General features: G+C 36.8%; 113 protein-coding genes and 1 tRNA gene (2 of these 114 cut by a window edge). 67 read left to right on the top strand and 47 right to left on the bottom strand.

All coding sequences use genetic code 11. The features are described from left to right. The 4 genes from EPI11_RS11200 to EPI11_RS11185 all read left to right on the top strand — a co-directional run. A protein-coding gene (locus EPI11_RS11200) for a DUF4349 domain-containing protein (RefSeq protein ID WP_128390058.1) crosses the window boundary here: on the top strand, positions 1-206 show its end. 625 nt of this gene lie to the left of the window's left edge; the window shows 206 of its 831 coding nt (coding positions 626-831); the start codon falls outside the window, past its left edge; it ends in the stop codon at positions 204-206. Position 207: 1 nt separating this feature from the next. Then, positions 208-1,842 carry a S41 family peptidase gene (locus EPI11_RS11195; RefSeq protein ID WP_128390057.1) on the top strand — a complete coding sequence of 545 codons (1,635 nt, stop codon included), beginning with the start codon at positions 208-210 and terminating at the stop codon, positions 1,840-1,842. Between the two features lie 153 nt (positions 1,843-1,995). Beyond that, complete coding sequence (locus EPI11_RS11190; protein WP_128390089.1) at positions 1,996-3,954, top strand: KUP/HAK/KT family potassium transporter; 1,959 nt, start codon at positions 1,996-1,998, stop codon at positions 3,952-3,954. Further along, entirely contained in the window at positions 3,954-4,772 is an 819-nt protein-coding gene (locus EPI11_RS11185; RefSeq protein ID WP_128390056.1) for an OmpA family protein, read from the top strand. Before EPI11_RS11190 ends, EPI11_RS11185 begins: the two co-directional genes overlap by 1 nt. 100 nt (positions 4,773-4,872) lie before the next feature. Here EPI11_RS11185 and EPI11_RS11180 read toward each other — a convergent pair whose 3' ends face one another. The 4 genes from EPI11_RS11180 to EPI11_RS11165 form a co-directional block, all read right to left on the bottom strand. Continuing rightward, positions 4,873-5,319, bottom strand: a complete 447-nt coding sequence (locus EPI11_RS11180; RefSeq protein ID WP_128390055.1) for a GNAT family N-acetyltransferase — start codon at positions 5,317-5,319, stop codon at positions 4,873-4,875. Next, the gene (locus EPI11_RS11175) at positions 5,316-6,293 is read right to left on the bottom strand and encodes a DUF4837 family protein (RefSeq protein WP_128390054.1); all 978 of its coding nucleotides are present in this window, start codon (positions 6,291-6,293) and stop codon (positions 5,316-5,318) included. The genes EPI11_RS11180 and EPI11_RS11175 overlap by 4 nt, the downstream gene beginning before the upstream one ends. A 22-nt stretch (positions 6,294-6,315) precedes the next feature. After that, positions 6,316-8,085: a lytic transglycosylase domain-containing protein gene (locus tag EPI11_RS11170; RefSeq protein ID WP_128390053.1), complete on the bottom strand. Its 1,770-nt coding sequence runs from the start codon at positions 8,083-8,085 to the stop codon at positions 6,316-6,318. Between the two features lie 98 nt (positions 8,086-8,183). After that, a complete protein-coding gene (locus EPI11_RS11165; RefSeq protein WP_128390052.1) occupies positions 8,184-9,371 on the bottom strand; it encodes a phosphoglycerate kinase in 1,188 nt (395 codons plus the stop codon). A 263-nt stretch (positions 9,372-9,634) separates the two neighbouring features. Here EPI11_RS11165 and EPI11_RS11160 point away from each other — a divergent pair, with 263 nt between their 5' ends. The 3 genes from EPI11_RS11160 (at position 9,635) to EPI11_RS11150 (ending at position 11,879) form a co-directional block, all read left to right on the top strand. Next, positions 9,635-10,219 carry a hypothetical protein gene (locus EPI11_RS11160; protein ID WP_128390051.1) on the top strand — a complete coding sequence of 195 codons (585 nt, stop codon included), beginning with the start codon at positions 9,635-9,637 and terminating at the stop codon, positions 10,217-10,219. 119 nt (positions 10,220-10,338) lie between these two features. Then, positions 10,339-11,487 carry a DNA polymerase III subunit gene (locus EPI11_RS11155; protein ID WP_128390050.1) on the top strand — a complete coding sequence of 383 codons (1,149 nt, stop codon included), beginning with the start codon at positions 10,339-10,341 and terminating at the stop codon, positions 11,485-11,487. Positions 11,488-11,492: 5 nt separating this feature from the next. After that, positions 11,493-11,879 carry a DoxX family protein gene (locus EPI11_RS11150; RefSeq protein WP_128390049.1) on the top strand — a complete coding sequence of 129 codons (387 nt, stop codon included), beginning with the start codon at positions 11,493-11,495 and terminating at the stop codon, positions 11,877-11,879. An 88-nt stretch (positions 11,880-11,967) separates the two neighbouring features. Here EPI11_RS11150 and EPI11_RS11145 read toward each other — a convergent pair whose 3' ends face one another. From EPI11_RS11145 to EPI11_RS11115, 7 genes are all read right to left on the bottom strand, one after another. Next, the gene (locus EPI11_RS11145; protein ID WP_128390048.1) at positions 11,968-14,259 is read right to left on the bottom strand and encodes a helix-turn-helix domain-containing protein; all 2,292 of its coding nucleotides are present in this window, start codon (positions 14,257-14,259) and stop codon (positions 11,968-11,970) included. 104 nt (positions 14,260-14,363) lie between these two features. Further along, entirely contained in the window at positions 14,364-14,951 is a 588-nt protein-coding gene (locus EPI11_RS11140) for an OmpH family outer membrane protein (protein WP_128390047.1), read from the bottom strand. A gap of 223 nt (positions 14,952-15,174) precedes the next feature. Beyond that, a complete protein-coding gene (locus tag EPI11_RS11135; RefSeq protein ID WP_128390046.1) occupies positions 15,175-16,044 on the bottom strand; it encodes a class I SAM-dependent methyltransferase in 870 nt (289 codons plus the stop codon). Continuing rightward, the gene (locus EPI11_RS11130) at positions 16,044-16,568 is read right to left on the bottom strand and encodes a hypothetical protein (RefSeq protein WP_128390045.1); all 525 of its coding nucleotides are present in this window, start codon (positions 16,566-16,568) and stop codon (positions 16,044-16,046) included. The genes EPI11_RS11135 and EPI11_RS11130 overlap by 1 nt, the downstream gene beginning before the upstream one ends. Next, positions 16,568-18,439, bottom strand: coding sequence for a tRNA uridine-5-carboxymethylaminomethyl(34) synthesis enzyme MnmG (gene mnmG / locus EPI11_RS11125; protein ID WP_128390044.1), 1,872 nt, complete (start codon positions 18,437-18,439; stop codon positions 16,568-16,570). The genes EPI11_RS11130 and mnmG overlap by 1 nt, the downstream gene beginning before the upstream one ends. Positions 18,440-18,594: 155 nt before the next feature. Next, complete coding sequence (gene ybeY, locus EPI11_RS11120; RefSeq protein WP_128390043.1) at positions 18,595-19,014, bottom strand: rRNA maturation RNase YbeY; 420 nt, start codon at positions 19,012-19,014, stop codon at positions 18,595-18,597. Further along, positions 19,007-22,330 carry a DUF4175 family protein gene (locus EPI11_RS11115; protein ID WP_128390042.1) on the bottom strand — a complete coding sequence of 1,108 codons (3,324 nt, stop codon included), beginning with the start codon at positions 22,328-22,330 and terminating at the stop codon, positions 19,007-19,009. Before EPI11_RS11115 ends, ybeY begins: the two co-directional genes overlap by 8 nt. Positions 22,331-22,531: 201 nt before the next feature. Here EPI11_RS11115 and gltX point away from each other — a divergent pair, with 201 nt between their 5' ends. Next, positions 22,532-24,040 carry a glutamate--tRNA ligase gene (gltX, locus tag EPI11_RS11110; protein WP_128390041.1) on the top strand — a complete coding sequence of 503 codons (1,509 nt, stop codon included), beginning with the start codon at positions 22,532-22,534 and terminating at the stop codon, positions 24,038-24,040. 79 nt (positions 24,041-24,119) lie between these two features. Continuing rightward, a complete protein-coding gene (locus EPI11_RS11105) occupies positions 24,120-25,112 on the top strand; it encodes an SPFH domain-containing protein (protein WP_128390040.1) in 993 nt (330 codons plus the stop codon). Positions 25,113-25,146: 34 nt separating this feature from the next. On the opposite strand, the gene EPI11_RS11100 is transcribed toward EPI11_RS11105, so the two are convergent. From EPI11_RS11100 to EPI11_RS11085, 4 genes are all read right to left on the bottom strand, one after another. Further along, complete coding sequence (locus EPI11_RS11100) at positions 25,147-25,383, bottom strand: DUF6327 family protein (RefSeq protein ID WP_128390039.1); 237 nt, start codon at positions 25,381-25,383, stop codon at positions 25,147-25,149. A gap of 10 nt (positions 25,384-25,393) precedes the next feature. Then, on the bottom strand, positions 25,394-25,747 hold the full coding sequence (locus EPI11_RS11095; RefSeq protein WP_128390038.1) for a competence protein: 354 nt from the start codon (positions 25,745-25,747) through the stop codon (positions 25,394-25,396). 13 nt (positions 25,748-25,760) lie between these two features. After that, positions 25,761-26,090, bottom strand: coding sequence for a YtxH domain-containing protein (locus EPI11_RS11090; protein WP_128390037.1), 330 nt, complete (start codon positions 26,088-26,090; stop codon positions 25,761-25,763). Positions 26,091-26,384: 294 nt separating this feature from the next. Continuing rightward, positions 26,385-28,070: a glutamine--tRNA ligase/YqeY domain fusion protein gene (locus tag EPI11_RS11085; protein ID WP_128390036.1), complete on the bottom strand. Its 1,686-nt coding sequence runs from the start codon at positions 28,068-28,070 to the stop codon at positions 26,385-26,387. Positions 28,071-28,197: 127 nt separating this feature from the next. Between EPI11_RS11085 and folB the strand changes: the two genes are divergently transcribed. Then, the gene (gene folB / locus EPI11_RS11080) at positions 28,198-28,557 is read left to right on the top strand and encodes a dihydroneopterin aldolase (protein ID WP_128390035.1); all 360 of its coding nucleotides are present in this window, start codon (positions 28,198-28,200) and stop codon (positions 28,555-28,557) included. A gap of 88 nt (positions 28,558-28,645) precedes the next feature. Beyond that, a tRNA-Cys gene (locus EPI11_RS11075) sits at positions 28,646-28,719 on the top strand. Between the two features lie 51 nt (positions 28,720-28,770). Here EPI11_RS11075 and EPI11_RS11070 read toward each other — a convergent pair. The 4 genes from EPI11_RS11070 to rnr form a co-directional block, all read right to left on the bottom strand. Beyond that, on the bottom strand, positions 28,771-29,457 hold the full coding sequence (locus EPI11_RS11070) for a LysE family translocator (protein ID WP_128390034.1): 687 nt from the start codon (positions 29,455-29,457) through the stop codon (positions 28,771-28,773). 148 nt (positions 29,458-29,605) lie between these two features. Beyond that, a complete protein-coding gene (locus EPI11_RS11065) occupies positions 29,606-30,256 on the bottom strand; it encodes a GIN domain-containing protein (protein WP_164879157.1) in 651 nt (216 codons plus the stop codon). A gap of 140 nt (positions 30,257-30,396) precedes the next feature. After that, positions 30,397-31,071 (bottom strand): head GIN domain-containing protein, encoded by a 675-nt coding sequence (locus tag EPI11_RS11060; protein WP_128390032.1) that lies wholly within the window; start codon positions 31,069-31,071, stop codon positions 30,397-30,399. 138 nt (positions 31,072-31,209) lie between these two features. Beyond that, positions 31,210-33,396 carry a ribonuclease R gene (rnr, locus tag EPI11_RS11055; RefSeq protein ID WP_128390031.1) on the bottom strand — a complete coding sequence of 729 codons (2,187 nt, stop codon included), beginning with the start codon at positions 33,394-33,396 and terminating at the stop codon, positions 31,210-31,212. Positions 33,397-33,514: 118 nt separating this feature from the next. Between rnr and EPI11_RS11050 the strand changes: the two genes are divergently transcribed. Continuing rightward, a complete protein-coding gene (locus EPI11_RS11050) occupies positions 33,515-33,757 on the top strand; it encodes a DUF2007 domain-containing protein (protein WP_128390030.1) in 243 nt (80 codons plus the stop codon). Between the two features lie 810 nt (positions 33,758-34,567). Continuing rightward, a complete protein-coding gene (rpiB, locus tag EPI11_RS11045) occupies positions 34,568-34,999 on the top strand; it encodes a ribose 5-phosphate isomerase B (RefSeq protein ID WP_128390029.1) in 432 nt (143 codons plus the stop codon). A gap of 75 nt (positions 35,000-35,074) precedes the next feature. Here rpiB and EPI11_RS11040 read toward each other — a convergent pair whose 3' ends face one another. Then, the gene (locus EPI11_RS11040) at positions 35,075-35,590 is read right to left on the bottom strand and encodes a hypothetical protein (protein ID WP_128390028.1); all 516 of its coding nucleotides are present in this window, start codon (positions 35,588-35,590) and stop codon (positions 35,075-35,077) included. 134 nt (positions 35,591-35,724) lie between these two features. Between EPI11_RS11040 and EPI11_RS11035 the strand changes: the two genes are divergently transcribed. Further along, on the top strand, positions 35,725-37,848 hold the full coding sequence (locus EPI11_RS11035) for a Tex family protein (protein ID WP_128390027.1): 2,124 nt from the start codon (positions 35,725-35,727) through the stop codon (positions 37,846-37,848). Positions 37,849-37,879: 31 nt separating this feature from the next. Here EPI11_RS11035 and EPI11_RS11030 read toward each other — a convergent pair whose 3' ends face one another. Beyond that, the gene (locus EPI11_RS11030) at positions 37,880-38,563 is read right to left on the bottom strand and encodes a hypothetical protein (RefSeq protein ID WP_128390026.1); all 684 of its coding nucleotides are present in this window, start codon (positions 38,561-38,563) and stop codon (positions 37,880-37,882) included. A 90-nt stretch (positions 38,564-38,653) separates the two neighbouring features. Next, positions 38,654-38,845, bottom strand: coding sequence for a twin-arginine translocase TatA/TatE family subunit (tatA, locus tag EPI11_RS11025; RefSeq protein WP_128390025.1), 192 nt, complete (start codon positions 38,843-38,845; stop codon positions 38,654-38,656). Between the two features lie 193 nt (positions 38,846-39,038). Here tatA and EPI11_RS11020 point away from each other — a divergent pair, with 193 nt between their 5' ends. The 17 genes from EPI11_RS11020 (at position 39,039) to purD (ending at position 58,650) form a co-directional block, all read left to right on the top strand. Then, on the top strand, positions 39,039-39,908 hold the full coding sequence (locus tag EPI11_RS11020) for a M23 family metallopeptidase (protein WP_128390024.1): 870 nt from the start codon (positions 39,039-39,041) through the stop codon (positions 39,906-39,908). Between the two features lie 21 nt (positions 39,909-39,929). Then, complete coding sequence (locus EPI11_RS11015; protein WP_128390023.1) at positions 39,930-40,286, top strand: SdpI family protein; 357 nt, start codon at positions 39,930-39,932, stop codon at positions 40,284-40,286. Positions 40,287-40,295: 9 nt separating this feature from the next. Next, positions 40,296-41,780: a GH3 auxin-responsive promoter family protein gene (locus tag EPI11_RS11010; protein ID WP_128390022.1), complete on the top strand. Its 1,485-nt coding sequence runs from the start codon at positions 40,296-40,298 to the stop codon at positions 41,778-41,780. Between the two features lie 150 nt (positions 41,781-41,930). After that, on the top strand, positions 41,931-43,616 hold the full coding sequence (locus EPI11_RS11005) for a DUF6909 family protein (protein WP_128390021.1): 1,686 nt from the start codon (positions 41,931-41,933) through the stop codon (positions 43,614-43,616). Between the two features lie 6 nt (positions 43,617-43,622). Further along, entirely contained in the window at positions 43,623-44,624 is a 1,002-nt protein-coding gene (locus tag EPI11_RS11000; protein ID WP_128390020.1) for a hypothetical protein, read from the top strand. 30 nt (positions 44,625-44,654) lie between these two features. After that, the gene (locus EPI11_RS10995; protein ID WP_128390019.1) at positions 44,655-45,359 is read left to right on the top strand and encodes a class I SAM-dependent methyltransferase; all 705 of its coding nucleotides are present in this window, start codon (positions 44,655-44,657) and stop codon (positions 45,357-45,359) included. 6 nt (positions 45,360-45,365) lie between these two features. Then, positions 45,366-46,340 (top strand): glycosyltransferase, encoded by a 975-nt coding sequence (locus tag EPI11_RS10990; protein WP_128390018.1) that lies wholly within the window; start codon positions 45,366-45,368, stop codon positions 46,338-46,340. Positions 46,341-46,342: 2 nt separating this feature from the next. Continuing rightward, positions 46,343-48,196, top strand: coding sequence for a glycosyltransferase family 39 protein (locus tag EPI11_RS10985; protein ID WP_128390017.1), 1,854 nt, complete (start codon positions 46,343-46,345; stop codon positions 48,194-48,196). Positions 48,197-48,205: 9 nt separating this feature from the next. Continuing rightward, entirely contained in the window at positions 48,206-49,462 is a 1,257-nt protein-coding gene (locus EPI11_RS10980) for an oligosaccharide flippase family protein (protein WP_128390016.1), read from the top strand. A 39-nt stretch (positions 49,463-49,501) separates the two neighbouring features. Beyond that, a complete protein-coding gene (locus tag EPI11_RS10975; RefSeq protein WP_128390015.1) occupies positions 49,502-50,179 on the top strand; it encodes an acyltransferase in 678 nt (225 codons plus the stop codon). Beyond that, positions 50,179-51,423 (top strand): hypothetical protein, encoded by a 1,245-nt coding sequence (locus EPI11_RS10970; RefSeq protein WP_128390014.1) that lies wholly within the window; start codon positions 50,179-50,181, stop codon positions 51,421-51,423. The genes EPI11_RS10975 and EPI11_RS10970 overlap by 1 nt, the downstream gene beginning before the upstream one ends. Continuing rightward, positions 51,420-52,568 (top strand): glycosyltransferase family 4 protein, encoded by a 1,149-nt coding sequence (locus EPI11_RS10965; RefSeq protein WP_128390013.1) that lies wholly within the window; start codon positions 51,420-51,422, stop codon positions 52,566-52,568. Before EPI11_RS10970 ends, EPI11_RS10965 begins: the two co-directional genes overlap by 4 nt. Before the next feature lie 56 nt (positions 52,569-52,624). Further along, positions 52,625-53,737: a DUF1972 domain-containing protein gene (locus EPI11_RS10960; RefSeq protein WP_128390012.1), complete on the top strand. Its 1,113-nt coding sequence runs from the start codon at positions 52,625-52,627 to the stop codon at positions 53,735-53,737. Beyond that, the gene (locus tag EPI11_RS10955; RefSeq protein WP_128390011.1) at positions 53,673-54,998 is read left to right on the top strand and encodes an O-antigen ligase family protein; all 1,326 of its coding nucleotides are present in this window, start codon (positions 53,673-53,675) and stop codon (positions 54,996-54,998) included. Before EPI11_RS10960 ends, EPI11_RS10955 begins: the two co-directional genes overlap by 65 nt. Further along, entirely contained in the window at positions 54,995-55,978 is a 984-nt protein-coding gene (locus tag EPI11_RS10950) for a UDP-glucuronic acid decarboxylase family protein (protein WP_128390010.1), read from the top strand. Before EPI11_RS10955 ends, EPI11_RS10950 begins: the two co-directional genes overlap by 4 nt. A gap of 2 nt (positions 55,979-55,980) precedes the next feature. Then, positions 55,981-57,348, top strand: coding sequence for an undecaprenyl-phosphate glucose phosphotransferase (locus tag EPI11_RS10945; RefSeq protein WP_128390009.1), 1,368 nt, complete (start codon positions 55,981-55,983; stop codon positions 57,346-57,348). A gap of 24 nt (positions 57,349-57,372) precedes the next feature. Next, positions 57,373-58,650, top strand: a complete 1,278-nt coding sequence (gene purD / locus EPI11_RS10940; RefSeq protein ID WP_128390008.1) for a phosphoribosylamine--glycine ligase — start codon at positions 57,373-57,375, stop codon at positions 58,648-58,650. On the opposite strand, the gene EPI11_RS10935 is transcribed toward purD, so the two are convergent. Beyond that, on the bottom strand, positions 58,642-58,872 hold the full coding sequence (locus tag EPI11_RS10935) for a DUF6341 family protein (RefSeq protein WP_128390007.1): 231 nt from the start codon (positions 58,870-58,872) through the stop codon (positions 58,642-58,644). The two genes, purD and EPI11_RS10935, sit on opposite strands and share 9 nt — an antisense overlap. 46 nt (positions 58,873-58,918) lie before the next feature. Between EPI11_RS10935 and EPI11_RS10930 the strand changes: the two genes are divergently transcribed. From EPI11_RS10930 to EPI11_RS10920, 3 genes are all read left to right on the top strand, one after another. Then, positions 58,919-59,848 (top strand): DUF6427 family protein, encoded by a 930-nt coding sequence (locus tag EPI11_RS10930; RefSeq protein ID WP_128390006.1) that lies wholly within the window; start codon positions 58,919-58,921, stop codon positions 59,846-59,848. A 67-nt stretch (positions 59,849-59,915) separates the two neighbouring features. Continuing rightward, positions 59,916-60,521: a DUF4254 domain-containing protein gene (locus tag EPI11_RS10925; protein WP_128390005.1), complete on the top strand. Its 606-nt coding sequence runs from the start codon at positions 59,916-59,918 to the stop codon at positions 60,519-60,521. An 11-nt stretch (positions 60,522-60,532) separates the two neighbouring features. After that, positions 60,533-61,573, top strand: a complete 1,041-nt coding sequence (locus tag EPI11_RS10920; protein WP_128390004.1) for a glycosyltransferase family 9 protein — start codon at positions 60,533-60,535, stop codon at positions 61,571-61,573. A gap of 84 nt (positions 61,574-61,657) precedes the next feature. Here the strand turns inward: EPI11_RS10920 and EPI11_RS10915 are convergent, their stop codons facing one another. Beyond that, positions 61,658-62,710, bottom strand: coding sequence for a ferredoxin--NADP reductase (locus EPI11_RS10915; RefSeq protein ID WP_128390003.1), 1,053 nt, complete (start codon positions 62,708-62,710; stop codon positions 61,658-61,660). Between the two features lie 112 nt (positions 62,711-62,822). On the opposite strand from EPI11_RS10915, the gene EPI11_RS10910 reads away from it, so the two are divergent. The 23 genes from EPI11_RS10910 (at position 62,823) to EPI11_RS10800 (ending at position 84,538) form a co-directional block, all read left to right on the top strand. After that, the gene (locus EPI11_RS10910) at positions 62,823-63,170 is read left to right on the top strand and encodes a PadR family transcriptional regulator (RefSeq protein WP_128390002.1); all 348 of its coding nucleotides are present in this window, start codon (positions 62,823-62,825) and stop codon (positions 63,168-63,170) included. Positions 63,171-63,172: 2 nt separating this feature from the next. Continuing rightward, complete coding sequence (locus EPI11_RS10905; protein WP_128390001.1) at positions 63,173-63,790, top strand: hypothetical protein; 618 nt, start codon at positions 63,173-63,175, stop codon at positions 63,788-63,790. After that, positions 63,783-64,379: a hypothetical protein gene (locus EPI11_RS10900; protein WP_128390000.1), complete on the top strand. Its 597-nt coding sequence runs from the start codon at positions 63,783-63,785 to the stop codon at positions 64,377-64,379. The genes EPI11_RS10905 and EPI11_RS10900 overlap by 8 nt, the downstream gene beginning before the upstream one ends. Before the next feature lies 1 nt (position 64,380). Next, a complete protein-coding gene (locus EPI11_RS10895) occupies positions 64,381-65,070 on the top strand; it encodes a hypothetical protein (RefSeq protein WP_128389999.1) in 690 nt (229 codons plus the stop codon). A gap of 64 nt (positions 65,071-65,134) precedes the next feature. Further along, positions 65,135-66,604: a DUF5687 family protein gene (locus EPI11_RS10890; protein WP_128389998.1), complete on the top strand. Its 1,470-nt coding sequence runs from the start codon at positions 65,135-65,137 to the stop codon at positions 66,602-66,604. A gap of 14 nt (positions 66,605-66,618) precedes the next feature. Continuing rightward, positions 66,619-67,314: an ABC transporter ATP-binding protein gene (locus EPI11_RS10885; RefSeq protein WP_128389997.1), complete on the top strand. Its 696-nt coding sequence runs from the start codon at positions 66,619-66,621 to the stop codon at positions 67,312-67,314. A gap of 135 nt (positions 67,315-67,449) precedes the next feature. Beyond that, entirely contained in the window at positions 67,450-70,242 is a 2,793-nt protein-coding gene (gene porW / locus EPI11_RS10880) for a type IX secretion system periplasmic lipoprotein PorW/SprE (RefSeq protein WP_164879156.1), read from the top strand. A gap of 4 nt (positions 70,243-70,246) precedes the next feature. After that, the gene (locus EPI11_RS10875) at positions 70,247-70,642 is read left to right on the top strand and encodes a bactofilin family protein (protein ID WP_128389996.1); all 396 of its coding nucleotides are present in this window, start codon (positions 70,247-70,249) and stop codon (positions 70,640-70,642) included. Further along, positions 70,623-70,844 carry an AtpZ/AtpI family protein gene (locus EPI11_RS10870; protein WP_128389995.1) on the top strand — a complete coding sequence of 74 codons (222 nt, stop codon included), beginning with the start codon at positions 70,623-70,625 and terminating at the stop codon, positions 70,842-70,844. Before EPI11_RS10875 ends, EPI11_RS10870 begins: the two co-directional genes overlap by 20 nt. 2 nt (positions 70,845-70,846) lie before the next feature. Beyond that, entirely contained in the window at positions 70,847-71,239 is a 393-nt protein-coding gene (locus tag EPI11_RS10865; protein ID WP_128389994.1) for a hypothetical protein, read from the top strand. 119 nt (positions 71,240-71,358) lie between these two features. Further along, positions 71,359-72,543, top strand: a complete 1,185-nt coding sequence (gene atpB, locus EPI11_RS10860; RefSeq protein WP_128389993.1) for a F0F1 ATP synthase subunit A — start codon at positions 71,359-71,361, stop codon at positions 72,541-72,543. 33 nt (positions 72,544-72,576) lie between these two features. Next, positions 72,577-72,777, top strand: a complete 201-nt coding sequence (gene atpE / locus EPI11_RS10855) for an ATP synthase F0 subunit C (RefSeq protein ID WP_128389992.1) — start codon at positions 72,577-72,579, stop codon at positions 72,775-72,777. A gap of 89 nt (positions 72,778-72,866) precedes the next feature. Continuing rightward, positions 72,867-73,367 (top strand): F0F1 ATP synthase subunit B, encoded by a 501-nt coding sequence (locus EPI11_RS10850; RefSeq protein WP_128389991.1) that lies wholly within the window; start codon positions 72,867-72,869, stop codon positions 73,365-73,367. 7 nt (positions 73,368-73,374) lie between these two features. Beyond that, the gene (atpH, locus tag EPI11_RS10845) at positions 73,375-73,908 is read left to right on the top strand and encodes an ATP synthase F1 subunit delta (RefSeq protein WP_128389990.1); all 534 of its coding nucleotides are present in this window, start codon (positions 73,375-73,377) and stop codon (positions 73,906-73,908) included. A gap of 40 nt (positions 73,909-73,948) precedes the next feature. Then, positions 73,949-75,523, top strand: a complete 1,575-nt coding sequence (atpA, locus tag EPI11_RS10840; RefSeq protein ID WP_128389989.1) for a F0F1 ATP synthase subunit alpha — start codon at positions 73,949-73,951, stop codon at positions 75,521-75,523. A gap of 79 nt (positions 75,524-75,602) precedes the next feature. After that, positions 75,603-76,466, top strand: a complete 864-nt coding sequence (gene atpG, locus EPI11_RS10835) for an ATP synthase F1 subunit gamma (RefSeq protein WP_128389988.1) — start codon at positions 75,603-75,605, stop codon at positions 76,464-76,466. 186 nt (positions 76,467-76,652) lie between these two features. After that, positions 76,653-78,110, top strand: coding sequence for an oligosaccharide flippase family protein (locus EPI11_RS10830; protein ID WP_128389987.1), 1,458 nt, complete (start codon positions 76,653-76,655; stop codon positions 78,108-78,110). A 71-nt stretch (positions 78,111-78,181) separates the two neighbouring features. Continuing rightward, complete coding sequence (dut, locus tag EPI11_RS10825; protein WP_128389986.1) at positions 78,182-78,616, top strand: dUTP diphosphatase; 435 nt, start codon at positions 78,182-78,184, stop codon at positions 78,614-78,616. Positions 78,617-78,645: 29 nt separating this feature from the next. Beyond that, positions 78,646-79,656: a sugar phosphate nucleotidyltransferase gene (locus EPI11_RS10820; RefSeq protein ID WP_128389985.1), complete on the top strand. Its 1,011-nt coding sequence runs from the start codon at positions 78,646-78,648 to the stop codon at positions 79,654-79,656. Between the two features lie 3 nt (positions 79,657-79,659). Then, entirely contained in the window at positions 79,660-81,030 is a 1,371-nt protein-coding gene (locus EPI11_RS10815; RefSeq protein ID WP_128389984.1) for a tetratricopeptide repeat protein, read from the top strand. Beyond that, on the top strand, positions 81,027-81,800 hold the full coding sequence (locus EPI11_RS10810; RefSeq protein WP_128389983.1) for a DUF4292 domain-containing protein: 774 nt from the start codon (positions 81,027-81,029) through the stop codon (positions 81,798-81,800). The genes EPI11_RS10815 and EPI11_RS10810 overlap by 4 nt, the downstream gene beginning before the upstream one ends. Before the next feature lie 12 nt (positions 81,801-81,812). Then, positions 81,813-83,048, top strand: a complete 1,236-nt coding sequence (locus EPI11_RS10805) for a murein hydrolase activator EnvC family protein (protein WP_128389982.1) — start codon at positions 81,813-81,815, stop codon at positions 83,046-83,048. 152 nt (positions 83,049-83,200) lie between these two features. Further along, positions 83,201-84,538, top strand: coding sequence for a murein hydrolase activator EnvC family protein (locus EPI11_RS10800; RefSeq protein ID WP_128389981.1), 1,338 nt, complete (start codon positions 83,201-83,203; stop codon positions 84,536-84,538). Positions 84,539-84,577: 39 nt separating this feature from the next. On the opposite strand, the gene EPI11_RS10795 is transcribed toward EPI11_RS10800, so the two are convergent. Together EPI11_RS10795 and EPI11_RS10790 are read right to left on the bottom strand one after the other, a co-directional pair. Continuing rightward, positions 84,578-85,090, bottom strand: a complete 513-nt coding sequence (locus EPI11_RS10795) for an acyl-CoA thioesterase (protein WP_128389980.1) — start codon at positions 85,088-85,090, stop codon at positions 84,578-84,580. A gap of 62 nt (positions 85,091-85,152) precedes the next feature. After that, entirely contained in the window at positions 85,153-86,094 is a 942-nt protein-coding gene (locus EPI11_RS10790) for an HU domain-containing protein (protein ID WP_128389979.1), read from the bottom strand. 99 nt (positions 86,095-86,193) lie between these two features. Between EPI11_RS10790 and dprA the strand changes: the two genes are divergently transcribed. Beyond that, entirely contained in the window at positions 86,194-87,297 is a 1,104-nt protein-coding gene (gene dprA, locus EPI11_RS10785; RefSeq protein WP_128389978.1) for a DNA-processing protein DprA, read from the top strand. A 75-nt stretch (positions 87,298-87,372) separates the two neighbouring features. Here dprA and trpS read toward each other — a convergent pair whose 3' ends face one another. Then, the gene (trpS, locus tag EPI11_RS10780; RefSeq protein WP_128389977.1) at positions 87,373-88,344 is read right to left on the bottom strand and encodes a tryptophan--tRNA ligase; all 972 of its coding nucleotides are present in this window, start codon (positions 88,342-88,344) and stop codon (positions 87,373-87,375) included. 78 nt (positions 88,345-88,422) lie between these two features. Between trpS and EPI11_RS10775 the strand changes: the two genes are divergently transcribed. Then, positions 88,423-89,166, top strand: a complete 744-nt coding sequence (locus tag EPI11_RS10775; RefSeq protein ID WP_128389976.1) for a lysophospholipid acyltransferase family protein — start codon at positions 88,423-88,425, stop codon at positions 89,164-89,166. Between the two features lie 53 nt (positions 89,167-89,219). Here EPI11_RS10775 and EPI11_RS10770 read toward each other — a convergent pair whose 3' ends face one another. The 4 genes from EPI11_RS10770 to recA all read right to left on the bottom strand — a co-directional run bounded on the left by EPI11_RS10770 (position 89,220) and on the right by recA (position 93,112). Further along, on the bottom strand, positions 89,220-91,019 hold the full coding sequence (locus EPI11_RS10770; RefSeq protein ID WP_128389975.1) for an outer membrane beta-barrel protein: 1,800 nt from the start codon (positions 91,017-91,019) through the stop codon (positions 89,220-89,222). Then, a complete protein-coding gene (locus tag EPI11_RS10765; protein WP_128389974.1) occupies positions 91,016-91,558 on the bottom strand; it encodes an RNA polymerase sigma factor in 543 nt (180 codons plus the stop codon). Before EPI11_RS10765 ends, EPI11_RS10770 begins: the two co-directional genes overlap by 4 nt. 27 nt (positions 91,559-91,585) lie before the next feature. After that, positions 91,586-92,008, bottom strand: coding sequence for a hypothetical protein (locus EPI11_RS10760; RefSeq protein ID WP_128389973.1), 423 nt, complete (start codon positions 92,006-92,008; stop codon positions 91,586-91,588). 99 nt (positions 92,009-92,107) lie between these two features. Then, the gene (gene recA, locus EPI11_RS10755; protein ID WP_128389972.1) at positions 92,108-93,112 is read right to left on the bottom strand and encodes a recombinase RecA; all 1,005 of its coding nucleotides are present in this window, start codon (positions 93,110-93,112) and stop codon (positions 92,108-92,110) included. A 239-nt stretch (positions 93,113-93,351) separates the two neighbouring features. On the opposite strand from recA, the gene trhO reads away from it, so the two are divergent. The 6 genes from trhO (at position 93,352) to EPI11_RS10725 (ending at position 100,699) form a co-directional block, all read left to right on the top strand. Beyond that, positions 93,352-94,710 (top strand): oxygen-dependent tRNA uridine(34) hydroxylase TrhO, encoded by a 1,359-nt coding sequence (gene trhO, locus EPI11_RS10750; RefSeq protein ID WP_128389971.1) that lies wholly within the window; start codon positions 93,352-93,354, stop codon positions 94,708-94,710. A 233-nt stretch (positions 94,711-94,943) separates the two neighbouring features. Further along, a complete protein-coding gene (locus EPI11_RS10745) occupies positions 94,944-96,473 on the top strand; it encodes a PSP1 domain-containing protein (protein ID WP_128389970.1) in 1,530 nt (509 codons plus the stop codon). Continuing rightward, on the top strand, positions 96,448-96,945 hold the full coding sequence (locus EPI11_RS10740; protein ID WP_128390087.1) for a gliding motility lipoprotein GldH: 498 nt from the start codon (positions 96,448-96,450) through the stop codon (positions 96,943-96,945). Before EPI11_RS10745 ends, EPI11_RS10740 begins: the two co-directional genes overlap by 26 nt. Before the next feature lie 9 nt (positions 96,946-96,954). Further along, a complete protein-coding gene (locus tag EPI11_RS10735; protein ID WP_128389969.1) occupies positions 96,955-99,270 on the top strand; it encodes a penicillin-binding protein 1A in 2,316 nt (771 codons plus the stop codon). Positions 99,271-99,336: 66 nt separating this feature from the next. Beyond that, positions 99,337-100,038 (top strand): CoA transferase subunit A, encoded by a 702-nt coding sequence (locus EPI11_RS10730; protein ID WP_128389968.1) that lies wholly within the window; start codon positions 99,337-99,339, stop codon positions 100,036-100,038. A 1-nt stretch (position 100,039) separates the two neighbouring features. Then, complete coding sequence (locus EPI11_RS10725; RefSeq protein WP_128389967.1) at positions 100,040-100,699, top strand: 3-oxoacid CoA-transferase subunit B; 660 nt, start codon at positions 100,040-100,042, stop codon at positions 100,697-100,699. 238 nt (positions 100,700-100,937) lie between these two features. Here EPI11_RS10725 and EPI11_RS10720 read toward each other — a convergent pair whose 3' ends face one another. From EPI11_RS10720 to EPI11_RS10685, 8 genes are all read right to left on the bottom strand, one after another. Further along, entirely contained in the window at positions 100,938-102,623 is a 1,686-nt protein-coding gene (locus EPI11_RS10720) for an ABC transporter ATP-binding protein (RefSeq protein WP_128389966.1), read from the bottom strand. Positions 102,624-102,659: 36 nt separating this feature from the next. After that, positions 102,660-102,869: a hypothetical protein gene (locus tag EPI11_RS10715; RefSeq protein WP_128389965.1), complete on the bottom strand. Its 210-nt coding sequence runs from the start codon at positions 102,867-102,869 to the stop codon at positions 102,660-102,662. A 65-nt stretch (positions 102,870-102,934) separates the two neighbouring features. Continuing rightward, positions 102,935-103,648 carry a 3'-5' exonuclease gene (locus tag EPI11_RS10710; protein ID WP_128389964.1) on the bottom strand — a complete coding sequence of 238 codons (714 nt, stop codon included), beginning with the start codon at positions 103,646-103,648 and terminating at the stop codon, positions 102,935-102,937. A gap of 5 nt (positions 103,649-103,653) precedes the next feature. After that, positions 103,654-104,835 carry a serine hydrolase domain-containing protein gene (locus EPI11_RS10705; protein WP_128389963.1) on the bottom strand — a complete coding sequence of 394 codons (1,182 nt, stop codon included), beginning with the start codon at positions 104,833-104,835 and terminating at the stop codon, positions 103,654-103,656. 77 nt (positions 104,836-104,912) lie between these two features. Then, entirely contained in the window at positions 104,913-105,386 is a 474-nt protein-coding gene (locus tag EPI11_RS10700; protein WP_128389962.1) for a methylated-DNA--[protein]-cysteine S-methyltransferase, read from the bottom strand. An 83-nt stretch (positions 105,387-105,469) separates the two neighbouring features. Continuing rightward, positions 105,470-105,670 (bottom strand): helix-turn-helix transcriptional regulator, encoded by a 201-nt coding sequence (locus tag EPI11_RS10695; RefSeq protein ID WP_128389961.1) that lies wholly within the window; start codon positions 105,668-105,670, stop codon positions 105,470-105,472. After that, the gene (locus EPI11_RS10690) at positions 105,660-106,151 is read right to left on the bottom strand and encodes a hypothetical protein (protein WP_128389960.1); all 492 of its coding nucleotides are present in this window, start codon (positions 106,149-106,151) and stop codon (positions 105,660-105,662) included. Before EPI11_RS10690 ends, EPI11_RS10695 begins: the two co-directional genes overlap by 11 nt. 129 nt (positions 106,152-106,280) lie before the next feature. Continuing rightward, positions 106,281-106,796 (bottom strand): DUF1573 domain-containing protein, encoded by a 516-nt coding sequence (locus EPI11_RS10685; protein WP_128389959.1) that lies wholly within the window; start codon positions 106,794-106,796, stop codon positions 106,281-106,283. Between the two features lie 211 nt (positions 106,797-107,007). Here EPI11_RS10685 and EPI11_RS10680 point away from each other — a divergent pair, with 211 nt between their 5' ends. Beyond that, positions 107,008-108,336, top strand: a complete 1,329-nt coding sequence (locus EPI11_RS10680; RefSeq protein ID WP_128389958.1) for a sensor histidine kinase — start codon at positions 107,008-107,010, stop codon at positions 108,334-108,336. After that, positions 108,333-109,019, top strand: a complete 687-nt coding sequence (locus EPI11_RS10675; RefSeq protein ID WP_128389957.1) for a response regulator transcription factor — start codon at positions 108,333-108,335, stop codon at positions 109,017-109,019. The genes EPI11_RS10680 and EPI11_RS10675 overlap by 4 nt, the downstream gene beginning before the upstream one ends. Before the next feature lie 92 nt (positions 109,020-109,111). Here the strand turns inward: EPI11_RS10675 and EPI11_RS10670 are convergent, their stop codons facing one another. From EPI11_RS10670 to hemC, 8 genes are all read right to left on the bottom strand, one after another. Further along, positions 109,112-109,522 carry a c-type cytochrome gene (locus EPI11_RS10670; protein ID WP_128389956.1) on the bottom strand — a complete coding sequence of 137 codons (411 nt, stop codon included), beginning with the start codon at positions 109,520-109,522 and terminating at the stop codon, positions 109,112-109,114. A gap of 78 nt (positions 109,523-109,600) precedes the next feature. Further along, entirely contained in the window at positions 109,601-110,578 is a 978-nt protein-coding gene (gene hemB, locus EPI11_RS10665; protein ID WP_128389955.1) for a porphobilinogen synthase, read from the bottom strand. A 67-nt stretch (positions 110,579-110,645) separates the two neighbouring features. Beyond that, positions 110,646-111,590 (bottom strand): DUF4421 family protein, encoded by a 945-nt coding sequence (locus EPI11_RS10660; protein WP_164879155.1) that lies wholly within the window; start codon positions 111,588-111,590, stop codon positions 110,646-110,648. Then, complete coding sequence (gene hemF, locus EPI11_RS10655) at positions 111,581-112,483, bottom strand: oxygen-dependent coproporphyrinogen oxidase (RefSeq protein WP_128389953.1); 903 nt, start codon at positions 112,481-112,483, stop codon at positions 111,581-111,583. Before hemF ends, EPI11_RS10660 begins: the two co-directional genes overlap by 10 nt. A gap of 48 nt (positions 112,484-112,531) precedes the next feature. Beyond that, complete coding sequence (locus EPI11_RS10650; RefSeq protein ID WP_128389952.1) at positions 112,532-112,885, bottom strand: hypothetical protein; 354 nt, start codon at positions 112,883-112,885, stop codon at positions 112,532-112,534. Positions 112,886-112,966: 81 nt separating this feature from the next. Continuing rightward, positions 112,967-113,995 (bottom strand): uroporphyrinogen decarboxylase, encoded by a 1,029-nt coding sequence (hemE, locus tag EPI11_RS10645; RefSeq protein WP_128389951.1) that lies wholly within the window; start codon positions 113,993-113,995, stop codon positions 112,967-112,969. 82 nt (positions 113,996-114,077) lie between these two features. Continuing rightward, on the bottom strand, positions 114,078-114,749 hold the full coding sequence (locus EPI11_RS10640) for a uroporphyrinogen-III synthase (RefSeq protein WP_128389950.1): 672 nt from the start codon (positions 114,747-114,749) through the stop codon (positions 114,078-114,080). A gap of 1 nt (position 114,750) precedes the next feature. Continuing rightward, on the bottom strand, positions 114,751-115,343 hold the 3' portion of the coding sequence (hemC, locus tag EPI11_RS10635; protein WP_128389949.1) for a hydroxymethylbilane synthase. The gene runs 328 nt beyond the window's last position; the window shows 593 of its 921 coding nt (coding positions 329-921); its start codon lies beyond the right edge, outside the window — the gene reads right to left on this strand; its stop codon occupies positions 114,751-114,753.

Below are 115,343 nucleotides of genomic sequence, written 5' to 3'. Positions count from 1 at the left end.
GTACCATAAACCTTGAATTTTATAAGAAAACCGCCGAACTGCCAGACGCTACAGTATCGTACGGTTCTAAAATATGGAACGCTGTAAAATCCGGATTTAACAGTATTTCAAGTTTCTTTATTGATTTACTGTACTTTTGGCCTTTTATCCTTATTTTCGTAATTGCATTTTACATCGTCAGGAAAAAATTAAAGAAAAAGAAATAGTATGCTAAAAGGTATGAAAAAGAAATATGTGCTGCCGGTTATAGCCGCAGGTTTCCTGTTTGTAGGGTCCAGTTTCAAGGACGACTTTTTTGAGATCGCAAAACAAATAGAGATATTTACCACGCTATACAAAACTGTAAATAACAACTATGTAGACGAGGTAAACCCTGGGCAGCTTATGGATAAAGCCATAAAAAATATGCTGACAGATCTTGACCCGTATACTGTTTACTTTAACGAGCAGGATGTTGCCAAGTTTAAAATAAACAACACCGGAGAATATACCGGTATAGGCGCACTGATAACAAGAAAAGAAGGCAAACTTATAATTAAAGAGCCTTATAAAGATTATCCTGCAGATAAAGCGGGACTAAAAGCCGGAGACGAAATAATACAAATTGGCGATATTAATCTTGCCGAGTTTAAAGAAGATGCCGGCGAACTGCTTAAAGGCAGCAAGAATACTGCAGTAGATATAAAATACATGCGCCAGGGCAAAACCTTTTCAACAAAAATAATACTTAACTCTGTAGATATTAAGGCTGTACCTTTCTTTGCTATGGTAGGCAAAGAAACCGGATACATTGTTTTAACGCAGTTCAATGCTAAAGCGTCGAGCGAAACAAAAGCAGCTTTACTACAGCTTAAAGCAGACGGTGCAAAAAATATTATACTGGATCTTAGAGGTAACCCGGGCGGACTGCTTAATGAAGCGGTAAACATTTGCAACCTGTTTGTGCCTCAAAACGAGATCATTGTTACCACTAAATCTAAAAACGAGAACTACAACAATACTTATAAAACCCAGAAACCTCCTGTAGATACAGAGATTCCTTTGGTAGTTTTAGTAGACGGAAGCAGTGCTTCTGCATCTGAAATTGTTGCAGGCGCTTTACAGGATCTCGACCGTGCCGTTATTGTGGGCAGTAGGAGTTTTGGAAAAGGATTAGTACAGCGTCCGCTGGATCTTACTTATGGAACACAGGTTAAAGTTACTATTTCACGTTATTATACACCTTCGGGACGTGGTATCCAGGCTTTAGATTATGCTCATAAAGATGTAGACGGTAAAGCTATTCGTATTGATAAAAAAGATTATAATGCCTTTAAAACCAAAAAAGGAAGAACGGTATATGATGGCGGTGGTATATTGCCGGATGTTCAGTTGGACGAATCAAAACAGAGTGCTATTGCTGATGCTTTGATAAAAAATGATGGTATATTTAATTATGCTACAACCTATTACTACAAAAACCCAACTTTATCTACCATTCCGAATGTTACCGATGCCGACTTTGAAGCGTTGAAACAATCGCTTAAAAAAGATAAATTTGAGTTTGACACAGAGACAGAAAAAGCATTAAAAGCAGCTATGGAAGTGGCGAAGAAAGAAAAAATTGATGCTAACATCAATGCTGAGTATCAGCTATTACTTGCTGCCCTGAAAAAGAGCGAAGAAAAAGAGCTTAATACCAACAAACAGGAAATAAAACAGCTGTTACTGGACGAGCTTATTAAACGTTACCAATACAAAGAAGGCCTTTACAAGTATTATACTACAAGTAATTCTGAGATCCAAAAATCGGTGGCATTGCTTGCAAATAGTGCAGAATATAACAAACTTCTTTCAAAATAAAACCTCATCCCCTTTCCTGTTACAGGCGAGGGGTTTTTTATTAAAACTAAATTATTGTGGGTTAACCCCACAAATTTTCTAAAAACATATACCTTTGTCGTTTAATCCAAATTTATCGTGAGCACCAATCACATACAACTCAACAAGGTAACAATGGGCGGACTGCTCGTTACTTTGGGAATTATTTACGGGGATATAGGTACCTCTCCCCTTTACGTAATGAAGGCCATAATAGGCAGCCAGCCCATTGAAGAGCAAGTAGTTCTGGGCGCATTGTCCTGTATCTTCTGGACACTTACATTACAAACCACCCTAAAATATGTCTTCCTAACATTAAAGGCAGATAACAAAGGCGAAGGTGGAATTTTCTCACTCTATACACTGGTAAAACGCCTCAAGAAAAAAGGGCTCATTGTACCTGCAATTATTGGGGGAAGCGCACTTTTAGCAGACGGAATTATAACGCCTCCAATCTCAGTATCCTCTGCTATTGAGGGTCTTAAAAAATACCAGCCGCAACTGGATACCGTTCCTATAGTAATTGGAATATTATTTGGTCTTTTCTTTATACAGCGATTTGGAAGTACCTTTATTGGTAAGTTTTTTGGCCCAATGATGCTTATATGGTTTGGTATGCTTGGTGTATTAGGTGTTGCACATGTTTTCCATAATGTAGCAGTATTCGAAGCACTTAATCCCTATTATGCTATTCACTTACTGAGCATACACCACGAAGGTTTTTATGTACTTGGTTTTGTATTTCTATGTACCACAGGAGCCGAAGCGCTATACAGCGACATGGGACACTGCGGTAGAGGCAACATTCGTATAAGCTGGGTTTTTGTAAAATCGATGCTTGTCCTTAACTATTTTGGACAGGGAGCTTATCTTATTGCTCATTCGGGCAAAACATTATCTACATTAAGCGGAAGCACAGCAAACCCGGGTAACCCGTTCTATTTGTTAATGCCGGATTGGTTCCTGCCATTTGGTATCGCTATCGCTACGTCGGCAGCTGTTATTGCGTCTCAGGCATTAATAAGTGGTTCATTTACTCTTATAAGTGAGGCTATGAGGCTTAACTTCTGGCCAAAAGTATCAGTTAAATTCCCATCAAACTTAAGAGGTCAGCTTTATATACCGTCTATCAACTGGTTACTGTTTATTGGCTGTGTATTTATTGTACTGCACTTTAGAGAATCAGGTAATATGGAGGCCGCCTACGGTCTTGCCATTGTACTGTGTATGCTAATGACAACAACGTTATTGGGTTATTACATGGTCATGAAACGCTACAACAAAATACTCATCGTTGGTGTAATGGCTGTTTATTTCACCATCGAAATATCATTCCTTATTGCAAACATGAGTAAATTCCACCACGGTGGTTATGTATCGCTTATTATTGCCGGATTACTGGCATTAGTAATGTCGGTATGGTTTACGGCAAAACGCATCCGTAGTGAATATACAGAGTTTACTAAGATCGATAATTATAAAACCGTACTGTCTGAGCTTAGCAATGACATGTCGATCCCTAAATATGCTACGCACTTGGTGTACATGACCAATGCAAGCCGTGGGGATGAAATAGAATCGAAAATCATTTATTCGATACTTCAAAAAAGGCCAAAACGTGCCGATATTTACTGGTTTGTTCACGTAAATGTGGTAGATGAACCTTATAAAATGGAATACCGTGTACGCGATATTATAGAAGATGATGTTATAAGGGTAGACTTTTACTTAGGTTTTAGAGTAGCTCCAAGAATTAACCTTATGTTCAAGAACGTTGTAAAAGATATGGTGAAACGTGGCGAAGTAGATATTACCAGCCGATATGAATCGCTTAACCGTAATAATGTAATAGGCGACTTTAAATTTGTTATTATAGAAAAATTCCTTTCTTATGACAACGATTTACCTTGGTATGAAAGAATTATTCTTGATATCTATTTTGTACTGAAAAAAGTCAGCCTGTCTGAAGGACGTGCATTTGGTTTGGACAGCAGCTCAATTAAAGTTGAAAAATATCCGATAGTTATCCATCCGCCTGAAGATATTAATCTGGCAAGGATTGACGAAAATAATACAACCCAGCCTCAAAATTAATGAAAAGATCACTTTACATACTGCTATTATTTTTAGTTTCTAATTTATCAATTGCCCAGGAAGAAACCGTTTATTCGGTATATTTTGACGTCAATAAATTTAATCTTGACGACAAGCAGGGTAATAATGTGGTTGCATTTATTAAAGCTATAGATACCGCACGTATAGAAACCATCCAGATCTATGGTTACTGTGACGACCGAGGTAAGGATGCTTATAACTTTAAGCTTTCTACAAACAGGGCAAATACTATTAGAGACACCCTGTTGGGGCGTGGCATTAAAAACAAGATCATTGTTACTATAGAGGGCAAGGGCCGTATACTTCTTGAAGAAGATATTGACAATGTAACCGAAGCCCGCTCTAAAAACCGCCGGGTAGACGTTACCGTGAATTTTAAGCCGCTTCCGCCGCCTAAATTAGAGCCGGGAGTATATAGTGCTCTTAAAAAGGATTTAATTGCAGGAGATCGCGTTTATTTGGACAACATACTTTTTGAGCGTGGAAGTAGTAAGCTTACCACAAAATCGAAACAGGAACTTGATAAAATGGCTAAGTTTTTAATGAAATATAAAAACATTCAGTTTGAAATACAGGGGCATATATGCTGTACACCTTCCTTTCAAAAAGAGGCCATCGATAAAGACACCCGTAAAAGGGAACTTTCAAAAAACAGGGCTTTTGCAGTTTACAAGTATTTGGTTTCTAAAAAAATAACTCCAACCCGAATGACCTACAAAGGTTATGGCAATACTGTTCCATTAGGAAAAGGCACAGAATATGACCGAAGAGTGGAGCTTATGATCACTAAAGCATAAGATTCAACAGATATATAAAAAAGCCCCATAAGTTTTTAGAACTCATGGGGCTTTTTTTATTATTGTCCTGGTGGTAATTGGTAATTAACCGAACAGTAAACTATTCTTTGTGCATTTTTATGTGTGGTATATCGTCTTCCAGATATTCATCGCCGTCCTGTACAAAACCATGCCCTTCATAAAACTTTTTAAGATACAATTGTGCCGATATGGTTATGGCTGAAGTATTAAATTCGTCCTGAATTGCACCAATCGCAGCTGTCATAAGGCTGTGACCCCATTTGCGGTCGCGGAATTTAGGACTTATCACGACCCTGCCTATAGAAGCATTATCAAAATAATCGCCCGGTGCAAACAAACGCACATAAGCCACTATTTTGCCCTCAAATGTTCCTAAAAGATGCAATGCCATTTGATCTTTACCATCTATGTCCTGATAAACGCAGTTTTGCTCTACTACAAAGACTTCGCTGCGCAATTCCAGTATTTGGTATAGTTCGAATACAGAAAGCTCGTTAAATCGCTTTATTTTGAATACTGGCGTCATAGAAATTTTACTGACTTGATTATAGACTCCAGTTCGATGATAAGATCTCTCTTTGGAGCTGAAGGACTATAGATAAAACCTTCGATTATAAGATAACAATTGTGCTTATCGTCTCTAATGGCATAATTAAGAAATGGCCCGTTCATGAAATCGTTCTCCATTTCCCAGTTACCACGGGTTTCAAAACTTGGCTTATCGTTAAAACTGGTCATGAAAATGTAAGGAGAATAAGCTTCTTCCGTTACCATAAATGTTCCCTGTTCCTGCCCGTGAATGTACTTTCTACCAATAGAATCGCGCATTCTGATAATGTTATTCACTATTGTTTTGTTTCCTTCAATTACATCATAAGGCACTTTGTAAACAAGAATATTAGCATTGCCGCTGGGAATATCTTTTTTAAGCCACAAAAACTCTTTGTTCTGCAGGGCATAATTGTAAGACGATGGTATTTTAATAGAGATATTGTACTGTTTCCTGAACTTTTCTTCACTAACAAGTCCGGCTTTAATATGCCTTTCCTGATTTTCTTTAATCTCAGTCTGCTTTATCGTCCTGATAATTTCATCAGAATGCATATTAATAAGCTCCAGGATTTCATCAATTGATTTTCCGGTAATTGTAAAAACATTTTGAGGCGCACAAAAGCTGTTGCGCTTAAACTCAAAATCATTGTTAGCGGCTTTATCGATAACAATGATATTGCGTCCCTTTTTAAGGGAACCATCAAATGTTTTGTCGTGAAGTTGGTTGAGTGTAAAAAGGGGCTCTTCCTGAGTAAGCCCGTCTACCGGGGCAGCGAGTTTTTTACGCAGGCTGTCGCCTACCTCGCCATTCCAGAGCACGTCATTTATTACAATTGAAATTTCATTAATATTGCCTTTAGAAGCGTCTGCATCTTCATGCTTATCACCGTTACAGGCTATACAACAAAGAACAAAAACAAATAAAATGGTTTGTTTTATCCTTTTCATTGGGATATCCTTTCTCAAAAAATTAGTTAACCTCTACAAGTTTCAGCTTCATACCCGGCTGAATGCTTTCTCCTTGAATTTTATTCCAGTTCTTAAGGTTCTCTACAGTAACGCCAGGGTGTTTTTTAGCAATACTAAACAATGAATCGCCTTTTTGTACAATGTACATACGCTCTTGTTCGTAATTGTATTCTCTAGACCTTTTTGCTGCCGGTGTAGCAGCAACAGCTGTTTTAGTTTCAATGACTACATCATCATTGTTTTCCGCAGTGGCCGTGTCGTCTGTAGTATCTGTATTTATAGCTATCGCCGTTTTTGCATTGGCAGAGGCTGTTTTAGCTCCTTTAGTCTCCTTTTCTTTAACGGCTGCAATAGCTTCTTCTTTAACAGGAGTAGTTACCGTTATAGTTTTCTGGATCTTTATTCTTTGACCGGCCATTATATTATTGCCCTTTATCTTATTCCATTTCCTAAGATCGGCAAGACTAACGTCATATTTAGTAGCAATTTCTCCAAGGTTATCTCCTTTTTTAACCACATGGGTTTTAGTAGTAACCGATTTTTCCCTTTTATAAGGCGATGCCGATGCTAAAGCTCTTGAAGATGTGCTATCTCTTCTTGAAGATGCAATTGCAGTTTCCGGCTTATCAAGACCAAAACGAGGTCTTTCTCTTTTGCTGTCTTCATAATCGATGTAAGCATAGATCGATTTTTCATTCGAAACAAAAATTCCTATCTTCTCTTTAGGAAGCCTTAAGAAATGTGCTTTATCAGATGTAAAAGGAATGATATCAAGCTTGTAGATCGGGTTAAGCAGTTGTAACTGAGAAACTGGTACGTCTAGTAATTGAGCAACCTGCTTGAACGACATTTGGCGTTTTACCATAATGGTATCCGTTTCAAAATACGTGATAGGTGCTTTCTTAGCATTGATTCCGTGCTCTTTCGCATATTCGTAGATATACATAGTTGCAAGGAAAGTAGGCACATAAGCCTGAGTTTCTTTTGGAAGGTTTTGTCTTATATTCCAGTAATTTTTATAAGTACCGGAACGACGGATCGCTTTAGTAACATTACCTGGACCAGCATTATAAGATGCTAATACAAGATCCCAGTCGCCAAACATATTGTAAAGGCTTGAAAGGTACTGGCATGCAGCTTCGGTTGCTTTAAGTGGGTCGCTTCTTTCGTCTACATAGCTATTCACTTCAAGGTTATACTGCTTACCTGTAGGGTACATAAACTGCCAAAGACCGGTTGCTCCTACTCTTGATTTTGCTCTTGGATTAAGGGCAGACTCGATAACGGCAAGGTATTTAATTTCGATTGGCACATTGTATTTTGCAAGACGCTCTTCAAACATTGGAAAATAATATTCAGAAATTGCCATTAAGCGTTCATACGATTTTGGCCTGTTCTTTAAATATGATTTTATAATGTTCTCTAAACCTTTGCTGTACTCAATGTTAAAAGGCGATTTAGCGTCCATTTTTGCCAATCTTTCTTTTAAAAGATCTGTAGAAAGCCCATACTCAACATCTACATCAGGGTTTACCTTTTTAAGGTCGTCCTGCATGTTTTCAAAAAGATCCTGATTTGTAAGTTCTTTTAACCAAAGGCTGTCTACACAAACCATATCGCTATGCCTGGTAAATGTAGATTTGATAGAATCTAAATATGACAATTTAATCTCGGGTGTAACGGTAGAAATGTCCGCTTGGGCACTCTCCTGGGCAAAAGCCGCAAAAGAAAAGAGTGCAAAAACTAATGACAGTGTTTTCTTTTTATTCATCTAATTTACTTTTTAATCAGTTAAATTACAATGTCTTACAAAGTAACAAAGTATGTTATAACTTCAAATTTTAATTTCTATTGTAAACTTTAACACTCCTAGTCCAATATCGCAGCGATACCCGGTAGTGTTTTGCCTTCCAGCATTTCGAGCATGGCACCACCTCCGGTAGACACATAACTCATTTTTGGCTCAAGGCCAAATTGCTTCACCGCAGATACTGAGTCACCCCCTCCAACAAGAGAAAATGCGCCTTTTTCTGTAGCCTCCGCAATAAAATTTCCTAACTCTATGGTGCCGTTGGCAAAATTTTCCATCTCAAATACCCCTAGTGGGCCGTTCCATAAAATGGTTTTGGACTCCAGGATAACCGTTTTAAAATTCTCTAAGGATTTTGGTCCGGCATCAAGGCCTTGCCATCCATCAGGAATTTCATTTACTGCCACCACTTTCGTGTTTGCATCATTCTTAAAGCCATCAGCGGCAATAACGTCTACCGGCAGGTGAATCTGCACGTTTTTTTCTTTGGCTTTTGCCAAAATCTCCAAGGCCAGTTCCTGCTTATCGTCTTCACAGATGGAATCGCCTATTTTACCGCCCAGTGCCTTAATAAAAGTAAAGGTCATCCCTCCACCAATTATCAGGTGATCAACTTTATCAAGAATATTCTCGATAACCGTGATTTTTGACGAAACTTTAGATCCGCCCAAAACAGCCGTAACCGGCTTTTCACTATTTTTTAATACCTTATCAAGGCTTTTTATCTCTTTAGCAAGAAGCTCGCCAAAAACCTTGTTCTCAGGAAAATAATTTGCTATTATAGTAGTCGAAGCATGTGCACGGTGTGCCGTACCAAAAGCGTCATTAACATAAACATCGCCCAGTCCAGCCAACTTTTTAGCAAAACCTTCATCGCCCGCCTCTTCTTCTTTATAAAAACGAAGGTTTTCAAGAAGCAGTACTTCACCCGGTTGTAGATTGGCTGCAGCTTTTTCTACTTCTGCACCAATACAGTCTTCAACAAATTTAACTTTAACTCCAAGAATTTCAGATGTTTTAGCCACAATGTGCTTTAACGAATACTTCTCTTCTTTTCCTTTTGGCCTTCCTAAATGCGACATTAAAATTACACTCCCGCCGTCTTTTAAAATTTTATCGATAGTTGGTTTAGCAGCTTCAATTCGGGTAGCATCTACAACGGCAAAATTCTCATCAAGAGGCACGTTAAAGTCTACACGGATTACAGCTTTTTTATCTTTAAAATTAATATCGGCAAGGGTTTTCATTAAAGTAATTTTAGATGGTTTAGACTATTGAATAAAGGCAAATATAAGTTTTTATGTTAATAAATACCCAACAAATTGTTCAAAAAGATTTTCAAATGTAATGCAACTATATGTATTTCAAATACTTATTTGAGTGTTAAATTACGTAAAACGGTGTTTTTATGTAACAAAATTTCAAATCGAAAAACCGTTCTTATCTTATTAGTAGTCTTTTGATTATTAATAATCATTTTATACTATATTAGCTTTGTAAAGCTTTTAATATGAAAATAATAGCATCGTTATTTCTCTACTTATATTGCATAACTATAAATGCTCAGGGTAAAATTTTAACTCCGGAAGAAGCCAAAAAAATTTTTGACAATGCTAAATTGAATGAAGTGATGACCCTGACCTTTTTTGAAAACGAAGAAGGGAATAAAGAATTTTATGCGTTCTGCGCCAGTAAAAGTCCGGGCGAAATAATTATTACCGGGAATGATGCTTTTAAGATAAAGGGAATAAAAGAAGTTGAGATTCAGAGTTGCGGTATGTTTCAGTTGAATGACAGCAATTTATCTCCCGAAAAAATAGAAGCTCTGCACAAAACGATTATAAAAAAATATAAGTCGGGTGTACCTTTTACAAAGCTTATTGAAGAATATGCTGCCGATAAAAGCTCAGGACAGGAAAATTTTATATTTGAGATTAGCGGAATGAATGAGCACTATAAACATGCATTTAACCTGCATGTAAATGACGAAATTTTTGGCCTGTATATTCCTGATGTTACCAACGCCATCGTTCTAAAAAATAGTCCTCCGGAAAAAATAAAAGCGGTTATCGTGGAACAGGCGGTCTTTAAATAATTACACAAACCCTATCATTTTGAAAATTGCCCTGTCGTTTTGAAATGTTCGCCGTGAGACATACTTACGAACAATAGTACAGTTAATTCTTATTCTGAATTTTCAACTATATTTGCCCCATGCTTTTCTCAGAAATTTTAGGCCAGGATCATATAAAAAGCCATTTAACAAAAAGTGCCGATTCCGCACGGATTCCGCACGCACAATTGTTTATTGGCCCCGAAGGATCGGGTACTTTACCACTGGCTATTGCCTATGCCCAATACATACTTTGTAAAAATACCGATGGTGATAATACCAATGGTAATGACGCCTGTAACCTGAAATTCAGGAACCTGTCGCACCCCGATTTGCATTTTGTTTTCCCGGTTGCTTCCAACAGCGAAGTAAAAAACCACCCTGTAAGCGCCAACTTTTTAAAGCACTGGCGTGAGTTTGTTGAAGAAACACCTTACGGAAGTTTATTCGACTGGTACAAAAAGATCGATATCCAAAACAAACAAGGGCAGATAGGTGTAGATGAGGCTCTCGAAATTGTAAAATCGCTTTCGCTGAAAGCCTATGAAGGCGGCTACAAAGTGATGATCATCTGGATGGCCGACAAAATGAATACGGCAACAGCCAATAAACTGCTTAAACTATTGGAAGAACCGCCCGAAAAAACGGTATTCCTTTTAATTGCAGAAAGTCAGGACGATATACTACAAACCATACTTTCCCGCTGCCAGGTTTTAAATTTTGGCCCATTGGGCGAAAAAGCTATTGTAGATGCATTGGTATCCCGCCAGAATATCGACCAAAAAACGGCTTTAAAATTGGCACATCAGGCACAGGGAAATTATAATAAAGCCCTGCATATAGTACACAAAACCGACGACGGACTCCCGTTTGAAGAATGGTTTGTACAATGGGTGCGTGCTGCCTTCAGGGCAAAAGGTAATGCTGCTGCCATTCAGGATCTTATTGCCTGGAGCGAGCAAATTGCCGGCATTGGCCGAGAGGCACAAAAACAATTCTTAAACTTTTGTATCGATATGTTCCGTCAGGCATTGCTATTAAATTACAATGCTAAAGACCTGGTTTACATGGAGCCAACGGTAGAAAAATTCAAGCTCGAAAATTTTGCCCCTTTTGTGAACGGTAACAACATCAACGATATTTTTAAAGAACTCAGCGATGCGCTATATCACATTGAGCGTAACGGAAATGCCAAGATAATTTTAACCGACCTTTCTATAAAACTAACCCGATTAATCCATAAAAAATAACCACCATGATTACACAACCAGCAATTATAATTACGTTACTTTTTCTTGCCATAACTTTCATACAATCAGGCTACGATAAGGTTGCCGACTGGAAAGGAAACGTAGGATGGCTTACCGGTCATTTTGCGCAAACGCCTATTAAAAATATGGTGCCTCATTCTTTATTCCTAATCCTGATATTAGAAATTTTAGCCGGTGCAGCATCAGTAATTGGCATTATCGAAATTATTGTAAACGAGGGAACTCAGTTTGCACTTTGGGCAGGTATCATATCATGCATAACTTTATTGTTCCTGCTGTTAGGTCAGCGTATGGCTAAAGATTATGATGGTGCACGCACCATCGCTATTTATTTTATCCCGGCTGTTCTATTAGTAAGCTGGTTAAGTTAATCTTACATTTATTAAGATCCTTATAAACAAAGAGGGCTGGAAGTTATTTACTTTCAGCCCTCTTTTATTTTTTATAACCCTGCGGTTTTTAGTAGCTTTTCATGCTTGCTCTGTACAACCTCAATTCGCCCCATGTAAAGGCTTCTCCATACATTTCTTTCAATCCGTTCAGGGATTCACCCTCAAAGCCTTTAAAAGCCTCTGTAAGCGACTCTAATTTATCTTTCGGCAATACATCTTCAATCTTAGCCTTACCTACCTGTATAAGCCCCGCAAAATGGCTTAAAATCGTTGTCTCTGTTAGTTTTCTCTTTTCAGCGATTTCTGGTATCGATAAGCGTTGCAGCCATAGTTCGTGAGTTTCTTCCAGCGTAGTTTTCTTTGGTTCGGTCGATTTTTTCTTTTTAACTGTATAGCGTTCCGGTACAAAATCATCTTCCTCATCGGCGGCATCCATAAGCGAAACTGGGTTTTGTTTCATTATTCCACGAATAGTTTCCAGTTTTTTAGCCTTGTAGGTTTGAATTTCTTTCGACATCAAATTCTCCCTGCTTACCTCCTTTTCTGCCAGTACAATTTGCATAAGCAGTTTTGCTTTCATAAGCCGTAGTGAAGAATAGGTTTGAAGTTCTTCAATTTCAGACAGTTCTTCATAAAAGCCTTTTGCTTTTTTAAGGCGTTTTATCTCTTCCATTTTTTCAAGAACACCGGTTGTTAAACGGTCGATAACCGGGAAAAAATAATTATAGGCCGCATTTACCCTTTCGGCAACAAACTGCATATCAACCGGCTGTTGCCTGAAAATCTTTTGCAGCTGGGCCACAAATTTTCCAGAAGCATCCATCAGTCCATGAATATTATTTTCCTGGCGGTGTGCCCATTCGCGATGTTTCCCTTTAAGTGCCTTGTCGGTTTGCTGCAGGTAACTCATCTTGTGCTTTTGCCATTCGGTAGCGAGTTCGCCCCATTCGAAACTGTTAATCAGGAAATTATAAATAAACCCAAGGGTTTCACGCTTCAGCGAATTTTCAAGTTCGTCATCTCCTGCCCTTGCCGTGGCATAGTCTATTACATCTGCATCGCTGGAGATACCGTTCATACGTAGCGGAGAAAGCAAAATAAGCCCCTCTAATGAACGTAAACGCGAAAGAGCAACATAGGCTTGTCCGGGCATAAAAACCTGCGATACATCGAGCACAGCTTTATCGAATGTTAAGCCCTGGCTCTTGTGAACCGTTATAGCCCAAGCTAATTTTATTGGATAATGCACAAAGGTGCCCAGTACATCTTCTTTTATCTCTTTGGTTTGCTCGTCTACAAAATAGCGAACGTTTTTCCATTCGTATTTTTCAACCTCGATCGTTGTATCTTCTTCCGGGAAATGCACCATGATCTCATCCGTAGATAACGACTCGATCACGCCAATTTTACCATTAAAATAATTCTTCTCCGGCGACAGATCGTTTTTAATGAACATTACCTGAGCACCCACTTTAAGTTTAAGTTCGTCTTCAACCGGATAAATATTTTTTGGGAAATCCCCTACAATTTCTGTATGGAAGCTATACTGTTTTCCGTCAAGGCCTTCCAATGAATTTGCATTCATAGCATCAGCCTTAGCGTTGTGTGTAGTAAGGGTTATGTAACCGCTGTGTTTTGTAGAATCAAAATCAGGATCTACAAAACCGTTTAATATCTTAACATCATCAGTAGTTATTACATTGTTCCTCAAATTGTTAAGAACGTTAATAAATACATCGTCTGTTTGTCTGTAAATTTTATTGAGCTCAATATACAAGGGCGGGTTTTGCTGAACCACATGCGAATGGAAAAAGAATTTTCCTCTGTAGTATTTACGTAACACTTCCCACTCCTCATTACGCACTACTGGAGGTAGCTGTAATAAATCGCCAATAAACAATACCTGAACTCCTCCAAAAGGAATATTCTTTTTACGTACAGTTCTCAACATGAAGTCAATAGCATCCAGTAAGTCGGCACGAAGCATACTCACCTCGTCAATAACCAAAAGCTCCATATTATTAATTACATGCTGTCTGTCAGCACTCATCCTAAAATGACGGCGAAGTGTATCTTTTGTTTCAAACTTCACAGTATCAGAGAATTGCGGAGCTTCATCAAACTGAGGAATAAAACCTGAAAACGGAAGGTGAAACATGGAATGGATTGTAACTCCTCCTGCATTTAAGGCAGCAATACCTGTAGGTGCAACCACCACCACATTTTTATGGGTAGTTCTAATGATCTCTTTTAATAAAGTAGTTTTACCTGTACCTGCTTTCCCAGTAAGAAAAATAGACCTATTTGTCTGATTTATAAACTTTAAAGCAAAAGAAGCAGCTATTGAAGGGGTTTCCATTTGGCGTATATTGAAGCGCAAAATTAATCATTTTTAACCGAATGTTTTTGCAAAAAAAAATGCCTCCCGGTTAAGGAAGGCATTTATATATTTAGAAAATACTATTATTTCTTTTCTTCTTTTGCTGGTGCAGCAGTAGCTGTATCTTCTTTTTTAGCTGATCCTTTATAATTGTCGTTCAGTTCTTTAAGGATTTTACTTGTAATATCATATCCTTCTTTAGCATACATAACACTTACAACATCTCCAGTACCGTAGATGTAATCGTAACCGTTTTTCTTACCGTAATCTTTAACATATTTCTTGATCTTACTGATAAGTGTATCGTTTTTAGTACCAAATTCTTCCTGAAGTTGTTTCATCATTGACTCCTGCATCATACCAAGCTCACGCTCTCTTTTTTGAAGCTCCTGTCCTTTAAGCTGCGCCCATTGCGGACCTTTAGCCCTAGCCTCTTCCTGAAAACTAGCTGCCTCCAGTTTAAACTGCTGCACTTTAGTTTCAAGTTCTCTTCCCATCACTTCCTGTTTTGTTTTGCTTTGAGATTCCAGTTCTTTAAATTCGTTGTAATCCTGAACAAGTTTAGATGTATCTACATAAGCAGTTTTTAAACCTGCTGCAGATGTACCTGCTTCTTTGTTGCATGAAATTACTGCCAGAGCAAAACCGAGTATCAATAGTGATTTTTTCATTTCCTGAATTTAGATTTATTTTAAAAATTTTGGTAAAAGTAATAATTAGTTGTCAAGTACCCAAAAAACGTGTTTTTCTAAGAAAATTTTAAGATATAAGCAGTCTTTATAGGTTATTCAATTTGTATAAAGATCTTCAATCAAAAGAGGCTTTAAATAAAGCGATATAAGAAAGCTTTAAAAAATCTTCACCCAAAGACATATTACACGCGTTAAAACGCTTTTAAATTGAATTTATTTCGTTTTTAGCCCTTTTTATGACGTAAATATGCGAAGAATATTCGAAATTTCGAGTAGCTTTTATATTTGAATATAATCCGATTAAAAAACCATTTATAAAATTCATCTTCCCGGTTTTATATTTTTCAGATAAAAGGCTTACATAAAAACTGTCAAATTTCATTGGCAGAATTTTTACGAGCTCCATTCCCTGTTTTGCAAAAAGTAATTTTATCGACGTTTTAGAGAAATGCCATAAATGTCTGGGTACATCATAAGCTGCCCAAAAAATTCCGTAGTGCTGTGCATCGTGTGATTTGAAATTTGGCACAGCAATAATAATTGTGCCATCTGATTTTACAATTCTTTTCAGTTCTGTGATTTGAGCTTCTACATCCGGTACATGTTCAAGCACGTGCCACATAGTGATCACGTCTATCGAATGATCTTCCAATTCAGAAAGAACAGTTGCAAATGGCACTCCTTTTGTCTGGGCAATTCCTTTTGCTTTTGTGCTCGGTTCAATTCCTTTAATCTCCCATCCGCTCTTTTGAGCCATTACAAGAAAATCTCCGGTTCCTGCGCCAATATCAAGTAATTTTCCTTTTTTAGGATTAAAGCCTTCAACCAGTTTTATTTTATCGCGAAGTGCTTTTTGTTTTACAGTATGGTATAGCTTTTCAAACAACGAGCGTTTTCCATCGGTATGCGAAATATAATCGTCGCTTTCATAATAACCCGAAAGATTTTCTAATTCCGGCTGCGGATGTGTTTTTAGCAATTGCAGTTCTTCATCCATTAAAAGTTCAAATTGCTCTCCTGATACCGAATGATCTTTTACCTTGAGGTAAACCTTATGTTTTGAGAAATCCATTAATTATTATTGTATTCGTATTTTAGTTTTTTCAGATAATCCAAAGTCATGTTCTGGTAAAGCGATCCTGGAGCAAGACAATCTTCATTAGAATCGTTTACAACAGAGATTCCAAGAAAATCTACAGAAGATCCTATTCTATTTGCAGCAGTTTCCACATTTGTAATCATAAATTGCGAAGTGTCAAAATATTTTTCCAATTCTGCATTTTCATACACAAACACTTTTAATCGATGACCATCTACCATTATAAAGTATTGGATGTCGTATATAAGACCCAGTTTGTATTTACTGGTTATAAAATCCTGAAACGGAATCTTTGTTTTATTTCCTTCAAAAACAAAGGCGGTTAATCCTTTATCTTTTCCTAATATTTCTTTCCCATTCTCCAGTAATATATAATCATGTATCTCTACCGTATGTCTTGGTGTTATACAAGCCGTAAATAAGATCACGACTAAAAACACAAAAAACCCTTTTGTAAAAAGGGTTTTTAAAAAACGTTCCACGTGAAACATTGCCATTATCGTCCCATATGTATTAATAGTACCGATACATCACTTGGCGATACTCCGCTAATGCGGGACGCCTGTGAGATCGTTACCGGTTTTATATTTTTTAATTTTTCTCTGGCTTCAAAAGAAAGTGACTTGATCTTGCTATAATCAAAGTTTGCCGGAATTTTTACATCCTCAAGCCTATTAAGCTTATCAGCATTTGCTTTTTCTTTTTCTATATAGCCGGAATATTTAACCTGTATCTCTGCCTGCTCGATAACCTCACGATCTAGACCATGCTCTTCAACATAGTTCTTCACTTTTTCGAATTTAAGCATGTCTTCAAGATCAAGCTGCGGACGCGAGAATACTTTAAACATTTTATCGGGCTGAACAATCGGTGACGATTCCTTAGCCTCAAGAATTGGATTTGCTTCTGCAACGGTTACACTTGTCTCTTTAAAGAAATTAACAAATGCTTCACTCTGATCACGCTTCTTTTCCATTCTTCTAAGACGATCTTCTTTAGCCAAACCAATTTCGTACGATAGTGGTGTTAATCTAAAGTCGGCATTATCCTGACGAAGCAGTGTTCTGTATTCAGCACGTGAAGTAAACATTCTATACGGCTCATCTGTTCCCTTAGTAATAAGGTCGTCAATAAGCACTCCAATATATGCTTCATTACGTTTCAATATAAACGGATCTTTACCCTGCACTTTTAAGTGTGCATTAATACCCGCCATTAATCCTTGAGACGCTGCTTCTTCATATCCTGTAGTTCCATTAATCTGTCCTGCAAAATACAATCCTTCAACCAGCTTAGTCTCGAGCGTATGCTTTAACTGTGTTGGCGGGAAGTAATCGTATTCGATAGCATATCCGGGACGGAAGAATTTTACATTCTCAAATCCTTCAACAGAGCGCAATGCTTTAAACTGAACATCCTCCGGAAGGGAGGTTGAAAATCCGTTTACATATACTTCTGCAGTATCCCATCCTTCCGGTTCAACAAAAAGCTGATGACGGTCTTTGTCTGCAAAACGGTTTATCTTATCTTCTATCGATGGACAGTATCTTGGGCCAAGGCTCTTAATACGGCCGTTGAACATTGGCGAACGATCGAAACCTTCTTTCAAAATATCGTGAACTGCCTGCGAAGTATATGTCATCCAGCATGAACGTTGTATTGCCAACGGCTTCGTGATATCCATGTATGAAAACTTATCCGGATTCACATCACCTGGTTGTTCTGTCATTTTCGAATAATCCAGCGAGCGTCCGTCCACACGTGGCGGCGTTCCCGTTTTCATTCTTCCTGATGTAAACCCTGCACGCACTAAATCTTCGGTGATTCCATATGCAGCACTCTCGCCTGCTCTACCTCCACCAAACTGTTTCTCTCCAATATGAATCAGTCCATTCAGGAATGTACCATTCGTAAGCACTACAGATTTTGCTTTAATCTCGATTCCCAATGATGTTTTCACACCTGTTACTTTTCCATCTTCCATCATAACACTGGCAACCATTTCCTGATAGAAATCAAGATTTGGAGTACGCTCCAGCATCAATCTCCATTCTTCCGCAAAGCGCATTCTGTCACTTTGCACACGTGGGCTCCACATTGCGGGACCTTTTGATTTGTTGAGCATCTTGAACTGGATCGCCGTCTTGTCTGACACGATTCCGGAGTATCCACCCAAAGCATCAATCTCACGTACAATTTGCCCCTTTGCAATACCACCCATCGCTGGGTTGCACGACATCTGGGCAATGTTTTGCAGGCTCATTGTAATAAGCAGGGTCTTTGAACCCATATTAGCAGCGGCCGCAGCAGCTTCACTACCTGCGTGCCCTGCACCCACTACTACCACATCATATACCTCGTTAAACATCTTTTATTCTCCTTTGTTCCACGTGGAACCTTTATAAAATTCATTCAAAAAAATTTCGCCAAGCAGTACGTTCCACTTGGAACGTTTATTACTTTGGACTTAAATCTTCGAAACGTTCCACGTGGAACGTTTCATTCATCAAGAGATATTTAAGCCTACTGTTCCACGTGGAACAGCGAGATCTTCTCATCTTCTTTAGAACGCATTAATTGCGAATCCTCTTCAGTCTTGTCTTTATAGCCACAATAATGTAGTATCCCATGAGCCATAACACGCCTTAATTCATCGTCAAAATCCACTTTAAAATCGGCAGCATTATCACGAACTCTTTCTACAGATATGAATATATCACCACTTATAATGCTACCCATTGTATAGTCGAAACTAATAACATCTGTAAGTGTATCGTGGTCTAAGAACTCAACATTCATCTTGTGCAGATATTCATCATCACAAAAAATGTAATTCACTTCACCCTCACTCTTATCCTCAGAATCGATAACTTCAGATATCCACTCTTCGTGCTTTGCTTCATCCTGAAGCTTAAACTCAATTTCGTAATTAAAACTAATCATTTTTCCTAAAATAGGTTTGCACCCGTTGGTTAAAATTTGGGCGCAAAGGTAAGCTTTGTCTATTTAAAATCTCCACACTATTTAAATATTCTTTTAAAGCTGGTGGAATACTATTGGCATTGTTATTAAACTCTTTAGTGTTTGTTTGCGATTGCCTTTTGTTCTCTTCTCCCTGCTGCTGGATTGCTTTATCCAGCTTGAGCAACTCATATTTTAAATTCTCCATCTTCTTGGCAACATCACCTTTAAATCCTTTGTTCAATAGTTGCTTTTCAATCTCCTTCATTTGGCGGGCTGCATTCTGTCCGTTTCCACCCATACCTTCTTTCTCTAACGCTTTTTGTAATGCTTCACGAAGCTGTTGCTGTTCTTTATATATTTCTAAAAGCTCACCTGCATCGCCTTCTTCTTCACCTCCCGGTTCTTGTCCGTCTTTACCTTTACCTCCTTTTTCTTTACCTCCTGGTTTAGGCTTGCCTTCTTCTCCTGGACCGCCCTCACCTTCTTTACCTTTCTCTTTACCATCCTTCATCTTCTTGGCAAGACCTTCCTGTTTCTTAATAATGTCAGGAAGCTGCATTCCTTTACCCTTACCGTCTTTAGGTTTACCCATACCAGATCCCTGTAAATCCATCTGCATACTATTAAGTGCATCACTTAAAAAATCGGCAAGTTTATTAGAGGATGTTATAGCATACTGCTGGTTCGATATCCCTCTTGGAATAACATTATCCGCAAGATCAACCAGTGCTTTATCCATATAGTAATGCACATTTCCAACCTCGGCTGTTACCTCTTCGGTTATTTTAGGGTTACGTAAAGACATGGCAAAAATACTATCATCCACATGCCTGAACTGTTGTTTCAGGTCTTGCTGTATTTTTAGGTTTTTACTAAACGATGATGAATGTGTTGTGCTGCCCTTGAATTTACCCATTACATTTTCCTGAGAGAATGAGAACGCTAATAGGTTATCCAATATCTGGCGAAGCATTTTTACATCTTCTTCCATTTGTTCCTGGTCTCCCTGCATCATCATTTCCATCATCTGACCACCCATTTTTTTCATCTTATCGGCTGCAGATTTTTGTTTGGGTTTTGCCTTTTGCTTGTTCTCTTTACCTGGCTTTTTTAATTCTTCAGATGCCTTTTGCATATCCTGCTCGATATCCTTTTCCTCATTTTTATCGGTAGGAAGATCCATAGGTTTTTTAAGATTTTCATTCTCTTTTTCAAGATCACGCATCTCTTCCTGCATCTTATCAAATTCTTTATTTATCTCTTCCTGCTTCTCCGCAGAATTCTCTTCACTCTTAGAAAGCTTCTCTTCTTTATCACCAAGTTTTTGAAGTTTATCTGCAATCTGTTCTGCTTTCTTTTCTACATAAAAACGTTTAGTAAGTTCAACCAATTGCTCTAAATTCTTAGACTGGTTTTTACTGTTTTTCTTTAACTCATCTATCTTTTCAAACAGTTCTTCTTTCTGTAATTTGTTGGTAAGCTCTTTTAATTCGTCAAGAAGTTTTTTGTTTTTCTCAGCTTCTTTTTCGTTTTTATCAAGACGTTTTTTAAGTTCTTCTTTAAATTCATCTTTCTTTTCAGGATTGAATTTATCAAGATTCTCTTCAAGTTTTTTAGAGAATTCTTTCATCATTTCATCCTGCTGCTTCTGGCGGTTTATAAAATCCTGGATCTTTTTCTGATCTTTAAAATCCATGTTATTTTTCTCCTTGCCTATTTTTTGAAGCTTGTCCAATTCGCTCAATTGCTTATCCTGATTCTTGATCGATTTTTCAAGACTATTGATATTACTGTTTTGCTCCTGCAATGTTTTATCCTGCTTTTCATCCTGCGTTAATTCTCTATGAGAAAACACAGATGATTTTGCACTCTTGTAATTATGTACAGCATCATTATCGAATACCTCAAAATAGTATTCATAGTTTACACCTTCCTTTAAGGATAGACCATCGGGGAATGTATAGTAAAAACGATCGTATACTTCACGCTTAACAGGAAGTGTTCCACGTTTGGCGGCATCAGGATTATCCTGGGGATAATACACAATTTGTAATTTTGTCAATCCATAATCATCAGACAGCTGACCCAAAACTATACTCCTCTCCAGCTTCAAACTGTCAGGTGCATTTGAAACAGAGATGGTTGGGTATTGATCTTTGATGGTTGATATCTGATATTGCAGTTTTTCATGATGTTTTACCTTAGAATTAGAAGTAAGTATCTGATATTCTGTATTCTGCATTATATTTTTAGATAATGAGAAGGTATTTTCGCTATTGTTGAAGGCAGAAGTCTGTCCCATACTAGCCCATTCAATGGCATTAGTTGCTAAAGCCTGTACTTTCCAGGTAACTTTAGTCCCTTCCGGCACAATAGCATTGCCCGTGCCTTTCACAACTTCTGCTTTTTTGCCAAGATAAGACGGGAAGTTAAGCACCATTTCAAAATTAGCAATGGTAGGCACAGCTACAACATTCAATTCAAAAGGTGGTGACGTTACGTTATTCGCGTTAAGTTCGAATGCAATATTTTTTGACGGTTTCTCAAAGCGGTACTGGAATACTCCCGGCTTTACATTTTCTAAATAATAGTTTTCTTTACCAATAGTTATCATTGCATTTTCAGGTACAACAGTTCCCTGTGTTTTTACTTCAAGGATAAAATCTGTATCCTGTTGTGCCATTAGTGAATTGTTAAGGATAACAAATTCAAAAGGAGCCGGTGGTGCATAATGTTTACTGTAGTGCACTACCCTATTAAAACTTTGGGTGAGAACCGATGCATTTCCGCTGATCATAAAAAACAAGATCAGTAATAATGGTACTGCTGCGTAAGGAACGTATTTCAAATTCTTTTTAAAATTGACAGCATTAGTAAAAGGAATTGGCTGCAGGTTGTTAGCTTTTTGTTCTATCGATGCTAACAACAATTCAGACTGGTCTTCCTGAGAAGACAATTGCAAAAAGTTTGTAAGCTTATCGTTGATCTCAGAAAAATGTTTTCCGATAATATGAGACGCCTGAGAATAGTCTATACCCTTTTGCAATTTAAAAAGTTTGAATAACGGGAAAAGAATAAACCTGAAAAGCAGGAAACCTTCTACCACTATAAAAAGCCAAAACAAAGTGGTACGACCTGTTGACGACAGCCACAGGAAATATTCTACCAACATTGTGAATATAAAATACAATAGGCCAAGTCCTATAAAAAAGATTGTTCCACGTAGTAATTCGTTGGTATAGTACTTTTTTATAAAACCTTCGAGCTTGGTATAAATAACATTTTTTGCTTCCAAAATACTGACAATTGTTAATAACCGATAAAAATACAAATTCCCACGAACTATTAAACGCTAAAAAGCTATTTATCTGCTGGGTTATGAGCATAAAACAGGATGTTTTGTTAATAACTTGAATCAAACATAAAATAACCGGTACAAATTATCTATGAAGGAAATTTCATAATTGTATCTTTGCAGCTTAAAATTTAAGTAACGATGTCTAAGCAAGTTCGTGTGCGTTTTGCACCAAGCCCTACAGGGCCTTTACACATAGGTGGTGTAAGGACAGCCCTCTTTAATTATCTGTTTGCCAAAAAACATGGCGGTGTATTTTATCTAAGGATTGAAGATACCGACCAAAACAGATATGTTGAAGGTGCAGAAGAATATATTATTGAAGCGCTTAATTGGTGTGGTATCCCTTTTGACGAAGGTATTGGTAAAGAAGGAAAATTTGGCCCATACCGCCAAAGTGAAAGAAAAAGCATGTACAAAGAATATGCGCTTACTCTTATTGAAACAGGATGGGCATATTATGCATTTGATACTGCCGAAGCACTTGACGAACTTCGTAAAGAAGAAGAAGCACAGGGAAAAACGTTTATTTACAATCATACCAACCGTGAAAAACTGGATACTTCTTTGGTAATTTCTGCCGAAGAAGCTGCTAAAAGAATAGCTGATGGCCAAGAGTATGTTATCCGTTTTAAAACACCGGTAAACGAAACATTACATTTAAAAGATATCATTCGTGGTGAAGTGAAGTTTGAAACCAATTTACTTGATGACAAAGTATTGTTCAAGAGCGATGGTATGCCAACCTATCACCTGGCTAATATAGTTGATGACCATTTAATGGAAACGAGCCATGTTATACGTGGTGAAGAGTGGTTACCTTCTATGCCTTTACACGCTTTATTATACAGAGCTTTTGGATGGGATGCACCAGAGTTTGCTCACCTTCCATTGATACTAAAACCTATAGGTAACGGTAAGCTTTCTAAAAGAGATGGCGATAAACTGGGCTTCCCGGTATTCCCATTAGAATGGAAAAACCCAGATGGAACTATTTCATCCGGTTATAGAGAAAAAGGCTACCTGCCGGAAGCTGTTATTAACTTCCTTGCTTTATTAGGATGGAATCCCGGTACAGATCAGGAATTGTTTACACTGGACGAACTGGTTCAGTTATTCGATCTTGAAAGAGTTCACAAAGCAGGTGCTAAGTTTGATCCTGAGAAAAACAAATGGTTCAACCACCAGTATTTTGGAAAACAGGATAATGAAGTATTAGCAAAAGAACTGTCTCATGTAGTAATGGAGAAGGGTTATAATAAATCGCATGAGTTCTTAACAGAGGTTGTGAAGCTGGTAAAAGAGCGTGCTACTTTTGCAAGTGAGTTATGGGACCTTTCAGACTTTTTCTTTACAGCTCCAACATCATATGATGAAAAAGCAGCTAAGAACTGGAAACCTGAAACCAGTGAATTGATGGATAATTTAATAACTGTCCTTGAAAACACGCTGGATTTCTCTTCTCACAATGTAGAAACGGTTGTAAAAGCCTGGATGGAAGAAAATGGCATAGGGATGGGTAAAGTTATGCAGCCACTGCGTTTAAGCCTTGTAGGCTCATTAAAAGGCCCTCATATATTTGATATCATTGCGCTTATTGGTAAAGAAGAAACCATAAGCAGAATACAAAAAGCAAAAGCTTCATTATAGTTAACTAAACCTTCTTTTACAGAAGGTTTTTTTATTTTAAGAATAATCGTAACTTGACAAATCACTAAAAACTATTATTATGGGAAATGTTTTCTTGTATGTTGTGCTCTTTTTTGCACTGCTGCTCCTACTCTCTTCTTTCTTTACCGTTAAACAGCAAACCGCCGTTATCGTGGAACGTTTTGGAAAATTCCTTAGCATCCGCCAGGCTGGCCTTCACTTAAAAATTCCAATAATTGATAAGATCGCAGGAAGAATAAACCTTAAGATCCAACAGCTTGATGTTATTATTGAAACAAAAACTAAAGAGAATGTATTCGTGAAAATGAAGGTTTCGGTTCAGTTTAAAGTAATTCAGGATAAAGTATTTGAAGCTTTTTACAAATTGGAATATCCACACGATCAGATAACATCATATGTATTTGATGTTGTTCGTGCCGAAGTACCAAAACTAAAACTGGATGATGTTTTTGAACGTAAAGATGATATTGCTATTGCTGTGAAACGGGAATTAAACGAAGCAATGACAACTTATGGTTATGACATTATCAATACGCTTATCACTGATATTGACCCGGATATCCAGGTTAAAAATGCGATGAACCGTATTAATGCTGCAGACAGAGAAAAATCAGCAGCAGAATATGAGGCGGAAGCATTACGTATCAGGATTGTAGCAAAAGCAAAAGCTGAGGCAGAAAGCAAAAGATTACAAGGACAGGGTATTGCAGATCAAAGACGTGAAATTGCACGTGGTCTAGTAGAAAGTGTAGATATACTAAACAAAGTTGGTATTAATTCTCAGGAAGCATCAGCATTAATTGTTGTTACTCAGCACTATGATACTTTACAGGCAATTGGTGCAGATACAAATTCTAACCTTATCCTTTTACCAAATTCACCACAGGCAGGCAGCGATATGCTAAACAATATGGTTGCATCGTTCACTGCTTCTAACCAAATTGGAGAATCTATTAAAAGAGGTAATCAGAACCGTGAGAATCAAAAACACAAAAAACCGAAACATGATAATCCAAGTCATGAAGAACTACCGGGAGAAATAATAGAATAAAAAAAGGCTGCTAAAATTTAGCAGCCTTTTTTATTTAAAATATCTTTTTGAGAATCCAGGCAAACGCTGCACTCTTTAAAGGTCCCGAAAGGGCACCAATAAAACCCAGAATTTTTTTAGGGGTCTCCCCTATCATATTCATAGGCTGCAGGCTCTCTTTAGTCTCATCCAAGCTTTTTGCAAATTTAGCATGAGCCAAATCCTTTTCTACTTTAAGTATTTGAAGGTCCCTGTTTATTTCTTCGTAGGTATAATACACTTTGCTTTCCATAATATACTAATTAATATTTCTTTAAAAATATTTTTGAGAATCTTGAAAGCATCGGGCCTTCTACTATTTTATCCTGTACATAATACACCAAGATAGCCAGAATAAGATAAATAAGACCTACAATTAGAAATCCATAAGCAAAATTATCCAGCCAATAGCCAATTCCCAAAGCAAGTGCAATTGAAAAAAATACAGTAACGATTGTTAGCATGACTGCCAGAAGAAATAACTTCAGCATCATGGTGGTCGACTTCATAACAATTTTAAAGCCCCAAAGTTTATAGTACCTTAAATTGGCATCTATAAGATTTTTGACTTCTTGTTTTAAATCTTCTGCGTTTTCTTTAATTTCTTCAAATGCCATAATTGAGTTTTAATTATTTTGCTTTAGCACTAGCTGCATTCTTTTTTAGCTCTTCCAGTTTTTTCTCAAGCATAGATATAACATCATCTGCTTTACCTTCAACATTAGATACTAAATGATCTATTGAACTTTCAAGATCATGTTTAGCAATTCCAAATCTGCTCTTTACAGTTTCGGTAAGTTCGCTAAGTTTATCTTTTAGCTCATCTTTTTTTGCATCAACACCGTCTTTAATTTTTTTTCTTGTTTTTGAACCTTCGTCCGGTGCAAATAAAATTCCTAATGCTGCTCCTATTGCGGCACCTGCAAGCACCGCTGCTACTGTTCCTGATTTACCAGCCATAATATCGTTTTTTTAATTAATAATTATAAAGATAACCCTATTACTATTTGTAGGACGTTAATATGTAGTTAATATAACGCTAAAGTATGTAAAAAAAGAAAATAAGGCGATTTAAGGCACTTTTATTTTTGATATGACTCAAATTATTTCCTACAAAAAATAATGTTTTAAAATTAATCCTGTGAGGTCACTTTCGATAGTATACATCTATATTAATTTAAAATTCAATCATATTTTTAAATAATAAAAAAAGCTCCTTAAAATTAAGGAGCCTTATAAATATAATTTATAGTATTAGTCTTTACTTTCCACTTTAGCCCAAGTGTCTCTTAGACCTACCGTTTTGTTGAAAACCAATTTTTCTGCGTTACTGTCGGTGTCAACACAAAAATATCCTAAACGTTGAAATTGGTAACGCTCTCCTGCTTCGGCGCTTTTTAGTCCCGGTTCAAGATAACCTGTTATTACCTCAAGTGATTTTGGATTGATGTATTCTTTAAAGTCAACATCTTTATCACCGTCCGGATTTTCATGTGTAAACAATCTGTCATAAATTCTAACCTCTGCTTTTACAGCATGTGGTATAGATACCCAGTGAAGTGTACCTTTAACTTTTCTATGACTTGCTTCACTTCCACTTCCGCTTCGTGTATCTTCATCATAAGTACAGTGAATTTCGATGATATTACCATCTGTATCTTTTATAACACTTTCACCTTTAATAATATAAGCATTTTTAAGTCGTACTTCTTTACCAAGTGTTAAACGGAAATATTTGTTATTAGCATTTTCCATAAAGTCTTCCTGCTCAATAAACAATTCTCTTGAAAAAGGAATTTGTCTAAAGCCTGCGCTTTCATCTTCAGGATTATTTTCTGCATCTAACCACTCTTCTTTTCCTTCAGGATAGTTAGTAATTACAAGCTTAACAGGATCTAAAACAGCCATTACCCTTGGTGCCGTTTTGTTAAGATCTTCTCTTACACAAAACTCTAATAATGAAACATCAATAAGGTTTTGACGTTTAGCAATACCAATAGTATCGGCAAAATTACGAATAGAAGCAGCAGTATAACCTCTTCTTCTAAGTCCGGATATAGTAGACATTCTTGGATCATTCCAACCTGTTACATGGCCTTCCTGAACAAGCTGTAATAATTTTCTTTTACTTACTACCGTGTGGCTAAGGTTTCTACGGGCAAACTCACGTTGTTTAGGACGTGTTTTTCCTTCATCATAAACCTGATCTAAAAACCAGTCGTACAGCTCTCTGTGCATAGCAAATTCTAATGTACAGAACGAGTGTGATACCTGCTCTATATAATCGCTTTCGCCATGAGCCCAGTCATACATTGGATAAATAAACCAATTGTTACCGGTACGGTGGTGGTGTTTGTGTAATATCCTGTACATGATTGGATCACGCATAAGCATATTAGACGATGCCATATCAATTTTAGCTCTTAAAACATGACTTCCTTCTGGGAATTCACCGTTTTTCATTCTTTCAAAAAGATCCAGATTCTCTTCTACAGAACGGCTTCTAAAAGGACTATCAGTACCCGGTTGTGATGGTGTCCCTTTTTGTTTGGCTATATCTTCACTGGATTGGCTGTCAACATAAGCCTTTCCGCTTTTAATAAACTCTACAGTCCAGTCGTATAATTCCTGGAAATAATCTGAGGCATAACGCTCTTCTGCCCATTCATAACCTAACCATTCTACGTCTTTTTTAATAGCATCAACAAATTCCTGCTCTTCTTTAGCTGGATTTGTATCGTCAAAACGAAGGTTTACAGGTGCATTATACCTTAGTCCTAAACCAAAATTAAGGCATATAGAACTGGCATGACCAATGTGCAGATAGCCATTAGGTTCTGGAGGAAAACGAAAACGAAGCTTGTCTTGTGACATTCCGTTGCCTAAATCCTCTTCAATAATCTGCTCAATAAAATTAAGTGATCTTTCTTCAGTCGACATATCTTTAATAAATAAGGTTGCAAAGGTATTCAAAAAAGTTGGAAAATTTTTGACTCACAGCCCATTAATTGAATGCTTTGACTCCAATAAATCCTTACTTTTACAGCCTTAAACAGCATTTTGTATTATGGATACCATCAAACTAAAAAACATACGTACTTTCTCTTACCACGGATGCCTTGTAGAGGAAGGTAAAATAGGTTCAGATTACTCTGTTGACCTGGAAATAAAAGCCGATCTTAAAAAATCAATGAGCACCGATGAGCTTGAAGATACTGTAGATTATGTTCATTTGAATAAAATTGTAACCGAAGAAATGGCAATACGTTCTAAACTATTAGAGCATGTTGCAAAACGAATTATGAATCGTGTTTTTGATGAAATACCACCAATATTACATGTATCTCTTTGGGTATCAAAACTAAATCCGCCTATTGGAGGTGACGTAGAATTGGTTACTATACAAATAGAAGAATCACGTAATTAAAAGTATTGCAAAAAAAGGTGAAAAATTTAGTACGTAATGCTTGCGTTAGTGTAAAATATATGTAAATTTGCCACCACATCACAAAGATGGCATCTTGGCCGAGCGGCTAGGCAGAGGTCTGCAAAACCTCGTACAGCGGTTCGAATCCGCTAGATGCCTCCACAAAAAAAGCTCCTTTTCAGGAGCTTTTTTATTTATTCTATTTTGTATCTGTTACTTTTTATTTTCCAGTTTTTCTATTGCTGAATTTACCATTCCTTTCTCTGCAGGAAACCATCCCTGTGTTAGTAAAGCAACTCCAAAAATCATAAGGATAATGCTTATCGATTTCTTTATTTTAATAATATTTTTTACTGTTAGTTTACTTCTTAATTGTTTTGCTAATAGTATTTTACAAATATCAAGAGCTAAATAAGTAAGTATAACTGCTGTAAAGAATATAAACATTCTTGATGGATCTAAATCAAGTCTTGGTCCCCATGTTATTATTATAGCCAACCAAAAACCCAATACACCAATATTTATAAAATTAAGCAGGAAACCTTTAGCAAAAAGGCTAAAGTAATTTTTCTTTAAAATGTCTTTTGCTGCTTTGTCTATTACAACATCTTTAGACGATTTATTTACTTTTATAAGAGAAATAATACCGTAAGTAACCATAATAAGGCCACCAAAAATAAAAAGAGAAGGTTCGTCTTTAATACTTTCAAGAAGCCTGTAGCTGCTAAAATAAGCTATAAGTATAAATACAATATCTGATAGTATTGCACCTGCATCAAAAGCTAAAGAAGCTCTAAAACCTTTAACAACACTTGTTTCTAGCAATACAAAAAAGACTGCTCCTGGCATTACGCTCAATAAAAAACCAAGGGGAATAGCACTTAGAATATCCTGGATCATTCTATTTATTTAAGACTGCAAGTTACTATTTTAAATTTTTAAATAAAAATTATCCATGTAGTAAACCTTTTTCGCAAAAAAAATACCCTGTATCTACCAATATGGTAAAACAGGGTATAAATTCAACATTTGAGTTAAGTAAAAAATACTATCTAACTATTTTAATATGTCCGTCAGTACTTGTTATTTCATTTACTTTTTTTGGATTACCATATACTTTTAACAATGCATCATTAGAAACATTAGCATCAACAATTCCTTTTACTGAAATAGCTGCTGTACCATCTGAAGACAATAAAATATTTGTGTTTTCAGTTAGTAAATCTTCTCCTTTAAAATCAGCATCAGAAGATACTACTGCATTATGATTTTCAGCTTTTCCGGTTAATGTTACCATAGCATCGGAGGAAATTGTAGTATTTAGTTTTTTTACATTAAGCACAAGCTCAATTTTTGCATCGGCAGAAGCAGTAATGCTAAGCTCTTTAGCTTTTATTTCATCTTTTCCCCATACTTCCGCATCAGCATCGGCAGATATACTCTCTAAACCATCTTTATAGTACAATGTAATTTCAAGATCTTCTCCTCCATTCAATTTAAGGAAACCTCCTTCGTTTACAATACTAAGATCATCATCATCACTACTGTTTATAACGAGTTTATTTTGTGACGATTTTACCATTGTAATTTTTGTATCCGATCCTACACTTAAACTATTAAAATCTTTAAGTTCTATAGTTTTTTGTCCTGCAGCCAGTTGAAAGGAAACAAGAGCCGTAATTGCTAAAAATGTTTTCATAAAATATATTTTTAAATTGATTGATGATACTACTAAAGACATCCTTTTAAAAAAATTGTTACACTTTATAAAAAAAAATCCCGGACAATTAGCTTAATTCAACCAATCGTCCGGGATTATAATTTTAAACTGGAATAAATCTATTTCGATTTAACCTGTATATTTCCTCCTGCTACCGTTTTTTGATTTAACAGCGCCGGTTTTCCATAAATGGTGATATTACCGCCAGCTCTTGTTTTAGCATCAACCAGATCTGTAGCTGTTATATTAGCTTCTCCACCGGCATTAACTGTTACAGTAGTTTGTTTTGTTGCAAGTTCCCTGGCATTAAGTATACCTCCGGATTTAATAACTACATCATTATTAGTAGCTTTTCCGGTAATATTTAATTTACCTCCTGAGCTTGCATTACAGGTGAGTTTTTCTGTATCCAGAGCTATTTTCACCTCTCCTCCTTCTTTAGCACTAAGATCAAAAGCAATGGCTTTAAAAGTATCCTGAGATGCTACACGAGCACCTTCGCTAACATCTATCCTATCTATATTTTTATAATAAATAGTTACGCTAACATCATCTCCTTTAAGTAATTTAGTAAACTTCATTCTTACTTTCAGCTCTTCATTCTTGCTTACTAACTCTACATCCTGAGCTCTTGATCCTTTTATTACGATCTTATTTTCAGATCCTTTTATAAGTAATACATCTATTTTATCAAAAACCCTTAATGTACTAAAATCGCTAAGAGTTTTAGTAATATCCTGTGCAGAAATCATTTGAAATAAAAACAATGCTGCTATTAAAATTGATTTTTTCATGATCGATTGATTTTTAGTTTTATTCATCAAAGTAAAGACTATCATACTCACAGAAATGTTACACTTTATGCATACAAATCTGACTCTACAATTGTATTACAATCTAAACTCTGCATCTTAAAAATTAATTACTCTATGTTATGCTTTCTTTCCTAAATACTGGAAATCAAGTTGTTTTTTAAGCAGGTCGGCATTTTTTACCTTTACATATACTTCATCACCCAGCTGTAATACATTTTGGGTAACTTCTCCTACCAATGCATATTGCTTATCATCGAAGGTGTAGTAATCGTCTTTAATTTCACGAATACGGCACATGCCTTCACATTTGTTAGAAATGATCTCAACATAAATACCCCATTCTGTAACACCTGAAATTACACCTAAGAACTCTTCGTCTTTGTGATCCAGCATGTACTTAACCTGCATGTATTTAATACTGTCACGCTCTGCATTTGCAGCCAGGCTTTCCATGTTAGACGAATGATTACATTTTTCTTCGTAAACATCTTCGTCTAACGATTTTCCACCATCAAGATAATGCTGTAATAATCGATGTGCCATAACATCCGGATACCTACGTATAGGCGATGTAAAGTGCGAATAATAATCAAAAGCAAGTCCGTAGTGGCCTATGTTATGTGTAGAATATTTCGCTTTGCTCATACTCCTTATTGCCAGGGTATCAACAAGGTTTTGTTCTTTTTTACCGTTTACATCATTCAATAAATTATTCAATGATTTGGATATTGTACTCTTTGATTTAAAGTTAATACTGTATCCGAATTTTGAAATAATATTTTGAAGGTTAATCAGTTTATCTTCATCCGGTTCATCGTGAATACGATACACAAATGTTTTCTTAGGATCTTGTTTACCAATATATTCGGCAACTTTCCTATTTGCTAAAAGCATGAATTCTTCGATAAGGTGATTGGCATCTTTAGAAACCTTGAAATAAACACCTGTAGGTTCTGCAGCTTCGTTCAAGTGGAACTTCACTTCTACCTTATCAAAAGAGATCGCACCGTCAGACAGTCTTTTCCTTCTCAATATTTTAGCCAGCTCGTCCATTTTAAGCGTCGCATTGCGTATTTCGTCGCTAATAGTATACTCTGTATCCGTTAATGATATTTCAGCCGGTATAACGTTTCCTTTGGTCTCTATGATGTGTTGAGCCTCTTCATACGCAAAACGCTGATCGGAATAAATTACGGTTCTGCCAAACCATTTATTAACCACTTCTGCTTTTGCATTCACTTCAAATATCGCAGAGAAGGTATATTTCTCTTCATGCGGTCGTAGTGAACAGGCAAAGTTAGACAGTACTTCCGGTAACATAGGTACTACCCTATCTACCAGATATACAGATGTCGCCCTGTTAAATGCTTCTTCATCAAGTATCGTACCTTCCTGCAGGTAATAAGAAACATCGGCAATGTGTACACCTATTTCATAATTACCATTTTCCAATTGCTGGAACGATAAAGCATCATCAAAATCTTTTGCATCACGAGGGTCAATAGTGAATGTCAATACATTACGCATATCCCTTCTTCTAGCAATTTCTTCTTCCTGGATAGAGGTATCAATTTTTTGTGCAAATACTTCTACATCCACAGGGAAATCATATGGTAATCCATATTCTGCAAGAATAGCGTGGATCTCTGTATTGTGTTCTCCCGGTTTACCAAGAACCTTGATTACTTCACCAAAAGGACTGTCTGCCTTAGCAGGCCAGTCGGCAATTTTAACCAATACCACATCCCCATTTTCTGCATCGCCTAATTTATCCTTTGGAATAAAAATATCGGTATACATCTTTGGGTTAGCGGTGGATACAAAAGCAAAGTTCTTTTGAATGTCTATAATACCAACAAAGTCGGTTTTTGATCTTTCAATAATTTCAACAACTTCACCTTCAGGTCTTCTGCCCTTTCTTCGGTTATAAATATATACCTTAACCTTATCCTTGTCTAAGGCTTTGTTAAGGTTACCCGTAGGTATAAATACATCTTCTTCCAGTTCTGGAGAAACAAAATAAGCAGTTTTCCTGCTGGTCATATCAATTGTTCCTTCTACATAATCTGCTTTGGCAATTACTCTGTATTTACCTTTTTCAATCTCCTCGATCTGTTCTTTAGATGCAAGTATCTTAAGTTCTTTTATAATCTCGTTTCTGCTGCTGGTATCGTTAAGTTCCAGTATTGCTGCTATTTGCTTATAGTTAAAGGATTTATTAGGATCCTTAGAGAGTATCTTAAATATTTTTCTGGAAAAATCACTTTCCTTTTTTGCTGACGGCTTTCCGTTTCTCTTACTCATATAATTTTAAAATAATGCTGAAAATTACAAATTACTATTATATATAATAGGCTTTTTAATGAAATAATAACTTTTAAGTTTCTAAATTTATAGTGAGATAATACTGATTTAGTAAAATATGAAACAATTTATAACCGCTGCTGTATTCAGCTTTCCTCACGAAATAACCATTTTAAAGCATCTGCTTGAAGAAGCTGGCGTTCACTATTACTTTGAAAACGAAACCATGGCCGATCTTCTTCCTATGTACTCTTACGTTCTTGGCGGAATCAAATTACAGGTTCATCCTAACGATCTTGAAACCGTAAACTACATTTTACAAAAATTAGATACATCAGGAAATAATTTAAAAATCGTTTAATCTCAAAAAGGTTTTCAACAGTTATTAAATAAAACAAAAAAAGAAAGATTTTTAAATTAAAATTTTTGGTGGTTATTATAGCTTGTTAATAATAGGGATAACTTTTTTTAAAAGCTCGAAAATTTGCAGTTATACAATTTTATACAAAGCTATCAACAATGTTAAGATAATGTAAAGTTTTAAAAACTAAGCTTTTTCGTAGTTTTCGTGAAAGGTTATTAACAATCGGTAAACAGTAGTTTTGATATAACTTTCTTAATAAGTCGCGTTGTTAATTACTGTTAATAAATCGTGTTAAAGGACTAATAACATTTTGTAAAAAAGTAAAAAATAAATTTGGTTTTTTGGATCAGGTTTTTGATTACAAAAAAATGCTCAGGAATCTAAAAAATCTTGTTCTTTTTCATACCAAGTTGTTAACAAATATTGTTAATTTATAAAAGTGCTGTACCACAAGGAATTGATAATGTTATCAACATTGTTGTTTTTTAACATATTTATCGATATATTAATAGAGCAACTAAAATGTAAAACACTGATTATAAAAGCACTATGTAAACGAGTACGGTTTGCTGTTTTATATCTCTAAAAAAGTGTTGTTTGTATTGCATTTTCTATTTGATAAATTCATTTATTTCTTACTGTTTACATAGGTATTTCGATATGAAACACTTGCCGATACCTTAGCTATTTTTACCACCGAAAAACTAAATTTCAAAGACCTTTATATAGGTATATATAGTAAAACTATACTTTTTTGTTTACAGCTTTAAGTTTATTATTAATTTTGCAGTCTTAAAAAACAGGAACATGAAGATTTCAATTGGTAATGACCATGCAGGTCCGGATTATAAAATAGCAATAGTAAAACATTTAGAAGCAAAAGGTATCGAGGTTATTAACCATGGTACAGATACTTTTGACAGTGTTGACTATCCTGATTTTGTTCACCCGGTAGCGAATGATGTAGAAAATGGTACGGTAGATTTTGGTATCATTATATGTGGAAGCGGTAATGGTGTTGCCATGAGTGTTAACAAACACAAAAAGGTAAGAGCAGCATTATGCTGGATGAAAGAAATTGCGGCGCTGGCGCGCCAGCACAATGATGCTAACATAATAAGCATCCCTGCACGATACACATCGATACAACAAGCCATAGAAATGGTAGACACGTTCTTGAATACTGCTTTTGAAGGTGGAAGACACCAAACAAGAGTAGACAAGATTTCTAATTGCTAAGAAATACTTATTAGATATATAAAAAACAGCCCCGCTATTAGTGGGGCTGTTTTGGTTTAGTAGGGAAACAAAATATTATTTCTTATTTTTTAATACTTCTATTAATTTTCTAAAATCTCCATTTTCTCCAAAATTCTTTGTATTTGCTGTTGTACCATGTATTTGAGATTTCATACAATCAAAACAAAGTTTTGCGGTTCCAATTACTTTATTTTGTTTTTTGAATATTAGAATATCTCTGTAATAAGGCTCGCAAGATGTAGATTCACCTGATGTATATTCTTTCTCTGTAAAAATATTTTTTATAGTTGCAAACTTTGATGTATCTATTGAAGTTTTTTGAAAACCCATTTCTTCAAGTTTATCAATAAAAGAAAGATCAGACATATTAACAGGAGTATTGTACCCAACAATTTTACTTTTCAAAGAATCAAGTTTAGATCTTAATGTGTCTCTATTTATTTCCATGATTTCTAAATCACTAATAGTAATAGAATAATGATCTATTTCATCAAAATCGAAATACTCTTTTTTCTTAGGAGTACAGGATAAAAGGCTAAGGCTTAGAAAGGCTAATAGTAGATATTTCATTTTGTAACCGGGTATATTTTGTAAATATAAACCTACACTATTTTTTCATATAAAACAATATTCAAACATTTTAAATAAACACATTTACATTACTAAAAATAATTCTCAATCTTTGTGTTCCTATTTTATATCCAATGACAAATCTAGAATACATTGCGGGTCAGGTTACCGCCCCAAAAAAAAGTGTCGAAGCCACATTACAACTTTTAAGCGAAGACTGCACCATTCCGTTTATTTCCCGTTACCGTAAAGACAGTACAGGAAATCTTGATGAGGTAGTTATCGAACAGATAGACAAACTAAACAAAGCGTTTGAAGCTATTGTAAAGCGAAAAGAGGCCATTTTAAAAAGCATTCAGGAGCAAAATGCGCTTACGCCCGAATTAGCAACTAAAATAAACGGAAGCTTTGATCTTACAGAACTGGAAGATCTTTACCTACCATACAAAAAGAAAAAGAAAACAAGGGCGGATGTTGCCCGTGAAAACGGACTAGAGCCTTTGGCTAAAATTATCATGGCACAAAATGCCGATGATGTCGATTTTATTGCCGGTAAATACCTGAACGATAAGGTTACTAATGAAGACGATGCACTACAGGGAGCACGCGACATTATTGCCGAATGGATCAATGAGAATGTATATATCAGAAAATCGCTCCGCCGAATTTTCGGCCGCAAAGCGGCCATTACTACTAAGGTAACCAAGGCAGCGAAGGAAGATGAGAAGGCTAAAAAATTCGAACAGTATTTCGACTGGTCAGAGAATTTAACCAAAGCACCATCGCACCGACTATTGGCTATGCTTAGGGCAGAAAACGAAGGCTTCATTAAATTCAAAGTAGAGATCGAAAGCGATGAGGTACTGGATCTGATGGAGCAAACTGTGATCAAGAATAACAGGGAAACAGCTGTTCATCTTAAAAAAGCAATAGACGACAGTTATAAAAGACTATTAGCTCCGGCAATATCGAATGAGGTATTGCAGGAAGCAAAAGCAAAGGCAGATGCTACAGCAATTCAGGTTTTTGCAGGAAATTTGGGTCAGCTATTGTTAGCACCGCCATTGGGTGAAAAGCGTATACTGGCTATCGATCCCGGGTTTAGATCGGGATGTAAGGTAGTGTGCCTGGACGAAAAAGGCGACCTGTTATACAACGAAACGATATTTCCGCATGCGCCGCAAAACGAATCGGCCATCGCCATGAAAAAAATCCGTTCTATGGTAAATGCCTATAAGATAGACGCTATTTCTATAGGTAACGGTACGGCATCGCGTGAAACGGAGCATTTTATAAAAAAAATCGCGTTCGACAAACCGCTGCAGGTATTTGTGGTAAGCGAGGCAGGAGCATCGGTATATTCGGCATCAAAAATTGCAAGAGACGAGTTTTCTAATTATGATGTTACTGTAAGAGGAGCTGTATCTATTGGACGACGCCTTAGCGACCCGCTCGCCGAGCTGGTAAAAATAGACCCAAAGGCCATAGGCGTAGGGCAGTACCAGCACGATGTAGACCAGGGTAAGCTAAAAGAAGAACTTGATACTGTGGTAATGCGTTGTGTTAACTCGGTAGGGGTAAATATCAATACGGCGAGTAAATCGCTTCTGGGCTATGTTTCGGGTATTGGCGAGAAGCTGGCAGAGAACATTGTAGCCTATCGTAGTGAGAACGGTCCGTTTGAAGAGCGTAAGCAGCTTAAAAAAGTACCAAGGCTGGGGGAGAAGGCCTACCAGCAGGCGGCTGCATTTATCAGGATCCCTAATGCGCAGAATCCGTTAGACAACTCTGCAGTGCACCCGGAGGCTTATGCGGTTGTTGAAAAAATGGCGAAGGACATGAAGTTAAAAGCGTCTGACCTTATTTCGAATAAAAAGGCGATCGCTAGAGTACCTGCCGAAAATTATATTACAAAAGATATTGGACTGTTAGGTCTTAAAGATATTTTGAAAGAACTTGAAAAACCGGGCCTTGACCCAAGGAAATCAGCAAAGGTGTTTGAGTTCGACCCGAATGTAAAAAGTATTAAAGACCTGCGTAGTGGCATGATACTACCGGGAATTGTGAACAACATTACCAACTTTGGCTGTTTTGTAGACATAGGAATCAAAGAAAGCGGACTGGTACACATTTCTCAGCTTAAGGAAGGTTTTGTAAGCGATGTAAACGAAGTGGTAAAACTGCACCAGCATGTACAGGTAAAAATAACCGAAGTAGATGAAGACCGTAAAAGGATACAGTTGAGTATGATACTATAAAAAAAGCGAGCCCATTTTAGGGCTCGCTTTTTTAAAAATCCCCATATTCTTCAATAGGATCAAAATTTTTGAATCGTATCTGTGAGGATTCATAAGGATCCCGTTTTATCATCGTTTCTTTACCGGTTTTATCTATTTTGTAAACCTCTCTGTATCCATCAAAAAGATCTATCCTGGCAAATTGACGCAGCGAATCTGTTTCAATTTTCAGGAACTCAGAAGAAGAACCTCCATAAACCGCAAAAGCATCAATACAGTCCAGTTCTTTATTATATTCAAGATTAGGATAATTCCTGGAATTCTTCATATATCGTAATATAGACAATTCCGGATCAAAAATAAAAAGGCTTCTCACCTCGTTAGCACCTCTTGCTGCTAAAATGGGCACATACGTAAAGTCGTTAAATCCGTCATTATTAAAATCTCTATACTCAGGATCGCAGCCTGCTACATCATCCTGTTCGAATGCAAAATGTTGTTTTTCAATCCACTTATTGCCTTTTTTCTCAAAAAAATAAATGTCGGCATATACACTGTCTTTACCGGCAATCCTTTTCAGTTCCAGTTTATACTTTCCTTTCACACCAATAAGTGTACTATCAATAAAAACCTGGGTTATAGAATCGGCCGCAACCTGTGTCTCTGTGGGTTTTACAGGCACATCCTTTTTACACCCAATTAGCAATAGCAACGGAATTATGAGCAGGTTTTTCATAAGGTTAGTGTTAGCGCAAATAAAAGTAGCAAAAAACCCCTCTAAGGAGTACTTAGAGGGGTTTTTCTTTACAAGAATAAGTGAATATTATTATAATTTATTTTCGTCTTGCGTAGGCTGTTTTTTAGATGGAGCAGGCTCATCGTTTTCTTTAGCGGCATTCTTAAATTCTTTAATACCGGTACCAAGCCCTTTCATTAGTTCCGGAATTTTTCTTCCTCCGAATAGTAATACAACAATTACAAGTATTACGAGTATCTCTGTTAGGCCTAATTTTCCCATGACAACAAGTTTTAATTATGAGGACAAAGTTAAATATAAAATGATTTACAACAACCATTTACGACAATTATTTGGTTTTGGTTTGCGTTAATTACATTAATTATTAAAGTGATACTACTTTAATGTAATGTTTCGCGGAGATAAAATAATAAAATAAGGCAGTATTAGTATATTTGTGAATTAAAGTGTTAGTATGTGTGCAAAGAGGCTTAAAAGGCAGATAATCAAAAAAAAGCTGTTCACCAAGAACCGATTGGTGATACTGAATGAAGAAACTTTTGAGGAAATTTTTTCCTTTAAGCTTAATCTTATGAATGTGTTTGTGGCACTTACCACAATAAGTATTGTAATGATTGCTCTTACTACTTATATCATTGCTTTTACTCCTTTAAGAGAGTATATACCGGGCTATGCTTCTACAAAACTCAAAAGAGAAGCTACCGAAAATGCTATAAAATCAGACTCGCTGCAAAAAATAATAGACGAAAACGGCGCTTATCTTGCCTCTATTAAAAAGGTGCTTACCGGAGATCTTGACCACACTAAACTAAGCAGGGACTCCATACAGGCTGCTGACCAAAAAGATATTTCTGGCCTTAAAACAGAACCAACAGAAGCTGAACTTAAATTGAGGCAGCAAGTGGCTCTGGAAGACAAGTACAATCTATTTGAGCAGGCGAAGCCTAAAGTAGATCTTGTATTTTTCCCTCCGGTTAAAGGACATATTACAGAACCTTACAGTTCAAAAAATAAACATTTTGCAGTAGATATTGCTTTGGCAAAAGACACGCCTATAAAGGCAGTGGCATCGGGTACTGTAATTTTGGCCGACTGGACACCTACAAATGGGAATGTTATAATCATTCGTCATAACGATGGTATTATATCGGTATACAAACATGCTGCATCGCTAACCAAAGATCAGGGCGATATTGTAAAATCGGGTGAGGTTATTGCCATGGCCGGTTCTACAGGAGCGCAGTCTACTGGTATCCATTTGCACTTTGAACTATGGAAAGACGGCTACCCTATTAATCCAACACAGTTTATTGATTTTGAATAACATATTTTAACTATAAGTACTATGGAAAGCATTATAGAAAATACATTTCAAACTTCGCTTTTATGTGGCGTTATTTTTTTACTGGCAGCAGGGCTTATGCATTCTTTTCCGCCAAAAGAAATCAACTACCTGTACGGTTATAGAACAAGGAGATCGATGAAATCTAAGGAAAGCTGGGATTTTGCACAACGCTATTCTACCATTCAAATGGCTAAAGCAGCATTGTTCATGAGCATAATTTCGTTTGCAGGGTATTTATTCCCGGCAGAAAACGTTGCCTTACATTTAACTGCAGGAATGATAATTACAATTATGGGAGTAGCTTATATGCTTGTTACCACCGAAAGAGAATTAAAAAAACGATTCACCGAATCTTAAAAATAAACAATGTCTTTAAAAACATTTGGAGCAAAGGTATTTGCAGGTATTATTTACAATAAAACCCAAAAATGGGCTCAGAACCCTGTTGAAACCCAAAAAAAAGTATTTGCAAAACTTTTGGCAGTAGGGGCCGAAACACAGTTTGGTAAAGACCATGATTTTGCGGGGATACATTCCTATTCAGATTTTGCAGCAAAAGTACCGGTAAGAGATTATGAGGGGCTTAAAAGCTATGTAGATAGGGTAGTACATGGAGAAGAAAATGTATTATGGCCGGGCAAGCCGGTTTATTTTGCAAAAACATCCGGAACTACATCGGGGGCCAAATATATTCCGTTAACAAAAGAATCCATGCCTTATCATATAGAGGCTGCCCGTAATGCTATATTACTGTACATTCATGAAACCGGGAATGCCGGTTTTGTAGATGGTAAAATGATCTTTTTACAGGGAAGCCCCGAACTGGAAGAGAAACACGGTATTAAGTTTGGGCGTTTATCCGGTATTGTGGCCCACTATGTTCCGGCTTATTTACAAAAGAACAGGCTGCCAAGCTGGGAAACCAATTGCATTGACGACTGGGAAACCAAAGTTGATGCTATTGTTGAGGAAACCTATAATGAAGACATGGCAGTAATATCGGGCATACCATCATGGGTGCAGATGTATTTTGAAAAGCTTCATAATAAAGAAGGTAAAAAGGTAGGCGATATCTTTAAAAATTTTAACCTGTTTATTTATGGCGGTGTAAACTATGAGCCGTATCGCGCCAAATTCGAGAATCTTATTGGCCGTAAGGTTGACAGCATAGAGCTTTTCCCGGCATCTGAAGGGTTCTTTGCCTATCAGGATTCACAAAAGGAAAAAGGAATGCTGTTGCTGCTTAACGCCGGTATCTTCTATGAATTTATAAAATCCGACGAATTTTTTACCGAAAATCCAAAACGTTATACCATTGGTGAAGTTGAGATGGGAGTAAATTATGTACTCATTATTTCTACCAATGCCGGATTATGGGGATATAACATAGGCGATACCGTACAGTTTACTTCGCTTAAACCGTATAGGGTTATAGTGAGTGGCAGGATAAAACACTATATATCGGCATTTGGAGAACATGTTATTGGTAAAGAAGTAGAAACAGCTCTTAAAGAAGCTATGGAAGGGAGTGATGCTATTAGTGTAAATGAATTTACTGTAGCTCCGCAGATCAATCCAACAATGGGGATGCCCTATCATGAATGGTTTATTGAATTTGAAAAAGAACCGCAGGATATGGAAGCATTCGCTTTAAAAATAGATGCTTCAATGCGGAGCCAGAATGTATATTATGATGATCTTATTGTAGGTAATGTATTGCGTACCTTGATAATAACACCGGTTGCTAAAAATGGTTTTCAGGAGTATATGAAATCCATTGGTAAGCTGGGTGGACAGAACAAATTACCACGATTGGCTAATGATAGGAAAATTGCTGATTTTTTTAAGTAAAGGACAAGCAACGTTTATAGCTTTTTTACATCTATCTTTTTAATAAGGTAAAAGAATGGTTAACAGTAATGCATATGAATGGCTGTATAATAAACCTACCACGATCAACTAAAAATAAAATCCTACATTTGCCACAAAATCCAGTTACGTATGCAGGGTCTTAAAAACATATCGCGTTCCAGGGCACAAGAATCTTCTGCTGCAATAGAGCGGCTGTATATTACAATGCGCCATTTGTTTAACAGAGGCTTTTATAAGCCTATGGGAGTATCCGGAGATACATTAAGAGAAGCTTTACTGTCTCTTCGTCCGGAAATTTATGGTTCTATTGCTGAAGAAAAAGCAGAGCTTAACGGTTTGCTTTATGTTATAGAGCGCCTGCCGGTAGGAATTGAAGAATGCCGGTTTATCAACCTTACATCTGATGAAGGGTATTCTAAATCGCATTTTAAAGCGATTGTTCCGCCAAAAAGAAAACGCAACTGTTACCGTATAGACGAGGAACAGATGAACGTTGAAATTACACGCGGACGATCTGATATCTATGATATACTTACCCATTTAACGTTTATATATATTGAATCGCACAAAATAAAAAACCGTGTGATCATTGATGATAATGGCGAGATGACCCGCGACTGGCTAAAACTGGAGCAGGTTATATTTGAAAACAATAAACTCAACCTGATAGAAAGGGAGCAGGCAATATCGCATGCTTCTAGTATTTTAGGCCGCACGTTTGCCGAGATTACAGACATTTATGATGCATTTGGTACCGAAGCATCACCGGATAGGTTTCTTCATGTTATTTATTGGTTAGGTAAACTGGCTATGGAAGAAGCATTAGGTGGGCCTAAACGAACCATTACATTTAGCCCTATATTGAGAGAACGATTAGGACATCATATACATGGTGAAATATGGGCAGACAACATCAAGATGGTGTTAAAGCAAAACGGACTGCTGGAAAGGCCAATTCATATTATTAGTGCTAACATGCACAGTGTTATGAATTCTATCTTTGCGCCGCCTGTACTTAAAGCAAAATTTAAAGATAAGACTGATCTTTTTATATTTGAAGAGTTAAGTAAGGCGAATAACAACGCCGTAAGAGCAAAAGTAGAAGAGGCTGCCTTAAAGAACGGAATGATCGCTATGCCGGATACATCAGGTACTAATATAGATGTACAGATATTTGACACAGCAAAAATAGATTTTTCTACTACAGCATTTCCTAATGCACAATTAAGCGATAAGAAACCTGTTATAGTGGTTATGGATTATGCTTTTGGTGAACAGGCTTATGAAACTATTGATGAACTGCTAAAACCATATAAAGAAGGCAAGACAAGAACATTTCTTAATGTAGAGTCTGTTTCTATAATGGGGAAAGCAGGTATATTGGAAGGAAACAAGGGCGATATCATGATACCGTCGGCACATATAAATGAAGGGACGGGAGATAATTATCCGTTTGAGAATGAACTTACAGCGGCTATGTTCGAAAATCAGGGTATACCGGTTTATAACGGCCCAATGGTATCTGTTTTAGGTACATCACTGCAAAACAGAGATTTGCTTAAGTTTTTTAATGAGTCTACCTGGGGAGTTATCGGGCTTGAAATGGAAGGGGCTTATTATCAAAAAGCGATTCAGTCGGCTTCAAAAATAAGGAAAAGCATAAACCCAGATGTAAAAGTGCGTTATGCCTATTATGCTTCAGATAATCCATTAGAAACCGGCAGTACGCTGGCGTCTGGCGGATTAGGGACTACAGGTGTAAAACCTACTTATATTATTACTATTAAAATTTTAGAACAAATATTCAATTTTTAAACACGTATGGCAAACCAAACAAACAGTACTGAAAACGAAGAAATAAACTTAAGTCATTTGTCTAAAAAAGCGAAAGGCTATTTTTCAAGAGTAAATGATTCGTTTTTTGACGGAATACTTTTTATAAAAAGAAATATAATTATAGTAGCACTTCTTGTTATTGCGGGTGCTGCATTAGGCGTAATTAAAGATAAGGGTGACCATAGGTATAAAACTAAAGTATTTCTTATCCCAAATTTTGAAAGTGTAGATTACTTATATAAGCAAATTGAAAAAATTAATACCAAGTTTAGACAGGGGGATAAAGCTTTTGTTGCTAAAAACAAAATTAATAAATCATCTAAGGTCTTAAGTCTTAAAATTGAGCCTGTTGTAGACATCTATAGTCTTGTAGACAATCCTAACAAGACAGACGATGAAAACGACAGAACATTCTATCTGTTTAAGCTTATAAGCGAGAGTGGTGATTTAAAAAGCGTACTTGAAGCAGACTATACAAGTAAAAATTATAAGAAGCACTTATTGACCATAACAACAAATGATATGGCTTCTTATGAAAAGGATATTAAGCCTATAATAGAGTATTTAAATTCTGATCCTTATTATAAATTAATGATGGTAGAATATATAAATAATCTTAATTTGAAAATGGCTGCCAATGAAAAAATGATAGCGCAGATGGATGCTCTTCTCGATGATTTTTCGATGATTTCAAACAAGCTTGAGCTTTTGAATTTTAATGATAAAACAGAACTTAATGAGGTACTTAAATTAAAAGACAAATTAGTACGACAGCAGGCAGCCTTAAGGATAGAGAAAGTAAATTATACTAAAATAATTAAGGACACGAGTATGATGCTTAATATGAAAGATTATAATATCACTACCGGTACTAAGAAATTTATCTATCCTATTTTATTGCTATTACTATTTGTGGCACTTGTAAAGTTTAAAAATTATTATAAAAGTCAGTCTAAAAAACGAAAAATGGCAGCAATAAGCGAATAATTGCATATTGAATTAGTATCTAGGTTATTTATGAAGGAGTATGGAGGTGATGAGCTTGAACTTTTTAAACATGCACATAACTGGAAAAGTTATTACGCAGGCTTTTTCCGTCACTATTTAACAGGAGATGTTCTTGAAATAGGAGCGGGAATAGGAGAAACAACCCATTCCCTTTGTGACGGAAGTCAGTCTTCATGGACTTGTGTAGAACCGGATCCTGCTCTTATCGCAGAAATTGAGCTAAAAAAAGCGAGTGGCTATTTACCTTCTATAGTTGAGGTTAAGACAGGTCTTATTGATGTTCTTGACCATAGTGCTCTATTTGATGCAATTATATATATTGATGTTCTTGAACATATAAAGTACGATGATCAGGAATTGATTAAAGCGTCTAAGCACCTTAAACCTGGTGGGTGGCTTGTAATTCTTGTACCGGCACATAATTTTTTGTTTACCAAATTTGATAAAGCTATTGGACACTTTAGGAGATACAATAAAAAAATGCTTAAGGATGCGGTTCCGGCTGAATTGAAAAACATAGAGCTTCTCTACTTAGACTCTGTTGGCCTTACGGCTTCATTGGCTAATAAATACTTTTTAAAACAGGATTATCCAGAGCTTAAACAAATAAAATTGTGGGATAGTTTAATGGTGCCTGCATCCAGGATAACAGATAAAATATTGTTTCACAGTTTAGGAAAAACTGTTTTAGGTATTTGGCAAAAAAACAGTTAATCTATTATGACTACGATTAGAAAACATATAATTTGTTTAATGCCTGTCTATGACGACTGGGATAGCTTTTCTATTTTAAGTAAAAATATAGAAACACAGTTTGCGGGCATTAATGATAAATACAGTGTAGCGATAGTTGCAATTAATGACTGCTCTGTACAAGAGTTCTATATCGATGATTTTTCGGCTAATGTATCAATAGAGATCGTTTCCCTAAAAAAAAATATTGGACATCAAAGAGCAATAGCTACAGGTCTTCAATATATTCATGACTCCCAAAAAGCGTTTGATTATATTGTAGTTTTAGATAGTGATGGAGAAGACAGACCGGAAGATATTCTTGAGCTTATTAAAAAATGTGAAGAAGGACCAGGAAGTAAAATAACATTTGCTAAAAGAAAGAAACGAAAAGAATCTCTTTTTTTTAAAACCGGTTATTTTTTTTACAAGTACATTTTTTACTGGCTCACAGGGCATAAAATAAGTTTTGGTAATTTTAGCTGCCTACCCCAAAAGCTCTTAAAAAAAATTGTTGTTCTGGATAATTTATGGAATCATTATTCGGGGTGTATTATACAGTCTAAAATTCCTTATAACACAGTGTTACTGGATAGGGGTAGTAGGTATAGTGGTAAATCTAAGATGAACTTTACTAGTCTGGTACTACATGGGCTGAGTTCTATTTCGGTATATTTTGATTCCTTATCTGTAAGGATATTAAAACTATCTGTATATAGTATAGCTATTTGTTTTTTATGTGTTGTATTTATAATGTATGTAAAGCTATTTACAAATACTTCTATCCCCGGCTGGGCTTCAAATCTGACATTGATAATTTTCAGTATAATTTTACAATTCTTTTCGGTAACATTAATTGTTTTATTGATGCAGTTAAGCTCACGTAAAAACATAAGTGTTCCTTCTACAACGATCTATAAAGGGTTTGTAGAAGAAATAATTTCAAACAAAATAACTACTTAGCAATGTCTGTAATAATTAATTTTTTTAAAAATAATTATATACTAATAGCAATTTTATTGCTTTCGTCTGTATTAAGGTTCTTTTATATAGATTATCAGAGTGTTTGGATCGATGAAATTCATACACTTAATGAAAGTGATCCGGGCATATCATTTTCTCAAATGTTTGATTATCTGTATGCCGCCGATCCGCATCCGCCATTATATTTTATAGCTGTTAAAGTTATATTTAGTCTATTTGGCTATAACACATTCGTATTACGAATGCTTTCTGCAATAATAGGTATAATGGGTGTTTGGGCTATATACCTGTTGGGAAAAGAAATGTGTGGTAAAAAAGCAGGTCTATATGCCGCAGCTATTTTAGCCGTAAACTATTTTCATATTTATTATTCTCAGGATGCCAGGCCATATCCATTATTATTTCTTTCTACGACGATTTCTTTTTATTTCTTAGTGAGATTTATAAAAGCACCTTCTTTTAAAACATCTGCTTTGTATGGTTTTTTTGTGGCTTTTATGCTTTATTCACACTTCTTTTCACTCTTTGCCCTGTTTTCTCAGTATGTTATACTTCTATACTTTGTTTGGAGGCCTTATAGAGACTATACAACTAGTAAAAAGTTTTTTATATACAGTTTAATGTCAGGAATTATATCCTTGATATTATACATTCCTTGTTTAAGGTTTTTAATGGCTGCGGCAGAAAGAAAAGCGATGTGGATAGCAAAACCTAAATGGAATGTTTATTCAGAGTTGTTTAAGGAGTTTTTTGGGTATTCAGAGATTGTTATATGGTTTGTACTCATTTTAATTATTTTCTTCTTTATAGAATTTATAAAAAAGAAAGAAGAGTCATCCCCAAAAAGACTTTTCAGCGAGTTTAACCTAAACGCTTTTATATTACTATTATGGATATTTATTACACTTTTTATACCGTTGGTTAAATCGTATATATCCATACCAATGATTGTTAACCGTTATTTTATTAATGTTTTGCCGGCAGTTATTTTAATGGTGGTTATAGGATTGATGCAAATTAAAAATCATGTTTTAAGAGCCTGTTTCTTTTTTGCAATTATTTTATTTTCACTTACTAATCTAATTATAGTGAAACATTATTATACAGAAAAAGCTAAAACAGAATTTAGGGAGGCTACAAGTTTTATAAAAGAAAATAGTAAACAAAATGCTAATGTAGTTAGCAGCTTAGGTTGGTACATGAATTTCTTTTTTAAAGAGGTAAAAGACAAACATAAGATTATTGACAGATCTTTAGATGTATATACCCAGGAAATGAAGACAGGTGCTTGTAAAATAGAAGCTTTTTGGTATATAGACGGCCATACAAGACCATACACTCCAACTGAAGAGACAAAACAATTTATTGAAGATAACTTTTACCTGGAAAATAATTATGAAGGTTATGATGTTTGGACAAGGTATTATATACCTAAAAAGAATGTTCCAGGTATTGATATAACCAAATATGGACAATTAAAACAATCTAACGGCGATACAATTGTAAGTTATATCGATGTATTTGAGAATACGGGTAAAACAATAAAAATTTCCGGATGGGCTTACTTCCCCGATCAGGACGCCAGTGCCAGTAAAATAAATCTTGTACTAATTAAAGGGAATACAATTGAAAAATTACCAACCCTTAAAGTAATTAGAAAAGATGTATCCGGTTATGTGGGATTAAATTATAATACTGATGATTCGGGTTTTGCTTGTGAATATAATATATCAAACCTGGAGCCGGGTGAATATAAAATAGGAATCTATATGGTTAATAAAACGACTAAGAAAGAAGGATTATTAATTACTGATAAAACTGTTGTAAAACAGTAATAAAAGGCCATGATCAAGACAGGGGAAATTAAAGCCAAAAAACAAATTGTAAACCTTATTACCTATGGTATGGGGCAGGGGTTTAATTTAGTAACTCCTCTGCTTGTAGCCCCTTATTTGTACCTTATTTGTGGACCGGAAGGATATGGAAAAGTAGGTGCCGGAATGGCTATTTCTTTTTTCCTTATTGTAATTATAGATTATGGGAGTGATATTGTAGGTGTTAAAGATGTTGCTGTAAACAGGGATGATAAAGCAGCAATAGGCAAAATTCTAAGTACCGCTTATATTGCCCGTTTTTTATTGTTATTAATGGTGCTTGCAGTAATGGCGCTGTTTTATTGTACCATACCCTATTTTAGTAGAGAAAAAGAATTATTTATTTTAGGACTGCCTATTCTTATTGGTCAGTTTATAAACCCTACATGGGTTTTTCAGGGAATAGAAAATTTCAAAGGGATAACAGCACTCACTATAAGCGCAAAAATTATTTATGTTGCCGGAGTATTCTTAACTGTAAAAAACACGGGAGACTACATCTATGTGAATTTATGGTGGGGTATGGGAATGATCATTGCTAATCTTGTAGGATTTATAAAGCTTTTTAGAACCTATACTATCTCGATTAACAGTACAAGTAAAGATGAGGTCGTTATCTTTTTGAGAGGCAATTTTAGTATGGTTTCTTCACAGTTGTTCCTGTCATTACAATTGTATTCGCCCATAATGCTAATAAGTTTTTTTACCGGCGATGCAATGGCTGGGAAATATAAAATTATAGAACAAATTGTAGTGGCTTTTAAAACCTATATTTTCCTGTTTTTTAACTACCTGTATCCAAGAGTATGTTATCTGTTGGAAAAAAATGTAAAACAAGGGTTGAGGTTTTGGAAGTTATATAACGGCGCAAACTTTTTGTTTATAACCTTATCAATGCTTGTACTGTACCTATTGGCCAGACCTGTCGTTTCTTATTTTGATAAAAATGCTTCTGATGAAATAGTAGGATTATTACAATTTGGAGTGCTTATTCCGCTGACTTTGGCTATTTCGATACCATTAAAGCAATTGGTTTTGGCATGGAATTATCAAAAACTATACATTCGGCTTACCATGACAATGGTTGTGTTTAATTTAACAGCACTTATTGTATTACTTCATTTTTTTGAAATATATGGTGTTTTAGCCTCTCTTGTAATTACAGAAATAATAACTGCAGCAGTATATACTATAGTCATTAAAAAAAAGCTGGTTGGGCTTAATTAAAAAAACTGTTGTAATTTTGAACGCTATACCCATTTTTTGATGATAAAAAACATATTCCAAAAGCTACTTTATAAATCAGGGAAAACCTATTCTATAGATGCAAATATTCCGGATGGATTAATTTGGCAAACGCTCTATAGAAGGATAATGATGCTTACAAGGGGTATTTTAACGCTGCGTAAAAAAGTATATCTTGGAAGAGGATGTTCTATCAGCAATAAGAAAAATATTATTTTTGGTTACAATGTAACAATCGAAAAGAACACAATAATAGATGGCTATGCTTTAGAAAAACTGTCTATTGGCCACGGTAGCAGAATAGGAGCTTATTCTCTTGTAAGCTGTACCAGCCATTTATCTAAATATGGAGTAGGTTTAAAAATGGGTAATAATTCTGCTGTAGGTCAATTTACCGAATTTGGCGCAGCGGGAGGCATAGTGATAGGCGACGATGTAATAATGGGATCTTATGTAAGTTTCCATTCTGAGAACCATAATTTTAATGATACCACAAAATTGATAAGAGAGCAAGGAGTATCCTCAAAAGGGATACAAATAGGTAATGATGTATGGGTAGGAGCAAAAGTTACTTTTTTAGACGGTAGTAAAGTAGGTAACCATTGTGTTGTTGCAGCAGGTGCTGTAGTAAATGGTGTGTTTCCTGATCATTCTGTAATAGGCGGGGTTCCGGCTAAAATTTTAAAAACTTTAGTATAATGGCTACCGTACTCAAAAAAGAATCTTTATATCAATTATTGTTCATAGCCTGTGTTGCCGTTCCTTACTTCAATATATATGAGGCCACCTTTGGTATTTGGACGCTCACAGCTTTAATAACCATTAGCAATAAATATTCCTTAACAATAGCAAAATACATAGCCTGCTTTGCAGCAATATTTGTAATAGCCTTAGTTGTTGGAGCTTTTGAAGATGTTAAGCCTTACGATTTTATGCGTGATGTAGCTTATCTCGTAAAACCAATATTAGGACTTTTAATAGGATACCAGCTTTGTAAAGATTATATAAAAAACCCATTAATTATATTAGCGAATGCAGGTATAATTTTGGGATTAGTCCATTTGTTATTAGTAGGTTACAGTTTGGGTACAAAGAGTATTCAAAATATGCACCAGCTGAGAGAGAATTCAGGATACTTTAGTGACTTTGAGGTATATTCGGTTATAATCTTGTTTTTTCACAGGCAGTTAGGATTAAATATTTCCAGAAAAAAAATAATAATTGGATCTACAATACTGGCTCTTTCTACTATTTTCTATTTGTCAAGAACCAATTTCATCCAGTTTGGTATATTATTCATGGCTCTTAAAGGATATTTTGTAATTAACAGGCGATCTGTAATTGTATTATCGTCTACATTTTTATTTATGATTGTAGGGTATTCGATCATCTATTCCTATAACCCGAATATTCATGCAAGCGGTATTGAGGCATTTTTATTTAAAATTAAAAATGCACCTATAGAACCTTTTAAAACCCACGTGAGCCGGGAAAATTCTAACGACTTTAATGATAATTACAGATCCTATGAAAACATATATACCGTTAGGCAGGTAACTGGTAAAGGCCCTAAAGCTGTCTTAGTGGGTGAAGGAATGGGATCTTCAATAGATCTTAAGAAAAAGGTTTGGCTGCAAACAAGCTTTATGCGATATATACCCTTTTTGCACAATGGTTTTATGACCATTTTCTTAAAATCGGGTCTTTTAGGTGTTATAATTTTAATATATTCTATTTCGCTCTTGTTTAAAAACAAAAGGTCTGATAATCCTACAATTCAGAATATTAATTATATGCTGGTTGGAACTGGTATTTTTCTTATAATTTCTTATTGGGTTTTTATGGGATTATACTTTACAGTAGATAGTAAATCTATAATTATTGGATTCTTAATACGTTATCGCGAAAACTTAGTAAGAGCCGAAAATAAAATTACTTCATGAAAAATATATTGGTAATACATCAATCGGCAGAATTATATGGGTCTGATAAAACCCTGCTGTTGTTATTGACTGCATTAGATAAAACAAAATTTTCATCAGTAGTTGTACTTCCGTTTTCGGGACCTTTAAAGGCAGAATTGGAAAAGGAGGGTATAAAGGTTGTTGTTGCTCCGGTACTTAAGCTTTATAGAAAAATATTCACCCCAAAAAACATGCTTCAGTTTTTTAGGGAAATAAAAACATCAATAAAAGAATTAGACACACTGCATAAAGAACACAAGTTCGATCTTGTGTACTCTAATACGCTAGCCGTTTTGCTGGGAATGATCTATGCCCACAAGCGAAAAATAAAACACATTTGGCATGTGCACGAAATAATAGTGCATCCCAAACCTATCGCGGCAATTTTCCCTCGTTTACTTAAAAAATTCTCTGATGTTGTAGTTTGTAATTCAGAGGCAACAAAAAATAATTTAATTACAAGAATACCATCATTAGAAAATAAATGTGTGGTAGTACATAATGGTCTTGCTCCTGCAGATAATAAGATTAACAATGAGATAAAGCTAAAAAGAACAGATCTTGGCTTTACCGAAAGTGATATAATTATTACCCTTGTAGGTAGAATTAGCAGATTAAAAGGCCACAAATGGCTGCTCAACACCTATGCTCAATATTTTTCTAAAAGCCCTTTAAAAATTTTATTTGTAGGTTCTCCGGTACCGGGGCAGGAATATTATTTAGGCGATGTAGAACAGTTCATTGCAGATAATGGTATTACAGATAAAGTTAAGATAATAGCTTTTACAAGAGATTTAGAAAGCATTTGGGCGCTTACAGATATTGCCATAGTACCTTCTACTGAGGCAGAATCGTTTGGGCTTGTTGCTCTCGAAGCAATGCTTGCTAAAAAACCGGTTATAGCATCTGATGCAGGAGGGTTAAAAGAAATTGTTGTTAACGACGCAACCGGAATACTGGTTGAAGCATCTAATGAAAAAAAACTTGCCGACGCAATTCTTCAACTTATGGAAAATGAAGAAATGAGGACACAGTTTGGTGAAAAAGGATATGAACGTGCAATCGTAGAATTTTCTCTCGATAAATATATAGAGGGTATGTCGCTTCTTTTTACCGAAAATTAATAGGTATCAAAAAAGTGGTTTAAAAACAATATATTTGCACCCTTAAAAAAATGACAATGAAAATAGCCATATTAGGTACAAGAGGTATACCCAATTATTATGGCGGTTTTGAACAGTTCGCCGAATATTTCTCGGCTTATTGTGTTGAGAAAGGGCATGATGTTTATGTATATAACTCTCATAATCACCCTTATCAGGAAAAAACGTTTAAAGGTGTACACATTCTTCATCAGCATGATCCCGAATACAAAATGGGAACCTTTGGCCAATTTATATACGATTATAATTGTATTAAAGATATAAGGAAACGCGATTTTGATGTTATACTGCAGCTTGGTTATACCAGCAGTTCTGTATGGTGTTTTTTAATTCCTAAAAAACCTATTCTTATTACAAACATGGACGGACTGGAGTGGAAACGCTCTAAATATTCGCGCCCTGTAAGACAGTTCCTAAAATTTGCCGAGAGACTTGCAGCTGTGAGCAGCGATTATCTTGTAGCCGATTCTTTGGGAATTAAATCGTCGCTTAAAAACCGCTATAATAAAGAATCTGTTTATATAGCATATGGCGCACATCCATTTAATAATCCCGATGATAGTATTCTTAAAGAATATAATGTAGAAAAGGATAACTATACTATGGTAATGGCACGCTTTGAGCCGGAAAATAACATAGACATGGTATTAGAAGGAGTAGTGTTACGCAATGATGCAACGCCTATTCTGGTTGTTGGAAAGCACGAAACAAAGTATGGAAATTATTTAAAAGAAAAATTCAAAGACTACCCGCATATACGATTTATTGGAGGGCTTTATAATATTGACCACTTAAATAATCTTAGATATTATTCTAAGCTTTATTTCCATGGTCACTCTGTAGGAGGAACAAATCCATCGTTGCTTGAGGCAATGGCATCCAGCGCACTTATAGCAGCACACAATAATGATTTTAATAAAGGTGTTTTAAAAGAAAATGCATATTATTTCTCTAATGCACAAGATGTTGCAAACTTACTTGCTACATTAGTAAAGAGCGATAATTTGCAAATAATTCAAAATAATTTTGAAGCAATAACACACGATTTTAACTGGAATAAAATTAATGGGGACTACTTACGATTTTTCGAGGAATGCAATGCTAAAAAAAATAGGGCTGTCGCTGGGTAAAAAACCATTGGTTTTTTTCATCTCTGCAGTACTTGTTACATTACCTCTGGGTTATGCTACAAATAGCGTTGCCCTTATTCTTTTTGTGTTGTATTCAATACTTTCTGCAAAAAAAGACAACATGTCTTTTAATTTTGCATTGCTTTTACCATTGCTGCTTTATGGTTTAATGGCAATATCTCTTGTATGGTCTATAGATTCTAAAGAGACATTAAAGGCTTTGGGTAAAGAGGCCGCATTGCTATTTATTCCTTTGGCATTTTGCTTTAACAAGCATTTTATAAAAATGGGACTTAACGCTATACTTAAAAATTATAGTGTAGGAATGTGCCTTTTTGGATTTTACTACATAGGCAGGGCTATAATAAGGTATAGCGAAACCAATAATCCTGATGTGTTTTTTTACCATGAACTTGCCACACCGGCAGTAAATGCGATATACTTATCGGCACTATTTTCAATTCCCTTGTTTTATTTTTTAGCAGTTAAAAGAAAAGCTTTTTGGGATTTTGCTACAATTGCTTATCTGCTTGTATTTATATTCCTTTTGTCGTCTAAAACAGTAATTATTATAGATGTTTTACTAATAGTGATCTATCTGCTGTTTTACTCGCCAATGCCTAAAAAAGCAAAAATGGTAAGCGGTGCAGTATTAGTAGTCCTAATAGCTGTATTGGGATATTTTGGAAAAATAAAAGAAAGACTAGTTGTAGAGTATGAGCCGAATATAACAACGGTTGTTAAAAAAACAGATGAAGGCGTTATAAATAACCTTAGTATAAAAGATGCCTGGAGCAAACCTGAATTTTCTGAAAATGATTATTTTAACGGAACTGCATTTAGAGTATATCAGGTAAGGATATTTAAAGAAATGCTAACAGAAGACCCTATGATTTTTACAGGATACGGTCTTAATGCATCACTAAAGAAAATACAGGAAAAAGGAATAGAAAACGGTGTATATCAAGGAGATGGATTAAACAAAGGTTATAATACTCAAAATTTTCATAATCAGTACATTGAAACTTTTGCTGATTTAGGTGTTTTTGGGTTTTTGCTATTAATTGTACTTTTGTTATTAAATTTTAAAAACGCCATTAAAGGTAAAGATTTTGTTCATATTGCTTTTGCAATTCTTATGATAGCCTTACTTTTGACGGAGTCATTTTTATGGAGACAAAGAGGCATTGTGTTTTTTACAATGTTCTATTGCCTTTTTAACGCGTTAGTACCTAAAATTTCTGAAAAAGAAAAAATATGAAAAGAATATTAATAACAGGCGCAGCAGGGTTTTTAGGCTCGCATTTATGTGACAGGTTTATAAAAGAAGGTTACTTTGTTATTGGGATGGACAATCTTATAACAGGTGATTTAAAAAACATTGAACACCTTTTTAAACTCGAAAACTTTGAGTTTTACCATCATGACGTTACAAAATTTGTAAACATACCGGGCAGGTTAGATTATATACTTCACTTTGCTTCTCCGGCAAGTCCGATAGATTATCTTAAAATTCCTATACAGACTTTAAAAGTAGGATCATTAGGAACGCATAACCTTCTGGGACTGGCAAGGGTAAAAAAAGCAAGGATACTTATTGCTTCTACATCTGAAGTATATGGAGATCCATTAGTACATCCGCAAACCGAAGATTACTATGGAAATGTAAATACCATAGGTCCAAGAGGAGTGTATGACGAGGCAAAGCGTTTTCAGGAATCTATAACAATGGCTTATCATACATTTCACGATGTAGAAACCAGAATAGTAAGGATATTTAATACTTACGGACCTAAAATGAGATTAAACGATGGTCGAGTTATTCCGGCGTTTATAGGTCAGGCATTAAGAGGCGAAGATCTTACCATTTTTGGTGACGGTATGCAAACCCGCTCATTTTGTTATGTAGACGATCAGGTAGAAGGTATATTCAGGTTACTGCATTCTGATTATGCATATCCTGTAAACATTGGTAACCCGGATGAGATTACTATAAAAGATTTTGCCGAAGAGATCATTAAGCTTACCGGTACAGATCAAAAAGTAGTATATCACCCACTGCCAATAAACGACCCGTTACAAAGGCAGCCGGATATTACAAAAGCAAAAGAATTGCTGGGCTGGGAGCCAAAAGTAAACCGCGCAGATGGTATGAAGATAACGTATGACTATTTTAGATCGTTATCGAAAGAAGAATTATTAAAAGAAGAGCATAAAGATTTTTCAGGTTTTATACATTAAAAATGATTTTATCCGGTAAAGGCAGGTATTCAAAATATTTAAGGCCAATAAGCATATTGTTTGACATATTGGTTATCACAATTCTGCCTTATTATTTTTTTAGGGAGTTAGGCGTAAACCAGTTTTATTTTGGTATTTACCAGCTGGCGAGTTGGTTGATCATATCATATTTTTCAGAGTTTTATGAAATTTACAGGTATACTACTCCCATAAAAATTGTCTCTAAAATAATAACCCAGGGAGTTATTTTCTTATTGGTAGTTATTGCTTTTTTCCCTTTTGCCAAAACAACAGTTTTTAGCGGATGGGCAATTGCCTATTATTTAATGATGGCCTTTACGGCGATTATTATATTTAAGTTTGTGTTGTTTTATTATTTAAAACATTACAGGGTAGCAACAGGAAGTAATTTCAGGACGGCAATAATTATCGGTTATAGCACACAAGCTATCCGTTTAAAAGAATTGTTTGAAAAGCGTACTGATTATGGTTACCGTTTCTTTGGATTCTTTTCGGATAAAAAAATAAATCCGGAAGTGATAGGCAGAGTGTCTGATATTATGGATTTTGCGCTGAAGAACGGGATTGATGAGATCTATTGCTCTCTAAACGAAATAAACAATACGCAGCTTAAAGACCTTGTAGAATTTGCAGATGCTAACAATAAGACCATAAAATTTATTCCCGATTCTAAAGATTTATTCTCTAAGAATTTAAAGATAGATTATTATGAGTTCTTTCCGGTACTGTCTTTGCGCAAAACGGCATTGCATGAGCCAATAGCTCAGGTAAGTAAAAGAATATTTGATATCGTGTTCTCAACACTGGTTGTAATACTTTTACTTTCATGGTTAACACCGTTGCTTGCCCTGCTTATAAAACTGGAGTCTAAAGGCCCTGTATTCTTTAAACAGAGCAGACCCGGAATTAATGAAAAAGAGTTTTTTTGCTATAAATTCAGGTCGATGCAATTAAACGAAACCACAGAGCAGTCTGTAGTTAAAAATGATCCAAGGGTAACAAGGATTGGTAAGTTTATTCGAAAAACAAGTATAGACGAAATGCCGCAGTTTCTTAATGTACTTAGGGGTGAAATGTCGGTCGTAGGACCAAGGCCGCACTTATGGTCGCAAAATAACCTTTACAGCAGCAGGATTAAGAAATATATGGTACGATTATATGTAAGGCCGGGTATTACAGGACTTGCACAGGTGAGAGGGTTTAGAGGTGAAATAAGCACCGATGAAGACATGATAAATCGTATTAAGTATGACGTGTTCTACATAGAGAACTGGTCTATTTTACTTGATATTAAAATAATAATACAAACTGTTGTAAATATTTTTCAGGGCGACGAGAAGGCCTATTAATATTTGCGTGAAATACTTAGCACTATGAAAATTTTATTACTTGGTTCAGGAGGAAGAGAACATGCATTAGCTTGGAAAATGCTGCAAAGCCCATCTTGCGATAAATTATTTGTTGCACCGGGAAATGCCGGTACAGCAGGTATTGCATCTAATGTAAATATCAATCCACTGGATTTTGAATCTATAAAAGCTTTTGTACAGCAGGAAGATATCAATATGGTAGTTGTAGGACCGGAAGACCCATTGGTAAAAGGGATCTATGATTATTTCAAAAAAGACGAAGCACTTAAAGATATTCCTGTAATAGGGCCGTCTAAAAATGGTGCACAGCTGGAAGGCAGTAAAGAATTTGCTAAGCAGTTCCTTATAAAAAATAATATCCCTACAGCCGCATATGATAGTTTTACAAAAGAAACAGTAGAACAGGGATGTGAGTTTTTAACGACACTACAACCTCCGTATGTTTTAAAGGCTGACGGGCTTGCTGCAGGTAAAGGAGTACTAATACTTGAAAGTCTTGCAGAAGCGCAGCAGGAGCTTCGTAACATGCTTGTAGGAGAGAAATTCGGACAGGCAAGTACTAAAGTTGTTATCGAAGAGTTTTTAGATGGTATAGAGCTTAGCTGTTTTGTGCTTACAGATGGTAAAAGTTATAAACTGCTGCCTACTGCAAAAGATTACAAACGTATTGGCGAAGGTGATACAGGATTAAATACAGGAGGTATGGGCGCAGTATCGCCGGTTCCTTTTGCAGATGCTGTATTTATGGAAAAAATAGAAACACGCATTGTTAAACCAACTATTGAAGGTTTAAATAGCGGTGGTATAGAATACAAAGGTTTTGTATTTATTGGAATTATAAAAGTAGGCGACGATCCGTTTGTTATTGAATATAACGTAAGAATGGGAGACCCTGAAACAGAGGTAGTAATACCAAGGTTAAAATCAGACCTTGTAGAATTGTTTACAGCTGTTGCAAACCAGGAGCTGGACAAAGTAACACTTGAAATTGATGAGCGCAGTGCTGCAACAATTATGGTAGTATCCGGAGGATATCCTGAAGATTACGGTAAAGGGATGATTATATCTGGCCTTGATGCTGTAGAAGGATCTATTGCTTTTCATGCAGGTACTAAACTAGACGGCAATAATAATGTTGTAACCAGTGGAGGCCGTGTTATTGCGGTAACGTCTTATGGGAAGGACTTCGATGAAGCCATAAAAAAATCTTACCAAAATATAGATAAACTAAATTTTGATAAGATGTATTATAGAAAAGATATTGGCTTTGACTTAAGATAAGAAAGAGTGAGCCGTAGTATCTTGATCGTCTTCGTGATTGTTTTTAAATATTGTAAGCTGTTTTAACCAGTAAACTGTAGCTCCACAACAAATAAGGATAAACACCCAGGTAATTAAGTTTGCTAACCACCAATTTTGTAATTCTAGGTTACGTAAAAAAGTAAGAGGTATAAAAAGGATATCTGTAAAAAGGTATCCTATAGCTTCAAAAAATGTTTTCATTTCAACAAGTATTATATTTACAGTCACAAAAGTATAAAATATTCACATGTTAGCAAGTGTTTTTAATAAATCAAGGCCTGTAAATTATGTTTTAATTAGCTGTGTTCTTGTTTTATGTTACTTTTTGTACAATTTAAAGGACACAAGCTGGACAGAAAGTTACTTATTAGTAGGTCAAAAAACAGCATTGCTCTTTCTTTTAGGAGGATCATTGTTTCTTACCAACTTTATTACACGACGCAATACGCTGAGTAAAGCAAACACCTATGCGATGTTTTTGTTTATGGTGTTTATGGTATTGTTTCCTACGATATTGACCAACATAAATATCATTATATCAAACTTTTTTGTGTTATTGGCCTTAAGAAGGCTTATCTCATTACAGTCGTTAATCACACCAAAAGAGAAAATATTCGATGCTTCTTTCTGGATATTTGCAGCGGCAATATTCCATTTTTGGAGTATTCTTTATATCGGCCTGGTGTTTATATCGATTGTATTTCACGTATCGCGTGATTATAGAAACTGGCTGATACCTTTTATTGCTTTTTTTGCAGTTTCGGTATTGTATATAATGGCAGGATTAATGATGGGAGAAGGTTTCTTCAAGAATTTACTGGAAGAAATGGAAGTAAGTTTTGATTTTACTTATTTTGAGAACATTTATCAGAATATAGCATTAGCAATATTTTCATCTATAACAGCATTATTCGCTTTTCCGTATATTTTTTCGATTACCAATAAACCATTAAACCTGCAGTCATCGCATAAAAAAATAATTTACTCGTTTTTAATAGGAGTAACTATTTATGTGCTTTCGACAGATAAAAACAATAGTTTTCTAGCTTTCACTTTTGCACCGCTCGCCATTATGGGGGCGAACTATTTTGAAAGTCAGGAGAACAATTGGTTTAAAGAAGTACTGCTTGGACTCATTGTACTAATAGCAGGATTTATCTTTATATCACAGTTATAAGCCTGCAACGAATTGCGTTAGCAGGATAAGAGTATTAAAACTATATTTGTAACATAAAATTAAGACTATGTTTTCTAAGATCGCTTTCCCAATATTTGAGCAGAGCATAAACGATTATCACCAGTTTGATAATGTAGACCAGCCAATTAACAATCCGTTCCCAAAAGATAAGATTGAGCACCTGCTATATGCAAAAAACTGGATAGATACCGTACAATGGCATCTGGAAGACATTATCCGTAATCCTCAAATTGACCCGGTAGAGGCTTTAACGCTTAAAAGAAGAATTGATGCTTCTAACCAGGTGCGTACAGATATGGTGGAGTACATAGACAGCTACTTTTTACAGTTATGCAAAGATGTAAAAGTAAAAGATGGTGCTAAGATAAACTCTGAAAGTCCGGCTTGGGCATTAGACAGGTTATCAATACTTGCACTTAAAATTTATCATATGAACGAAGAGGCAACCCGTGAGGATGCTACTCCGGATCATAGAGCAAAATGTACTGAAAAACTTAATGTACTTTTAGAACAGAAAAAGGATCTTTCTACAGCTATAGATGATCTTATTGCAGATATTGAAAGTGGAAATAAGTTCATGAAAGTGTACAAACAGATGAAAATGTACAACGACGAAGAACTAAATCCTGTTTTGTACCAAAACAAAAAATAACCACCTGATCGATGTCAGGAATAAAAAATATATTGATCATAAGGCTTTCGGCAATGGGAGATGTCGCCATGACAGTCCCATTATTGAGAGCCTTAGTTTTGCAATACCCCGAAGTAAAAGTAACGGTATTGTCGCGTCCTTTTTTCAAGCCTTTTTTTGATGATATTCCAAGAGTTACTTTTTATGGTGCCGATGTAAACGGCAGGCATAAAGGTTTCTTAGGACTGTTAAGACTTTATAGAGATCTGAAAGCATACCATATTGATGCTGTAGCCGATTTGCATAATGTACTACGGTCTAAAGTAGTTACCACATTTTTTTCGTTATCGGGTAAGCCAACAGCAGCTACAGATAAGGCTCGCGAAGAAAAAAAAGCATTAACCCGTGCCGAGGATAAGATTTTTAAACAGCTCATGCCTATTACACAAAGGCACGTACAAACGCTGGGTAAACTAGGTTTTCCTGTAGATCTTACTGTGCCGGTTTTTCTTGAAAAGAAACCGTTAACTACAGAGGTTATAAATGTAACCGGGCCAAAACAAGGAACATGGATAGGTATAGCACCTTTTGCACAGCATGCAGGTAAAGTATATCCGGTAGATTTGATGCAGGAAGTAATTAACCTATTAGCTCAAAACAGCAATTATAGACTAATGCTTTTTGGTGGCGGTAAGCAGGAAATCGAGATGCTGGAACAGTTTGCCAAAGGTCATGACAATGTTGTGGTAACAGCAGGAAAATTAAAGTTACAGCAGGAATTAGATCTTATAAGCCATTTGGATGTGATGCTTAGTATGGACAGTGGTAATGCACACATGGCGGCCATGAAGGGTATTAAAGTGGTTACACTTTGGGGTGCTACACACCCGTATGCAGGCTTTTCACCTTTCAATCAGCCAACAGAAAATGCACTTACAGCAAATAGGGAACAATATCCGTTATTGCCAACATCTATATACGGTAACAAAATTGTTGAAGGTTATGAAGACGCCATGCGCAGCATAAATTCAAGGACAGTTGTTGAAAAGATAGAAGAAGTTTTAAAAAAATAATAACTTCATTTCGGTAGAAATAGAAGAAGTGATAAATAAAAAAGGATGCTTTAAGCATCCTTTTTTTAATTTATATCAGATAGATTAAACATCATCATAATCTACATAGATCTCTGCAGATGTAGGGTGTGCCTGACAGGTAAGTATAAGTCCTTCGGCAATTTCTCCATCGGTAAGTATTGCGTTTTTCTTCATAACTGCTGTACCGTTAGTTATACGTGCCATACAACTGCTGCAAATACCACCCTGGCATGAGTATGGAGCATCTACACCTTGTTTAAGGGCAGCATCAAGGATAGTCATTTGCTGCGACATTAAGAAGGTAACTTCATCATCGTCTACAAGAACTGTGATCTTAGTTTGCCCGTCAAGGTTTTCTTCGATCTTTTTTTCAGCAATAGGAGTAGAGAACAATTCGAACTTAATGTTCTTTTCCGGAATGTTATGCTCTTTAAGCACATCGTTTACGGTAAGGATCATTTCCTCAGGGCCACACAGGTAGAATTTTTCGAATTCTTTTTCCTTGTGTTTGTTCTTGATTACAAAGTTTACAGTAGAACGCTCGATACGTCCAAAGATAGAATCTTCAGATTTTGCCTGGCTGTATACAAAATGTGCAAAGAAACGGCCTACGAATTCTAGCTGTAAATCATGCAATAATTGATGAAAAATTGTGTCTTCGGGCGATTTATTACCATAAACCAGCACAAAAGTACTTTCCGGCTCACCTTGTAAAACAGATTGTATAATAGACATTACTGGTGTAATACCGCTGCCTGCTGCAAAAGCGGCATAGTTTCTTTGACGGTCCGGTTTTGGTTCAAAAGTAAATTTTCCTTCAGGAGTTCCTACTTCCATAGTATCGCCTACGGCAAGACCTTCGTTTGCAAACACAGAAAAGCCTCCGTTTTTTACCGCCTTAATTGCTACGCGAAGTTCATTTTTTCCCGGTGCAGAGCAGATAGAATATGCTTTTCTTATTTCCTGACCTTCAAACTCTGTTTTTAGGTTAATATATTGGCCTGCAACAAAGTTATAATCTTCACGCAGGTGTTCCGGGATATCAAAAGCTATGGAAACTGCCTGTGGCGTTTCTCTTCTGATATCTTTTATTTTAAGTGAATGAAATGTTGACATGTAATTTTATTTCCTGCAAAAATAAACATTCCATACAGGTAAATAAAATTCCTGAACGTAAAATAATACATAAAACGTATATGCATAAGAAAATTATGTATACATTTGGTATATGAAAAATTCACAATTGTATAAGGGCAGCCTTAACACGATTATCATGAAACTGCTGGAAGAGAATGGCAGGATGTATGGCTATGAAATTACCCAAAAGGTGAAACTGATAACCGCAGGTGAACTTAATATTACCGAGGGGGCTCTATATCCAGCATTGCATAAGCTTGAGGCTGAGGGACTTTTAGATGTAGAGGTAGAGAAGGTAGATAACAGGCTGCGCAAATATTATAAGCTAACAGAGAGCGGACAAAAGGAAACAGTGAACCGTCTTGCGGAACTTGAAGAATTTATAAGGAACATGCAAAACCTTGTGACTCCAAAACAAAATCCTGATTTACAATTTTAAGTATGATAACAACAAATCAGATCCAGTTGATAGACCAAGCCCTTAAAAAAATAGGGGTAAGCTACATTGATATCCGGTATGAAATGACGGATCATATCGCAACAGCACTTGAAAGTGACAAAAAAGACCGCCCTTTTGAGCATAATCTTAAAGGGTATATTATTACCCATAAAAAAGAGCTTCAAAAAATAAACAAAAAGTTTATGTTTATTTCAATGGTCAATGCTTATAAAAAACTATTGTATAATATGTTTACTATAAGGTTTTTGGCCTTGTTTTTTCTGCTCTATCTAAATGCTTTTCTACTAAGCCTTTTTATGGAAAGGGAATCGGTTACAAGGATATTGTTTATTGCTATCACTGTAATAGTTTGTGCGGCATCTTTTTCCGGTATTTATAATTTAATAAAGAGAAAAGACTCTAATTCTTTTACTCATGGTCTTAGTTTCGTAAATGTAATTACTGTTTACCCAAGTATTTTTATGATGAGTTGGCAAAGGGAAATAGCCAGTGATAATTTGGTACTGCTTTATTATACGGTGGTAATATGGGTTTCGGTGATTATGGTTGTTACTGTGCGACAGTTAAATGCACAATATAAACTTCGTTATAATGGCTAAGTTATCTCCGGCACAAATACAGTTTGTAGACGACTACCTTTATAATGCAGGGGTGTATTATATAGATATTCGTTATGAAATGACCGATCATGTGGCTACAGCACTGGAAGCAATGGAAGGTACTTTTCAACAAAACTTTTTTGGGTACATGGCTTCTCATAAAAGAGAACTGCTTGCCAGTAATAAAAAGTTTAAATCGGGAGCCTTGTCAAGAGCATGTAAATCTTTTTGGGATAATTATACGAATCCTAAATTTCTTATCTCCATTGCTGTTTTTGCTTTTTTTGTATTTGCAATGGCAAATCAATTTGGTTATGATCAGGTATATGGTTATTTCTTTATGAGCCATCTGGCTGTATGTGTTAGTTTCTATGTTTCGTGGGTTTATTTTTGGGTGGTAAAAAAGAACAGGTATTCTGTTGTAGATAAACTGTTGGTTATAGGTTGGTTTATACCAATTCTTTTCAATATTGAAGAATCAATTGAAAGTAAAGTGATAAGGCTTGTATTTATAACATTTTACAGCAGTATTATTTTAGCATTGTTTATAACTATAGCAAGTGTTCGTAGAAAATATAAATTGGAATAACATGGCGAAGAAAGTTTCTGAAGAACAAATGGAAGAGTTGTTCACTTTTACCCGTAAACATTTTGTAGAATACTATGATTTGCAGACCGAACTTGCAGACCATCTGGCTAATGCTATAGAAGAAAGCTGGATTACATATCCCACCCTTGATTTTGCCAAAGCCAAAGAACAGGAATTTAAAAAGTTTGGAATATTTGGATTTATGGGCATTGTGGAACAAAGACAGGCAGTACTTACTAAAAAATACCAGAAATTAATGTGGGGCTATTTTAAAGAGTTCTTTAAACTGCCACGCATTATACTAACAATACTATTTATCTTAATAGTTTACAAGATACTGAGCTTTAACATCATTGCTTATTCTTTAATCTTAGGCGCAATTGTACTTATAAGCATTTATAGGCTTGTAACGATGTGGGTGAAGCATAAGCAAAAAATAAAGCAAACCGGAAAGAAATGGCTGCTCGAAGAAATTATAACAAGATGCGGCGGTATGATAATGCTTCTAAATGTACCCGCTCAAATATTTTTTAGATTAACAGATGTAGTGCCTAATACGATAGTAATGTGGCTTATGTCTATCGTATTAGTTGCTTTTGCATTATACCAATACACCATACTTTATATAATACCCTCTAAGGCCGAAGAACACCTTATGGCAACTTACCCTGAATATAATTTAAAATTTTAGGAAAAAGAGTGTAACGTTTGTAGATTGTGTCGTACTAACTACTAAACCAATTACACTTTATATTATGTTCTGGAAATTTATTCGTCTCGAATGGAAATCATTCACAAGGGCTTCTTCCTTTGGTGCCAATGTAGTCATGAAAATTTTCATGATTATTGGGGCTGTATATTTTGGAGCTTTATTTCTTGCCTTAGGCTTTGGCAGCTTTTATATTATAAAAGAAAACATGGCCCAGGATCCACTGGTGGTGGTAAGCAAATATGCACTTTATTATATGGTGTTCGATTTGCTTATGCGATTGTTTCTCCAAAAAATACCGGTCATCAATATAAGGCCATTGCTCACACTTCCTATTAAAAGGAGCATGATCGTAAATTTTGCATTGGGTAAAACGGCCCTTTCATTTTTTAATATACTACATGCCTTTTTCTTTATTCCATTTTCTATTATGCTGCTCATTAATGACTATAATCCAGTCACAGTGATATTGTGGCATTTGGGTATGATGGCACTTATTTATTGCAACAATTTCCTTTGTGTACTAATGAACAGTAAAGACTGGATGTTTGTAGTGCTGATAGTACTGCTGGCAGGGATGGGAATTTCGCAATATTATAATTTGTTTGATATTACAAATTACACATCGGTATTCTACTACGGTTTATATACTACTTATTATATGTTTATAATTCCAATTGCATTACTGGCGGGATTATGGTATGTAAGCTATCAGTTTTTTTATAAAAATCTGTATTTGGACACCGGTCTTAAAGGTAAGAATGAAATTGCCGAAACTCAGGATTATACATGGCTTAACAAATTTGGAACACTAGGGACATTTCTTAAAAATGACATTAAGCTTATCAGAAGAAACAAACGTTCTAAGATGACAATATTTATGAGTGTCATGTTCCTTTTTTACGGACTGCTTTTTATGACCGGAAGCATAGAAATGTATGACAATTCTTACATGAAAATATTTGCAGCTATATTTGTAACAGGCGGCTTCATGTTCACTTTTGGTCAGTTTGTACCAAGCTGGGATAGTGCATATTATTCATTAATGATGAGCCAGAACATACAATACCGAGAATATATATCTGCAAAGTGGTGGTTAGTTGTTATTGGTACGGCAATATCTGCATTGTTAGCTTCATTCTATTTGTATTTTGGACTGGATACTTACTTAATTATTTTGGCGGGAGCCGTTTATAATATAGGTTTTAACTCTCACCTGGTACTTTTAGGAGGGGCATATATTAAAACACCTATAGATCTTGCAAGCAGTAAACAGGCTTTTGGAGATAAGAAAGCCTTTAATATACAGGGACTTTTACTTACGCTGCCTAAATTAGTATTGCCAATAGTGTTGTTTTTGCTGGGTAACCTTATAAGCCCAATGGCCGGTTATGGTTTTGTGGCAGGTGCCGGAATATTAGGCTTTGCTTTTAGGAACAAAGTATTCTCGATGATCGAAAAAGTTTATAAAACAGAAAAATATAAGACCCTAGCGGCCTACAAACAAAAAAATTAAATATCTACATTATTATGATAAAGGTAAGTAATCTTAGAAAAACATATAACGGAGTAACCGTATTAAACATAGGTAATCTGGAAATTCCTCAAGGCGAAAGCTTTGGATTAGTGGGCAACAATGGAGCCGGTAAAACAACATTTTTTAGTTTATTACTGGATCTTATTGAACCATCAGCCGGACATATAACAACAAACAACATACAGGTTAATAAGAGCGAAGGATGGAAACCATTTACAGCAGCCTTTCTCGATGAAAGCTTTTTGATAAGCTATCTTACGCCTGAAGAATATTTTTATTTTATTGGTGAATTAAGAGGTCAGAATAAAGCAGATGTAGATGCATTGCTTTTAAAGCATGAAGACTTTTTTAACGGTGAGATACTTAATAAGAAAAAATACCTGAGAGATCTGTCTAAAGGAAATCAAAAGAAAGTAGGTATTATAGCAACGTTAATAGGCAATCCTAAAGTAATTATACTGGATGAGCCTTTTGCAAACCTAGACCCTACAACTCAGTTCAGGCTAAAAAAAATCATTAAGGATCTGGCAGATGATAAGAATGTAACCATATTGGTTTCAAGCCACGATTTAGCTCATACGATAGAAGTAAGTAACAGAATAGTAGCCATGCATAAGGGTGAGATTGTAAAAGATATTAAAACATCATCAGAAACACTTAAGGAACTCGAAGAATTCTTTGCAGTATAGTAATATAAATCCCCCGACAGCATCGGGGGATTTTTTTTGGCAAAAAAGATTCCACTTAACGAAAAGAACCGTATTTTTACCCTCTTTATATACTAAAAAGTGATTTTAAAAGTTAAGGATAAAAAAGCTTTCACATTGAAAACCAGTACCTATAAATATATTCTTCTTTTTGGCGTTGCAGGTTTTGTTGTAGCCTGCTCTACAAAGAAAGATTCTTTCGTTAATAGAAACTTCCACGCGGTCAATACCGAGTACAATGTCTTGTACAACGGTAACGTTGCTTTAGACGCAGGGCTTGTTGAGCTCACAGGAACTTATCAGGATGATTTCTGGACAATACTCCCTGTAGAAAGGATGCAGCCCATTGAAGTAAAAGAATTGGGTGCCGATTCTGATTTTAAAATCCCTGTAAAGGCAGGCGCAAAAGACAGTAAAGATTCCGGTAAAGGCAGTACTCCTCCGCCGGCAGCAGCTCCAGGTAAAAATGCAAATTTCACAAGGGCTGAGGAGAAAGCTACAAAAGCGATCCAGAAACATTCCATGTACATAGGCAGTACAGAAAGAAATCCACAGATTGATGAGGCGCATTTACTTTTAGGTAAATCAAGATATTACGAAAATCGTTTTATACCTGCATTGGAAGCTTTTAATTATATTCTTTTAAAATATCCGGGCAGCGACAAGATCGATGATGCTAAAATTTGGAGAGAAAAAACAAACATCCGTTTGGACAATGAAGGTATAGCTATTAAAAATCTTAGAAACCTTATCAAGGAGAAAAAAGACGTAATGAAAGAGCAAACGTATGCAGATGCGAATGCTATACTTGCAGAAGCTTACTTAAAGACAGAAGTAAACGATAGTGTTGTTTACCTGCTTAGAGAAGCGGCTAAATTTACCAGAGATAACGAGCAAAAAGCAAGATATCATTTTATACTGGGGCAGTTATACAGTAAGCTAAAACAGCCGGACAGTGCTTTTGTAGAATACCAAAGGGTTATAGACATGAAGCGAAAATCTCCTAGGCGTTATGTTATACAGGCACATGCTATGCAGGCTGGCCAGTTTAATCATGCCGGCGGTGATACTCTTGCCTTTATGGAAAATTATAGGAAATTACTTAAAGACAGAGAGAACAGGCCATACCTTGATATTATAAACCATCAGGTTGGATTGTTTTATGATAAACAGAATGATAAAAAACAAGCTGTAACCTATTACAATAAGTCATTACGCAGTAATTCTAAAGACCGTTACCTAACAGCGTCCAATCATAGAAATATCGCAGAAATTAATTTTAAAAATGCGAAGTATCCTGTTGCGGGAACTTACTATGATAGTACGATGGTATTTTTAGATAAGAGATCGAGAGAATTTAAAAACATTAAGAAGAAAAGAGATAATCTGGTTGATGTTATTAAATATGAAGCGATCGCTCAAACTAATGATAGTATTCTACATATAGTTTCTTTAGATGAAGCAGGGAGAACAGCTTTTTTTGAAGACTACATAATAAAACTTAAAGAGCAGGAAGAACGCGAAAGAAAACGTCTTGAAGCAGAAGCAATAAGACAGGAAAATTTAGCAAATTCGGGTAGCAGCGGTACAGAGAATCCTCTTAGTATGATGGCTGTAGGAAATACACAATTACAAGATAAAGCCGGTTTGGCAAGTGCTAAATCAGTGTCGAAGGTTCCTTTTGATAATAGTGCTAATAATGCAAATCAGGTTCCGGGTGGTGCTACAGGCGGTATGCCGGGAGCAGGAGGAAAGTTTTATTTCTACACACCATCAACGGTATCGTATGGTAAGTTAGAATTCAAAAAACGCTGGGGAGGCAGAGCACTTTCAGAAAACTGGAGATGGTCATCAGAACAAAAAAATAAAGCACGTGAGGAAGATACTCAGCAAGATGGTGATAACGCAGTTGCTGGTAAAGACGGAACTTCAAAACCAAAAGAAGAGAAATCTGCCGATCCAAGATATACTGCCGATTTTTATTTAAAGCAATTACCTACATCAAAAGTAGTAATAGACAGTCTTACTAAAGAAAGAAACTTTGCGTACTACCAGTTAGGAAGTATTTATAAAGATAAATTTAAAGAGTACCAGCTGGCTGCAGATAAACTTGAAAGATTGTTGCAAAATAATCCGGAGGAAAGATTGGTACTGCCATCTAAATACAATCTGTATAAAATATATGAGATCATAGATCCGTCTAAAGCAGATAAATACAAGCAGCAGATATTGTCTCAATATCCTGACAGCAGATATGCAGAGATTATCAGAAATCCTACATCTAAGGATGCGAAAGCCCAAACACCGGACGCGGCTTATGCAGCATTATTTAAAAAATATGAAAGCGGACAGATCCGTGAAGTATATGTTCAGGTAGATGAAGATATTGATACCTACACCGGCGAAAGCATTGTTTCTAAGTTTGAGCTACTTAAAACAAAAATTTCAGCAAGGCTTTTTGGTATAGAAGAATATAAAAAAGGGCTTAACTTTGTAGCGCTTAATTACCCAAATAGTGAAGAGGGTAAAGAAGCAGAATTGATCTTGAAAACAGACATTCCTAGTTTAGAAAAACTTGCTTTTGGGCAGCCTACTGCAAGCTGGAAAATAGTATTTAAGTTTGATAGTGCAGATGATCCTAAGATTAAACCGCTTACAGAAAAAATCCAGAAGTTTATAAAAGACGGACTTAATAACAGTATTACGTTATCCAACGACATTTATACGCTAAAAGAAAATATGCTTGTAATACATGGCTTAATTAGTAAACTGGCAGCAGAAGATGCAGTTTCAGTACTAAAAGATTACAAGACATACAAGATAACCGAAACACCTGTAATTATATCGAGTGAAGATTACAAGGTTGTACAGATTAAAAAGAATTTCACCGAATTTTTAGCGATAGAATAAGGGCATGTTTGAAAAACCACAGAAGTCGTATACCGATCTGCTTGGCAAGACCAACAGAATTGTAGAAGGAACAACTATAAATGGCGACATTGTATCTCAGGCCGATTTTCGTCTGGATGGAGAGCTAACCGGTAATTTTACCTCCAAAGGTAAAATTGTAATAGGTCCTGCGGGGAGTGTTACCGGTGATATTAAATGTAAAAATGCTGATATAGAAGGGAAATTTAACGGCAAGATAGAAGTGGCCGAAATGCTCAATGTAAAATCTAAAGCGCATATAAAAGGAGAGGTTATTACCGGTAAACTATCGGTAGAGCCGGGTGCAGAATTCAGTGCTTCCTGTATAATGAGAACTCCTGTAAAGCAATCCATAAAACCGAATGAACAGCAACCAGGATAAAAAGAAACGTAATAAGTGGATAGCACTTATAAACATACCTTTGCAAATGGGTATCGTTATCTTTTTATTTTCATGGCTTGGCAGTTGGATTGATGAAGAGTATGGGAACATAAAAAACACCAATCGTATAATTTTTACGCTACTTGGGGTATTTATCGCATTGTATAATGTGATTAGGCAGGTAAATCAACTTAATAAATAATAATGGAAAAAAGTTACATGGGCATCTTTATCAGGACGGCTCTTATTGGTGTGGTGTGTTTAGTTGTAAATATTCTTATTTACAAAATTCCGGCTCTTAGTACAGCCGATGATTCTTTTGTATATCCACTACCGATGGTTTACTTGTTTTTTGTATTGTTTTCGGAGGTTATTCTTTATGTTCTTATAAGAATAAGCAAGAAAAACAAAGAACAGATGGGCTATGCATTTTTACTTCTTACCGCCGTAAAGATGGCTTTAAGCTATGTTTTAGTGCGTCCGATTCTGGAAGTGGCAAAAGACAATCCTACTGAAAAAGTGAATTTCTTTGCGATTTTTATTTTGTTTTTAGCAATTGAGGCCTATTATACAGCACGTTTATTAAATAATAAGTAGTAAACGGCAACAGAATTGAAAAATACACGAAAAAAAAGTTAGTAGGTCATTTGAAATATTAATTTAAAATGTACCTTTGCACAAAATTTTAGGACCGTAAAATTAAGATATTTAACAAGATGGTGTTTCACGGAAAAATAGTCAAAAATACATTAACAGCTCTTTTTGCTGTAGTTCCTTTTATCACTTTTGCAAATTTTGCAAACGATACAGTAAAGGTTCAACCCGAACATGCCCCTGTGGCTATTCATACAGAAGTGGCTGGTCACGCTGAAGAGCATGCTCCTGCTAGTAAAAAAGACGCTATTGATGCTTATATTCAGCATCACCTTCAGGATAGTCATGAATTTATTTTCTTCTCTGATGAGGCAGAAGGTAAACATTATGGATTCCCACTTCCGGTTATCTTAGTAGATGGCGGTTTAAAAGTTTTCTCTGCTTCAAAATTTGAACACGGTGAAAAAGTTGCAGAAGTTGATGGTAGTTACTATAAGCTTCACCATGGTAAAATATACAAAACAGATGCGTCTGGAGATCTTAAGTTAGATGCGCATCATCACCCAACTGCAGAGAAGCCCTTTGATATGTCAATCACTAAAAATGTTGTTACAATGTTGTTAGTTTCGGCTTTAATGTTCTTCATGTTTGTTGGATTGGCTAAGTCATACAAAAAAGGTCCTATCCCAACTGGATTTGGAAGAGTGCTTGAACCGCTTATAATATTTATAAGAGAAGAAGTTGCTATACCAAACATTGGTAAAGACAAGTATAGAAAATATATGGGCTTTTTACTTACTGTGTTTTTCTTTATATGGATATTAAACCTTTTAGGGTTAACTCCACTGGGAACGAATGTAACAGGTAACATATCTGTGACGGTATGTCTTGCTTTGTTTACATATTTAATTACGCAGTTTAGTGCTAACAAAAATTACTGGAAACACATTTTCTGGATGCCAGATGTACCAGTTGCTATGAAGATAGTATTAATGCCAATAGAGATATTAGGTACATTAACTAAGCCGTTTGCTCTATTAATACGTTTATTTGCAAATATTACTGCAGGTCACGTAGTAATGATGAGTTTGATTGCTATGATGTTTGTAGGTAAAAACCTTGCAGCAGATATGCCAATATCAATAGGTCTTACTTTGTTTATCGCTGTTATTGAATTACTGGTAGCGTTCTTACAGGCGTTTATCTTTACAATGTTATCGTCACTATTTATAGGTATGGCGGTTCAGGATCATCATCATGAAGGAGATCATGATGGTCATCATGATGAAGAGCCTATAATCATATAATTTTAGAAGTTTAATTTTTATTTATATACACTCATGGAAGGAACTCTTAATTTAATCGGTGCTGGTTTAGTAGTAATCGGTGCTGGTCTAGGTTTAGGTAAAATCGGTGGTTCTGCAATGGACGCTATTGCTCGTCAGCCAGAAGCTGCTGGAAAAATCCAGACTGCGATGATCATCATCGCTGCTTTATTAGAAGGTCTAGCATTTGCTGCTATTATCCTTGGAAAATCATAAAGCGAGAATTTAAAACAATACCTGTAACGGTTGGTTACAGGTGTTGTTTTACTTAAAAAAAATTAAATCAAACATATAATCTATAAAAGATGGATAAGTTAGTAAACGATTTTTCATTAGGTTTATTCTTTTGGCAGGCTGTAATACTTGTAGTACTTATATTGCTGCTTGTTAAGTTTGCATGGAAACCAATTATGACTTCTATTGCTGCTAGAGAAGAAGGTATTGCAAATGCATTAGCTTCGGCTGAAGCTGCTCGTAAAGAAATGCACAATCTTCAGGCAGATAATCAAAGAATTCTTCAGGAAGCAAGACTTGAAAGAGATGCTATGATTAAAGAGGCAAGAGAAATCAAAGAAAAAATGATCGCTGATGCTAAAGCTTTAGCTACAGAGCAAGGTGATAAAATGATCGAGCAGGCTAAGGCTACCATTAACAGTGAGAAAAACGCTGCTATGGCTGAACTTAAAAATCAGGTTGCAGGCTTATCACTTGAGATTGCTGAGAAATTACTTAAAAACGAACTTTCTGACAAAGGAGCTCAAACTGCATTGGTTGAGAAATTGTTAGGAGACGTTAAATTAAACTAATCGCTATATGACAGGTTCAAGAGCTGCAATACGATATGCAAAAGCAATCCTGGAAATGGCGCAGGCTTCAGGAACTGCAGGACAGGTTAGTGAAGACATGATCCTTATAGCTTCGACTATAAAAGAGAATAAGGAACTACGTGATTTTATTAGCAATCCTACAATTAAAGGTGAGGTTAAAGAATCAGCCCTTAAAGAAGTTTTTGCTGGAACGCAAAACATTACTCAAGGCTTATTCCAATTACTTCGCGAAAATAAAAGATTTGATATTGCAGAGCAGATCGCAACGCAATACAATGCTCAGTTTGATGCGTTTAACGGAATTGAAGTTGCTACGGTAACTACCGCTTTACCACTTACTGCAGAACTTGAAAGTAAAGTTCTGGATAAGATCAAAGAATTTTCGGATAAGAAGATTACCATAAAAAATATAGTAGACCCGGCTATCATAGGAGGGTTTATCATAAGAATAGGCGACAAGCAATTCAATGCATCAGTAGCAAGCAGATTGCAAACATTAAAGAGAGAACTAAGTAATTAAGTATTTTACCACACTAACAGTGTTTAAACTATAAAGTAAGATGGCAGAAATTAAACCTGCTGAAATTTCAGCAATATTAAAGAAACAATTGTCCGGTTTTGAATCGGGTGCTACGTTAGAAGAAGTGGGAACAGTTCTTAACGTAGGAGATGGTATTGCCCGTGTTTACGGACTATCCAACGCTCAATATGGTGAGTTGGTACAGTTCGACAACGGGTTAGAAGCTATTGTTTTGAACCTTGAAGAAGACAATGTGGGCGTAGTATTGCTTGGTCCTTCAACTGGGATCAGGGAAGGTTCTAACGTGAAAAGAACACAGCGTATCGCTTCACTAAAAACAGGTGAAGGAATTGTAGGCCGTGTGGTAGACACCCTTGGTAACCCAATAGATGGTAAAGGTCCAATTACTGGAGATCTTTATGAGATGCCACTTGAGCGTAAAGCTCCTGGAGTTATCTTCCGTCAGCCGGTAACAGAGCCATTACAAACTGGTATTAAAGCAGTAGATGCTATGATCCCTGTAGGTCGTGGACAGCGTGAGCTTGTTATTGGTGACCGTCAAACAGGTAAAACTACCGTTTGTATTGACACCATTCTTAACCAGAAAGAATTTTATGATGCTGGTAAACCAGTATTCTGTATATATGTAGCAATTGGGCAAAAAGCTTCAACTGTTGCAGGTATCGCAAAAACATTAGAAGAAAAAGGCGCAATGGCTTATACAGTTATCGTTGCTGCTAATGCTTCTGACCCTGCTCCAATGCAGGTATACGCTCCATTTGCAGGTGCTGCAATTGGTGAGTATTTCCGTGATACAGGTCGTCCTGCACTTATCATCTATGATGATTTATCTAAGCAGGCCGTTGCTTACCGTGAGGTATCTCTTCTTTTAAGAAGACCACCAGGACGTGAAGCTTACCCAGGTGACGTTTTCTACCTACACTCAAGACTTCTTGAGCGTGCTGCAAAAGTTATTGCAGATGATAACATCGCAAAAGACATGAATGACCTACCGGAATCTCTTCGTCCTATAGTTAAAGGTGGTGGATCGCTTACAGCTCTTCCAATCATTGAAACTCAGGCTGGTGACGTTTCTGCATATATCCCAACAAACGTAATTTCGATTACTGATGGTCAGATATTCCTTGAGTCAGATTTATTCAACGCGGGTGTACGTCCGGCAATTAACGTTGGTATCTCTGTATCTCGTGTAGGAGGTAATGCACAAATCAAGTCAATGAAAAAAGTTGCAGGTACTCTTAAGTTAGACCAGGCACAGTTCCGTGAACTTGAAGCATTTGCTAAATTCGGTTCAGATCTTGATGCGGTTACATTAAACGTAATCGAAAAAGGTAGAAGAAACGTTGAGATCCTTAAACAGGCGGTTAACGATCCTTATACTGTAGAAGATCAGGTAGCTATTATCTATGTAGGTTCTAAAAACTTACTAAGAAAAGTTCCTGTAAACAAGATCAAGGAATTTGAAAAAGACTTTATTGAATACCTTAATGCAAAGAACAGGCCAACGCTTGACGCTTTAAAAGCAGGTAAATTTACAGATGAGATCACTGACGTTCTTGAAAAAGCAGCAGCAGAGATTTCGGCAAAATATTAATCAGATTTTAGATTTTAGTATTGAGATGTGAGGCAGATAACCTCTATACTCACTTCTCAATACTCAATACTATATACAAATGGCAAACTTAAAGGAAATACGTAACAGGATTGCTTCCGTTTCATCCACAATGCAAATTACAAGTGCGATGAAAATGGTATCTGCAGCCAAGCTTAAAAAAGCACAGGATGCTATTACGGCCATGAGGCCTTATTCTGAAAAGCTGACAGAGTTATTGCAAAATCTTAGCGCTACCCTTGACAGCGACAATGGAGGAGTATTTGCCGAGCAGCGCCCGGTAAATAAAGTACTTGTTGTTGCCATTACATCAAACAGGGGTTTGTGTGGTGCTTTTAATGCTAACATTATTAAGCAGGTTAAAAACATTCAGCAAACTTACGCAGGTAAACAAGTTGATGTTTTAGCAATTGGTAAAAAAGGTGCTGATGTACTTAAAAAAACCAGTACTGTTATAGACAACCAAAGCAGTGTTTTTGACAGCCTTTCTTTCGAGAACGTAGCTGTTATTGCACAGTCGCTTATGGATAAGTTTGCAGCTGGTGAGTATGACAAAATTGAGGTGGTATACAATCACTTTAAAAATGCCGCTACTCAGTTAGTATTAACAGAGCAGTTCCTGCCGCTTGTTCCTTTAGCGACAACTAAAGATAACGATGCTGCTACTGATTATATCTTTGAGCCTGCTAAAGAAGAAATTGTACTTAGCCTTATACCATTGTCTTTAAAAACACAATTGTATAAATCTGTACGTGATTCTTTTGCTTCAGAGCACGGTGCGCGTATGACAGCGATGCACAAAGCAACTGATAATGCTACAGAGCTTAGAAATCAACTTAAGCTTACTTACAATAAAGCCCGTCAGGCATCTATTACTAACGAGATCCTTGAGATCGTAGGTGGTGCAGAGGCTTTAAATAACTAGAATAAAGCATATTTTATATATAAAAGTCCCGCTAATAGCGGGACTTTTTTTATTTACGGCATTCGGTTTTAAAGATATTATGTGAGATAAATAGTAGAATGAGAATTTGTAAAAGTTATTTATTTGGTAATATTTTATTCCTGTAAATTATATAGCTATTTTTGTTTAACAAACAACCTAGAATCCTTGAGTTTATATAAAAATCTTTTTAAGCAAACAGCTATTTATGGGTTGGCCACAGTGGTACCCAGAATATTTAGTTTTCTTCTAACCCCGCTGTATACTGATATACTCCCGGAAGACAAGTATGGAGAAATGTCTCTTGTTTTTGCCTGGATGGCATTTTTTAATGTTGTACTTGCATATGGTATGGAAACAGCCTTTTTTAGGTTTTACAATAGCGATAATAAGCAAACGGTTTTAAACACATCTACTGTTTCTGTTTTTTGGTCATCACTATTATTTTTGTTAAGTGCACTTTTATTTAGAAATTTTCTGGCAAAAGTATCAGGTATAGATGTTGAGTACATAACCTATACTATTTGGATATTGGTTCTTGATGCTTTGGTTATTATTCCTTTCTCTAAATTGAGGGCACAGGGAAGACCTATGTTTTATTCAATGATCAAAATTGGTAATGTAGGAGTGAATTTGCTGCTTAATGTGTTTTTACTGATTTACTTACCTAAACTTGCACTTTCTTACCCCGACAGTTTTTGGGGAACAATCTTTGTTAAAAACTTTGAAATAGGATACATTTTTATATCTAATGTTATAGCAAGCTTGCTTACGCTTATAGTTTTACTGCCTCATTATTTTAAAATGAACTGGCATTTTGATATGGAATTGTGGAAAAGAATGATGCGTTACAGTATCCCTGTTTTAATTGCGGGTATGGCTTTTGTTGTTAATGAAACCTTCGACAGGATATTTTTAGAGAAGCTGCTTCCAGCAAATATCGCAAAAGCTGAAGTAGGCATTTATTCAGGATGTTACAAGCTTGCCGTATTCATGACATTGTTTGCAACAGCATTCAGGCTGGGTATAGAGCCTTTTTTCTTTAGTCATTCAAAAAATGAATCAGCTCCACAAACGTATGCAACTATAACAAAGTATTTTGTAATTTTTGGATCAATAATTTTGCTTGGCGTTGTAGTGTTTTCTGATTTGCTGAAAGAACTTATGATAAGGAGAGAATCTTATTGGGAAGGTATGAAGGTTGTTCCCTTGGTTATTCTTGCAAATTTCTTTTTGGGAATTTATCACAATCTGTCAGTGTGGTATAAGTTATCCGATAAAACTAAAATTGGTGCTTATATTTCTATCGTTGGAGCAATTGTAACAATAGTATTAAATGTTACTTTAATACCTATATGGAGTTATATGGGTTCTGCCATTGCAACACTTGCGGCTTATTCCAGTATGATGATTATATCTTACTATTTTGGAAATAAATATTACCCTATTCCATACGACACTAAAAAGATAGGCGGTTATCTTTTATTGTCAATAATTTTATCAATGGGTTATTTTTATGGCTTCAGACAAAACTATTATGTAGGAGTAGCAGCAATTCTTGTTTATGCGGTTTTTATCTACCGAAATGAAAAACAAGTTTTACTAAGAATTTTGAGAAGAAAATAGTGATAATTAGGGCGAATGCCTTGGTAATTAACAATAGTATTTTGATATTTGATTTAAGTAATAAATAGAAAATGACAATTAATATAATAAACAGGTCGGGTCATGCTCTGCCTAACTATGAAACAATAGCTTCTGCAGGAATGGATCTTAGGGCAAACCTTGAGGAGCCGATTGTATTAGCTCCACTTGGACGTGCAATCGTTAAAACAGGGTTGTTTATTGAACTGCCAATAGGTTATGAGGCTCAGGTGCGCCCGAGAAGCGGACTTGCTGCTAAAAAAGGAGTAACGGTGCTTAACAGCCCTGGTACAATTGATGCCGATTATAGAGGAGAGATAGGGGTAATTTTGGTAAATTTATCCAATGAGCCTTTTACCGTAGAAAACGGTGAGCGTATAGCACAGCTGATCGTTGCAAAGCATGAACGTGCCGAATGGAATGAAGTGGAAGTACTTACCGAGACTTCTCGTGGAGAAGGCGGCTTTGGTAGTACAGGAGTAAAATAATAGAGAACGTATTTAAGAGAAATTGATAGATGAAGATAATTGTGCCTATGGCTGGCCGCGGATCGCGCCTTCGCCCACATACATTAACAGTACCAAAACCATTAATCCCGATAGCCGGAAAACCAATAGTTCACCGATTAGTTGAAGATATTGCCGGAGTAATAAATCAGGATATAGAAGAGATTGCTTTTATTATTCATAAAGATTTTGGAACTCAGGTGCCAAAAGACCTTATTGCAATTGCAGAAAAACTGGGAGCTAAAGGTAGTATTTACTATCAGGATGAGCCGCTGGGTACTGCTCATGCCATTATGAGTGCTAAGGAATCGATGAGCGGGCCTGTAGTTGTGGCCTATGCTGATACACTTTTTAGAGCCGATTTTACGTTAGATACTACTGCAGACAGTGTTATCTGGGTAAAACAGGTAGAAGATCCAAGTGCATTTGGAGTGGTGAAACTTAACGATAAGAATGAGATTGTTGATTTTGTTGAAAAACCCGATCATTTTGTATCTGATTTAGCGATCATTGGTATCTATTATTTTAAAAGTGGTGAGACCCTTCGTGCTGAACTTCAATATTTATTAGATAATAATATAACGAAAAGCGGAGAATATCAATTGACCGATGCTCTTGAGAATATGAAATTAAAAGGCATGAAATTTGTTCCCGGCAAAGTAGAGGAATGGATGGATTGCGGAAATAAAAATGTTACAGTAGAAACCAATTCAAGAATGCTTGGATTCCTGCATGATGATGGAAAAAACCTGGTGTCAAATACTGTAGAGTCAAACAACAGTATGATCATTCAGCCATGTTACATTGGCGAGGGTGTAGTGCTTACAAATGCTACGGTAGGTCCTAATGTTTCTTTGGGTAACAATACTAAAGTTGAGAATAGTACAATAAAAAACAGTTTGGTACAAACCAATTCGGTTATAAAAAATGCCAACTTAGATAACGCCATGATAGGCAGCCATGCAAAATTTGACGGTAATTTTACGAGCATCAGCATAGGCGACTATTCGGTATTAGAATAATATATGAAAACTAAAATCCTTTTTTACAGCTTTGTACTTTCCGGATCGTTATTGAGTTCTGCGTTTTCGTATGCCCAAGTCGAACCAAAAGAACCGGATTCTATTGCACTCGCAACTACAGAATTTGAAAATAATTTTTTTGAAGCATTAAAACAAAAAGGGATTGAGAATTATGACAAGGCACTTAAGTCGCTTGAAAAGTGCCTTGTAAAAGAACCGAAGAATCCGGTGCTATATCATGAAATTGGTAAAAATTATCTTGCGCTTAGAAACTTTCCTGAAGCAGAAAAGGCCTTTTTAAAAGCAAAAGAGATAGAACCAACGAATCGCTGGTACTGGCAAAGCCTTTATGATGTATACTATCAAACGAAAGATTTTAACAGATCGATCCCGATAGTGCAAAAACTTACAGAGTGGCGCAAAGAATATTATCAGGAAGATTTGGTATCCCTGTATATGTACACCCAGCAGTTTGATAAAGCACTGGCTCTTATTAATGAGATGGAACAAACGGTTGGCCCATCTGATAAAAGAGAAATGTATAAACTCCAGATTCTTAGCGACAACAAATACAAAAAACCTCAGAAGGAAACATTGGAGGAAGCTATAAAGAAAAATCCGAAGGAAGAATCCAATTACCTTGAATTGATCTATCTGTATTCTGAAAGTAATCAGGAGGCAAAAGCACAGGAAGTAGCAAAGAAGCTTGAAGCAGAAATCCCAACATCTGACTGGGCGCAGGTGAGCCTGTTTAAATTTAACATCAATAACAATGATGGTAAAAAAGCTTCGGAGTCAATGTTTAGGGTGTTGGAAAGTAAAAAGATTGACAGGAAAATTAAGCATAGAGTACTTAATGAGTTTTTGATATTTGCAAGCAACAACTCACAGTATGCTAACGATCTTGAAAAAGCCGTAAATTATTTTGAAGACGATAAAGAAGTAAACGTAGCAAAAGAGGTTGGCAAATTTTTCATTAATAAAGCCAAGTATAAGGAGGCAATACATTATCTTGAAAAAAGCCTGGCAGAAAAACCGGACGATATTGAAAGTGTAGAGCTATTGCTTTATACCTATGCAGAAAGTGCGCAATATGATAACCTTCTGAAAAAATCGACAGATTATATTGATATTTATCCTACGCATGCACGACTCTATTATTTTGCAGGATTAGGTGCTAACCAAATGAAACAATTTGGTAAAGCCAAAGACTGGCTAGATAACGGCATTGATTTTGTAGTGGACGATGTAGAACTGGAAGCTAATTTTAACCGTCAGCTGGGAGAAGCCTATAGCGGACTTGGCGATATAAAGAAAAAAGAAGCTTACTTTGCTAAGGCAGATAAACTTATAAAATCTAAAAGTAATAAATGAAAAAAAGTATAGTTATACTATTTGTATTGTTCACGTTTGTATCATGTAAAACCAAACAGGCGCTATTGGGCGAACAATCAGCTGGTGAGGCAAAATCTACAAAAGAAATTGTAGATGGGCATTACAAAAATACTAAAGATTTTAAAACGCTCCACATACAGGCATCTGCCAGTTATAAAGACCGTAAGCAGGCGCAAAAAATATCAGCAGATATAAAGATCAAGAAAGACGAGATCATTTTAGTAAGTGTTAGGTTTTTAGGAATCACGATGGCCAAAGCGATCATTACCCCAACAAGGGTAAGCTATTATGAGAAAATAAATGGTACTTATTTTGACGGCAGTTATGCGGTTTTGAGCCGCTGGCTGGGTACAGAGCTTGATTATGCAAAAGTGCAGAACATGCTTACAGGTGAATCACTTTATGATCTTACTAAAGGAATGTATCAGGCATCATTAGATAAGGAGAGATACAAGCTGCAGTCTATGGACAGGTCGGCGATTACAAAACAGTTCTTTTTTGAGGGGTCTAATTACCTGCTTAAAGAACAGATAATTAGTCAGGGAGGAACAGAACCAAGAAGTTTGGCGATACAATATCCGGCTTATAAAGAATATCCTAAAGCAGTACTGCCCGCAGCTATAAAAATTGAGGCAGAACAAAAAGATACAGTGACGATTAATATTGACTATAATTCGGTTACTTTTGATGAGAACCTTACATTCCCATATGATGTACCTGAAGGTTTCAACCAGATTTTCATAGACTAATTATGCAATAAAATGGCAAAGTTTTTCCTTACTATTCTTCTCATTGGCTTTACCACACTTGGCTGGAGCCAAAGCGACCAGCAGAAAAAACTGGAGTTGCGCAAAGCGCAGATATTAAAAGAGATGATGGAGTTGCAAAACCTCGTGAGTAAGGAAAACAAAAAAGAAAAATCGGTACTGAGTAAAATTTATGAAAACAACAGCAAGATAAAGCTGAGTGAAAAACTGATCAATACTACAAGTAAACAGACCCGTCTGCTTACGGATGATATTTATACCAACCATCTTAAGATAAATAAACTTAATAGTGAGCTTGGCGTGCTTAAAGAAGATTACACCAATATGGTTGTAAGAGCTTATAAAAGCCGTTCGGAACAAAGCCGCATTATGTTTATTCTATCGTCTGAGACTTTTCTTCAGGCTTATAAGCGTATGCAGTACATGAAACAGTATGCCAGCTTTAGAAAAGTACAGGGTGAAGAAATTAAGACTAAAATGGCCGAGCTCGAAAATCTTAATGTAACATTAGACGGCCAGAAAAAACAGAAACAAAAATTGCTTACTGAAAGTGAAAAGCAAAAACAGCTGTTAGAAAAAGATAAGGAAGACCAGGAACAGTTGGTTAAGAGTATCCAAAAGGATAAGAAAAAATATACGGCTGACATTAAGAAAAAACAGCAGGAAGCAAGAGAAATTCAAAGGCAGATCGATAGAATGGTTAGGGACGCTATTGCTGCGGCTAATAAAAAATCGGCAAAATCAGGATCTGAAAAATCGGAGTCGGCTACCACCGGACCTAACAAAATTGTACTGACAAAAGAAGGGAAGCTAATAGCTGATAACTTTAAAGCTAATAAAGGTAAACTGCCATGGCCTGTTGAAAAAGGATATGTTTCACTGGGTTATGGTGATCAGCCGCACCCGGTATTAAAAACGATAGAGATACACAACAGTGGTGTTGAAATCACTACCGAAAGCGGATCGTCGGCAAGAGCTGTATTTGGAGGTGAAGTAATGAGCGTTCAAATAATATCCGGGAATAAGGTGGTATATATACAACACGGTGATTTCATCACGGTGTATTATAACCTTGCTTCGGTAAATGTAAAATCGGGAGATAAAGTAGGTACTAAAGAAAAAATAGGTACGGTATACACAAACCCTGGATCTGGCAAAACAGTTCTTAAATTCTTTGTGTTGCAAAACACGACCTACCTTAATCCGTCATCCTGGATAGCGCCACTATAATAGTATTTAAAAGTCTCACTTAGGTGGGACTTTTCTTTTAGACAGTCCTGTGTCAAATCAAAAAAAACAATGTTAAACCTCACAAAATGAAACTGTGATTATTAACATTGGCTATAATACTCTTACCTTTGACAAAATTTTCCTTTTTTCGCATGACAAAATTTTTCCTTACTATTCTTCTTATTTGTTTTACTACTCTCAGCTGGGGGCAAAGTGCTCAGCAAAAAAAGCTGGAAGAGCGCAAGGCGCAAATACTTAAAGAAATGGAAGAGCTGCGAAATCTTGTAAGTAAAGAAAACAAGAAAGAGAAAACAGTGCTTAATAAAATAGACGATAACCGTACTAAAATTAAGCTTAGCGAAAATCTTATCAGTACTACCACGAAGCAAACCCGCCTGCTCACCGATGACATCTATACCAATCAGATCAAAATAAATAAGCTTACTAAAGAGCTTAATGTACTTAAGGAAGATTATGCCAACATGATTGTGAAGGCTTATAAAAACCGATCAGAACAAAGCCGTATTATGTTTATACTTTCGTCTGAAACGTTTCTTCAGGCCTATAAACGTATGCAGTATATGAAACAGTTTAGCAGTTTCAGGAAAATACAGGGTGAAGAAATTAAAAGCAAAATGGCTGAAGCCGAAAGGTTAGATGCAGCACTTGGCGGACAGAAAAAAGAAAAAGAAAAGCTGCTTGCCGAAAGTGAAGATCAAAAGGAAGTATTAGAAAAAGATAAGGAAGAGCAGGAGCAGTTGGTGAAGAGTATCCAGAAGGATAAGAAAAAATATGCTGCTGATATTAAGAAAAAGCAAAAGGAACAAAAAGACATTGATAGAAAAATCGATAAGATTATTAAAGATGCTATTATTGCGGCTAATAAAAGAGCCGCAGAAAAAGCTGCTGCCAAAACCGCTGCCGCTAAAGCCGCCGCTGTGAAGGCTGCTGCTGCCAAAGCAACACCTGCTGAGAAGAAAAAGGGAAAAGAAACCGCTGTCGCTGCTGCAAAAGCTGCACCTGCTACTAAAGCAACAACAAACAAGATCACACTTACTAAAGAAAGTAAACTGGAGTCGGACAGCTTTAAGGCGAATAAAGGTAAATTACCATGGCCGGTTGCAGAGGGAGCTGTATCTGTTAAGTTTGGTTTGCAAAGAGATCCATTTGGGAATAATTTCCAGATAGACAGCAAGAGTATCGAAATTACTACGAAACCGGGTACTACTGTACGATCTATCTTTAATGGTGAAGTACTGGATGTACAGGTTATAGGCGGTACAAGAAATAAGATCGTATTAATAAGCCATGGTGACTTTATAACAGTATACTGTAACCTGAGTACTATAAATGTAAGAACCGGAGATAAGGTGAGTACCAAAGATACTATAGGTACAGTGGCAACAAGCCCATCGGGTAAAACGGCACTAACGTTTTATATCATGCAAAATACAACACCGCTTAATCCATCGAGCTGGATAACGAAATAATAAAAGCATAAAAAAAACCCGCTCATGAGCGGGTTTTTTTTATGACATAAATAATGCTTTGAGTTCGGTAGCTTCATTTGGAGCTAATTTACCGGCAAGTACTAAGCTTAGTTGTTTGCGTCGCAATGCTGCTTCAAATCGTTGTTTTTCAATTTCTGTTTCAGGTTCAATAAGTGGAACCTCTACAGGTCTTCCTGTTTCATCTACAGCTACAAAAGTATAGATAGCCTCGTTGGCTTTCGTTCTGTTCCCCGATTCGCGGTCTTCGATCCATACATCTATGAAAATTTCCATAGACGTTCTAAAGGTACGCGATACCTTAGCCTCTATTGTAACAACGCTGCCCAGAGGGATAGCACGGTTAAAGGCTACGTGATTTACCGATGCTGTTACTACAATTCTACGTGAATGCCTTCTGGCAGCTATACTTGCGGCACGGTCCATTCGCGCTAATAATTCGCCCCCAAAGAGGTTGTTAAGCGGATTGGTCTCGCCCGGTAAAACCAGGTCGGTCATTATACATATAGAGTCTGAAGGATATTTTGCCTGCATATGTTTTTTTTGCAAAGATAGGGCAGATGCAAAAAAAATCCCCCGAAACGGAGGATTGAATTTTATAATTCTTTTACAAGCAGCCAGGCTTCTTTGTCTTCTGTCTTGTGTATTTTTTTCATGTTTTGATGTGCATCTGCATACGTTGCAAAACTACCATATAAAACAGGGTATAATCCAAATTGGTTTTTCTCCAGCTGGCGCGCTTTAAATCCTTTAGCGATAAGTTCTTTCATAGCTTTAGCAGCATTTGCTTTGCTTCGAAAAGCACCTGCAACCACGTGGTATGGATAAGTAGATTTGTCTTCTTTAAGTGAAAGCTTAACCGCAGGAAGCGGATTTTCTATAAAGAAAGTCGCCTGCTGTATTTTGTTGTTTACTTTTTCCTGGACAGATTGCTCTACCAGTAATGTTTCCTGATCTATTTTGTTATCACGATACATTTTAAAACCTGCACCGCCTATGCTTGTCATAAGAGCAAACACCGCTGCATATTTAAGGTAAGAGTAATTCTTTCTTCTTTCAGGAGTGAATATGATAGGTGCTTTTTCTTCTAAAGCTTCAACCTCTGCTTTTAGCTCTTCTCTTCTTACTGCCGGCGATATTATGGTACTAAGACCAAAAGCGTCGGTAAAATAATTTATAGGAGTGTTTGGCACGAAAACAAGACTGCCTTCAACGTTGTAAGTCATTTCTCCTAAATTCTTAAGTACCACTGTTTGATGGCTTTGAAGCTTATCAAACCATGATTCTATCTCACGGCTGATATTAGCAACTGCCTGATCGTAAGAAATTTTTTCCTGTAAGGCGATATGATTGGCTAAAAGCCCATCATTATTCTTTAAATTCGCATTAAAGGAAATTAGTTTTTTTGGTGGATAGAAGGTATGAGTGTCATTATTTAACTGCGCAGACTGTATCTCGGTAAGGAATGCACCAAACCCGGGAACAGTAACGCACTGGTAACGATACAATAAAGCCGATATATGTTTTTCTATCATCATAAGAACAAAATTAACAATTAGCATGTGGTTGCAAAATTTTATTCACAAATGTTATTAACAATTCGAAATTATCGTCTAATCGCTCTTTAATTATTATTGATGACTGATACTGAATTATTTAATGTTCTGGCGCTCATGCGTGTAGAAGGAGTTGGCGATATTGTTGCCAAAAGACTGATCAACCATTTAGGTTCTGCCCAAGCTGTTTTTGCAGCAAAAAAAGCGCAAATACTTGCTATAGATGGTATTGGTGAAATGGTTTATAACAATCTTAAAAATCCTATAGTTTTTAAATTGGCTGAAGCCGAGGTGAAATTTATAAGAGATAATGCTATTAATGCAGTTTATTTTCAGGATAAAGAATATCCTGACAGATTAAAGCATTGTGTAGACGGACCTGTGATTTTATTTACTTCAGGAAATATTCAACTCGAAGGACGTAAAACGATAAGCATTGTGGGTACGCGCCAAATGACTTCTTATGGTTCTGATTTTTGTCGTAAACTTATTGAAGACCTAGCGCCTTTAAATCCCGTGATTATAAGTGGGTTTGCGTATGGGGTAGATATCCATGCACATGCTGTTGCTATGGAGCACAATCTCCAAACAATAGGTGTTGTGGCTCATGGTTTAAATCAGGTGTATCCTAAAGTACATAAAAAATATGTAGCAAAAATGGAAGAGAATGGTGGCTTTATGACCGAGTTTTGGAGTACCGCTAATCCAGATAAAGAGAATTTCGTAAAACGTAACCGCATAGTCGCCGGATTATCTGAAGCTACTATTATTATAGAAAGCGCCGATAAAGGCGGGTCGCTTATTACGGCGAATATTGCCAACGACTATAACAGGGATGTGTTTGCTGTTCCAGGTCGCATTACCGATAAATATAGTATTGGCTGCAATAATCTCATCAGAAGCCAAAAGGCCAATTTACTAACAGGCGCTGCTGATCTTATTTATATGCTTAACTGGGAATTGGAAGAAACGAAGAAAAAACCGGTACAAAAGCAATTGTTTGTTGTACTTGATAATGACGAACAAAAAATATATGATTACCTCCAGAAAAATGGTAAAGAACTTATGGATGTTATTTCCCTTAGCTGCGAAATGCCAATTTTTAGAATTTCATCAATTCTCCTTACTATGGAACTGAAAGGTGTAATAAGACCATTGCCCGGTAAACTGTTTGAAGCAATTTAGCATTCAAAAAAAACAGCCACAAATTACTGTAATTTGTGGCTGCCTAATATTTTATATATTGATATAATGAGGTTATTATTCGTAACCCATTTTTTCTCTTACTTTCTTTAGTACTCCGTTTGCTACAACGCAAGCTTTTTCGGCACCCGCTTTTAATAAGGCATCTACTTCATGAAGGTTAGCCATATAGTAACTATATTTTTCTCTAGTCGTCTTAAAGTTCTCTACAATCAGTTCAAACAATGCCTGCTTGGCATGACCATAACCATAATTGCCTCCAAGGTAATTAGCTCTCATCACTTCTATTTGTTCCGGTGTTGCCATCAGTCTGTATATAGCAAATACATTACAGGTATCTGGGTTTTTAGGTTCTTCCAGAGGTGTACTGTCAGTTTCAATTGCCATGACCTGTTTTCTAAGTGGTTTGTCTTCCTGAAAGATATTGATAAAGTTATTACGGGACTTACTCATTTTTTCTCCATCAATACCCGGTACAATTTTAGTATCGTCACTTGTAATTGCTTCCGGAAGTACAAACGTTTCGCCCATTTGGTGGTTAAAACGGGAAGCTACATCACGGGTAATTTCGATATGCTGCACCTGATCTTTCCCTACGGGTACAAACTCGGCATCATACAAAAGGATGTCAGCAGCCATAAGCATAGGATAGGTAAATAAACCTGCGTTTACGTCTTCCAGCCTGTCGGCCTTATCTTTAAAAGAATGCGCAAGCGTTAAGCGCTGAAAAGGGAAAAAGCAGCTCAGGTACCATGAAAGCTCTGTAGTTTGAGGTACATCGCTTTGGCGGTAAAAAACAACTTTGTTAATATCAAGTCCGCACGCAAGCCAGGTTGCAGCTACACTATTGGTGTTGTCTCTTAATGTCTTCCCGTCTTTTATCTGCGTAGCAGAATGTAGATCGGCAATAAATAAATAAGAATCATTTTCGGGTTTGTTTGCCATTTCTATAGCTGGCAGTAATGCTCCTAAAAGGTTACCTAAGTGCGGGGTTCCTGTACTTTGTATACCGGTTAATATTCTTGACATGGTATGCGTTTAAAATTTTTTACAAAGGTAAAGGTTTTGCCTCTAAAATAAAGGATTGAATTCTTACATTTGGGAAATATGAAAATAGTCAAGTATTTTTTGTGGACATTATGGCGGGTATGGTTTTACATTTTAATGGGAGTGCCCATTATTATAATGTCACCATTACTTATACCGTCGATATTGTCTGAGAAAACCTATCCGCAGTTTTTTATTCTGGCTCGTTTTTGGGCAAAGATTATCCTGTTTGGTATGGGCTTTTATTATAAGATAGACCGCGATGAGCAATTGGATAAAAGGAAGAGCTATATGCTGGTGGCAAATCATACATCGATGACCGATATTATGCTGATGCTGGTTATTTCTAAAAACCCATTTGTTTTTGTAGGTAAGAAAGAATTGGTGAAAATTCCCATTTTCGGATTCTTTTACAAACGCACCTGTATACTGGTAGACAGGAACAGTTCTAAAAGCCGTTTTGAAGTTTTTAAGCGTGCGCAAAAGCGACTGGATCAGGGATTGAGTATTTGTATATTTCCTGAAGGAGGAGTAACCGAAGATGAAACGGTATTGCTGGATGAGTTTAAAGATGGTGCATTCAGGCTTGCAATAGAACACCAGATACCTATAGTGCCTATGACATTTGCCGATAATAAAAAACGATTCTCGTTCAATTTTTTTAGTGGCAGCCCCGGTATCATGAGAGCAAAAGTACATTCGTTTGTAGAAACAAAAGGGATGACCCTTGACGATAAGAAAACAGTAAAAGACCAGGTAAGACAGATAATTTACAATCAGCTCCTGATATTCCAAAAAAAATAAAAGCACCTCATGGGTGCTTTTATGATGAATTACCCAAATGGTAATCGGACAATTTAAAAACTAAAACTTACACCGGAATACAGACCTATAAAATAAGGTTTGAAGTTACCTGCATCCCTGCTAAATGTATTTACCTGGTACTTGAACATAGGTTCGAAGTTTGCTTCAAAAGAATCCCAGAAACGGTATTTAAAGCCCACACCTATATTGGTACTAAAGTGTACGTTATTAAGATTTTCTGCCTGACCTACCTGAGTGCTTAAACCTTCGGAAGATACCACACTTACATTATTCTGATTAAGGAACAATGTGCTCACACCACCAATAACATCAATACCGAATTTTTTGTTTATTAATGCATAAGACATTTCTAACGGAACTTCCAGATAGCCTGTTTTCTGCATCATAGAGCCATTAACGGCTTGCGATGGCTGACCGTCTATTATAAAGGTTGCCGGTTCAAGAGTATTGGCATTCTGAATAACAATATTGGCAGTATTCCTGGTTTCAATGATGTTAGATGTCTGCCCGTTTAAAGAAGCATGGAAAGCAATGTCGTTTGTGGCATAATTTAGATTAACGGTATTGATACCTGTACGAATTGTTATTCTATCGCTAAGGGCATAGTTCACTCCGACTCCAAAACTCATGTCATTATCATAAGTCTTGCTGTTAGAGGCAAACTGCTCGTTTATTGGAGAGCCTTCAGAAAGAGAACTAAAAAATATAGGAGCTACCTGTGGTTTTACATTCCATTTGCTTTTGTTGCTTTTTTCTGCAACGGCTTTATCTTCATCTTTCTTTCCGCTTAGTTTTTCTCTAAGTAGTTTTTCCAATTCATTTTCAGGAACAACAGTTGCAGCAGTATCAACAACTGTTTGAGCCATAGCTTCTGTTGCAGGAATGTTCTTGTCAATTATAGTGTTGCCCTGTTTTGTGGCAGTATCGATAGCAGTTTTATCAGAGATGGTTTTCGCTGCTGAATTACCCGAATTATTGGTGTTATTAGCAATACCTTCTTTTGTTGCAGGAAGGATGTTCTTAGTACCGTCTGTTTGTTTTGATTGTTCGTTTAACCTGTTGTTAGGTGCAACTGTTTGATTGTTGATTGATGATTTTTTATTGGTGTTGGCAATGCCTTCATTTAATGTGTTTTGTGCAGTGCCGGTTTTGTTGAAAGTAGAGCCGTCATTAGCAGCATTAGCATTTTTGTTTTCTTTGCCGGATGTTTTTTGTGATCCCTGAGAAACTGCAAAGGCTTCGCCCTGCTGTATTGTCGCTTTGTTTTGTTTTATCCTTTTACCGTTATTTTTATTCATTCCTGCTGCATTAGCATTATGGTCTTTATTGGCAACAGTATTATTTTTAGTATTAAATACAGGAAGTGGCGTTCCGGTTTTTATAATAGTGTTGATTCCGGCGCCGTTTGCATTTGTGCCCGAATTATTTGTATTATCATTCCCATTAGCTACTGCTGTGTTTACATCGCTGTCATTAGCACTATTGCCGGCATTTGTGCCAGCCTCACTTCCGGATGAAGTACCGGAATCCGTGGTTGTGCTGTTTGGAGCTGTTTGTAAAGGGTCTTTTGGCGTTGCATTTTGGGTTTCTATAACAACAGGGTTAGTGTTGGTTTTACTGTTTGATTCATTAAAAAACAGTGTAACCAAAACCCCACTGATGAGCAATACAGCCGCCACGCCAGATAGTCGTATCCATATAGGAATGACTCTGCGTTTTTTCTTCTCCTCAAGAACCTCCCGTATGTTTTCCCATACAAATTCAGGCGGCGCCACTTCAAAGTCCTTGAACTTTTCCTGGAAGAGTCTGTCTATGTTTTTTCTTTCATTCATTTTACCGATGGTATACTATTGCCCTGTAGGGCTTCAATTTTTTCTTTTAATATCATTCTTGCGCGTGCAAGGTTAGATTTAGAGGTGCCATCTGTAATAGAGAGCATCTCGGCAATTTCTTTGTGCGAATAACCGTCTATAACATAGAGGTTAAAAACCATTCTGTACCGGTCAGGCAGTTCCTGTATTATGCTTACCAGGTATTCCATTGATATGCTTTCGCTCTCAATTTCTACATCAATCACATCGGGCATGTTTTCGGTAACGAGCTCAAACACACCTTCCGACCTGTATCTTTGGAGCACGTTATTGATCATTACCCTTTTGGCCCATCCTTCAAAAGATCCTTTAAAATGGAACTGCCCTATTTTTTGAAAGATCAGTAAAAAACCATCCTGCAGGTTGTCTTCAGCATCTGCGCGGTTGCGCGAATACTTAAGGCATGCCGAAAACAGCTTCGGAGCTAACAGTTTGTATAACTGTTCCTGAGCCCTGATGCTGTTCTTTTGACAATCCTGTATGAGCTGGTCTAAACCCAATAGTACCTGTTTATTAGTTTTTAAATATTAATGGAAAAAATATTCCAGTTTAAAATATGTTTTATTACCCTTAGCATCTAAGCCTGTGTAAAATTTAAAAACATACGTATCGTTACCGTCCGCAGAAGCTTCTTTGCATTTAAAGCTAAAAGACTCTTCGGCAATTATGTTCTCTGTTTTTTTACATTCAGAATCTATTCGGAACATTGTTTGTACAGCAATAAGAATGGTATTGCCATCTTCTTCAATATGGAAGCGGTCAAACACATAACAGCCATTAGGTTTGATGTATTTCACTTTCATTTGATACGTTTCACCGGGAACAAGATATTCAGGGTACTCAACGCTTTGTATAGGAAGGAATTCCATAACATACAGCGGTTTATCTTCGTCCAAAGAACAGGAAGAGATAATAAACAGAGTACTAAGTAATAAGAAAAGCTTTTTCATAAATCGTTTCAAGAGATCTCAATATAAGGTAAGATACAAAAAACGCAAAAAGGTTGCGTGTTTATAATAAAAAAACCCGAAAAATTCGGGTTTAATTGATTATGACATATTTTCTTTAATAACGTCTTTTATTTTTAGTTCCAGTTCGTCGGCCATTTCCGGATTATCTTTTATCAAAGCCTTAACCGCATCACGGCCCTGGCCCAGTTTTGTGTCGCCGTAGCTAAACCATGAACCTGATTTTTTAATGATCTCAAATTCTACTGCCAGGTCAAGTATTTCGCCGGTTTTAGAAACACCTTCGCCATACATGATGTCAAACTCTGCCGTTCTAAAAGGCGGAGCCACTTTATTTTTAACGATCTTTACTTTAGTACGGTTACCAATTACATTTTCACCGTCTTTTATTTGTGCAGCACGACGGATATCGATCCTTACCGATGCATAAAATTTAAGTGCGTTACCACCCGTAGTTGTTTCCGGGTTACCAAACATTACCCCGATCTTTTCACGAAGCTGGTTGATAAAGAAAACAGTACAGTTTGTTTTACTGATAGTCGCCGTTAATTTTCTCAGTGCCTGAGACATCAAACGTGCGTGAAGTCCCATTTTTGAGTCTCCCATTTCACCTTCGATCTCACTTTTTGGCGTAAGCGCCGCAACCGAGTCAATTACAACAATATCGATAGCTCCAGAACGGATAAGGTTTTCGGCAATTTCCAATGCCTGCTCACCGTTGTCGGGTTGAGAAATGATAAGATTTTCAACGTCTACGCCAAGTTTTTCGGCATAACCACGGTCAAAAGCATGCTCCGCATCAATAAAGGCAGCGATACCGCCCGCTTTTTGCGCTTCGGCAATAGCATGAAGCGTAAGGGTTGTTTTACCCGAAGATTCCGGTCCATATATTTCTATTATCCTTCCGCGCGGGTAACCGTTAACACCTAATGCAAGGTCTACGCCCAAAGATCCCGACGGAATAGATTCTACTTCTTCTACTGCTTTATCTCCTAAACGCATTACGGTGCCTTTACCATAAGACTTATCTAATTTGTCTAGCGTTAGCTGTAATGCCTTTAGTTTTGCTTCTTTATCTGCGCTCATTTTTTGTATAGATTTGACCGTAAAAATAGTGCTTTTTTTTGTTGTAGCAATGTGGAGAAGAGGGTTGTGGATAAGTTTATTTTTTGGGAATGGATTTGATAAAATCAGAGATGAAAGTTTTATAAAATAGTATTGAATAAATCTATTTTGCTCAATTCCCAAAAAGTTCTACCTTTGCACCGCGGTCGCGCCATTAGAGGCCGCATTACATACATATTCTCACTTAAAACTTGTATAGCATGCAACTGTTCAACACTTTAAGCGCAGAAGAAAGAGCCGAACTTATAGACCAGTCCGGCAAACAAAGACTTACTTTGTCTTTCTACGCTTACGCGCCCATTAACGATCCAAAACAATTTAGAGATTCGCTTTTCTTAGCCTGGAACCCACTGGTGGTTTTAGGAAGAATCTATGTTGCCAACGAAGGTATAAATGCACAACTTTCGCTCCCGGCAGATCATTTCTACGAATTCAAAGACCATTTAGATACCATTCCGTTCTTAAAAGGAATACGCCTTAATGTAGCAGTAGAGCACGATGACCATTCGTTCCTTAAGCTTACGATTAAAGTGCGTGATAAAATTGTTGCCGACGGACTTAATGATGACACGTTTGATGTAATGGATGGCGGTACGCACCTTGGTGCAAACGACTTCAACAAAATGCTGGAAGATCCTAACACGATCGTGGTAGACATGCGTAACCACTATGAAAGCGAAATAGGTCATTTCCGTAGTGCCATCACTCCCGATGTTGATACGTTCAGGGAATCATTACCTATTATAGAGAATCAGCTTGCCGATCATAAAGAAGATAAAAACCTGCTGATGTACTGCACCGGAGGAATCCGTTGTGAGAAAGCTTCGGCTTTCTTTAAGCACAAAGGTTTTAAAAACGTTTTCCAATTGGAAGGCGGTATTATAGAATACACGCGTCAGGTAAAAGCCGAAGGGTTAGAGAGTAAATTCATTGGTAAAAACTTTGTATTTGATGCCAGATTAGGTGAGCGTATTACCGATGATATTGTATCGCAGTGCCACCAGTGCGGTAAGCCATGCGACAACCATACTAACTGTGCTAACGAAGCCTGCCACCTGTTGTTCATTCAGTGTGATGAGTGCAAGGAAGCATCAGACAATTGCTGTTCGGCAGCTTGCCAGGATGTAATGCACCTAAGCGAAGAAGAACAAAAAGCATTACGCCGAGGAACTATGAATGGTAACATGATCTTCAAAAAAGGAAAATCAGACCGTTTGAAATTCAAGAAATCAGGCGAAGGCGTATCGGATGTTTCATTAGCATCAGCACCAAAAGTAAAATCTGCAGCCAAAGTAAAGATCAAAAAAATACTTATCGGTAAAGGGGAACATTACTATCCTAAAGCTGAAGTGGGTCAGTTTATTATTGAAAACGACGAACTAAACATTGGTGACAAGCTTTTAATATCGGGTCCAAGTACCGGAGAAGAGCAAATTGTTGTAGAAAAAATGTTTGTAAACGGTAAAGAGAATACAGTTGCTGTAAAAGGAGATAAGGTTACTATTAACCTGCCTTTCAGAATACGTCTTTCAGACAAATTGTTTAAGATAGTGGGATAACAGCTGCTTTTATATATAAGGAATCCCGCTCATTGAGCGGGATTTTTTTATAGGATAATTTCAGGCAAAAACATAGGGCGATTCTGAGCTTCTTTCGGGCATGCCGACTCATGCTCAGTACTTTGTATAGTGTACCAATCCCGCAAAAAAATAGTATCTTTACCCGCAAAACCGTTTTTACTAATAACAAGAATCGTAGTGGCTAAGCCACGATCTATATATATAACTAAACTATGGCATGTACAAACTGTTCTACGGGGTCCAAAGATGGGACACCACGGGGATGTAAAAATAATGGAACCTGCGGAACAGACAGTTGTAACAAACTAACTGTTTTTGACTGGCTTTCTAACATGAGCCTTCCGGGAGGCGAAGCACCTTTTGACTGTGTCGAGGTACGCTTTAAGAACGGACGAAAAGAATTTTACCGCAACAGCGAAAAAATAACATTAAGCATAGGCGACATTGTTGCTACAGAGGCTTCACCGGGACACGATATTGGTATTGTAACATTAACCGGAGAACTGGTTAAGATCCAGATGAAGAAAAAGAATGTAAAGAACAACGCCGAAATTGCTAAGATCTACAGAAAAGCATCTCAAAAAGATATCGATATCTGGAGTGATGCCCGTGATAAGGAAGAACCGATGAAAGTAGTCGCGAGGGAAATAGCGATAAGGCTAAGCCTCGAAATGAAAATATCGGATATCGAATTTCAGGGGGATGGCTCTAAGGCTACATTCTACTATACGGCAAACGACCGTGTAGACTTTAGACAGCTGATTAAAGATTTTGCACGCGAATTTAGTACCAGGATCGAGATGAAACAAGTAGGTTTCCGTCAGGAAGCTTCACGTCTTGGAGGTATTGGATCTTGTGGCCGCGAGCTTTGCTGTTCTACCTGGCTTACTGACTTTAGAAGTGTGAATACGTCGGCAGCGCGTTACCAGCAGCTGTCGTTAAATCCGCAAAAACTGGCTGGTCAGTGCGGTAAGCTTAAATGCTGTCTTAACTACGAACTTGATACTTACCTGGATGCCTTAAAAGGTTTACCGGATATGGATACTAAAGTATATACCGAAAAAGGCGATGCTTTCTGCCAAAAGGTAGATATATTTAAAGGGCTTATGTGGTTTGCTTACACAAACAACATGGCGCACTGGCATGTGCTAAAAGCAGAGCAGGTTAAAGAAATTGTAGAGCTTAACAAGCTAAAACAGCGTGTTGCTTCGTTAGAAGATTATGCTATTGAAGAAGTGGCTCCTGAGGTTGAAAAAACATTCCAGAATGCTATGGGCCAGGACAGCCTTACCCGTTTTGATGTGCCTAAGAAAAAGAGAAGGCCTAATAACAATAAGGACAATAAGAAACCTGAAATTGCGGGAGGTGATAGAAGACCTAATGATAGAAGACCTATTGAAAGGAATAACAATAATGACAGGCCGGCTGGTGACAGAAGACCTATAGAGAAAAATAACAATAGTGATAAACCTGCCGGCGAGAGAAAGATCATTGAGAAAAGCAATAATCCGAGACCTGTTGGAGTAAGAAAGCCTATTGAAAGAAACAATAATACTGATAAACCTGCTGGAGAAAGAAAACCGAACGACAGGAATAACAATAGTGAAAAGCCTGCGGGAGAAAGAAAACCAAACGACAGGAATAATAATAACAGAAACGCTAACAACAGGAATGGCAACAAAAGGAACCCTAACGACAAAGGTGGTAACGACAAGAATGCTAACAACAACCCTGCAGAATAGTTGTGCAGCTTTTGCACTACTTTTTCTAGTTTGCTCCTGCGACAAATCGAGGGTGTTTGACGAGTACAAATCGCTAAACGGTAAATGGAATAAAGACAGTATTGTTTCCTTTAGCTTTGATCAGAAAGACACAGTGTCAAAATATAACATGTTTATTAACGTTAGAAGTAACAACGCCTATCCATATAACAACCTGTACCTCATAGTACAAATGCAGGATCCTGGCACAAAACTTGTTAAAGTAGACACGTTGGAATACCAGATGGCAAACCCGGATGGTACCCTTATGGGTCAGGGTTTCTCTGACGTTAAGGAGAGCAAGCTGTGGTATAAAGAGAAAGTGAATTTCCCTAAAGCGGGTAAATATAAGGTAAGCATACAGCATGCTGTACGCAAAGGCGGACAGGTGCCGGGAGTGGAAGAGCTTGAAGGAATAACCGATTTAGGTTTCAGAATTGAGACAACAGAATAAAATTTTAAAATGGCAGTAAAGAAGAATACTAAGAATAAAGGTGGAGATTATTCGGTATATGTAAAGAAATTCTGGAAGATATTTGGTATCGGTATGTTGTCGATATTCCTTTTCTTCCTGTTGGCTTCGTGGGGTGTTTTTGGGAAAATGCCAAGCTTTGACCAGCTTGAGAATCCGGACTCTAATGTTGCTACAGAAATCATATCAGCCGATGGCGAAACCATAGGTAAATTTTACCTTGAAAACCGTACGCCTGTAAAATATGCCGATTTACCAAAATCGCTTGTAGATGCATTAGTGTCTACAGAAGATGAGCGTTTTTATGAGCATTCGGGTATCGATTCTAAAGGTACATTACGTGCAATGGTTACCCTTGGAGGCAGCGGTGGTGCAAGTACAATAACACAGCAGCTGGCAAAAAACCTTTTTCATGGTGAAGGTTCAAAAAACCTTATCATGAGGATTATTCAAAAAGGAAAAGAGTGGATTATTGCTACACGTCTTGAAAGACAATATACAAAAGAAGAGATCATAGCAATGTACCTTAATACGGTAGATTTTGTAAATCATGCTGTAGGTATCCGTTCGGCATCAAAAGTATATTTTGGTAAAGAACCAAGAGACCTTAAGGTAGAGGAATCGGCGGTTTTAGTAGGAATGCTAAAAAACCCATCGCTTTACAACCCGATGAAGGAGAAGAGAAAACAAATGGTTTTCGACAGAAGGAATACCGTTTTAGGCCAGATGGTAAAAAATGGCAAACTGGAAGAATCGGTAAAAGAGAAATTGGTAAAAGAGCCTATTAAAACCGATTACAATCCTGAAAGCCATAACGAAGGTATTGCTACTTACTTTAGAGAGTACCTTAGAGAGTTCATGAAAAAATGGGTTAAGGAAAACCCAAAACCGGATGGGACAGAATATGATATTTACCGTGACGGATTAAAAATATACACTACCATAGATTCTAAAATGCAGAAGTATGCAGAAGAAGCGGTAGACGAACACCTTGCCAACCTTCAGGAACAGTTTTTTATTGACCAGAAGAAAAACAAGAACGCACCTTTTATAAATATATCTGAAGTTGAAACGAATAAGATATTAGACAGAGCGATGCGTAATTCTGAGCGTTGGAGGATAATGTCTGACCAGGGTAAAGACGAAGACGAAATTATCAAGTCGTTTAAGGTGAAAACCGATATGACTGTATTTACCTGGAAAGGTGAAAAAGATACTTTAATGACGCCTATGGATTCCATCCGCTATTACAAACACTTCCTGCAATCAGGTTTAATGTCTATGGAGCCTGTAACAGGTTACGTTAAAGCATGGGTGGGTGGTATAAATTACAAACACTTCCAGTACGATCACGTACAGCAGGGAGCAAGACAGGTTGGGTCTACTTTTAAACCGTTTGTATATGCAACGGCTATCGAGCAGCTTCATCTTTCGCCATGTGATTCAATTATCGATGAGCCTTTTAGCATGCCTAAAGGTAAATATGGTATTGATGCCGACTGGAATCCGCAAAATTCAAGTGGAACTTTTAGAGGTTTGGTTACTTATAAACAAGCACTGGCAAATTCTATCAACACTGTTTCAGCTAAGCTGATTGACAGAGTTGGACCTAAAGCAGTTGTTGATATGACTCATAAATTAGGGGTTAGCTCAAAAATTCCTGAACAGCCTGCTATTGCTCTTGGAGCGGTTGAAATTACGGTTAGCGATATGGTTGCTGCTTATAGCACATTTGCGAATCAGGGTGTTTATATGAAACCAATGGTAATTACCAAAATAGAAGATAAGAGTGGTGCTGTACTTTATAGAACACAACCACAAAGTAAAGATGTACTGAGCAAAGACATTGCTTATGCCATTATCAAACTGCTTGAAGGTGTTACCGAAAGTGGATCTGGCGCCCGATTGAAATGGGGCGGCGGCGGCGGTACGGGCTATAACCGTATGACAGGTTATCCGTATGCTATTACGAATCCTATTGCAGGTAAAACCGGAACAACACAAAACCAGTCAGACGGTTGGTTTGTAGGTATGGTTCCTAATTTAGCTACAGGAGTATGGGTTGGTAATGAAGACAGGTCTGCTCACTTTAAGAGTTTAGTGTACGGTCAGGGTGCTACTATGGCACTTCCGATATGGGGACTTTTCATGAAAAAATGTTATAAAGACGACAGCCTTAGCTTCAAAATTTCCGAAAGGCCATTTGAACGACCGGCCAATCTTTCGATAAAAGTAGATTGTTGGAAAGCACCGGTAAAAGATACCATAGACAGTGAACAAGTCGATATGGACGAATTTCTTAATTAATACAAAACGCCCTCTTTATGAGGGCGTTTTTTTATATATTTACCCGCGAAAACTAAATTTTATTGTATGATTAATAAAAAAGTACAAAACGTTGAACAAGCACTGCACGATATAAAAGATGGCATGACAATTATGCTTGGCGGATTTGGCCTTTGCGGTATACCGGAGAACTGTATTACTGAACTGGTTAATAAAGGAACTACTGACCTTACCTGCATTTCTAACAATGCCGGTGTTGATGATTTTGGTCTTGGTTTGCTGTTACACAAAAGACAGATAAAAAAAATGATCTCATCATATGTAGGTGAGAATGCAGAATTTGAAAGACAAATGCTTAGCGGGGAACTTGAAGTAGAGCTTACTCCACAAGGTACACTTGCCGAAAAATGCCGTGCTGCTCAAGCTGGTATTCCTGCATTTTATACGCCTGCCGGTTATGGTACTGAAGTTGCCGAAGGTAAGGAAGCCCGTGAGTTTAACGGAAAGATGCATATTATGGAAGAAGCCTATAAAGCCGATGCTGCTATTGTAAAAGCATGGAAAGGCGATGAGGCAGGAAATCTTATATTTAAAGGTACAGCAAGAAATTTTAACGCTTGTATGGCAGGAGCAGCAAAAATTACAATTGCTGAGGTAGAAGAGCTTGTTCCTGTAGGAACACTTGATCCTAACCAGATTCATATTCCGGGGATATTCGTACAGCGAATTTTTCAGGGAGAGAAGTACGAGAAGAGAATTGAACAACGAACTGTAAGACAAAGAAGTTAATATGGCACTAGGTAAGGAACAAATCGCAAAGAGGATAGCAAAAGAAGTAAAAGACGGTTACTTTGTTAACCTTGGTATTGGTATACCAACCCTTGTTGCTAACTACGTTAGACATGATATCTCTGTAGAATTCCAAAGTGAGAATGGTGTATTGGGCATGGGTCCGTTCCCGTTTGAAGGAGAAGAAGATGCAGACGTTATTAATGCAGGTAAGCAAACGATCACTACACTACCGGGTGCGTCATTTTTTGACTCAGCAACGAGTTTCGGAATGATACGTGCACAAAAGGTAGACCTTACTATTCTTGGAGCTATGGAAGTATCTGAGAACGGTGATATTGCCAACTGGAAAATTCCGGGGAAAATGGTAAAAGGTATGGGTGGTGCTATGGACCTTGTAGCATCTGCAGAGAATATTATCGTAGCAATGATGCACGTAAACAAAGCAGGAGAATCTAAACTTTTAAAACGCTGTTCACTGCCTTTAACAGGTGTAGGCTGCGTTAAGAAAGTAGTAACAGAACTTGCTGTACTGGAAATTGTACCGGAAGGATTTAAGTTATTAGAGCGCGCTCCTGGTGTAACAGTAGAAGATATTAAAAACGCTACCGAAGGTAATCTTATCATTGAAGGAGACATTCCGGAAATGATCATTGACTGATCTGTAGTTTATATATACTAAAAAGCCCTTTCAATTGAAGGGGCTTTTTGTTTCATGGTATCGCTATTGATAAGAGTAATGATGAAGTAATTTATTATATCATGTAGTTGTTCGGTTCCCTATATCCTACAAGGTTTTAGAAACCTTGCAGGTTGTGAACTCTAACTTCAAAGAATCGATTATGTTTGTTTACCAATGTATAAGCTTCCTATACTAGTCTTAGACATCCAAGTTGAGGCTAACTCTTCGGTATTGCGTCAATTAGTTTCTTGGTATATTCTTTCTGCGGATGCGCATATAAAGCATCGGCTTCATTCATTTCTTCGATCTTTCCTTTGTTCATAACCAATACCTGGTCGCTCATGTACTTCACTACAGCAAGATCGTGTGAGATGAAAATATAGGTAAAGCCAAAATTTTCTTTTAATTCGTTAAGCAGGTTAAGCACCTGTGCCTGTACCGAAATATCCAGCGCTGAAACCGATTCATCACATACAATAAGTTTAGGCTGGAGGGCAATGGTCCGGGCAATACCAATTCGCTGCCTCTGGCCTCCTGAAAACTCGTGAGGGTAGCGGTTAAAGTGTTCTTCGCCTAACCCTACACGGTTTAGTATTTCAATTGTCTTTTCGTGACGCTCTTTATCATTTTTATGCAGCTTATGTACCTGCATTGGTTCCATAATAGCTTTACCTACGGTTATACGTGGGTTAAGCGATGAATAGGGATCCTGAAAAATGATCTGTATCTCTTTGCGAAGTTCCCTTATTTCTTTAGCTGAAAGTTTGGTAAGGTCTACACCGCGATATAATATGCTTCCGGAAGTTGCTTTGTCGAGTTGTAATATAGCGTTACCTAGGGTCGATTTACCACAGCCTGATTCTCCAACCAAACCAAGGGTTTCGCCTTCGTATATTTTAAAACTTACATCATCTACCGCTTTGAATTTTATCTCTTTACCAAACAACCCGGCAGAAGAAATATATTCTTTTTCGACATTAATAACCTCCAGTAATGGTGTTTGACTGTAGAGTTTTTCAAGCCGTATTTCTCTCTGTTGCGGAGTTACTTCTTCAGTGTTTACCGTATTTTCGAGGTAGTCCTTAATGGTAGGCAGTCTTTTAAGGCGTACATCCAATGATGGTCGTGAGCTTATAAGTGCTTTGGTATAGGTGTTGTGCGGGTTCGCAAAAATTGCTGCAGATTCGCCCTGTTCTACAATTTCGCCACGGTACATAACAAGTACTCTGTTTGCAATTTCGGAGACTAATGACAAGTCATGCGATATGAACAGGATACTCATTTTGGTTTCCTGCTGTAATTCTTTTAGCAGCAATATAATTTCTTTCTGAACCGTTACATCGAGTGCTGTAGTGGGTTCATCAGCAATGAGTATTTTGGGTTTGCAGCCAATAGCCATAGCGATCATAACACGCTGTTTTTGTCCGCCCGAAATTTCGTGAGGGTAGCGGTTGTAGATCTTATCCGGGTTAGGCAACTTTACTTTTTCGAAAAGCGAAAGCACCGTTGCTTTTATTGCTGCCTTGGATAATGAGGTGTGTTCCATCAGGATCTCCTCTACCTGAACCCCACATTTTAGTGATGGGTTTAAGGAACTCATAGGCTCCTGGAATATCATGGCAATATCATTACCTCGCAAATTGCGGAGTTCTTTTTGGCTCATGGCCGAAATATCCTTTCCATCAAACTCTATTTTTCCGGAGGTAATTTCTAAGATCCCTTTGGGCAATAATCCCATTACAGCCAGTGAAGTAACCGATTTCCCAGAACCCGATTCGCCCACTATGCCCAGTATCTCATTTTGATTGAGGGTAAACGAACTGTTTTTTACAATAGGTATCCATTGTCCTTCTTTTCTGGCAGATATGGTTACATGGTCTATGTGCAGTAGTGGGTTATTCATGAGGATAAAAATAGTGTTCTTTCTTTTGTCCTGAAATTAAAGTACACGCTGTAAATAAAATTTACGGCCATCGGCAGCAACGTGCTCCATGTAGTCAATTTTTTTAAATGCCCTGTAGTAAAACATATAGGGTTTTAGATTTTTTACCACGCTGTTTAACGAGATTATAAAATCCTTTAGGTTGGAGCCAAAAACAACTACTTTATTGTCTATTTGTGCTACGTATAAATTGGGAAAATCTTTCATGCCGTAAAAGTACGATTTTTAATTGTGGGTAACATCGGACTTCCCTATTTCCAAACTTTTCCACCTCATACATGAATGATCTCTTCATCAATAAGCAAATCTTCACGACGCATGCGCAGGAGTATCTGTGCCACAGCAATAACATCTTTTTCACAGTAGGTAACAATACGGTCAATGTCTTTCTCTACATAATATACATGGCCTACCTGACTGCCGTCGATATCGCCTTTTGGCGAAGGGATGCCTAATATCTTAGTAAGCAGTCTTAAGGAAGTATAGCTTTTAAAATCGCCAAACTTCCATAATTCCATAGTATCAATATGAGGTACTTCCCATGGTTTTTTACCAAAAAGATTTAGTTTGGGTGGTATGGCAATGTTGTTAATGATCATGCGGCGTGCCATGAATGGAAAGTCGAATTCCTTAGCATTGTGTCCGCATAATATATGTTGCGGTTGATTGAAATGATTGTTAAGCAGGTTATTGAAATCCTTTAAGATCTTGATTTCATCACCATGAAAAGAGGTTACCCTAAAGTGGCGGATATCGCCCTTAAAGGTAAAATATCCTACTGATAGGCATATGATCTTACCAAACTCAGCCCAAATGCCGGCACGTTCATAGAATTCATCGGGCGATTGCCCGTCTTTGCGCTGGTATTGTGTTTTAAGGTCATATAGCAGTTTGGTTTCTTCGTCCAGAAGGGTAAAGTTTTCCTGCTCGGGAACGGTTTCAATATCCAGGAAAAGTACATTTTCGAGGTTTATCTTTTCAATCATAGTATTTATTTCATTGCCCTTTTATTACCTTCTCCATCTTCAGGTTTCATCAGCCCCATCATTTTGTAGGCTTCATCTACATATACATAAAAGTCGTTGCTGTGCGGGTCTTTTTTTGTTTGGAGTCCTTTAATGTCGCCCAGTCTTACAATTACAATAGCATCTTCGGGGATTACAATTACAAACTGGCCCAAGTGACCACGCATGTAGTACATTTTTTTGCCAAGGTAATTATTAAGCCACCAGCCATAACCATACTGTGGTGATGAAGGAAAGCGGGGAGTAACCATTTTTTGCACAGCTGTGCTGTCCAGTAATTTTTTACCGTTCCAGTCGCCATTGTGTTTGAATAATTTACCAAAACGTGCAAAATCGCGTGCATTGCTGGCAAAACAGCAAAAAGCTTTCTCAATCCCATCCGGATGATCCAGCTGCCATAAGGCATCATTCTCGGCACCCATAGGCTGCCAGAAGTGCTTAGAAACATAATCAGATAAATGTTCTCCTGTTGCTTTTACAACAACCATAGCAAGCAGTTCTGTAGCACCGCTCACATATTTAAATTCTTTACCGGGTTCTTTGGTTACGGCTATATTCAGCATGGTTTTTTCCAGCTCATCACCAAAATAAGCGCGTGTAGTTATAGAAAATGCACTGCTGTATTCTTCATCCCAATCCAGTCCTGTTGCCATAGAAGACAGATCGCCTACAGTAAGCTGTGCTGCTTTACCTTTTCCAAACTCCGGGAAATAATCAGATACTTTTTGATCCAGGCTTTTTATTTTTCCTTCTTCAATTGCTTTAAACATAGCAGCAGAAACGATGCTTTTCGCCATAGAAAAAGAGTTCGATTTAGAATCTTTTCCATAACCGTCAAAATAGCTTTCGTGCCAAATGCTGTCATTTTTAATAATAAGGTAAGCAACAGTACTAAGCTCTTTATTCACCTCATTAAGCCTTGCGGTCGCTTTAATTTTATTGTACTCTTTATGCAAGGCCCATGGCTGCCCGGTGCCTTTTTTGACAACGCGGTTGTCAAAGTGGGTATAATCACTTAGGTAGGCAGTGGTTTTACCATGCAGGTATACCACACGTACAGCTTTAATTAAATAATCGACATTAAAAATGTAGAGCAGTAAAACTACGGCTGCAAGAATACCGATAAGCCAAAGCAGGAATTTTTTCATAATTGCGGGTTAAGACACTAGTAAAACGAATTTACGTAAAAATTATTTACAGAAGTATCATCAGGTATTCTTTGAGATTAAAACAAACTTTGCTGTATAGGCGGAGTTTCGTGTTCCAGAAGCCATTTTTTGCGCCACAATCCACCTGCATATCCTGTTAATGATCCGTCAGATCCTATTACCCTGTGGCATGGAACAACGATCCATAACGGATTTTTGCCATTGGCGGAAGCAACAGCACGGATGGCTTTTACATCGCCTAGCTTTATAGATAGTGCCTGATAGGATGTAGTTGTGCCAAACGGAATTTCCAATAGGGCTTTCCATACTTTCTTTTGGAAGTCAGTGCCTTTTGGATTCATTTTAAAATCAAACACAGTGCGGTTTCCGTCAAAATACTCCTGGAGCTGCTGTACGGCAGTCTTCAATTCGTCAGGGATTGCATCCGGCATAGGAATATCTTCATTGAGCACTGAAATTTCAGATATGCCTTCTTCATCACCTTTAATAATGGTAATGCCTACGGGTGATTTTATAAAAGCCTCTTGCATTGAAATGGAATTGAATAGTAAAGGTAAGTATAGTTATTAAAAAAATTTCCCTCTACAGGGAGGGAAATCATATCGGTTATTAATTAATCGGTAGGTTCAAGTTCAAAGATCTCGGTTACATCTTTCTCAAAAAGTTTTGCCAGTTTTAGTGCTAATACGGTTGAGGGTACATATTTTCCTGCCTCGAGAGCATTAATGGTCTGGCGGCTCACACCTATACGTCCAGCAAGATCCTGTTGGGTAAGGTTGTGTATGGCGCGCTGTACTTTTACATTATTCTTCATCTTGGTGGGAATTATAAAAACGAAACATTTTAAAGCGGAACAGGAGGATAAAGATAAGCAGTTGCGAGAACATCACAGCCATCAATACATTTAGAAAAATAAAGCCATATACAAACAGATAGGATAGCAGTATTAGAGCATAATTTATAATGGTTGCCCAAGCAAGACTTTGAAGCCTTATAGAGGCTACCATCTCGTCTTCATTTTTTTCTTTAGAAAAGGCATATATAATACCACTGGTTAAAACAATAAGCACAAGCAGTTCATCTGCTATAGAATTTTCAATACATCCAAAAAATGTAATGCCATTAAAAATTTTACCATTGTCAGCATCAGCGATAATGGCAAAAACCGTAGCATTTAATTGTAATTCGTTAAGTTCTGGAACACTGTAAAAAACCACGAGTGTTATAAAACTAATAATGAAAAGCACTCCGCTAATTGATTTAAGCCTGTGCGGAAATAAATAATTCGTTTTCATGATGATTGATTTTAAAGTTACAACGAATGTAAAGTAAAATTTCCAATATGACAAATAAACTTTACATTTTGTAAAATAAAAAAGCCATCAACAATGTGATGGCTCTATAATTAACCTTGTATAAGGATATTATTGTTGTGTAGCAGGAGTAGCTTCAGAAGCCGGAGTTAATACTTTACCTTTAATAGTAAGTATTTTTTTCACGTCGCTGTCGTTAGTTGTTACAGTAATGTTTTTAGAAAAACTACCTGGGCTTGCAGCATTAAAAGTAGCTGTTACACTTCCAGATTCTCCTGGTTTAATAGGTGTTTTAGTATAGTTTGTAGCTGTACATCCGCAAGAAGCTTTTACATCTGTAAGAAGTACAGTTTGTTTTGTGGTGTTCTTAAAAGTGAAATCGTGAGATACAGGTTTTCCTTTTTCGATATCGTTAAAGTTGTGAGTATCATCTTTCCATGTAATTCCAGATGGAGCCATGTTTTTAGCAGCATCAACTGTAGCAGCAGCTTTAGGTTCGATTTTTTGTGAAACAGCCTTAGCGTCTTTAGCTACTACTTTTTTAGCAGTTTGTTGAGCAGAAGCTCCCTGAGAGATAAAAAAGAAAGCACCTACAAGAGCAAGAGCAGATAATTTTAAAGTTTTCATAATGGTAAATTATTAATATTGGTTATTACTTTTTTTTAGTTTACTATCACAAATATATTTACTTCAAATCAATTATTTGTTAATCGTTTTTAAAGTATTGTTAATGACATGTTAACGTACTGTGTATTAGTGTCTTTTGTGGTGTGGCATCATTAATTTTATAATCTGATATTCTTTATTGTCTATTTTTGAATAAAATAAACAATAGTAAATGCCTGTAAAGAAAGAGCTTAATCGGTTCATGAATAACCTTCCTAATTTGAAATTCAACAGATTAAATATAATTGTGCTTATAGGACTCCTGGCTATTGTTGGTGTGCTTACCATGCAATTGGTCATGCTCAACGAGGCCTATATGTTTGAGAAGAAAGAGCTGGGTGAGAAAATTCATTTTGCGCTGCAGGATGTTGTAAATAAAATTTACAGGGATAATAATAATGAACTGCCCAACGCCAGCCCGATCAAAAAAGTATCTGAAGATTATTATGTAGTCAATGTTGATGATGTTTTTGAGGCTGAAATTTTGGAATACTATCTTCATAGTGAATTTCAAAAGGTAAAGCTCGATATGGATTATGAATATGCCATTTACAATTGCAAGTCAGACGAGATGGTTTATGGGGAATATGTTACAGCACAGGGACGTGAGGCAAAAGCCGATAAGCTAAAATGTGAAAAATGCTTTTCTAAACGAGAAGGATTGGTGTATTACTTTGCCGTTCGTTTCCCGCAATTGCGTCACAGTTATATTACTTCACTGCAGCAATACTGGATCTACACGGGGGTGCTTTTACTAGTGCTCGTTATTTATGTATATTCGGTTTTACTCTTACTTAAACAAAAAAAATATACAGAGCTTCAAAAAGACTTCATCAATAATATGACGCATGAGTTCAAGACACCACTATCGTCTATACTTATCGCTTCTAACTATGCAGTGAAACAGGAAGCTATAGAAGGTAACCCTAAGCTTAGTAAATACCTTAAGATTATAATTGAGCAGAGTAATAAACTCAACCAGCATATAGAGAGAATATTATCGGTTGCCAAAACAGAGTCGAGTGTAATTGCTCTCGAAAAGAAGCCTTTTAATGTAGTAGAAACGCTGGAACTGGTAAGAGAAAATATATCACTCAAGTTCGAAAATGCTGTTGTAACATTACAAACCGGTAAAGAGAATTACAGTATTAAGGCCGATGAATTCCATGTGTACAACATTGCTTATAATATTGTAGAGAATGCCGTTAAATACGGTACAGATACTCCTAAGGTATTAATTAACATTAAGGAAGAAGGTAAAGGTTTAGCACTTCAGTTTAAAGATACTGGTCCCGGTATTCCAAGTGAACATTTAGAATATGTATTCGATCGTTTTTACCGTGTGCCAAGGCAAAACACAAACGAAATTGAAGGATTTGGTATAGGACTTTTTTATGTGAAAAAGATATGCGAACTTCACGGGTGGAAGATAAGCATAGAAAATAATGCCGATAAAGGCATAATGATTACCCTTCACATTCCTAAAAGCAACCTTGTATGAGCCGAAAAAAAATACTCTATGTAGAAGACGATACTACCTTGGCTTTTTTAACCGCCGATAACCTGGAGCAATACTATGATGTAATGCATTTTGCTAATGGTGCCGAAGCGTTTGAGGCTTTTAAGACAGAAGAGTTCGATCTTTGTATACTCGACGTTATGCTACCATTAATGGACGGATTTGAATTGGCTACCGCCATACGCGAACGCAATGTTGCCGTGCCAATTATCTTCCTATCTGCAAAAACACTAAAAGAAGATCGTATAAAAGGACTTAAGCTTGGTGCTGATGATTATTTGGTAAAACCCTATAGTATGGAAGAACTTATCTTAAAGATAGAAGTATTCCTGCAGCGAAGTCAGAAGCAGCCAGCGGTTAAAAAGACAACATGCGATGTAGGCACTTTTGTGTTTGATCCGGCAAATTATGCTCTTATGAAAAATGGGGAGACTATTACACTTACCGAAAGAGAATCGGCATTACTAAAACTGTTTTTAGACAATAAAAACAATATACTAAAACGCGAAACCATATTAACCGCACTATGGGGCACCGATGATTATTTTATGGGTCGCAGTATGGATGTTTTTATTTCCCGACTGCGAAAGATCTTTAAAGAAGATGAAAATATCCGGATAGAGAACATCCCGCGAATTGGATTCAAACTGGTAATTAAAGAATGAAAAAGTGGTTTTTATTGTCAGTCTGAGCTTGTCGAAGACGATAATAATTACACTTCGACAAGCTCAGACTGACAAGTTTTGACCCACTAAAATTACTTTTTCAAGTGGCTGTAAAAATAATCTTCAAGACCTTTTAGCTCTTCATCAGAGAAGTTCTTGGTAAGGTAGAAATTGGTTTTCATTACCGAATAGTTTTTCGGATCTACAATTGGATCAGCTTCCTCCTTAAGAAACTTTACCATATCGGCATTTTTCTCTTTGTATATTTTTGCAATTTCGATGACACTCGGGCCAATTATTTTCTGGTCGGGTTTGTGGCATGAAAAACAATTGCCTTTACCATCAAAAATTTCCTGTCCTATTTTTTCAGAAGGAGTAAGGTTGGCCATGTCGCCTTCGGCAGCTGCTTCATTTCCTGATGTTGGGTAAAGTGATTCTTTTTTCTCCTCTCCCTTACAGGAAAAAAGGGCAATAGCGGTAAGTAGTAAAAGTAGTTTTTTCATTGTATCCTAAGTAATACTTAGCCCCATTGTCATGCTGAGCTTGTCGAAGCATGATAATAGGGATAAGCAAATGCAAAATTATTTATTAAGTATTATAGCCGCTTCTTTAGCAAAGTAAGTCGATATTAGATCGGCTCCTGCTCTTTTTATGCAATGCAATTGCTCTATCATGATCTTGTCGTGATCCAGCCATCCTCTTTCTGCAGCCGCTTTTACCATTGCATATTCACCTGATACCTGATATACTGATACCGGTACGTTTACCGCATTTTTTACTTCACGAACAATATCCAGGTAAGCAATTCCCGGTTTTACCATTACAATATCTGCACCTTCTGCAACATCATCCAGAGCTTCTTTTATAGCTTCAATTCTATTGGCATAATCCATTTGGTAGGTCTTCTTGTCACCAAAGCCGGGAGCACTGTCTAGCGCATCTCGGAAAGGTCCGTAAAAAGAAGAAGCATACTTGGCGCTGTAACTCATAATGCCCACATTGTGGTAACCACTTTCTTCAAGCGCTTTACGGATAGCAAGCACACGTCCATCCATCATATCGCTTGGCGCTACAAAATCGGCACCGGCAGCAGCATGGCTAACACTCATAAGAGTAAGTGCATCTACAGTAGCATCGTTAATGATCTCACCATTTTCTACAATACCATCATGACCATAAACAGAATAAGGATCAAGAGCAACATCGGGCATTACGATCATTCCCGGGACAGCATCTTTAATGGCTTTAATTGCCTGCTGCATCAATCCGTTAGGGTTCCAAGCTTCTTTACCGGTATTGTCTTTTAGCTTGTCGTCTACTTTTACATAAATGTTTACTGCCTTAATACCAAGGCTCCAAAGTTCTTTTACTTCTTTAACGGTAAGGTCTACAGATCGGCGGAAGATACCCGGCATAGACGGAATTGGGATTTCAACATTCGTTCCTTCTGCAATGAACATTGGGAACATAAAATCGTTAGGGCTTATTGTTGTTTCACGAACCAGTGAGCGAATAGAATCGTTAGTGCGTAGTCGTCTGTTTCTGTGTATTGGATACATAATGGTAATTTTTGTGAGATAGTCGGTTATGTTTAAAGTCAGACTATGGTATATATAATTTGTATTCTTAAAAATGTTTCTTTATTCGTTGTTTTTCTCTTTCTAAAAAAGATGGTGCATCAAAACGGTAGCCTACAAAAATGGTGCTGTAATTCATAGTGTCGTCTATAGTTACATTAGAGGTTTCCTCGTGAGAGGATACGAGTATTTTATTGTTGATACCACCGTAAAAACGATCGGAATTATAACCTAATGATACAAGACTAGATGCCTGAACCATGGCAATGGTACTCGATTTGTGTTCTGATGTGTTTACTGTAGCACCTGCTCCAAATGAAAAGCCTCCGGAGACCAGGAAATTTTTACCAATCACCCAGTTATAATAGTATGTAGGCGATAGGGCTACATTAAAAAAATAGGAGTTTTCACCTATGTCAGGTTCGTTTTCGCCGTTTATTTCGGTATAATAATAGGAAAGCATGGCTGCAAAAGTACCCGCACTTTTAAGCTGTTTGGCATTTTGGAATGATGTTGCAGCATACGAAAATCGTTTGTTGAAAAAATAAGAGGTATTACCTCCCAGTTTCAAGGTTTTAAGCCTTTGGAAATAAACACTGTTTTCGGGGCTCTTTAGCGTTATTCCTTTTTGATAATAGTAGTCTACACGCTGCATCCATCTGCCGGGAAGTGCCGTAAATGAGAATGTTCTCATCTTCGCTCCTTTGTTGTCTTTGTTTTCGGCAAGTATCTCAGATGCGAAACCAAAACTAAAGGCAATGATGTCGTATTGAACACCAAGGTTAAAGGTTGTTTTTAGATTGGGCAGCATTTCAACATCCAGTTTTTCTTTGGCATACTGTATCGTAAAACTATTAGATGTATTAAGGGCAAATACCTGAACGGATATTTTGTCGTCGTACTTTTTATGATACAGATTGCTTATGCTGTCAGTCTGCGCGAAGCAGCTGCCGCCAAATAATAATAAAAACGATATTTTTTTAATTATAGCCAATTTATAGGATTGGTTAATACTTTAATTAGTCGTTCTTCTTCGCTACCTACTTCCGGATGATGGTCATATACCCACTGCACGTGTGGCGGTAAGCTCATCAGGATGCTCTCCATTCTTCCGTTTGTTTTCAGCCCAAAAAGCGTACCTTTATCATGAACTAAATTGAATTCTACATAACGGCCACGGCGAATTTCCTGCCATGTTCTGTTTTCTGCAGTCCAGGATATATCTTTTCTACGTTCCACTATTGGTACATAAGCTTCAAGGAAGCTGTTGCCAACTTCGGTAACAAAATTATACCATTGTTCCATAGAGCAATCGTTGGTGGCTTTGCAATGGTCAAAAAACAATCCGCCTATGCCACGGGCTTCGTCACGGTGTGTGTTCCAAAAGTATTCGTCACACTGTGCTTTAAATTTTGAGTAGAACTCCGGATTATGTTTATCGCAGGCTGTTTTACAGGTCTGATGAAAATGTTTTGCATCTTCTTCAAACAAGTAGTAAGGAGTAAGATCCTGCCCGCCGCCAAACCAGCTGTTTATTGTATTACCTTCTTTATCATACATTTCAAAATACCTCCAGTTAGCATGTACTGTGGGTACAAACGGATTGGTAGGGTGAAGCACCAAGCTTAAACCGCAGGCAAAAAAATCCACATCATCTACATTAAAATAGGTTTGCATGGCTTTAGGCAGAGCACCATGTACTGCAGAAATGTTTACACCGCCTTTTTCAAAAACGCCGCCATTTTCTATAACGCGGGTACGTCCTCCGCCGCCCTCAGTGCGTTTCCATATGTCTTCGCGAAACGTAGCTTTGCCATCTACGGCTTCCAGTTTAGACGTTATCGTATCCTGTAATTGTTGTATGTATTGATAAAATTTATCCTTCATTTTTTATAATCTGAATTTAACAGCCCAAAGTAAATTTCACTTTCGGAATCATTTACTTAAAGCGTTAATCTTATTAAATATATCAAACGAAAATATTTTACTTTCCGTTTGAATGAAACTATATAAAGATAGGGCTTTCTCTTTAAAAGCAGGATTAACCGCCAGCATATCAGCAAGACGTTCCATGTTAGCCCAGTCAAAATGCATTTTGGTTACGTGCTCCTTCAGCTCGCTGTCAGTCATTTTTTCAAGGCTTTCTGTAGATAGTCCCAGTTGGGTCAGCAACGATTCAGCATCATTCGCCAGCCAGCCGTCAGGAACAAAAGTAAGTTCCATTAGTTTGTTAAGGACGTTGTTTATCCTTTCGTTTTCTTCGTCCCGTAATCCTAAACTTAGCGGCATAATTTAAGTATTTAGTAAATAGTAATTAAAGTGACCAGTACACAACCGGCAGTTTAACTACCGACTGTTACCGTCACTAAATTACGATTTATATTCTTTCACTGCTTCTATAAATGCTTTGGCATGGTCTACCGGAATATGTGGTAAAATACCATGGCCAAGGTTTACGATGTAGTTGTCTTTTCCAAATTCATCGATCATCTGGTGTACCATCTTTTTAATAACCGGTATTGGAGATAATAACCTTGACGGGTCGAAATTACCCTGAAGTGTTATTTTTCCACCAGAAAGGTAACGTGCATTACGTGCAGAACATGTCCAGTCTACACCCAATGCAGATGCTTTACTTTGTGCCATTTCACCCAATGCAAACCAGCATCCTTTTCCAAACACGATAACGTGAGTTTCTGGAGCCAATGCCTCAACGATCTGGTTCATGTATTTCCATGAGAATTCCTGATAATCTACCGGAGACAACATACCACCCCAGCTGTCAAATATCTGTACAGCGTTAACCCCTGCCTTTACTTTTTCTTTAAGATAGGCTATTGTAGTATCGGTAATTTTTTGAAGTAATACGTGTGCCGCTTCCGGCTGCGAAAAGCAAAAACCTTTTGCAATATCAAAGCTTTTAGAGCCTTTTCCTTCAACCGCATAACAGAAGATTGTCCAAGGTGAACCTGCGAAACCAATTAACGGTACTTCGTCATTCAGCATTTCTTTGGTTAGTTTAATGGCATCCATTACATAACCAAGTGTTTCGTGAATATCCGGAACACGTACTTTTTCTACATCCTGAATGGTACGGATAGGATTAGGTAAAAACGGGCCAATATTCTCTTTCATCAACACTTCGATGCCCATAGCTTGTGGTACTACTAATATGTCTGAAAACAGGATAGCAGCATCCGGCTTTACAATACGAATAGGCTGTACGGTAATTTCGGCAGCAAGCTCAGGAGTCTGGCAGCGGGTAAAGAAATCATATTTATCACGCAAAGCGATAAATTCGGGTAAATACCTTCCTGCCTGACGCATCATCCATACCGGTGGTCTTTCTACTGTTTCGTTGCGAAGTGCTTTTAAGAATAGGTCGTTTTTTATGCTCATGTTTTATGTTATAATGCTTTCTGTCATTTTGGCGAAGGAGAAATCACCTCCGCTGAGCTGCGCCCAATATGACAGCGCTGTTTTAAATAATCTCTTTATAATAATTAATACACTGTATTATTACATTTTCTACCGTTTGTTTATTGGCAATCACAATATTTTCGGTTATGCCTTTAAGTTCTTCAGCAGTGGTTGTACCAATGCAAAAACAGGTTTCGGTTGTAATCTGGTTTTCTTTTAAATAACTCTCAATGCCTGACGGACTAAAAAAAAGTATACCGTTTATGTTCGAATTTATTTTATGTGGCGTTAAGAGTGTTTTGTATGCCCTTATTTCGTCAAATACAATTCCGGCATTTGCAAATGCATCCGGCAGTGTGTTTTTTCTAAGGTTTCCTGCAAAGAAGGCAAAGCTTTCGCTGCGGTGATCTTTGGTTATGATCTCTACCAGGTCTGATGCATAATCTGTACAGGCAATAACGTTGAATCCGGCAGTTTCTATAGCCTCTTTTGTTTTACTGCCTACGCAAAAAACAGCATGGTTTTTATAGTTACTGTTTTCTTTGTTTTCAAGGAAACTCTTTACAGCATTCTGGCTTGTAAATAGTAAATTTTGGCGTGTAGTGCTGAGGTTAAAGGCTACATGTTCTATCCCTATAAAATCGGCTTCAAGGACCGAAAGCCCTGCATTGAGCAGGTACTGCTTTTGATTAACTAACAGTTTTTTAGTAGAAAGTATACGGATAACCTCCATATTATTTTTTCAATTGTGTCCTTATTTTCTCCATCAGTTCCGTTCCGCCATTTTGCAGTACTTCATTAGCACAATTGTTGCCAAATCTGGTGTGGTCTTCATCAGCATCGATTACTTTTTCAAGGTGGATACGTTCTTTACCATCTATAGATAATAACACGCCTTCAAAACGGATCTTACCTTCAATAAAAGTAGCCAGTGCACCTATAGGAGCAGTACACCCGCCTTCCAGGGTTTTAAGAAACTGACGTTCAATAGTTGTACAGGTTTCACTTTCCGGATGATTTAATTGTGCGAGAGCCTCAAGACAAAATGTATCGTCTTCCATAGCTACAACCACCATTGCGCCTTGTGCAGGTGCAGGTATCATCCAGTCCAGTTCTATATGATTTTCAGGAAGCAGGTTAATGCGCTCCAGTCCGGCAGCGGCAAAAACAGCTCCGTTCCAGTCGTTGTCTTTAAGTTTTTGTAAACGGGTGTTCACATTACCGCGAATGTCGGTCACGTTATGGTTAGGGTAACGGTGCAGCCATTGTGCCTGTCGGCGAAGGCTTCCCGTAGCAATAGTTCCGGCATCATATAAAAAGTCAAGAC

Origin of the sequence: Flavobacterium cerinum, from assembly GCF_004028155.1 — a bacterium.
GTDB lineage: Bacteria > Bacteroidota > Bacteroidia > Flavobacteriales > Flavobacteriaceae > Flavobacterium > Flavobacterium cerinum.
The sequence above is the reverse complement of the archived record's forward strand: the minus strand, read 5'-3'. Positions and strand labels throughout refer to the sequence as shown.

What these genes read in the sequence shown, in the direction of transcription:
- trhO (WP_128389971.1), top strand. Translation starts at nt 93,352, where the DNA reads ATGCAACTGTTCAACACTTTAAGCGCAGAAGAAAGAGCCGAACTTATA.
- atpG (WP_128389988.1), top strand. Translation starts at nt 75,603, where the DNA reads ATGGCAAACTTAAAGGAAATACGTAACAGGATTGCTTCCGTTTCATCC.
- EPI11_RS11030 (WP_128390026.1), bottom strand. Translation starts at nt 38,563, where the DNA reads ATGAAAAACCTGCTCATAATTCCGTTGCTATTGCTAATTGGGTGTAAA.
- EPI11_RS10875 (WP_128389996.1), top strand. Translation starts at nt 70,247, where the DNA reads ATGTTTGAAAAACCACAGAAGTCGTATACCGATCTGCTTGGCAAGACC.
- EPI11_RS10945 (WP_128390009.1), top strand. Translation starts at nt 55,981, where the DNA reads ATGATTTTATCCGGTAAAGGCAGGTATTCAAAATATTTAAGGCCAATA.
- EPI11_RS10690 (WP_128389960.1), bottom strand. Translation starts at nt 106,151, where the DNA reads ATGAAAACGAATTATTTATTTCCGCACAGGCTTAAATCAATTAGCGGA.
- atpE (WP_128389992.1), top strand. Translation starts at nt 72,577, where the DNA reads ATGGAAGGAACTCTTAATTTAATCGGTGCTGGTTTAGTAGTAATCGGT.
- EPI11_RS10995 (WP_128390019.1), top strand. Translation starts at nt 44,655, where the DNA reads ATGAAGGAGTATGGAGGTGATGAGCTTGAACTTTTTAAACATGCACAT.
- EPI11_RS10700 (WP_128389962.1), bottom strand. Translation starts at nt 105,386, where the DNA reads ATGCAAGAGGCTTTTATAAAATCACCCGTAGGCATTACCATTATTAAA.
- EPI11_RS11130 (WP_128390045.1), bottom strand. Translation starts at nt 16,568, where the DNA reads ATGGCAATGTTTCACGTGGAACGTTTTTTAAAAACCCTTTTTACAAAA.
- EPI11_RS10705 (WP_128389963.1), bottom strand. Translation starts at nt 104,835, where the DNA reads ATGAAAAAATTCCTGCTTTGGCTTATCGGTATTCTTGCAGCCGTAGTT.
- EPI11_RS10985 (WP_128390017.1), top strand. Translation starts at nt 46,343, where the DNA reads ATGTCTGTAATAATTAATTTTTTTAAAAATAATTATATACTAATAGCA.
- EPI11_RS10740 (WP_128390087.1), top strand. Translation starts at nt 96,448, where the DNA reads ATGCTAACAACAACCCTGCAGAATAGTTGTGCAGCTTTTGCACTACTT.
- EPI11_RS10975 (WP_128390015.1), top strand. Translation starts at nt 49,502, where the DNA reads ATGATAAAAAACATATTCCAAAAGCTACTTTATAAATCAGGGAAAACC.
- EPI11_RS11170 (WP_128390053.1), bottom strand. Translation starts at nt 8,085, where the DNA reads ATGAATAAAAAGAAAACACTGTCATTAGTTTTTGCACTCTTTTCTTTT.
- EPI11_RS10970 (WP_128390014.1), top strand. Translation starts at nt 50,179, where the DNA reads ATGGCTACCGTACTCAAAAAAGAATCTTTATATCAATTATTGTTCATA.
- EPI11_RS10865 (WP_128389994.1), top strand. Translation starts at nt 70,847, where the DNA reads ATGGAAAAAAGTTACATGGGCATCTTTATCAGGACGGCTCTTATTGGT.
- EPI11_RS11165 (WP_128390052.1), bottom strand. Translation starts at nt 9,371, where the DNA reads ATGAAAACCCTTGCCGATATTAATTTTAAAGATAAAAAAGCTGTAATC.
- EPI11_RS11190 (WP_128390089.1), top strand. Translation starts at nt 1,996, where the DNA reads ATGGGCGGACTGCTCGTTACTTTGGGAATTATTTACGGGGATATAGGT.
- ybeY (WP_128390043.1), bottom strand. Translation starts at nt 19,014, where the DNA reads ATGATTAGTTTTAATTACGAAATTGAGTTTAAGCTTCAGGATGAAGCA.
- EPI11_RS10990 (WP_128390018.1), top strand. Translation starts at nt 45,366, where the DNA reads ATGACTACGATTAGAAAACATATAATTTGTTTAATGCCTGTCTATGAC.
- EPI11_RS10695 (WP_128389961.1), bottom strand. Translation starts at nt 105,670, where the DNA reads ATGAAGAATAATGTAAAAGTACAGCGCGCCATACACAACCTTACCCAA.
- EPI11_RS11100 (WP_128390039.1), bottom strand. Translation starts at nt 25,383, where the DNA reads ATGGAAAGCAAAGTGTATTATACCTACGAAGAAATAAACAGGGACCTT.
- EPI11_RS11150 (WP_128390049.1), top strand. Translation starts at nt 11,493, where the DNA reads ATGATTACACAACCAGCAATTATAATTACGTTACTTTTTCTTGCCATA.
- gltX (WP_128390041.1), top strand. Translation starts at nt 22,532, where the DNA reads ATGTCTAAGCAAGTTCGTGTGCGTTTTGCACCAAGCCCTACAGGGCCT.
- atpH (WP_128389990.1), top strand. Translation starts at nt 73,375, where the DNA reads ATGACAGGTTCAAGAGCTGCAATACGATATGCAAAAGCAATCCTGGAA.
- EPI11_RS11015 (WP_128390023.1), top strand. Translation starts at nt 39,930, where the DNA reads ATGGAAAGCATTATAGAAAATACATTTCAAACTTCGCTTTTATGTGGC.
- atpB (WP_128389993.1), top strand. Translation starts at nt 71,359, where the DNA reads ATGGTGTTTCACGGAAAAATAGTCAAAAATACATTAACAGCTCTTTTT.
- EPI11_RS11005 (WP_128390021.1), top strand. Translation starts at nt 41,931, where the DNA reads ATGCAGGGTCTTAAAAACATATCGCGTTCCAGGGCACAAGAATCTTCT.
- EPI11_RS11195 (WP_128390057.1), top strand. Translation starts at nt 208, where the DNA reads ATGCTAAAAGGTATGAAAAAGAAATATGTGCTGCCGGTTATAGCCGCA.
- EPI11_RS10910 (WP_128390002.1), top strand. Translation starts at nt 62,823, where the DNA reads ATGAAAAATTCACAATTGTATAAGGGCAGCCTTAACACGATTATCATG.
- purD (WP_128390008.1), top strand. Translation starts at nt 57,373, where the DNA reads ATGAAAATTTTATTACTTGGTTCAGGAGGAAGAGAACATGCATTAGCT.
- EPI11_RS10980 (WP_128390016.1), top strand. Translation starts at nt 48,206, where the DNA reads ATGATCAAGACAGGGGAAATTAAAGCCAAAAAACAAATTGTAAACCTT.
- EPI11_RS10800 (WP_128389981.1), top strand. Translation starts at nt 83,201, where the DNA reads ATGACAAAATTTTTCCTTACTATTCTTCTTATTTGTTTTACTACTCTC.
- EPI11_RS11040 (WP_128390028.1), bottom strand. Translation starts at nt 35,590, where the DNA reads ATGAAATATCTACTATTAGCCTTTCTAAGCCTTAGCCTTTTATCCTGT.
- EPI11_RS11090 (WP_128390037.1), bottom strand. Translation starts at nt 26,090, where the DNA reads ATGGCTGGTAAATCAGGAACAGTAGCAGCGGTGCTTGCAGGTGCCGCA.
- folB (WP_128390035.1), top strand. Translation starts at nt 28,198, where the DNA reads ATGGATACCATCAAACTAAAAAACATACGTACTTTCTCTTACCACGGA.
- EPI11_RS11185 (WP_128390056.1), top strand. Translation starts at nt 3,954, where the DNA reads ATGAAAAGATCACTTTACATACTGCTATTATTTTTAGTTTCTAATTTA.
- EPI11_RS11085 (WP_128390036.1), bottom strand. Translation starts at nt 28,070, where the DNA reads ATGTCGACTGAAGAAAGATCACTTAATTTTATTGAGCAGATTATTGAA.
- EPI11_RS10760 (WP_128389973.1), bottom strand. Translation starts at nt 92,008, where the DNA reads ATGAAAAAGCTTTTCTTATTACTTAGTACTCTGTTTATTATCTCTTCC.
- EPI11_RS11095 (WP_128390038.1), bottom strand. Translation starts at nt 25,747, where the DNA reads ATGGCATTTGAAGAAATTAAAGAAAACGCAGAAGATTTAAAACAAGAA.
- EPI11_RS10680 (WP_128389958.1), top strand. Translation starts at nt 107,008, where the DNA reads ATGCCTGTAAAGAAAGAGCTTAATCGGTTCATGAATAACCTTCCTAAT.
- EPI11_RS11050 (WP_128390030.1), top strand. Translation starts at nt 33,515, where the DNA reads ATGAAACAATTTATAACCGCTGCTGTATTCAGCTTTCCTCACGAAATA.
- EPI11_RS10790 (WP_128389979.1), bottom strand. Translation starts at nt 86,094, where the DNA reads ATGATGATAGAAAAACATATATCGGCTTTATTGTATCGTTACCAGTGC.
- EPI11_RS10770 (WP_128389975.1), bottom strand. Translation starts at nt 91,019, where the DNA reads ATGAATGAAAGAAAAAACATAGACAGACTCTTCCAGGAAAAGTTCAAG.
- EPI11_RS10725 (WP_128389967.1), top strand. Translation starts at nt 100,040, where the DNA reads ATGGCACTAGGTAAGGAACAAATCGCAAAGAGGATAGCAAAAGAAGTA.
- EPI11_RS10920 (WP_128390004.1), top strand. Translation starts at nt 60,533, where the DNA reads ATGTCAGGAATAAAAAATATATTGATCATAAGGCTTTCGGCAATGGGA.
- EPI11_RS10905 (WP_128390001.1), top strand. Translation starts at nt 63,173, where the DNA reads ATGATAACAACAAATCAGATCCAGTTGATAGACCAAGCCCTTAAAAAA.
- EPI11_RS10965 (WP_128390013.1), top strand. Translation starts at nt 51,420, where the DNA reads ATGAAAAATATATTGGTAATACATCAATCGGCAGAATTATATGGGTCT.
- EPI11_RS10730 (WP_128389968.1), top strand. Translation starts at nt 99,337, where the DNA reads ATGATTAATAAAAAAGTACAAAACGTTGAACAAGCACTGCACGATATA.
- EPI11_RS10815 (WP_128389984.1), top strand. Translation starts at nt 79,660, where the DNA reads ATGAAAACTAAAATCCTTTTTTACAGCTTTGTACTTTCCGGATCGTTA.
- EPI11_RS10930 (WP_128390006.1), top strand. Translation starts at nt 58,919, where the DNA reads ATGTTAGCAAGTGTTTTTAATAAATCAAGGCCTGTAAATTATGTTTTA.
- tatA (WP_128390025.1), bottom strand. Translation starts at nt 38,845, where the DNA reads ATGGGAAAATTAGGCCTAACAGAGATACTCGTAATACTTGTAATTGTT.
- EPI11_RS10715 (WP_128389965.1), bottom strand. Translation starts at nt 102,869, where the DNA reads ATGAAAGATTTTCCCAATTTATACGTAGCACAAATAGACAATAAAGTA.
- trpS (WP_128389977.1), bottom strand. Translation starts at nt 88,344, where the DNA reads ATGTCAAGAATATTAACCGGTATACAAAGTACAGGAACCCCGCACTTA.
- EPI11_RS11010 (WP_128390022.1), top strand. Translation starts at nt 40,296, where the DNA reads ATGTCTTTAAAAACATTTGGAGCAAAGGTATTTGCAGGTATTATTTAC.
- EPI11_RS10900 (WP_128390000.1), top strand. Translation starts at nt 63,783, where the DNA reads ATGGCTAAGTTATCTCCGGCACAAATACAGTTTGTAGACGACTACCTT.
- EPI11_RS10675 (WP_128389957.1), top strand. Translation starts at nt 108,333, where the DNA reads ATGAGCCGAAAAAAAATACTCTATGTAGAAGACGATACTACCTTGGCT.
- EPI11_RS10810 (WP_128389983.1), top strand. Translation starts at nt 81,027, where the DNA reads ATGAAAAAAAGTATAGTTATACTATTTGTATTGTTCACGTTTGTATCA.
- EPI11_RS11180 (WP_128390055.1), bottom strand. Translation starts at nt 5,319, where the DNA reads ATGACGCCAGTATTCAAAATAAAGCGATTTAACGAGCTTTCTGTATTC.
- EPI11_RS11035 (WP_128390027.1), top strand. Translation starts at nt 35,725, where the DNA reads ATGACAAATCTAGAATACATTGCGGGTCAGGTTACCGCCCCAAAAAAA.
- EPI11_RS10885 (WP_128389997.1), top strand. Translation starts at nt 66,619, where the DNA reads ATGATAAAGGTAAGTAATCTTAGAAAAACATATAACGGAGTAACCGTA.
- EPI11_RS11020 (WP_128390024.1), top strand. Translation starts at nt 39,039, where the DNA reads ATGTGTGCAAAGAGGCTTAAAAGGCAGATAATCAAAAAAAAGCTGTTC.
- EPI11_RS11145 (WP_128390048.1), bottom strand. Translation starts at nt 14,259, where the DNA reads ATGGAAACCCCTTCAATAGCTGCTTCTTTTGCTTTAAAGTTTATAAAT.
- EPI11_RS10650 (WP_128389952.1), bottom strand. Translation starts at nt 112,885, where the DNA reads ATGCCGCTAAGTTTAGGATTACGGGACGAAGAAAACGAAAGGATAAAC.
- EPI11_RS10870 (WP_128389995.1), top strand. Translation starts at nt 70,623, where the DNA reads ATGAACAGCAACCAGGATAAAAAGAAACGTAATAAGTGGATAGCACTT.
- EPI11_RS10895 (WP_128389999.1), top strand. Translation starts at nt 64,381, where the DNA reads ATGGCGAAGAAAGTTTCTGAAGAACAAATGGAAGAGTTGTTCACTTTT.
- EPI11_RS11070 (WP_128390034.1), bottom strand. Translation starts at nt 29,457, where the DNA reads ATGATCCAGGATATTCTAAGTGCTATTCCCCTTGGTTTTTTATTGAGC.
- EPI11_RS10950 (WP_128390010.1), top strand. Translation starts at nt 54,995, where the DNA reads ATGAAAAGAATATTAATAACAGGCGCAGCAGGGTTTTTAGGCTCGCAT.
- EPI11_RS10805 (WP_128389982.1), top strand. Translation starts at nt 81,813, where the DNA reads ATGGCAAAGTTTTTCCTTACTATTCTTCTCATTGGCTTTACCACACTT.
- EPI11_RS10670 (WP_128389956.1), bottom strand. Translation starts at nt 109,522, where the DNA reads ATGAAAAAACTACTTTTACTACTTACCGCTATTGCCCTTTTTTCCTGT.
- EPI11_RS10915 (WP_128390003.1), bottom strand. Translation starts at nt 62,710, where the DNA reads ATGTCAACATTTCATTCACTTAAAATAAAAGATATCAGAAGAGAAACG.
- EPI11_RS11175 (WP_128390054.1), bottom strand. Translation starts at nt 6,293, where the DNA reads ATGAAAAGGATAAAACAAACCATTTTATTTGTTTTTGTTCTTTGTTGT.
- EPI11_RS10735 (WP_128389969.1), top strand. Translation starts at nt 96,955, where the DNA reads ATGGCAGTAAAGAAGAATACTAAGAATAAAGGTGGAGATTATTCGGTA.
- EPI11_RS11135 (WP_128390046.1), bottom strand. Translation starts at nt 16,044, where the DNA reads ATGGATTTCTCAAAACATAAGGTTTACCTCAAGGTAAAAGATCATTCG.
- EPI11_RS10955 (WP_128390011.1), top strand. Translation starts at nt 53,673, where the DNA reads ATGGGGACTACTTACGATTTTTCGAGGAATGCAATGCTAAAAAAAATA.
- rpiB (WP_128390029.1), top strand. Translation starts at nt 34,568, where the DNA reads ATGAAGATTTCAATTGGTAATGACCATGCAGGTCCGGATTATAAAATA.
- dprA (WP_128389978.1), top strand. Translation starts at nt 86,194, where the DNA reads ATGACTGATACTGAATTATTTAATGTTCTGGCGCTCATGCGTGTAGAA.
- EPI11_RS10685 (WP_128389959.1), bottom strand. Translation starts at nt 106,796, where the DNA reads ATGAAAACTTTAAAATTATCTGCTCTTGCTCTTGTAGGTGCTTTCTTT.
- mnmG (WP_128390044.1), bottom strand. Translation starts at nt 18,439, where the DNA reads ATGTTTAACGAGGTATATGATGTGGTAGTAGTGGGTGCAGGGCACGCA.
- EPI11_RS11155 (WP_128390050.1), top strand. Translation starts at nt 10,339, where the DNA reads ATGCTTTTCTCAGAAATTTTAGGCCAGGATCATATAAAAAGCCATTTA.
- atpA (WP_128389989.1), top strand. Translation starts at nt 73,949, where the DNA reads ATGGCAGAAATTAAACCTGCTGAAATTTCAGCAATATTAAAGAAACAA.
- EPI11_RS10820 (WP_128389985.1), top strand. Translation starts at nt 78,646, where the DNA reads ATGAAGATAATTGTGCCTATGGCTGGCCGCGGATCGCGCCTTCGCCCA.
- rnr (WP_128390031.1), bottom strand. Translation starts at nt 33,396, where the DNA reads ATGAGTAAGAGAAACGGAAAGCCGTCAGCAAAAAAGGAAAGTGATTTT.
- EPI11_RS11105 (WP_128390040.1), top strand. Translation starts at nt 24,120, where the DNA reads ATGGGAAATGTTTTCTTGTATGTTGTGCTCTTTTTTGCACTGCTGCTC.
- EPI11_RS10710 (WP_128389964.1), bottom strand. Translation starts at nt 103,648, where the DNA reads ATGATTGAAAAGATAAACCTCGAAAATGTACTTTTCCTGGATATTGAA.
- hemE (WP_128389951.1), bottom strand. Translation starts at nt 113,995, where the DNA reads ATGAGCATAAAAAACGACCTATTCTTAAAAGCACTTCGCAACGAAACA.
- recA (WP_128389972.1), bottom strand. Translation starts at nt 93,112, where the DNA reads ATGAGCGCAGATAAAGAAGCAAAACTAAAGGCATTACAGCTAACGCTA.
- EPI11_RS10925 (WP_128390005.1), top strand. Translation starts at nt 59,916, where the DNA reads ATGTTTTCTAAGATCGCTTTCCCAATATTTGAGCAGAGCATAAACGAT.
- EPI11_RS10775 (WP_128389976.1), top strand. Translation starts at nt 88,423, where the DNA reads ATGAAAATAGTCAAGTATTTTTTGTGGACATTATGGCGGGTATGGTTT.
- EPI11_RS11000 (WP_128390020.1), top strand. Translation starts at nt 43,623, where the DNA reads ATGGCAAACCAAACAAACAGTACTGAAAACGAAGAAATAAACTTAAGT.
- hemF (WP_128389953.1), bottom strand. Translation starts at nt 112,483, where the DNA reads ATGAAGGATAAATTTTATCAATACATACAACAATTACAGGATACGATA.
- EPI11_RS11160 (WP_128390051.1), top strand. Translation starts at nt 9,635, where the DNA reads ATGAAAATAATAGCATCGTTATTTCTCTACTTATATTGCATAACTATA.
- dut (WP_128389986.1), top strand. Translation starts at nt 78,182, where the DNA reads ATGACAATTAATATAATAAACAGGTCGGGTCATGCTCTGCCTAACTAT.
- EPI11_RS10890 (WP_128389998.1), top strand. Translation starts at nt 65,135, where the DNA reads ATGTTCTGGAAATTTATTCGTCTCGAATGGAAATCATTCACAAGGGCT.
- EPI11_RS10720 (WP_128389966.1), bottom strand. Translation starts at nt 102,623, where the DNA reads ATGAATAACCCACTACTGCACATAGACCATGTAACCATATCTGCCAGA.
- EPI11_RS11140 (WP_128390047.1), bottom strand. Translation starts at nt 14,951, where the DNA reads ATGAAAAAATCACTATTGATACTCGGTTTTGCTCTGGCAGTAATTTCA.
- EPI11_RS10640 (WP_128389950.1), bottom strand. Translation starts at nt 114,749, where the DNA reads ATGGAGGTTATCCGTATACTTTCTACTAAAAAACTGTTAGTTAATCAA.
- EPI11_RS10850 (WP_128389991.1), top strand. Translation starts at nt 72,867, where the DNA reads ATGGATAAGTTAGTAAACGATTTTTCATTAGGTTTATTCTTTTGGCAG.
- EPI11_RS10960 (WP_128390012.1), top strand. Translation starts at nt 52,625, where the DNA reads ATGAAAATAGCCATATTAGGTACAAGAGGTATACCCAATTATTATGGC.
- hemB (WP_128389955.1), bottom strand. Translation starts at nt 110,578, where the DNA reads ATGTATCCAATACACAGAAACAGACGACTACGCACTAACGATTCTATT.
- EPI11_RS11060 (WP_128390032.1), bottom strand. Translation starts at nt 31,071, where the DNA reads ATGAAAAAATCAATTTTAATAGCAGCATTGTTTTTATTTCAAATGATT.
- EPI11_RS10795 (WP_128389980.1), bottom strand. Translation starts at nt 85,090, where the DNA reads ATGCAGGCAAAATATCCTTCAGACTCTATATGTATAATGACCGACCTG.
- EPI11_RS10935 (WP_128390007.1), bottom strand. Translation starts at nt 58,872, where the DNA reads ATGAAAACATTTTTTGAAGCTATAGGATACCTTTTTACAGATATCCTT.
- EPI11_RS11065 (WP_164879157.1), bottom strand. Translation starts at nt 30,256, where the DNA reads ATGAAAACATTTTTAGCAATTACGGCTCTTGTTTCCTTTCAACTGGCT.
- EPI11_RS10745 (WP_128389970.1), top strand. Translation starts at nt 94,944, where the DNA reads ATGGCATGTACAAACTGTTCTACGGGGTCCAAAGATGGGACACCACGG.